The sequence below is a fragment of the Paenibacillus sp. Soil750 genome (genome assembly GCF_001428045.1).
GTDB lineage: Bacteria > Bacillota > Bacilli > Paenibacillales > NBRC-103111 > Paenibacillus_E > Paenibacillus_E allorhizoplanae.
The window spans coordinates 173,014-288,356 of sequence record NZ_LMSD01000040.1 but is presented as its reverse complement, the minus strand read 5'-3'; the positions used below and the strand labels follow the sequence as shown (position 1 = coordinate 288,356).

Here is a 115,343-nt window from a genome sequence, read left to right as displayed (position 1 = left end):
TCGACAGGCTGCAGCAAGCAGGCAGCCTGGTCGTTCCTAAAGAACCTGGTGGTTGGTGGCACCAGTATGTTTGTCCACACCATCATACCGAACTGACGTTCGATGAAAGCTTTGTAGATACTTCAGAATTTCTGTGCCCACACGGGTGTGTGATCACAGGTGATGCCTACCGTGGTGCTTGGCTCGTGTTTAAACAACAGTCCTTGGCACGAGTGGCGTTGCAGTCGGCCGCTGTTTATGCAGCGCTGGGTGACGTTTCCTATGCACAGATTAGTAAACGTTTGCTTGTCGAGTATGCGGAGCAATTCCCGCACTACCCGGTACATCCGGAAGCACAGAGCTGGATGCTAAAGGGACGTGCCTTCCACCAAGCACTGACGGAGGCGATTTGGTCTACAACGCTGATACGAGCCTATTTACTGCTTCGCGATGGAGGCATTACCTTTGACGCGAAGGAACAAGTGGCAATCGATGTGTTCTTAGGTTTGTTGGCGGGAAGTATGGAGGAGTACCGTCATATTTTAATTCATGAGCGGAATAATGCGGAGAACAACTATACCGCTTGGCTGAACGCGTCCTTATCTTGTGTGTACGCGGCGCGAGGCGAGCAAGCGCTGCTAGAGGCACTTATTGAAGGCCAAGGCGGCTTCATTCATCATTTATCCATCGGCGTGAAAGCCGACCAATTCGAATTCGAGGGGAGCACGTACTACCATGTATTCGTGCTTCGTGCCTATCTCATCGCTGCCGAAATGGCGCAGCGCTTCGGCATTGACCTCTACGCCACGACAGGCGCAGAGGGGCAGTCTATGCGCGGCATGCTCGAAGCGTTGGCCGACTTAGCCGACGACCAGGGCGCTTTGCCGGCCCTGCATGACGGGCCGCTTGAGCGAGTCCCTTACGCTCGCGAAATCGCCGAGATCGCTGAGCAGGGGCTCGCGATCTACGGCATCGCCGGCCTCGCGCCGGTAGCGCGCGAAGCCTACCAGCAGCTAGGCGCTGCCGGAAACGAGCAGCTCGAGGCGCTGCTCTACGGCGGAGGCGCTGACCGCGCCGCTACCTCAGAGCCGCGCGGATCGCGGCTCTGGCCGGACGCTGGCTTCGTCATCGGCCGCATCGCAGGGAGCCCGCTGTCGTTCCTCGCCGATTTCGGCGAGCACGGCGGTTCCCACGGCCACTACGACAAGCTGCATCTGACGTTGATGCACCAAGATCAAACCCTAACACCCGATCTGGGGATGGTGCCTTACGGCTCGTCCATGCGCAGATCGTGGTTTGCAGAGACAGCCAGCCACAACACCGTTTCGCTGGCAGGTCAATCGCAAGCGCCGCATGAAGGGCGCCTGAAGCACTATGAATCGACAGCGGCTTCCGTTTACGCTTGGCTGCAATCAACGGAAGGCTACGAAGGCTGTACGATGAATCGACATCTTTTGCTAACGGAGGATTGGATGTTGGACTGGTTCCAAGTTGAGCTTTCTGGTGATCAACCGCAATCGATCGAATGGTGGATGCATCCTGTTGTAGCGGTAGAAGCTTTGCAACAACCACTTAACCCAGAGGCTAGTTATCAATTGCTTGTCGCTGAGAAAGTAGGGGACGTTACGACGCTCAAGGAGCAGCAACTGCCGATTACTAGCCGGTTCGTACCGACTGGAGGGGTTGCCGGCAATGAAGCGGGTGAACTGCAAGCTTCATACAACCTCACGAACTCAGACGCTGTCATCTTCCACTCCGCACTAGTTCAACCAGGAGATGAGATTGTGGCTGTTCAGACACCAGGCGATGCCGTGGATCCTAGTCGTTCACTTACAGCGATGCTTCACCGCCGTATGGACCGCAAGGCGGATTTCATTCATGTCTATCGCGCAGGCAGTCCAGTTCAGCTTTCACAAATAACGAATAATGAAATCAGTGTAACCGTTGCTAATGTTCCTAATGATGCTGTCCGTGTTAAAATGACAGATAAAGGATTACAAATTCTGTAATTTGTCATTCGGTCTTTTGTTCGAAAGAATGTCATTTTCATAATTAATCAAGCCTCACCTACTTCCGAAACACTCATAAGCCTTACAGAACCAAGCCTGGAGGGGAACAATCCATGTCATTATCGCCACTTTACGAACCGCAGAGCGGTGTATTAACTGTACAATACGAGCCGAACGAAAAGACGGTGTTGCTGGAAAACCCGCCTCGCTTCACGTGGATTCCTGCACAGCTAGAGCACGATCGTTATGTGCTTCAAATCGCACAATCGGAGGCGTTCTCACCGACAGAGACGCAGACTGTTCAGCCAATTCTCTATAACTTGTATACACCCGATGCTGCGCTCAACGCAGGAACATACTACTGGCGCTATGCATTGCTCCAAGAAAATGGCGAACAAACGGCATGGAGCAGTGTGCGACGTTTCGAAGTACCGGCAGATTTGCCAGAAACACCTCTGCCAAGCAGAGCCACCCGATACGCAGAGGTTTCTGTTCAACATCCAAGATTGTGGCTGCAAGCTTCGGAGGTAGAAGCCTTTCGCGCCGAGTTGACGACGGATCCAAGCTATTGTGAATTTGACGTCTTCTTCGAGAAGTCTGTCAAACCTTGGATCGAACGAGATCTGATTGCGGAGCCGCTTCATTACCCAGGAAATAAGCGAGTAGCCAAATTGTGGCGTCAAATGTATATGGATACACAAGAAGTCTTGTATGCGGTACGTCATCTGGCAGTAGCAGGCAAACTACTCAACAATGCCACACTATTAGATCGAGCCAAAACCTGGCTGCTTCACATTAGTACATGGGACATTAAAGGAACGACGAGTCGCGATTATAACGACGAGGCATCCTTCCGAATGGCTGGCGCCGTCGCCTGGGGCTATGACTGGCTCTATGATCAACTATCTGAGGATGAAAGAAAACATATTCGCCACGTTCTGCTCGAACGTACACGCCAAATCGCGCAACATGTTATCGAGCATTCCAAAATCCATCATGTACCGTTCGACAGTCACGCTGTGCGCTCTTTATCCAGTGTGCTTGTGCCTTGCTGCATAGTGCTTTTGCAGGAAGAGCCGGAAGTTCAAGAATGGTTAGACTATACCCTTGAATATTATGCATGTCTCTACTCGCCTTGGGGCGGGCCTGACGGGGGCTGGGCCGAGGGTCCGATGTATTGGACGACGGGAATGGCTTTTGTTACAGAAGCGATGAATTTGCTGAAGAAATATACAGGCATTAACTTTTATAAGCGACCATTTTTCGCAAAAACAGGTGATTTCCCGCTTTATGCGTTCAGCCCAGACACCTTGCGTGCAAGCTTCGGAGATCAGTCGACATTGGGGGATCCAGTCAGCTTGAAAACGGGCTTCAACATTCGTCAATTTGCAGGTGTGACAGGAAACGGTTTGTATCAATGGTATTTCGAACGAGTTCGCGAGATAGATACAGATTCAGAGATGAAGTTTTACAACTATGGGTGGTGGGACTTCCGATTTGATGAAATGGTCTATCGTCATGACTATCCGCAGGTTGAAGCGATCGCACCTACCGATGCGAATATTCAGTCGGTCAAATGGTTCCGTGACATTGACTGGGTCGCTTTCCATTCCAATATGGCGGATCCGGAGCGTCACATTATGCTTCTCACGAAGAGCAGCAAATACGGATCTGTGAGTCATAGTCATGGCGATCAGAATGGCTTCTTGCTGCATGCGTACGGCGAACCTCTGGCCATTGAGAGTGGTTACTACGTGGCGTTCAGCTCTACGATGCATATGAATTGGCGAAGACAAACGCGCTCGACGAATAATATTTTGATCGACGGACTCGGTCAATACGCTGAGAAGAACAAAGTGCTAAATATGGCGGCCAATGGTTTTGTCGAAATTGCCGAGCAGCGCAAAGACTATGGTTATTCCCGTGCGAATGCAACCGCGGCATATCAAGAATATGTGCCATACCTGGAACGGTATGTGCGGGAGCTTTACTTCTTCGGCACTTACGTAGTGGTTGTCGATCATATCGACCTCGCACAATCGGGGACCGTAGATTGGCTATTCCAAACCTTGTATGAGATGAAGCTGAATGGACAGACCTTCAAGGTTCAAGGCCGTAAGGCCGACATGGATGGCCGTTTCGTCTATTGCTCCTCGGGAGAGCTGGAGCTTACACAGCATCAGAGCTTTACCGACATCGATCAGTCGGAAATCGAAGGTTTACCGCCGCACTATCATTTGAAGGCAACGACACAATCTTCTCGGAGCCATCGTATCGCAACGTTACTTGTACCGATTAAGCATGGTGAACCGAAATACGTATCGTATTTCATGGATGATCAAGGCTTTGACGTTCATATTTACTTCACCGAAGACGGTATCACGAACCGCGTAGAAGTGCCAAAGGCCTACTAGAATATCCTGTTGAACCAAGCGATTCCAAGTCAGCGAGAGCTGCCGAGGGATCGCTTTTTTCTTGTTGAATATCGTTAAACTCATAAAAATCCGCCAAACGGGAAAGTTATGTGAGCAGATAAATCTATAGAAATCAAACATCATACCTAAAGTTCACGCATTGTAAGGGGTGCCAATTACACGGCATAATAAGGACATAAAGACATTCACTCAAAACGAACGAGGGGGATTTACATTGGTGAAAAAGTATAAAGCACTACAAATTGTTGGAGCAGGCGTGCTTGCTATGAGTTTAACAGCATGCGGAGCGGATAAAGACAGCACGAGCACGGCTTCACCTGCTGCAGGTGCATCAACAGCTCCAGCTGCTACAGCAAAAGCTGGAAACGTTACGATTACATTCCAAAATATATATCCGGATCCGACAGATCCGAAAAACGGCATGTTGAAAAAAATCGTTGCTGACTACCAAGCTAAAAACCCTAACATCAAAATCGAGCTTGATTCCCTGAACACGGATCAACAAAAGCTTAAATTGAAAACTCAAGCAGCTTCCAAAGAAGTGCCTGATATCACAATCGTGAACCCGGCTGCACAAATGCAACCTTTCGTAGATGCGGGCTTATTCGCACCATTGAATGACATGGTTGAGCAAAATGGACTTAAAGATACATTCCAAAGTGGAATTCTTGACTTCTACAGCTTCAATAAGAACATTTACGCGTTGCCAGATGGAAACAACATCGGTGTAATTTACTACAACAAAGATTTGTTCAAACAAGCTGGAATTGCAGACGTTCCAAAAACCTTTGAAGAAATGGTTGAAGACGTAAAAATCTTGAAATCCAAAGGCATTCAGCCAATGGCGATCGGTGAAAAAGATTCCTGGACGGGTTCCTTCTTGTTCATGAACGTATTGCTTCGTACGAATGGCGGCCCTGGATTCTTGCAAGCTGTTGTTGACGGTAAGAAAACATTCGCTGATCCAGCATTCACGGATGCAGTTAGCTCTTTCGAAGACTTGATCCAAGCTGGTGCGTTCCAAGAAGGAGCAACTTCCTTTGATTACAACGCAGGCGAGAACTTGTTCAAAACAGGTAAAGCGGCTATGTACTATATGGGCAGCTGGGCAACTGGCGGTATCGAAACTTCTTCCGTTAACGGTAAAGTTGGCGTGTTCCAATTCCCTACAGTTAAAGGAAAAGGTAACCCTGATGAGTTCATGTTGGCTCCAGGATCTGCATTCGCAATCTCTGCAAATAGCAAACATTTGAAAGAGACTAAAGATTTCTTGAACTACTTCATGTTGAACTTCCCTAAAGAAGCTTTCGCAGTTAAAGGCGCTGTTGGTTTGGCTCAAAAAGTTGACGGCGACTTCAAAGCTGCTGGATACTCTGATATGGCAATGGATGTTCTTGCTTTGTTCAAAAAAGTTAAAGGCGGCGACCTAGCGTTCGATAACACAATGAACCCAGGCACTGCACAAGGTCACTTAACTAGCATTCAAAACCTTTTTGTACAAAAAGTTGATCCTGCAACTGTAGCGAAAGAGCACCAAACCGCTTACGACACAAATAAAAAGAAATAAATAAATTGATTTGATGCAGTAGCCCAATAGGGAATTTACCTAGAGCGCCTCAGAGGTGCTAAGGGTAAGTTCCCCATGGGTATATCTAACCCCATGAAGGAGGCGAGCCAAGTGAATGTGTTAAGAGTCTCCAAGTGGACGATTGCCATGTTTGTACTGCCCTGTTTGATCATTTATGTTGGCCTTGTGTTTGTACCTATTCTCGTATCCATGTACAGTGGATTGCTGGAATGGAATGGGATTGGCGCTTCGAAGTTTATTGGTTTAGAGAACTTCCGCACAATGCTTTTCCATGATCCTGTATTCTGGCCATCTGTCAAACGCACATTAATGTTTGCAGTGTTTTCCATGTGTGAAATCCCGATTGCATTGGGTGTAGCCATTTTGCTAAATCGTTTTATCAAAAAGCCGAATTTTCTTGTTTCTGCCTACTTTTTACCTGTAATTTTATCCGTAGTTATCATTGGACAATTGTGGAAAACCATTTATAATCCAGCATCAATGGGTGGTATGCTCAATCAAGTTCTAGATTTACTAAACCTACATAGCTGGACGAGATCGTGGTTAACAGATCCGAAAATTGCTATGTACTCCCTTTATTTCGTAGCCCTATGGCAGTACTTGGGTTATCACACATTAATCCAGTTTACTGGTATTCAGAACATCCCAGCTGATATCTATGAAGCTGCGCGTCTGGATGGAGCAGAAGGCTTGAAAGCCGACTGGTATATCACTTTCCCTATGAATATTCCGATTTTCAAAATATCGATCGTGCTTGCTTTCATCGGTTCTTTACAAGCGTTTGACATGATTATGGTCATGACTGGCGGCGGACCTGCACATGCGACAGATGTGATCTCCACCTTGATGTACAACAATTCCTTCCTATCCCTGAAATATGGTTACGGAAGTGCGATTGCAGCCTTCTTGGTTGTGGTATGTCTCGTAGCAACCGTCATTATTAACTCGCTATTCAACAAACTAGAGAAAAAATATACGTAGGAAGGGGAGTGTCACCATGTTAAACGCCAGGGACGTAGCTTCGGCTAAACCTGCCATCATCCGGAGACGCAAAAGCTTCTCTATCCTAAAGGTTCTTGTTGTTATATTTCTATCCTTACTTGTGGTCACACAGGTATATCCATTGCTTTGGCTGTTCATTTATTCCCTCAAAACGAATGAGGAAATCTTGTCCGGCCGTTTCTTCTCACTGCCGCACGTGCTCCAATGGAGCAACTTTACGAATGCGATCAAGTCGGGGCATTACTTCCAGTACTTGAAGAACAGCCTCTTCGTTACCTTAGTTACAATGGTATGTGTCCTCTTCTTGAGTTCCTTAACGGCTTTTGCCATTACGCGGTTCAAATGGAAGTACGGGCAGCTTGTCATGGTTATCTTCCTGATCGGGATGATGGTTCCGATGCAGGCAACCTTGCTGCCGCTTATGATTATTTTTAAAAACATGCACATCCTGAACACACATCTTTCGATCATTCTGCCCTATATCGCGTTTCAGACTCCAGTTGCGGTATTCATCCTCAGCGGCTTCATGAAATCCATTCCGGCAGAGATTGAAGAGTCAGCTGTCGTAGATGGAGCAGGGATATTCAAAATTTTCACTGGAATTATTCTTCCGATTTCCGTTCCTCCGATGATGACGGTTTGTATTCTTACCTTTATCAACATCTGGAACGAGTACATCTTAGCAGCAACGTTCATTTCGTCCGAGCGACTCAAGACACTTCCATTCGGGGTGAACAGCTTCGTAAGTCAGTATTCCGTTAACTACGGGGCCATTGGCGCTTTCCTTGTACTAGGGGCGTTGCCGGTTATTATCGTATACTTCTTACTAGCGGACAAAATTACAAAAGGTATGGTAGCAGGAGCGGTGAAGGGTTAACTTCACCCTCTTTTTTTCATTTATGTACAGGTGTGTTAAAATAGCAAATACTGTCTCTGCGAAGGGGGATCACGATCGGCGTGAAACGGGGCTTTAATTCCATTCATAATCGGCTTTTTTTGCTATTTATCTCATCCATGCTAGTGCTTGTTGTGCTTGTCAGCGTCTTGTATTATCAAAAGACCACGCAAATTATACATAGTAAAATTAACGATTTAGCGCAGAAAAATATTTCACAAACGGTTGGTTTATTTGATTTGCTGTTACAGGGATATGATAGTATAACGAAGTCTTTGAACAGTAACTATGAAATGCTTCGTTTAATTCAAGATCGCGATACCAATCCCGATGTGACAGCTAGCATTTTCAATGAGCGAACCATTACCAATATATTGGGAGCAATATATTACTCGCGTGACGATATTATCGGCATTCATGTCATTACGAATGCGGGTAAAAATTATAATTACGAGCGCGGTTTTGACAGTGTCATCGATACCAATTACTCGAACGCAGATTGGTACCAGAAGCTACAGGATTCCACTGGGGAGATGGTCTGGTTAGGACTCGTGGAAGGGTCGGTCATCAATCAGTTTCAACGAAATCCGCTCTTTGTTTTTGGACGGAAGCTGTATGATCTAACCGATCATCGAGTGATTGGCGTCATGTTGATTGAAACGAATCCAGAGCCGATTGTGTCCGCATTGTCGAACGTCACGATCAGTCCGAATAGCCGTGTCTATATCGTAGATCAAGAGAACAGGATGATTGCAACGACGGCGGAAGATAAGAAGAATCTGCCTTCTTCTTTTACAGGCTTACCGCGACCGCAAACGAGCGAGATCATCATCGATGATCGTACCGATCAGTTGATTGTAGCAGCGAAGGCGAAAATGTCGGACTGGACCGTCTTCGGTTTGACGCCAAAAGGGGATATTAATGCCGAAGTTGTCAAAACGAGAGAGTACTTATACGTTGTTGTCGTGGTCCTTATTATTTTATCTACGGCATTGGCCAGTTTGATTTCCCAGAATATTGCTTCCCCGTTAAAGCTGTTGATTCGTGAGATGAAACAAGTAGAGATGGGGAACTTCAAGGGGTCCGTGACGGTCAAATCCTTTGAAGAGATTAACTCGCTAGTATCCTCCTTCAATCGCATGGTGAAACGGATGGATGAGCTGATCGAACGCATTACATTGGCTTCTATGAGTGAGAAAAATGCCGAACTGCAGGCTCTGCAATCCCAGGTAAATCCTCATTTCCTCTATAATACCTTGGATATGATTTATTGGATGTTGGATGAACGGGAGAATGATCGCTTAGGCAAAGTAATCCTTTCGTTATCTCATATGTTCCGGTACAGCAGTGATTGGCAGGAAGCGTCCAAGACGACGCTGCAGCAAGAGCTGGATCAGATGCGCCACTATATGACAATCATCGAGAACCGCTTGGAGGGCAGGGTGAGTACGGAGATTCACATTGATCCGGAATGGCTGGATGTGGTTCTCCCTAAGATGACGCTGCAGCCCATCATTGAGAACGCTGTTAAGTATGGATTGGAGCCTTTGCGAGAGCAGCCTGGCGTACTGCGAGTGTTCGCGGAGGTGCATGAGCAAGAACTGCACATCATTATCTCAGATAATGGCGTGGGGATCGAAGAGGATCTCCTTCGTCAGATGCAGATGAGGCTAGTAGAAGATGCTCGTATGATCGGAGATTCGTACGCTTATCAAGCGGAGGAGTCTCGGGGCGAAGTGAAGCCTGATCTGAATAGCAAAATGACACGGAGAGGCATCGGTCTTACGAATGTACACCGTCGTATCGTTTTACTGTTTGGAGAGGCCTATGGACTTCGGATACAAAGTAAACAAGAGGTAGGAACTACGGTTATCATTGCGATGCCGCTTCCTCGTAAGGGGGTATAACAGACCATCATGGATATTCTTATTGTCGATGACGAAACCATTATTCTGCAAGGCATTCAGCGCACACTTCAGAATCGCTTTCCTGAGCACACGATCCACTTAGCCTCGAATGCAGAGCAAGCCATCAGTATCCTTCGCAGTCAGACGATTCATATCGTGCTAACGGACATTCTGATGCCGGGGATGACAGGGCTTGAGCTCATGAATATGTCACGCAGTCGCCATCCCCATGTGAAGTGGGTCGTAATTTCGGCTTATTCGGAGTTTTCTTATGCGCAAGAAGCTGTACGCCTTGGTGCCAAGGACTATTTGCTTAAACCGATTGGCAAAGAAGTGTTGAGCGAAATGATTAGGAAGCTGAGCGAGGAGATCGCGCATGATACCGAACTGATCGAGGAAGCAGAGCTGCTCAAGACGAATCGCAAATATCTGCAAGAAGCTGTGTTCCAGCGCTGGGTGCAAGGTCTAGATACGGGGCGGATTGATATGGGGCCATTCGTGGAGCAGCATCCTTATTTCTATTTGATTATGGTCAAAATGGAGACGGATAAGGCCGTTTTCTTGGAGAATTTCATTATCGAGAACGTCTTGTTGGAGCTGATCGAACGCTATGGCAAGGGTTTCGTGACGGTTCACGACAGCAAAAGCCTATTAGGGCTCGTCACCCCTCCTGAAGGCACAAGCATCGCGCAGCTTATTGAGGAGCTTCGCAGCCATCTCATTAAATATTTGAAGGTCCCGTTCCAGATCATGTCAACGGAACGGATCGAGCAGTTCCAATCCGTACCCGCGGAGGTACAGCGGATGCGGCAAGCGTCCACGACACAGGTCTATGAGCATCACGCCAGCGGCAGTGATCGTTCTGTTGAAGTGGCTTTGCAATACATGCGCACGCACTATCAAGACGACCTTTCACTTGAGAAAGTGGCTTCGATCGTGTATTTGAACCCTGTTTACTTTAGCCAGTTGTTTAAACAGAAGACGGGTCAGGGGTTCAAGGATTTCGTCATTAACTTGCGGCTGGAGCAGGCGAAGCAGCTGCTGCTGAATCCAAAGATGAAGCTGGCGGACGTTGCTGAACGCATCGGTTATCAAGATATGAGGCATTTCTCTCAAGTGTTTAAGAAGAAATATGGTGTGACCCCGTCAGAGTTTCGGCAGGAACATACTGGTGATAAAGCGGATTCATTGGTGTCAAGAGATTGAGTCTCATCGAATTCTCATGGAATTCTCAGAATTGTGTCTACGATTAGGCGTGACGCGACTTTCCTCCTTTTTTGTTAAATATTAGGTTATTTGGCATGTGCTATGGTAGTAGCAGGTCCAACTAACTTAGATTTTCATATCAAAGGAGGAAATCAATCATGATTTTTGTGAAGAAGAACCGCCTTACTCATTCTGTTCTAGGTTTAAGTCTGTCCATGTTAGTCGCAGGAACTGCGTTGCTAAGCCCGCAAGCGGCCTCTGCTGCCACGTCAACGACGAATGGGGCGGTAGCTGCCGCGACAGCGACAGCTACGAGCACGTCCCGTGCAGATAGCATTGTGCGTACAGCGAAGTCATACATCGGAGATGTCACTTACCGATATGGTACTAGAAATACTAGCCGTCTAATCCTGGACTGCTCTGCCTATACGCAACTTGTTTTTAGCAAGAATGGTATCAAGCTTCCATGGGGCTCCAAAGCGCAAGCGAAGCTAGGAACTCGGGTCTCCAAGAAGACAAGCCTAAGCAAGGGCGACCTCGTCATGTTCAGTACATCGACACCAGGTCGGATTAATCATGTAGGTATCTATATCGGTAATGGGCAGTTTATCAGTAATACAGCAAGCTCAGGTGTCGTTATACGTTCCATGACCTCAGGCTATTGGAAAGACCGTTTTATTATGGGGCGCCATTTATAATAAACACATATTGACCACAACTCCCTTCGGGTGGTATATAGTAGAAAACTATAACCATGTTAAGGGAGATCAGATACAATGACATTAAAGCTAGCTTTCGAAGCTGTGAAGAAGTTCCATGAAACGTTCGAGCACCCAGTGGGCGCATCACCACAGCGCCTATCTGCTCAACGTAAAGCTGCGCGTCTGGCATGGATGCAAGAAGAGCTCAATGAATTTGAAGAAGCAGCTACGCTAGAAGATGAAGTAGATGCGATGATTGATGAATTGTATTTTGTACTAGGGACACTTGTTGAAATGGGAGTAGAGCCTGGACCGATTTTTGATATTGTTCAGCATGCGAATATGTCCAAGGTTTGGCCCGATGGGAAGGTTCATAAGAATGAAATGGGTAAAACCATCAAGCCGCCGCACTGGGAAGACCCATTCGACAAAATTAGAACTGAAATTCAAAAACAAAAAAATAAAGAAAGTTGAGGTGGGGCGAGCATGTCCTTCCACATCCGGCTCAAAGAGCTGAGACAGCAGGAAAATCTCACACTTCGTAAACTTGGCGAGAAAGCGGGGATCAGCTATTCCATTATAAATTCTATCGAAAATGGTCGAATTATCCCGTCGAAAGATGTCGCATTAGCACTAGCTATAGCACTTAAAATTGAGGATCGAGAATCCTTTGTCTCGTTAGCAATAAATCCCTCTCAGGTATAATTGCAATACCTAATATAGTGTGGTACAGTATTAATAGTCTTAAAGGGAAAACCTGAATTGCGTATTGCAAAGGGTTATCATTTAAGTAAATGAAACCTTTTCCAATGTGTAATTTTTTTGTTCGAAACAAGAAAAAAGACATGTTAATAAAACTTTGGAGGTATTACCCATGGCAGTAGGAACAGTTAAATGGTTTAACGCAGAAAAAGGATTTGGATTTATCGAAGTTGAAGGTGGAAACGATGTATTCGTACATTTCTCCGCAATCACTGGCGAAGGTTTCAAATCTTTGGACGAAGGCCAACGCGTTGAGTTCAACGTAGTTCAAGGCAACCGCGGACCACAAGCTGAGAACGTTGTAAAACTGTAAGCTTCAGCTTGCAAATATAGCATTCTCCAGAAAGGCTCTTAACTTCGGTTAAGGGTCTTTCTTTTTTTGCGTTCGGGAGGCTGCTAGCAATTTGTGTAGACAAATTTGTCATACCAAGCGTACAGTATTCTTGGAGTAAAAAGCTTTGAGAATTGTTATACATCGTGCAAGGAGAGTAGATCATTCGTGGCAATTAAAGATATGGAGATGTTTAAGGACTTCTCTAACATAGAGTTAGCCAAGCTTCTGGGCAAATTAGACAAGGTGAAAGGGCAAGCAGGAGATATGCTGTTCGAGCAAGGTGATCCTGGTGATAGCATGTATCTGATCGAGAGTGGCAGAGTCGAGCTGTTCTCTCAGAAGCAAGATGGTACACGTCAGTCACTTGCGAGTTTACAGGATGGGGATACGCTCGGGGAAATGGCGCTGTTAACGAACGAACCCAGATCAGCAACGGCCATCATAGCTTCAGAAAGCGTTCTCTACTATATTGATCGAGAGACCTTCGATCGGTTAGTGATCGAGCAACCGCAGATTTCTTCCTATTTCATTCGGCTGCTTTCGCAACGGTTGGTATCAACCAACGGTCGATTACAAGCCTCCAAGGAAGCGAAAGCGCAATGGGTACTGCATGAGGTGGAGTTACTGCCGGCGTTGTTGCGGGATTTCCTTTTTACGTGTGCTTGCTTGCCAAGTGTGCGCGATGATCTGCTTAAGCATCTCTTTGGTATGACAATAGAAGAAGCCGATCAGGCTTACGCTGCTATAGGACGGTTCGTCCAGCAGGACGTGGAGCGGGATTCCGTTCACATGCGGCCCGAAATCGCTCGTGTCCTGCTCGACATTCTGCCACAGCGGTATGGTGAGCGTCAGCAGCAGCTGTGGGTGGATCAGGCTTTGAATTACTATCGGACCGAAGGTGATTGGGCGTCGATGGTTGAGGTCTATGCTGCGCGCAATGAATGGGAGCTGGCGCTGGATGTGGCGGCTATTGCCGCGGGTGAAGTAGTGGAAAAGGCGGAGATGGCAGCAGAAGCTGCCCTGGCCGAATCTGAGCGGCAGCAACAGATAATCAGCCAAGCTCTTCGGCGTTGCCCGGACGAGCTGCTCGTCGCGCGCTACGCGGTCTTGTGGGCCTATGTCCGCTACTGCGTGGAACACGCGCCTGAAGCGGGCTTGGCCATCGTAGAGGCTGCGCTGGATCAGCGAGGCGCCGCTTATTCGGCGCAGCAGCTCACCACCGTCTACGAGTGGGGTGCTGATTTGTGCCGCAAGCTGGGGCGCAACCAACTTGCGCTCGAGTATTTGCAGCTCGCGAGTCAACCGCGCTGTCGAGCTCGGGGTCGACCAAGCGCAACGGCGACCAAAGCTTCGGTCTGGCCAAGCAGATGCTGGCCAGAAGCAAGAGCGAGCGCCTCGCCGCAGGCGCGGGGAGGCTTGGTGATCGCAGCCGCTGGCTGGGCCTAGCGGCGATCATCTTGGCCGTGGCCTCGGTGTTCGGCTTCCACATCGCCGAGCCCGTCGCGGGGCTGTCCCGCCACGGCATGGACTTCATCGGGATCGGCTTAGCCGCCGTGATCCTCTGGATCGTGAACATCATGCCCGACTACATCGTAGCCTTGGGCATGGCCATGCTCTGGGTGCTCGGTGGCCTCGTCGAGCCGGAAGTCGCCTTGTCGGGCTTCGCCTCGCCGACATGGCTGTACATGATCTTCATCATGGCGATGAGCGCCGTGATTACGAAGTCGGGCTTCTTATACCGCTTCTCCCTTCATGCCCTTAAGCGCTTCCCCGCTAACTATCGCGGGCAGCTGTGGGGCATCGTGGCCGGCGGTATCATGCTGAACCCGATGATCCCTTCCTCCTCAGCGAAGGTATCACTCGGCGTGCCGATTGCCCAGACACTGTCCGAATCCATGGGATTCGGAGCACGCAGCCACGGCGCAGCAGGATTAGGTCTTACCGCTATGCTCTTCTACGGCTTCACAGCGCCGTTCGTGCTCACAGGCTCGTACACGAATGTACTAGCCTTCGGATTGGTCACCAGCGCTTCGCCTGTGAACTGGATTCAGTGGTTTATCTATGCCTTACCGGCATTTATCATATTTAGCAGCGTACTGCTTGCCATCATCTTCATCATGTTCCGCAAAACAGCGTCGGCTAAGCCGATTGCTGCCGATGTCTTAGACGAGCAGCTGCGACTGCTAGGGCCGTTGACGCGCGAGGAGCGCATTGCCGTCGTAACTGTCCTGAGCTGCATCATTATGCTGGTACTTCAGCCGCTCCATGGCATCGACAGCGCTTGGATTATGCTTATTGGTTTTGCCGTACTCGTCATCAGCGGCGTGCTGGACCGCAAAACCATTTCAACCGGTATCGACTGGACCTTCCTGCTGTTCCTCGGCGTAGCCTTCAGCTTCTCGGCAGCCGCCAACGAGCTTGGACTTGTCGAAGCCTTGTCATCATTCCTAGGCCAGCATATGGGCGTTTTCGTAACGTCGCCGTTCTTCTTCCTGGCTGCGGTTATCGTGCTCTCGTTCATCGTCACGTTGATCGTCAGGGACGATCCCGCTGTTATTTTGCTGGTCACGGCACTCCTGCCGCTGGCCGATCAAGCGGGGGTTCACCCATGGATTCTCGTATTCGTGGTACTATTGTCAACAGACCCGTTCTTTTTCGCTTATCAATCGCCGACGTATTTAACGGCTTACTATAGTTCCGAAGGGAAAGCGTTTAGCCATCGACAAGGCCAGAAGGTTGCATTCGCTTACGGATTAGCTGTATTGCTGCTTGCACTTCTGTGTGTGCCTTATTGGAAATGGTTAGGGTTGATTCACTAGAAACACTAGATCGCTAAGGAGGTCAGACCGTGCTTCGTAAATGGTTTATCCATAATAGCAGTATTCAAAATAAATACCTCATCTCGACACTGTGTCTGATCCTCATCCCTCTTGGCGTATTTGGCATCATTACCTTGCAAATTTCGAAGGGCTCAATCGAATCCCAAGTAAGTCAGTCGAATTTGAAGACGCTTGGGCAGATTTCAGAAAAGACAGACATGCTCCTAGACGATGTCATAGCGGTTTCGAACACCTTTTATCTCAACGATGAAATTAATTACGCCTTTACGGCAGAAGTGCAGGAAAACAGTTACGAAGAGGTGCGGCTTCGCTCCACCTTTGAAAGGCTGATCACCAATTCCATTTACTCATTCGGCAGGCTGCAATTCGATGTCACCTTATTGGGGTTGAACGGGTTAGAACAAACGACAAATCCGCTAAACAAAAATATTCGAGTTCGTGATATCGTCGGGGAACCGTGGTTCCAACGTGCGGCGGAGGCGAAGGGGCGTATGCTATGGATCACAGAGCCGATTCCAGGTCTTATCCGAGGTGATGACGGTCGAAGCACCTTTCATGCGGTGAGAATCAGCAATCGCTTTGAAAGCGGCGCGCCCACGGGTATGGTAATCATTAGCGTTAATGCCAACACCATTCGCAGTTTGTACGAAGGTGCCTTGGACGACCAGAGGGAAATTGTCATCGTAAGTGACGATGGCAGCATTATTTCCGCTCAAGCGAATGGCGCGATCACTACGAATATAGCGAATCGTGACTACTACAAGAAAATTCAGCATTATGATTCTGGCTATTTTATCGATAAGGAAGCGAATGCGGAGCAGTTGATTTCTTTTCAGACGATAGGCAAAACAGGATGGAAGCTGGTGTCCTACACACCAACCAAAGTTGTACTCCGCAGCTTGAATCAGATTCAGCTGATTGTCTCTATCGTATTTATTATCGTTGTTCTGCTTTCGATTGGCGCTTCCTATGTCATGGCCAGACGACTAGCGATTCCGATAAAGCGGCTTTACCGCGATTTTACAAGGGTCGAGACGGGAGATCTCTCCGTCCGTACTCCCGTTCATCAGGATGATGAAATTGGTATGCTGACGCGTAAATTCAATGAGATGGTAGCTAGACTGCATGAGTTGATGGTTGGTATTACCCGTGAACAACAGCAAAAAAGAGATGCCGAGCTTAAAGCGCTGCAGTCTCAAATTAATCCGCATTTTCTGTATAATACGCTTACCTCAATTCGTTTCATGCTGCATAAACATGACAGCGACAAAGTGGATTCCGTCATCGTGGCCTTGGTTAAGCTGTTAAAGCAATCGATTTCGAAGCATGATGAATTGATTCCGATTGAGGAGGAAGTTAGCATGCTGCGCAATTACATGTACATCCAGCAGATCCGTCAGGGGGACAGGCTAGAGGTTCACTACGAGATCGATGAAGAGATTATGCCGTTCAAAATGATCAAGTTAATCTTGCAGCCATTGGTGGAAAATGCTATTTTCCACGGTTTGGAGGCGAAGCTGGGCAAGGGGACGCTCTGGATTGGCGGGTATATGCAGGAGGGCGACATCTGGTTTGAGATCAGGGACGACGGTGTCGGTATGAAATCAGAAAGTGCGATTAACGGATGGTTGGAGCCGCGTTCAGATGAAGAGGCAGGGCAGACGTCCCATGGAGGCGGTCTTCGCAATGTCCATGAGCGCATTCAACTCTACTACGGTGTCAAATATGGCGTACATGTGGAATCAGAGCAAGGTGTAGGAACGCGGATACGCGTGTGCCTTCCGGCTTTGTACAAATGGGAGGAGACGACTTCAGCATGAATATTCTCATCGTGGATGATGAACCCATCTTTCGGGAGTGGTTTCAAATGACCGTCGCCAAGCTAGGAGGATCCTATCACATAGCAGGTGAGTCAGCGAATGGTCTTGAGGCCCTGCAGTTTTGCCGAGATCATGCGGTTGATTTAGTCGTAACAGATGTCAAAATGCCGGGCATGAACGGAATCGAGTTGATTCAAAATTTGAAGCAGGAGCTTCCTCGCATTCGATCTGTGATTTTCAGTTCTTACAATGAGTTTCAATTCGCTGCGGAAGCACTGAAATTCGGCGCCAGTGAATACATTCTCAAGGCGGAGATTACGCTGCAGGGTCTAAGTGAGGTTCTTGGCAAAATAGAGACAGACATGGAGCTTGATCACAGCAAGCTTGTAGAGATCAACTCGCTGCGCAATTTATTGAATCAGAATCAACTGGCGCTTCGCACCGTGTACCTACGCGAGCTTTTGCTGGGCGGTCAACAGGAGATAACTGATTTTCATAAGAAAATGGAGCTCTTCGATATCGTCTTAACGGAGAAAAATATGACCATACTGGCCCTTGGCGTGCTGCCGAGCTCCGAGCCGAAGATCAAAGAGGAAGATTTGCGCCAACTAGCCGTCACGAATATCGTCAATGAAACCTTATTGAATGAAGCGGGCAATGGGTGCTCGTTCCAGTATGAAGATCATGTGTATATGCTGATGGTCAATATTAGAAGTTCCAGTATGAAATCACAGCGAGAGTCCTTGCTGCTTGTTGCTAGCCGAGTCATGGAGAACTTACGCAAATATATAGGCGTACAGTGTGCCATAGGGATCAGTACAACGTATAGCCAGCTTACTTTCATGCCCGAGCAGGCGCGTGAGGCGCTAGAAGCGCTACAATTGCCTTTGTTCTATGAGGATCGTAGTATCGTCTATGCGCAGTCTACTGGTGGGGCAGCATCGACCGAACTTATCCCTGTGCCAGATACCTTTCATCGCTTTCTGGAGTCTGGGCAACTGGGACAGGCATCGGCAGCTTGTCGCGAATTCTTGGATACGATGGCAAAGCATCACACCTTATCAGCAAAGCAAGCAAGGGCTGTTGTCCTGGAATTAACCTACGCCATGGTCAACAAGGCAAGAAGTTATCAGGTGCCAGCCAGCAAGCTGGACCTCCTTTACAGCGAAGCGCATATGGAGGTTGTGCAGCTAACGACCTTTCTACAGCTGAGAGACTGGACTCTGCGGATGGTCGATATGATCGTGAATTGGATCGAATCCTATCGGCGTAAATATGGAGAAGCCGTGCAAGGCGCTTGCGACTTTATTCAAAGCCGCTTTACGGAAGAGTTGACATTGCAACAGGTAGCTGAACAAGTCCATCTGAGCCGCAACTATTTCAGCGAGTTGTTCAAGAAAGAAACAGGTACGAATTTCAACGAATACTTGATGCAGGTTAGACTAGAGCATGCCATGCAGCTCCTGAGAACGAGACCGCTGAAGGTATCCGAAGTTGCCGAACGCGTTGGTTATGCCAATGCGAGTTACTTTATTAAGCTGTTCCGAAAATATACAGGCTCATCCCCTCATGACTATATGGAATCCTATCAAGGTTCCAAACATCGTTGAACACCGCTAATGGAGCGGTGTTTTTTTCTTGGAATCGGAATATTTTTGCATACCAAAGGAAAAATGTGCTATAAGACGGATACTCGTGAGATGGGATGCTCGGGCAAGCATGCATTTGGTCAGAAAGTGCGGAATACAGTTTCACTGCGGGCTGGCCCTATTTTTTATAATGAACATGTTGGCAGATAAAGCTTAAGGGAGGCTCTTATATATGAGAAAACAATGGGTGGCCGGTGGATTGGGTGCGGTGCTGTTAACCAGTATTGTGCTGAGTGGCTGTAGCAGTAACACAGAGCAATTGAACGAGAAGAGTGATGGCGCTGCGAAAGGGAGCAAAACACTAACGTTTTGGAGAGCTGGTACGGACCCTGCAGAGAATGCGTATTGGAAGCGGGTCATGGGTGAATTTGAAGGCTCGCATCCGGGCGTTAAGGTGTCCTATAGCGAGGTGCCTTTCGGTACGGATATGGAGACGAAGCTGAATGCTGCTTACGCCAGTGGAACGTCGCCAGACGTGCTGTCTTATACACTAGCCTCCTTAGCTCAGCGGGCGAATTTGGGGCAATATGAGTCGTTAGATGCGTATGCCAGTAAATGGGCTGATAAGAGCGATATGATGGAAAGCGTTGTGGACACAGGTACCTACAAAGGGAAGCTGTACGGTATTGGCTTTATTCCGGATCCACGGGTTCTATTATGGCGGAAAGATTTGTTCAAAGCTGCGGGTCTAGATCCCGAGAAACCACCTGCGAACTGGGACGAGCTAAAGCAATATGCGGAGAAGTTGACGAAGAAAGATGGCGCAACGACAACAATGGCAGGTTTCGCGATTCCGACGGCAACTGGCTGGACCTTATGGCAGTCCTTCGTCCTTCAGAATAACGGAAAAATCATCGATCAGGATAAAAATACACCGCTTTTCGACTCACCTGAGTCGATTGAAGCGACGCAGTACCTCGTCGATATGGTGAAACAAGGGATCACGATTCCAAACGATTCCACGAAATCGAATGAGAATTTGTTCCCGAACGGGAAAGCGGCGATCGCTTACGATAGTCCTGCGGCATTTACAAGCCTGCAAAAGGATCATCCGGAGCTGAAGGGGCAAATTGGGGTAGCAGGTCCGATCACACGTAAAACGAAAGCGACTTTCGCGGGTATGCGGTTGCTATTTATGAGCTCACAGAGCAAAAACAAGGATCTAGCATTCGAGTTTATGCAAACGGTGATGGCCAAAGAAGAGACGTGGAAGCGATACAAAGAGTTAGGCACGCCTGTCGTGAGAAAATCCTTGAAAGACGATTATATTAAAGAAAATCCAGAAATGAACGGTGCCATCTTCGACGCCGTGACCTATGGGCAGGGCGCAGCTAAAGTGACCTACTCCAGCAAAATGTATGAGTTTATTAGCATGAATCTAGAAGAGGCTTATTATGGCAAAAAGACAGCGGCACAAGCTATGAAGGATGCTGCAGAGCAGTTAACGAAAGAACTGCCGAACCTAATCGCTAAGTAAGACAGGAGTCGTCTGTGAGAAGGCTTAAGCCGGTTTCTTACAGGCGACTCCACTTTTAACCAGATGAAATGAGGTGGTACGTGATGAAGCCGACAACAACGGCCGATGCTCAAGGGGTCATGAGCCGAAGAAGATCGATGCGTCGATTGGGTATTGATTACGCCGGTTATGCGATGATAGCTCCTGGGTATTTAATTTATTTTGCTTTTATATTTATACCGCTAGTGGTGAGTTTGTACTACAGCTTCACAAACTATAACTTCTATAGCAGCCCGTCGTTCATCGGCTTGCAAAACTATACACGCTTACTGCATGATGCGCAGTTTGCTAAGGCTCTGACGAATACGTGTATCTACGCACTGTGGACGATTATTCCACAGATTTCGCTCGGGCTTGTGCTAGCTGTACTGCTAAATGGCGGCATCTTCGGCAAAGTATTTGCCCGCGCCAGCATCTATGTGCCGAATGTGACATCCATGGTGGCCGTCTCGATGATTTGGCTCTGGATTTATGACCCATCCTTGGGGATTGCGAATCGTCTCTTCAAGTCAATAGGGCTGGATCCAGTCCAATGGTTGTATGAGCCTAAGACGGCGATGCTGTCCATCGTGATCATGAGCATTTGGAAATCAATCGGGTATTCGATGATCATTTATTTAGCGGGGCTGCAATCGATTCCTTCCAGTTTATATGAAGCCGCTCATATGGACGGCGCTTCTAAGTTTAAACAGTTCTGGATGGTTACCGTTCCGATGCTGAAGCCAACCACCTTCTTCATCCTCATAATGACGTGCATTAATTCCTTCATGGTATTCGAGCAAGTCAACATTCTGACGAATGGCGGGCCGATGGGCTCAACGACAACGGTTGTTCACCAAATTTATTTGCGCGGTTTTCAGGACTTTCAAATGGGCTACGCATCAGCGATGGCCATGGTGCTCTTCGTCATTACGCTCGTGATTACACTTGCGAATTTCAAGTATGGCAATCAAGGCAACGATCTGGATGTCGATTAATCAAGTTGGAAAGGAGGAATTCAGGTTGAAAGGTAAATTAGGAAGTAAAATTGGTTTATCAGCCCTTATGTTTATTATTGCTGTCATCATGTTATGTCCGTTCCTGCTCATGGTGGTAACTTCGTTCAAAACGATGGGAGAAATCCAATCACCTACTTTTTCGTTCATTCCCCATAAATGGATGTGGCATAATTATGTCGTAGCCATGTCCAAGGGTGATTGGCTTCGTTATTTCTATAACTCGTTTGTTGTCACCTTGATTACGGTTGCGGCAAGTCTTATTTTGAATTCCATGGCGGGCTACGCCTTTGCGCGACTGCGTTTTCCTGGGCGGGATGTGCTCTTTTTCTCCGTCTTAATTGGGATCATGGTACCTTCACAAGTGACGATGATTCCAACGTTTCTGATGATGAAGACGTTTCCTTTGGCCGGAGGCAACGATCTGTTCGGAGCGGGCGGCATTGGATTTATTAATAGCTATACGGGTTTGATTTTCCCGTTTGTAGCAGGTTCGTTCGGTATCTTTTTATGCCGCCAGTTCTTCTTAACGTTCCCGCGCGCCTTGGATGAAGCGGCGCAAATTGACGGAGCATCCACATGGCGTGTGTTCTATCAAATCTATTTACCATTGAGCAAGCCAGTGCTAGCCACATTAGCCATTTTCAAAACAACGTCCACCTGGAACGATTATATGTGGCCGCTTATTATGACCAACTCGGAGCAGATGAGAACGGTGCAGCTGGGTTTAACGATGTTTCGGGGGGAAACGAGCGTAGAGTGGAATCTATTGATGGCCGCTACAACGCTTGTCGTTCTTCCACTCATGCTGCTCTTCTTATTTGCGCAGAGATATTTCGTTCAGGGAATCGTTACGACGGGTCTTAAAGCTTGATTGGAGTGAAACGACAGATTACGTAGTGGGGAGGAAAATACGATGAAAACCATTGTGGTACTGATGGACACGCTCAATCGCCATATGCTCTCAACCTACGGCGGAACGTGGGTGCAAACGCCCAATATCGAACGGCTTGCTGAGAAGTCGGTTGTTTTCGAACAACATTGGGCAGGCTCATTGCCGTGTATGCCAGCCAGAAGAGATATGATGACAGGCCGAACTGCCTTTCTGGAGAAGGGGTGGGGCGGGATTGAGCCGTTTGATGTTACGCTGCCGAGCACTTTGCGGGAAGCAGGTGTGTTTAGTCATATCGTGACGGATCACTACCACTATTTCGCCACAGGCGGGGAAAATTACTGCCAGTCGTTTACGACGTGGGACTTTCATCGCGGGCAGGAGGACGATCCTTGGCACTCCACCGTAAGTAAGCCTGACATACCGGATGCTTACTACGGAAGGGTCAGAGATCAGTATGAACGCAATCGGAAGAAATTTGTTCAGGAAGAGGATTATCCTGGGCCGCGTACGCTGAAAGCAGCGTGTGATTGGTTGGAGAGTAACCAAGATGAAGATCAGTACTTCCTCATGGTGGAGGCGTTTGATCCTCACGAGCCGTTTGATTGTCCGCAGCATTATCTCGATCTTTATCAGGATGATTATGAAGGGCTGCTTTATAATTGGCCGAACTACGGGGCTGTCGATGTGCCAGAGGAGGCTGTAGCCCATGTGCGCAAGCGATACGCCGCGAACCTCACCATGATTGACCATTGGTTAGGGAAACTGCTGGATACGATGGATCGCTTGAACGTGTGGGACGACACCCTGCTCGTATTCACTACGGATCACGGTTTTCTTCTAGGTGAGCATGAGCTGATGGGCAAAAACCAAATGCACGTATTCAATGAGCTCGCGCACATTCCATTGATGATCCATACGCCTGGCAGCAGCAATGCTGGCAAGCGCATTGAGGTGCTTTCGCAAAATATCGATCTCATGCCAACCATCCTTGATTACATGGGCGTACCCATCCCGGAGCCGGTAAAGGGACACTCCCTTCGCGGACTGCTGGAAGGCCGTGAGGACAAAGTACGCGAGGCGGCGATCTATGGCTATCATGGCATGGCGGTGAATGTAACAGATGGCTCCTATACGTATATGAGGGCTCCGCTGTCAGCAGATAACCATCCATGCTTTACGTATACGGCGATGCCGACAACGTTTCGTTCGTATCTAGGCAAAGGGAACGTGGAGTCGATTGAAATGGGCCGCTATTTACCTTATACACGTTATCCCCTATACAAAATACCTGTGAGTATGAAAGATAAGCCCTACAGTGGGAATAAGCTGGTTATGAAGACGGAGCTGTACGATATTACGAAGGATTATGAGCAGCAGCAAGCTATAGAAGACACAGAGCGTGAGGCATATATGATTCGGTTGCTGGTAGAGGGCATGCGTCATGCAGATGCGCCACAGGAGCAGTATGAGCGGCTAGGGCTTGTACCGTAGGTAAGTATGCAGCTAGCACAACCAAAGGCCATCCAGGGAACGAGAATGCGCTATTGGCTGCAAAATAGGCGAATTCGACGTCGAAGGGAACCACAGTGCGCTATTTAGCTGAAAAATGCCAGAAATGCCGGAAATCGGGCAAATAGCGCACTCAGATTCCCCTCGGACACAACTTCGGTTGATTTCGGAGGAATAAGGCATCTACGTTCCCTTGTAACACTGGTTTCGGCCGATGGTGGGAGCTGCATCCCTAAAGAAGAGGCTGTACCTGTGTAGATTAATTGCACAGGTACAGCCTCTTTTAGTTTGTACGGCGCATAAGGTTACTAGCGCAGATTCGCTCTCTTCAACAACCGCTGAATCGAGCGGTTCGCTTCGGGCAGGACGATGTCCTTATCTACCGTCCGCAGGATGCGGTTTTCCATGACGATCCGACCATTGATGATCGTCGTTTCGACATCAGCACGCGTCGCCGAGTAGACGATGCGAGAGATCGGATCCACGTCGTATGACGGATACGTGTGGAAGTTGTTGAGATCGAGGATCGCGAGGTCGGCTTTCTTGCCGACTTCTAAAGAGCCGATCTCACCCTCCATACCCACGGCGCGCGCGCCGCCGATGGTCGCCATGCGGAACACCGTCTGCGCATTCATCGCCGTCGGTCCGTGCACGGGCTTTTGGATGAGCGCAGCGAGCCGCATCTCGTTGAACATATCGAGGTTGTTGTTGCACGGCGCACCATCTGCCCCTAAGCTAACCGAGATGTCCAGCTTGAGCATCTCGGGGGTTTCGGCGATCCCTGAAGCCAGCTTCAGGTTGGAGCCAGGGCAGTGGCTGACATGCACGCCTCGCTCGTGGATGATGCGTTTCTCTTGCTCATCGAGCCAGATGCAGTGCGCCAAGATCAATCGCTCATTCGCTAAGCCGAGATGATCGAGGTAAACAACGTTGCGCATGCCCGTTTCCGCTTGCACGATCTCGATTTCTCCGAGATTTTCAGAAGCATGCGTGTGGACTTTCACGTTGTACTGTTCGGACAAATTGCGAACCTCGCGCAGCAGCTCTTCCGTACACGAGATAACAAAACGCGGTGAGAACGCGTATTGGATACGACCGTCGTCGTGCCCGTTCCATTTTTCCAGCAAATCAACGCTTTGTTGAAGCGATTCTGTCGTATTTTCCTGCAAGGCGAACGGAACTTCGTCCCCTTTGTCCATCATCACCTTGCCTGACAGCGCACGAATCCCGCTCTCAGCAATCGCCTGAAAAGCAAAATCGGTGTGATGAACTGTCTCCATGTCCACAATTGTTGTGGTGCCGCTTTGAATCAGTTCACCAATACCGAGCATCGCTGAATAGTAAATCGACTCCTCATCATGGGAGGCTTCAAGCGGCCAAATTCGCTTTTTCAACCAATCCATAAGCTCCAGATCGTCACCTTTACCTCGGAACAATGTCTGGCACAGGTGAATGTGCGTCTGAATGAAGCCTGGAATGATCGTGCGATTCTTGGCGTTGATGACTTTATCTGCATGTGTAGGGTTCAAATCGGGCCCGATCGCGGTAATGCGGTCATTTTCGATCAGAATATCCCCCGTTATGATGTCGCCGCTCCGATTCATGGTCACGATCTGAGCATCTTTAATTAAAATCGTTGTCATCGATCAAAACCTCCTACTCCCCTAATATATGAAAATGTAGGCACAAAAAAACTAGCCATGAAAAATATGCCTGTTGCTCAGTGCACATTTTTCGTAGCTAGAAATTTACGGTTTCTAAGTAGAGACCCTTAATCCAATCATTAAGGTTATACGAAAGAGGTGATATGCAATTTGTCGTGCCTTCCTCTTTTAGAGTAAACTGCCAAGGTATGTTTTGTCAACTGTGTGTAAGTTAATGTGACATGCCCTCCCTCTTTTTTGAAAAAACGGCTTCCAATCTTGTCGAAATGGTGAATACCGTTACTCTGGATGGTTCGACGTTGCACTTCCAACCGAATATGGCGTTGTGATCCCCTCATACATCAAATGCATCGTCATTCCCACCGTCGCATGCTGCAGATTGTGGCAATGGTCCATCCAGAGCCCTGGATTATCCGCGACAAATGCAACCTCGTACGTTTCGCCTGCAGCAACGTTCAACGTATCCACCCACCAGGGACTTCCGGATGAAGGCTGCCCGTTGCGACTCAGCACCAACATGTGGTGTCCATGCAAATGCATGGGATGACTAGCGCTGCTATGATTAACGATCGTCGTTTTCACAATGTCGCCCTCCTTCACCACCAACATTGGTGTATCAGGAAAAAGTTTGCCGTTGATCGTAAACGAATAGGCGAATCTTCCGTTGAATAAGCCCAATCGTTTATCTAAAATAAGCTGGAATTCACGATCATAATGTCCTGTGAACGCGGCAACAGCTTTGGCAGCGTGGCTGCCATACGTTAGCGGATCCCAGATATCTCCTCGCTGACTCATCGCTTCGCTGAAATCCCCATCTCTACCGTCTGGACTCATTACCAAGGCAGCGTGGCTCCCTCCTCTTTTCTCGGACTGTGGACCTAGAAGCACATTTCCCTCTGGCATCGTAAACGTCACATCATAACGCCCGCCTGCAGCGAGGAGAAGATCTTTCCCTACTAGATCTGTGGGCCCAAGCAGACTCGTTCCATCAATGGCGGCCACTTGAAAAGCAGTTCCTACTAACTTAAACATCATCGGTGAATTATCCGTATTAATAAGACGTAAGCGAACCGGTGTACCCGACGTAATCTGGCGGATTTGCCGCTTATCCGAAGCTCCGAAGGAGATCGTATTCGATGTGCCATCTACGGTCGTATAGGTGTGTGCAATAATCGGGATATCTAGTTCATTTGGCTTAATTTCGGTCGAAGTCTCAGCGGGCTCAACAAGTAACGATCCGAACAGTCCTTTACCGGCTCCTACATACGATTGCTGATGCGAATGGTACCAATAGGTACCTGCATCACTTGCTATGAATCGGTACACATAAGTTTGGCCTGGCATGACGGCATTTTGTGTCACACCAGCAACGCCATCTTCTGCGTTGGGGACGTCAAGACCGTGCCAATGCAGGGTTACGCCATCATCAATATCAGCGTTTACCAACGTGACTTCTACCAATTGACCTTGCTTCACGCGCAGCTCTGGGCCTGGCAGCTGGCCGTTAAACGTCCACGCTTCCACCTGTTTGCCAGAGCTGAGCGCCACCGTTTTCTTGCTGGCCGTGAGCGTAAACCGTTGATCCGGTGTCCCCTCGCGGGGACCCGTCAGCGTCGCTACGCTCGTCCCGCCTACGGCGTGGTGGGCGGCGTGGTCAGTAGTGGCCGGCGCTGCGCCGCCGCCGTAGTCCACGACCCCCGCCGCCATGTTCATTTCGGCGGGCAAACGGCTCATCTGGCTAGCTGCGCTCAGCCAGATGACTAACCCAGCAGCCGCCGCTAGGACACCGGCGGCTGCGCGCACTACCCGCACCCCGAGCCGTGGCTTCGTCCACGCGGGGCTGCGCATGGCTAGGTGTCGGCGGTGCAGCCGATACCCCTGCACGGAAGTGCCGGCTGCGGCTAGCAGCGCTGGCACGATAATCATCTTCACCGGCAGTGGAACCGCGGTGAAGAAGGTGTAAAAGAACACGGTCATCGCGCCCAGCATGACCGCTTGCACCGGCAGCGCCACCGCGATATGCGCGGCGCTCACCCGCATTTCCGCAGGTAGGGCTTCGCCCTGCGGCCCACCATCTGTCCGTGCTAATCGCCACAGCCTCGGTACGGACCACATCAGCGTCGCTAGCGCCGGAGCGACGAACAACCCCAGTTCCAGCCCCAGTTTTACCTGCATGGCTGGCCAACCTGACGGCCATGAGCTGAGTATGATCGTGGCTTTAACCAGTGCAAGTCCCTCACCTAGCAGAATGAGGGTGAGTAGCCCCAAAGACCTGCGGCGCAACTGCCTATGCCCCGAGCTATAGGACAAACGGCTGCTCCAATAGGCTGCGATGGACCACAAAAAAAGAAGGCCGAAGGAACTAAATCCTGCGGCACCAAATAGATCTTCTGTCATGTATATTTCCCCCATGGAATTCTTATTCCGGATGATTCTGTGTGCCGCTTCCAACCGAAAATGGCGTTGTAATCCCTTCATACATCAAATGCATCGACATCCCCGCGGCAGCGTGCACAAGATTATGGCAGTGATCCATCCATAGACCTGGATTATTAGCAACGAAAGCGACCTCATACGTATCCCCAGGCTGAACGTCTAGCGTATCCGACCACCATGGACTGCCTGTGGAAGGCTTGCCATTGCGTGAAAGGACGAGCACATGATGACCATGTAAATGCATTGGATGCTCGACATTTCCACGATTAACGAACGTCGTTTTAACCAGATCCCCTTCCTTCACCATGAACATCGGTGCATCAGGGAACACTTTTCCATTCAATGTATAAAGGAAATCGAAATTTCTGTTATAGAAACCTAGTTTATTATCTAAAATCAGTGTGAAATCTCGATCAAATTTGCTATCCGCATCAAAAGGTGTGGCCTTCGGACTGCCATAGGTAAGCGGATCGAAAGCTACGGTTTGCGGCAGTTCAGGAACGTTCCCTCGGCCATCTGCTGACAGAAGAATGCCTCCATTTTTATTCGTTCCCACATTTAAATAAACAGGATGATCCGGCATAACAAATGTTAGATCAAATCGTCCGCCAGTTGGCACAATGACACGTGTATTGGTCAAGAGATCCGGCTTATTCAAATCTGTCCCATCGATAGCAGCCACTTCAAAAGGAGTACCCACTAGTGTATAGGTTTGATTGACCCAATCATCTGTGTTGATGAGTCGCATCCGGACAGGCGTCCCAGGAGCAACTGCTTGACGATCTAGTTCATCATTTGCGCCAATAGCGAACGTATTCTTCCAACGATGGGTCATAACCGTGATATCTTTGAACGGAATTGTAAATGTTGTTGTATCTGCAACCTCTTTCGGTTCTACAATTAACGCTCCGAAAAGCCCCATACTCACTGCTTCTTGTGAATCCTGATGCGAATGGTACCAGAAGCTGCCCACCTGCTCAGCGCGGAAACGGTACGTGTAAGTTTCACCGGGCATTACCGCATTTTGCGTAGCCCCAGCGACGCCGTCTTCGGCATTAGGTACATCTAAACCGTGCCAATGGGCGGTAACACCAACATCAATATCCTCGTTCGTTAGCGTGACTTCAATGAGTTCGCCTTCTTTCATACGAAGCTCAGGTCCAGGGATTTGACCGTTATAGGTCCAAGCATCCACCGTTTTGCCAGAGCTGAGTGTGACGGTTTTTTTCTGCGCTACGAGTGTAAAATGACGATCGGGCGTGCCCTCTTTCGGGCCCGTTAGGTCGGCCACTGATACCATGCCTGCCATATTGGACATAGCGGTCATGTCATGGCCAGCATGCTCGCTTATCACTCCGCCGCCGTAATCATGCGTTCCGCTGGCCATGTCGATTTCGGCGGGCAGTACGCTTTTATCCATCGCGAATGTAATTAAATAGAAGCCGATACCTGCGGTCACGATGAGAACGCCCGTCATGGCACCAAAGCGTGCCAATAGGCGAGGTGCTTGATAGTTAGGTGCTTTACGTACCTGCTTGGCACGCAGATTATGTCTCAACCAAAGTCCAGCGGCTAAAACAATAAACACTACGAGCGGAATAGTGATTTCTAACCAGTGGAAAGGAACTGGAGGTACAAATGAGAAATAAAGTGATGCTGCTGCGCTAAGCGCGGTTAATTGGTAAGGAAATATAAGGCCTGGGCTAGCGGCTCTTTGGAACATAGCAGGCTCAATGGTGGAGCCACTCTCAGTTAAGCTTATATTGGTTAGAGAGCGAAGCTTCAGCAGCTTAGGAACGGCTACGAACCATATGCTCAAAAGCGGAACAACGACTAGCGGAGCTTGCAGGAAGATGCGGTCCTTCCAGAAAATCGTGTCCATGTTCATCTGCAGCCAGACGATGGCGGCTACTATTGCTGCCGCAGGGATGATGGGAAACCATGCCCAAAAGAGCAGCTTGCGCGTTTTGCGGTGCAGCTTCTCCAAGCTTCCGCTGTACAATAATCGGGACGCTTTGACGCTTCCGATCCACGTGAAAATGACGAATAAAACACTTGCTGCTAATATCGTTTGAATACTTGCGTTATACACGATTAAAACCCTCCTAGACTCGATACCACAAGTATAGTCCCCCTGCCCTGCGCATCAAACCGTCTGGAGACCAAGGGGCAACCTAGACTAAAGTTGGGGAGCCCTTTTTTTAATTTTATACTTGTAAAGTCTGGAAATAGTTTGCGTTTTCATGAGTGGTGTGTTATGATAAATCCAATCGACAAATAGAACCTGAATTCACATATTGTAAAGGGTTTTCATTTTTGTTAGTGAACCTTATACAATGTGTGAATTTTTTCTCTTTGAAGAATAAAAAACATGTTAATAATTTTTGGAGGTATTTCACAATGGCTACTGGTACAGTAAAATGGTTTAACGCAGAAAAAGGTTTCGGTTTCATCGAAGTTGAAGGCGGCAACGATGTATTCGTTCACTTCTCCGCAATCCAAGGTGAAGGTTTCAAAACTTTGGACGAAGGTCAATCCGTTGAATTCAGCGTAGTTCAAGGTAACCGCGGACCACAAGCAGAAAACGTTGTAAAACTGTAATATAATTAAAAAGACTGCCTTTACTTAAGTAATGGCAGTCTTTTTCAATTTAAAGCTAGCTGACGCTTAGTACTCTAAGGAGGTTTATCCATGTATTCCAGAAAAAAGTCGCTTGAAGAGATGCCTCTAGAAAATGTGACGGTATGGTCTTGTGAAAATGAAGGCTGTAAAGGCTGGATGCGAGATAATTTTGCATTCGATCACGTGCCGACATGTCATTTATGTCAGTCCACAATGGTTCGAAGTGTCAAGTTACTTCCATTAGTTAATAACACGAATAGTGATCAGAAAACGCTCAAAAAGGGCGTACAAATATAGCGTTATAGAACCCGAAGACATAACTGTCTTCGGGTTTTTTGTGTTACCATAAGAAGAGTGAAATCAGAGGACGAAGACGTCTTAATAACTAGACAACCTGTCGTCATTCAAGGGAGGTAGGAACGTCTGTGAGACCAAGAAAAAGGCGTCAATGGCCACTGTTGGTTGGCGCTTGCATCCTAGCTGCTGGTGTGGTCATTTTCATGGGAGACTCGCCATTTGCAACATCGACCTCTTCGAATAAGGAGGTACCAGATAGCGTTGTCGCAACACCTGTACCAACCCCAACACCTCGTGAAGCCTTGGAGTTTCGGATGCTTGATTTCGATCGAGGCTGGGTGAAATACGCGGATGGGATGGCTCAAACTTCGGATGGCGGCGCGCATTGGCAGGAAGTCACTAGTACGGAAGCGCTGCCGACTGATGGGGGAGCGACTACGAATGGATTGGAAGCGATCACAAAGCTGCTGAGCTTGGAGAGCGGGACTGGGGGTCCGGCGGAAGGAGCATTAGGAGCTTCAGCTACGACGTCCTCAGGAAGCCTGAGTGTGGATATTGTTACGCTGAACGGGACGATGTTTGATGTGAAGCAGTCACAGTTCGTGACGCCGAAGATTGGTTGGGCTCTATTACCAAGCACAACGAATAGTAAAAGCCCACTTGTGCTCACCGTGGATGGTGGACAGAGTTGGATAGATGGCATGACGGAGGACGCGAAAGCAGTCATTCAAGGGGTGAAAGCCCATTTGACACAGCTCAAAGCGGAGGCCTTGCTCTATAAAGATGAAGCGGGCGCGAAAGCAGTCATGGGCGCTAGCTGGAAGCTTATACCGGAGCAGGCATCGCCTGGGGATATCGTGCTTGTGCGTCATAAGGAGCCAGGCAGTATTGCTTGGCAGGGCAAAACCTACACACTTCAACCTTATGAAGCGGGATATTTCACGTATTTGCCAATCTCGATGAGTGTGAAGGCGGGCACATATCCGATTGGTGATCAGACGCTGACCATCAAGACGAAGAAGTTCGAGACGCAGTATTTGAAGGTTACCGAGCAAATGGAGAGCATGAAACAGGATACGACGCGCATCAACGCCGATCAGAAGAAGATCGATCTGGCGCGCAGCAAGTCGGAGCCGAGTTTTTTGTTCAGCGGGCCGTTCGTGAAGCCGATCGAGGGGATTTTGACCACGCCGTATGGGTACACCCGTTATGTGAATGGGAAATACGACAGCGCGCATATGGCCCTTGATCTGGCCGCCAAAGAAGGCACGCCGATCAAGGCTACGAACGATGGAGTTGTAGCGCTAGCAGAACTCCTGTATTTGACCGGCAATTCCATCTATATTGACCATGGGATGGGGCTGTTCTCGCAGTACGCGCATCTCTCCGAGCTGCGAGTTAAGCCTGGCGACCGCGTCAAGCAGGGCGACATTATCGGGCTCGTCGGCACGACTGGCTTCTCCACTGGGCCGCATCTGCATTTTACCTTCTGGGCGCATAATATTCAGGCCAATCCGGACTTGTTTTTTAATACAACCCCGTTTCAGTGGGTGAAATGATCGTGAAGTGAGACGTCAACAAGACGATCCCCCCTTCAGCGTATGAGCTAGGCTCGTCGTGGAGGGGTTTTTGGCGTGGGGTTTGTGCATCGCCAGATACTTACTCATCTACCTCACCCACCACACGCTGCCCTTCTCACACTCAATCATCTCCCGCCCACCACACGCAAATAAATGGAAAAAATACAGCTAATTTCCCCGTATTCCTTCGATATTCACGTTTAAATGGAAAATATGTAGTTATTTCGGCGGTTTTGGATAATTTTCTTGAATATGCACGAATTTAGATGGATATTTTCCAGTTAATTCGCTGAATCGGGGTAAAGCGATGAAATTAGCTGTACAAAATCCAGTTATTTGCGCGGAGGTTAGAGTGACAGGAGCCAGTAGTGTTTCACCGATGCACATGGTATAATAAGGAACAAATGTTCTAAAAATGGAGACATGGCATGCTACCTGTTGTTCAGATATCAGTTCGTTCGCTTGTGGAATATGTGTTTAGCAGTGGTAGTATTGATACGGGATTTCGGTCGAGTAAGTCATTAAGTGATGGTACAAAGGCACATCAAAGATTGCAAAAGCAATACGGAGAATCCGATCAACGTGAAGTGTATGTATCTGCGGAGATTGCGTATGAGGGGCTTTTATTTGTTATAGATGGGCGTTGTGATGGGCTGCTAACTGGGACTGATGACGACGGTGCATTAACGGTAGATGAAATCAAATCGACTTCCGGAGATATTGCGCTGATTGAAGAGAATTCGTACCCTGTGCACTGGGCACAGGCGATGTGTTATGCCTACATGATTGCCCATGATCGAGAGCTAAACCAGATGCGAGTTCAGATGACGTATACACAGGTAGATACGGAGGAGACGCGGCATTTTGTGAGGGAAGCTGCTTACGAAGAACTAGAGCGGTTTGTGCATGAGGTGATTCAGAGCTACTATCCGTACGCACAAGTGAAATATGACCATGAGCAGCGCAGAAATCTGAGCATCAAGGAGCTGCAGTTCCCTTTTCCACAGTATCGGGAAGGGCAGCGCAAGCTGGTGGGGGCGGTGTACAAAACTATCCAGGATGGGCACAAGCTATTCGCTAAGGCACCGACAGGCATTGGAAAGACGATGTCGACGCTTTTTCCGTCGGTGAAAGCGATGGGGGAGGGCGTGCTGCAGCGGTTTTTTTATTTGACGGCGAAGACGATCACGCGCACAGCGGCAGAGGAAGCTTTTTACCTGTTGCAGGACAAGGGCTTGCAGCTACAGGTGGTTACGCTAACCGCGAAGGAGAAAGTGTGTTTGAAGGACGAGGTCAAGTGTACACCGGCACACTGTGAGTTTGCGGACGGCTACTATGATCGGGTGAATGAGGCGGTGCTGGATCTACTCAGGCAGGAAACGGTGATGACGCGTTCGGTGATTGAGACGTATGCGCGGAAGCATCGCGTGTGTCCATTCGAGTTCTCATTGGATGTGGCCTATGCGGCGGATGCGGTGATTTGTGATTACAATTATATCTTTGACCCGCGTGTGAATTTGAAAAGGCTGTTTGAGGAGCAGAAGCGCAAAACAACGCTGCTTATTGATGAAGCGCATAATCTGGTGGATCGAGCACGGGAGATGTACGCCAGTGAGTTGCATAAATCGGTCTACCTTACGCTGCAGCGGGAATTCAAAGGTGTGAGTAAAGAGCTCCATGACGCGGCTAAAGCTGTAAATGCCTATTTCATAGCGCTCCGTAAGCAGGTGGGCGATCGTGAGATGATGGTGGAGTCTGGGCTGCCGGAATCGTTATTGGTGCATGTGGAAGCATTTATAGCGATAGCGGAAAAGGAATTAGCGAGATCGGCCGGTGGTACTTCAACGAGTGCGGTACTTTTGGATGCGTATTTTGGTGCGCAAAATTTCGTGCGCATCTCGAAGTTGTATGACGAGCGGTATGTGACGCTAGCTGTGAATGACCGGAACGAGGTCAGCGTGAAGGTCGTGTGTTTAGATCCATCTCATCTATTGCGGCAGATGGGGAAGGGGTATCGGGCACATGTGTTTTTCTCGGCGACACTGTCACCTTTGTCCTATTTCATGGACATGTTAGGGGCAGGAGAAGACGATTACTCTGTGACGGTGCCGTCGCCTTTTGCGAAAGAGCAGCTGGAAGTTTTCGTGCAGCCTCTTTCCACCCGTTACCAGGATCGGGAACACAGTCGTACGCAGATTGCTCGTTCGATCTATGAGCTAGTCACGGGACGAGCGGGGAATTATTTGGTGTTTTTCCCTTCGTATGCGTATATGAGCAGTGTGTACGAGGCTTTTACGGATCTTGTCGGTGAGGCGGCGGATACGTCGCACCTCAACATACTCGTTCAGCAGGTCAAAATGACGGAGGAAGAGCGAGAGCACTTTCTGTCGGCGTTTCAGGCGGGATCGGAGATGACGTTAGTGGGGTTTGCGGTGATGGGTGGGATCTTCTCCGAGGGCATTGATCTTGTCGGCGATCGTTTAACGGGCGTCGTTGTAGTGGGGGTTGGCTTGCCACAGCTAGGGCCAGAGCGTAATCTGATCAAGGATTACATGGAGCGTACGGGCAAAAACGGCTACGACTATGCCTATGTCTATCCCGGCATGAACAAAGTACAGCAGGCTGGCGGAAGGCTAATCCGCTCCGAAACGGATCACGGCGTGCTGCTGATGATCGATGATCGGTACCTACAGCCGCGTTATCAGCGTCTGCTGCCGGAAGAATGGCGCGACTATAAGGTGCTGCCTGTGCAGCGTTAGGATCTAAGATTAAAAAGCCGCTCCCAAGGTTGATACCTTGGAGAGCGGCTTGTTTATGTGGGCTATGTCTTATAGCGACATCTGATAAATTTTCACGACATCGGCGCGAGTCAGCTTCTGGAAGTTACCGAAATCGCCGTATATCATGGCTTTATCGGCCATGAGCTCGATGGTGGATTCGTCGATGTTGTAATCAGCCAATCGGCTAGGTGCGCCGATACTGGTGAAGAACGCACGCAATGCCGCGATACCTTCCTCGGCAATTTGCTTATCGGATTTGCCTGCGGCATCGATGCCGAAGACACGCTGCGCGAACTGTTTGAAGCGTCCCACGTTGGCATCGAGGTTGTGAGTCATCCAGTTCGGGAAGAGAATGGCCAAACCGCCGCCGTGCGGGATATCATGGACAGCGGAAACCGCATGCTCCAGATTGTGCGTCGCCCAATCCCCGCGGATGCCCATGCTTAGCGTGCCATTCAGCGCCATAGTGCCGCTGTACAGAATGGTTGCGCGGTGCTCCAGGTTGTTCAGATCCGCTAGCAGAAGAGGAGCCGTGTCGATAACCGTACGCAGAATCGTTTCGCAGAAACCATCCTGCACAGGAGAGTTCGTGCCATGATGGAAGTATTGCTCAAACACGTGAGACATAATATCGACCATGCCGTATACGGTTTGGTTTTCAGGCAAGGATGTCGTATGAGCGGGGTCAAGGATAGAGAATTTCGGGAATGAGTATGGACTTCCCCAGCCAAGTTTATCTTGAGTTTCCCAATTTGTAATGACAGAACCGGAGTTCATTTCGGACCCAGTCGCAGCGATTGTCAGCACGGTTGCTAACGGAAGTGCGCCTGTTGCTGCTGCTTTGCGAGTTGCGATATCCCAGAAATCGCCATCGAACTTGGCGCCAACGGCAATGGCTTTCGCGCAATCGATCACACTGCCACCGCCTACTGCAAGGATGAGATCGATATTGTTGCTACGGCACAGGGCTACGCCGCGGTGGACAGTCGTCAATCTCGGATTAGGCTCAACGCCGCTAAGTTCTACGATGGTTGCCTCGAGACCGTGCAAGAGGTTAACGACTTTGTCATAGATACCATTGGCTTTGATGCTGCCTCCGCCATAGACAAGCAAAATATTTGTCCCATACTTCGGTACTTCGGTCGTTAGTTTGTCTAATTGACCTTGACCGAAATGTAGGGTAGTTGGATTATGGAATGTGAAATTATTCATGATCATACCTCCTCGAACATAACTAGGGAATGATTCCCCTCTTACTATTGTATAGTAACCATCTGACAAATACAAAACTAGCGAGAGGTGTGACCATACTGTACCCGAACCATGTCTGTCTGTACCGAAAATACATACGGATTACTGACCTGTCATATCGACTCTCTCCTTCAAAAAAAGAGAGGCAAAATTCGCCTCTCCTGTTCTGAACTTATTTACCGTTCTTGGCGTATTGCGCACTGAATTCTTCGATGACTTTGTCGCCGCCTGCTTTTCTCCATTGCTCAATCGCTTGCTTCCAACCTGCTTCATCCAGCTTGCCTAGGATAAATTTCGTGCGAGCATCGTCAATGATCGGCTTCAATTCCGTGCCTTTCGTTGTTTGAGTTTCGGACACGAGCGGGTTCGTCGGATTGTTAACCGCAATCGTTTCGTTTTCTTTGATCATTTTGCCGTACTTCTCCATCAGAGGTGTTTCTTTACCTGTTGTTTTGGCTGTATATTTGGCGATCTGTAATTGCAGGTAGCTGGAGCCTACTTCGGTGTCTTGCAGCTTTTGATCAATAAATACCGGCTTGCCGTCTTCGGTCTTATAATGCTTGCCTTCAATTCCCCAGCCTAGTAAATCCAGCATCTTCTGATCGGATAGCTTGTCGTAGAAGCCAAGGATTTGTTTCAATTCGGCCTCTGTTTTCACACTTGATTTCGGGAACATGAACACGCTGTTATAGCCTACGCCGCCAGGCAGTCTTTCGCCTTTAGGCCCAGTGATTCTACTCACAACGTCCACGTCAGAGCCAGGGAAGGACTTGGCAAGGGTTGCTTGATAGCCTGCGCCGTCAATCATATTCGAGATCACAGCTCCAGCCTTGCCTTGGTTAATATCATCCTTCTTCTGTTGGTTGTTCAGCACAGGGAAGTCTTGTTTAATCAATTTTTCATCGTACAATTTTTTATAAAATTTCATGGCTTCAAAATACTCCGGCGCTAAGAAATCCGGGCTTAACTTGCCGTCTTTCACTTCCCAGCTGTTCGGTGCGCCCATGATCGAAGCTACGACGCCAAACCCATCCATGGTTTTCTCTTCGGTCAAGCCCACGGTATCTGCTTTGCCGTTCTTATCGGGGTCGTTTAATGTGAACGCTTTAAATACATTGTACAAATCATCTATGGTTTTCGGTGCACTAAGCCCGACATTCTTTAACCAGTCGCTGCGGAAAATAACACCGTACGTCGCCAAATCGCGTGCTCGATACAAGCCGTATATTTTGCCGTCAACTTTAATGTTGTCGAAGACAGAAGGGTTCATTTTCGATAGATTCGGATAGTCCTTCAAATAAGGACCGACTTCCCAGAATACACCCGCACGTACAGCGCTCAAAATATTGGAATCCTTATTGTTCTGTACAAGCAGCGCCTTTGGCAGCTCACCGGAAGCAATCGTAACATTCACCTTTTCCTTGTAGGAGGAGTTGGGGACCCAGGAGATGTCCAATTTGGTATTCGTGTAGGCTTCGATCTGCTTCTGTACTTCACTATCCGCTTTCGGCGGCTCGGCATACATGAGCGTCATGACACTCAGTTTCAGCGGCTCTTTGTTGGCAGGTGAACTGGCAGCGCTTGTACTCGTGCCTCCTGTTGTAGGACTTGCGTCGTTTCCACAGCCAGTAAGCAGTGCAGCAGCGCCTACCATCATACCCATCGTTGCAATTCCGGCTTTTCTCATTCCTGCATGTGTTCTCATCGTGGTATTGCCTCCCCATATTCTTATTGTATATGAATGCATCCCAATCACAATAGCTCTCGGGAGCCTTTTCAACCTTTCACAGAACCGAGCATGACACCTTTGGCAAAATGTTTTTGCAGAAAGGGATACACGATCAAAATAGGCACCGTGGAAATGACAATGACCGCCATTTTAATAATTTGGGACGGAGGTGCGATGTAGTTCTGATCGAACTGCGTAGAGTCACCGATTCCGCCTTGTGAAAGGATGACGATTTGCCTTAGCCAGACCTGGATGGGCCACATTTTGGAATCGTTGATGTACATAATGGCGTTGAAAAAGGTGTTCCAGTGTCCAACGGAATAGAATAAGGCGAAAGTAGCCAGAACCGGTGCTGATAAGGGTAAAACGATGCGAAAGAGCAGTCCTACATCACTGCAGCCGTCAATCTTCGCCGCTTCCTCCAGTCCTTCAGGTAGTTGTCTAAAAAAGCTAACGACGACGATCAAATTGAATGCGCTGATCGCATTCGGGATGAGTAGGGACCAGTAGCTATTGAGCATCCCAAGCGATTTGACAACCAGAAATGTGGGTAGAATACCGCCGTGGAACAGCATGGTGAAAACGATCATCATCATGAAGAGCTTTCTGCCGGCGAAATCCTGTCTAGATAGCGGATAGGCAAGCAGTGTGGTGAACAACAGATTAATGAACGTCCCGACAACCGTGATCCCGATGGTAACGAATAAGCTGTTGACGATGATGTGTGTGGAGAAAATATAGCGATACCCTTCCAATGAGAAAGAGGTTGGGAAAAGGATGAAGCCGCGTTTGAGCACCTCTGCCGGCTCTGCGAACGAGACGGACACAATGTAGATGAACGGAAGTAAGGTAATTAAGGCGAATACGGTTAAAAAGGTATAATTGAAGCCGTCAAAGATGCGGCTGCCTAAGCTCTTATTGATCATTTTTCACATTTCCCTCCTTAATACAGACCGCTTTCGCCCATTTTTTTGGCCATTCGGTTAGCACCAACGACCAACACCAGTCCGATAATGGATTTGAATAAGCCGACTGCTGTGCTATAGCTGAATTGCCCCTGCTGAATACCGACATTGTAGACATACGTATCAAATACCTCGCCTACGTCGCGGTTCATGGCGTTCAGCATGAGGAAGATTTGTTCAAAGCCTGTATCTAGGAATGAACCCAATCGTAAAATAAACAGGATCACGATGACACTTCGTATGGCTGGAAGCGTGATGTGCCACAACTGCCGAAAACGGCCAGCCCCATCGATTTTCGCTGCTTCATATAATTGGGGGTCAACACCTGCTAATGCGGCGAGAAAGATGATGGTTCCCCAACCAGTCTCTTTCCAAATGACCTGCGAAATGATCATCGTTCGGAACCACTCACTAGAAATTAGGAATTCGATTTTAGGAAGTCCGATGGAGGCCAGCACATCATTTACAATGCCGCCTTCTGTCGTGAAGAAGATGTAGGAAATACCTACGACTACGACCCACGATACAAAATGAGGAATATACACAATCGTTTGGATCGTTCGTTTAAAGACTTCTCGGCGAATTTCGTTTAATAACAGGGCCAAGATAATGGGAAGCGGGAAGAAGAATACCAAATTATAGACAGCCATAATAATCGTATTCTTAAATAACAGGGCGAAGGAGGCATCGAAAAAGAAGCGCTCGAAATGCTTTAGACCCACCCATTTGCTATGAAGCATCCCTAGTGCTGGTTGATAATCCTGAAAAGCAATTAACAGCCCCCACATTGGAAAGTAGCGAAAAATAATGAAGTAGAGCATACCGGGTAACGCCATCAGATAAAGCCATTTGTTTTTCAACAGACGGTTTAACCTGAGGCGTGCCTTGCTCTTAGCAACCGCATCTGATCTTAACGGTTTGGAAGTCAGTTCCACGAGTCATCGTCCTCCTTGATTGTTGTGACAGCGTTAGCATATCGAAGTCCAGAATTGCCTTCAATAATCAGCAGCGCTCCAGATGCAAGATGAGGCGAAAACAAGTGCAATTCCGCGTTTTATAATCATTAGAGACCTCTGTCATAATCATTTGAAATCGATCCCATGCTGCACGACAACACAAAAAAACCTGGCGCAGTGGCCAGGTTCTTATCTACTTATATAGGTATACGTATGAAGGAGTGATCATTGCGAAGTCTTTTTGAGTTCTCTGTACTGACCAGGTGTCATGCCCTCCAACTTTCGAAAGTTGCGGATGAAATTTTGCGCATTCGTGTATTGCAAGCGTTCAGCAATTTCTGTAATTTTCATTTCAGTTCCACTGAGCCAGCTGATCGCCATGTCATGGCGGTAGCTTGCTAGATAATCACTGAAGTTCATCCCTGTTTCTTTCCGGAACATGCGGCGAATATAATGTGTGCTGTAATTCATCCGTAAGGCACATTGATCAAGTGTCAGGTCGCTGTCATAATAGGCATGGACCAAATCCATGACCGAGCGGGAAATGCTTTTGCCAGACGATTCATGACGCTTGCGGACTAGCTCCATCATCGGATGAATGATGTGTGATTTGAACCATCCTTCAATTTCTTGCGGCGTTTTGAGGCTGAACAGCTGCTCATATTCATTGCGTCCATCATGAGAGAAGAGTTCCCCGGTATCCCCCATGTCATATACAATACGAGCTAGATCGGTCAACAGCATCGCGAAGGAGATGCGATACAGGTTAGGATCGGTTTCCACGCGGAGCACCTCTTGAATGAACTGCTGGAGCAGCTCGCCAGCCTTGTCCTTTTCCAAAAAGGCAATCGCCTGTGTTAGCTCGGAAACGAGATGATGCGGATAATAATGACGGGACGCTTGCTGCGGCTTCAGGTCATCTAGATGCAGAATGGCTTTCTCCCCGAGACGAATCCGATATTGCAGCGCTTCTTTGGCTTCAAGAAACGCTTGCGGCGTTTCATCTATGGCTTCATAAGGACGACTGATCCCGACGCTGACTTTAAGCTCCAGAAAATCGGCTGCCGCTTTCTGCACAGACTCGGCAAATTCACTCAACTGACTAAGCAAATCCCGATGATTGTCCATTTCACTGCCCACCAGCGTCACCTGATAGTTACCAATCGGCATGGCATGAATGCGGTGGGGATGCGGGATGAGCTCTGAGGCGATATTGTTGATCGCAAACAAGAGTAAGTCCTGCTCACCGGGCTTGTAGCGCGTGTGCTCCAAGGTATCAATCTGCAAAACCATGACGGCATAGCGCCGCCAAACGGGAATATGAAACTGACTTGCTTTTTCCTGCAGCTCTCCGCGATGCATCTCACCTTGAAACAGTTTTAACATGAAATAATCAACAAGCTGGCCGAATTGGCTCTTCATTTGACCTTCCAGCTGTTCCTTGGATTGATGCAGGGATGCGAATTGAGTCCCAACCCACTGTAATTCATCCTTAACGACCGTTCCGCCGTTAGCTGGCTTGCTGTGACGCATTGTAAATTCTACTAGGCTACGTATAGGAACTGACATCCGTTTGGAACCCCAATAGGCTAGCAGGGCTGTAAAAAGAAGCAGAAGCAGACAAGCTGTTAATGTAGCCCAGCCAATTGAGGCAGATTCCCTTTTCGCTTCTTCCAAAGGAATAATGGATACATAGGTCCAGTTGTTATATCTGGATTGATTATAGATCACGCTATAGTCTTTGCCTTGCAGCGTACTGTTGAAATAGCCCTGCATACTGCCCGTATTCAGCAATTCCTGTGACCAAGACTCGGAGCGAACGCTTTGACCCGCCTTATTAGGATTACTGTCGATGATGACATTCATTTTATCATCTAGAATCATGGTCTCGCGCGTCGAAAAACCGCCGGTCAACAACTTAGCCAGCTCTGAATTGGACACATGGACGGATAAATAGCCCTTTTGTTCCGATCCTGTAGATGGAATGCTCTTGACTAGCTTAATGCCAGAGAAAGTTGGTCCGACATCCGGCACCCAACGTGAGTTATAAGCGGCGTTCACATTGCTGGTTTCCTTGGTATTATCCGTCCCAAAGTAGAAGCCGCCGTCTTTGATATACCAGGCATTCTGAAGACTGTGCAATTCAACGGTTTTAACGCCTAGCTCGTAGGTTTGTACACCCAACAGTCCTTTGACGAGCAAATCAATGTCCTGAAAATCTTCAATTGCCAGTCGCTTCGCCACCGAATTAACAACTAATGGTGTTTCCGCGTAGCGCCCGGATACTTGATCAATGACTTTAAGAATCTGTTCGACACGGTTTTGGGACTGCTGCAAAATGAAAACGTTTGCTTCATTCACTTTGGTTTGGACCTTCGAGGTCGATTGGAAGAAAGAGTAGATACCAAGTGACAGTAAGGGTATCGTACTGACCAATGTTGTGAATATCATCAATTTTATGAAAAAAGAGTAGCGCGGGAGCATAGCTTCCTCCGTACGTTGATATAATGCCTCCCATTGTAACATATCCAGGGACTATTCAGGAAATACTTTTAGGATAAAATTACCACTTAATCTCAATGCGGACGAATGGCGAAGGAGCCCATAAGAAGGACATAGAAACAATTTATAGAATCAATAGGGAGAATGTCATGTGGTAGGGATGTGATTGCAGCATGGTGAAAATAAGAAAGTCTGACCATATCTTAGAAATTGCATATAGCTGTGTACGTTGGTTCCTTCTTGTTACTACAACTTATGTGTATTTGAACTATTACTATAGCGCCTCGCAGAGTCTATCTCTTTTTTGGAGCATGCTGGCAGTCGCTATTCTCTATATGGCAACTACGGAAGTGGCCCTGCATTTTACTCCTATCGCTTCAGGCTTTTATCGCACAGTGACGCGATTGGGTGTCTTTATGGATTACTTCTCTTTTATCGCCATTATCGCACTCACAGATGGCACACATAGCCCACTTCTCCCAATAGCCTACTTGGTTATTCTTCATGCTTCGTTATACTGGAGTTTCCGTGGATCCATGGTGGCGACGGGGATGATTATCATCGGATATTGCTTCATAGTTGATCTGGTGGATGGAGGATTTCGGATAGACGACTTGCCCCGACACTTTTTTAATTTTGCCTTTCTGCTTATGTTTGGTTTCATTGGGGGCATCCTTGTAGCAAGGGAGCGAAAGCATTTTGTCGAGAAAGGCATTTTTGAAAATTTAGCGAAACAGGATTACTTAACTGGACTATATAACCATCGAAGTTTTCAAGAACACATGCGAGAAGCTATCTCAAGTAAACAACCGATTACGCTGATGATGGGGGATATTGACTATTTTAAGCAGATTAATGATCGTTATGGTCACCAAGCGGGAGATACGGTGTTGAGGGAGATCGGCAGCCTATTGGAGACGTCCATCCCAAGTTCACAAGGTCGTGCCTTTCGCTATGGTGGTGAGGAGTTTGCGATTATTTTTTATACAGATTCTCAGGATAAGGCGACGGAGCTTTATCATGTATTTTTGGATAAGCTGCGAGCCAAAGTATTTGAGCATGGCAAGGACGCGTTTCAAGTTACGATGAGCTTCGGTGCCGCACTCCGTGATCGGGGACAAGGTAAGTCGGAGTTGGTCGCCGCGGCGGATAAGTTACTATATGAAGCGAAGACACATGGCAAAAATCAATTGCTATGGGCTCGAACAGAAGGGATGAAGTGATAGCGATGGCAACCTTATCTCCTTATATTTACAGTGCCGATGCGAGAAAGCAGGCTGACTTTTATGTGAGCGTGTTTGGCGGTGAAATCACCAGCATTCAATCGTATGGAGACCTGCCTGGGATGGAAGAGTCGAAGAAGCACTTGATTATGCATTTGGAATTGCAGGCGCTGGGCTTGCGATTTTTCATGGCTGATGCAGGGATTGAAGCCAATGATCGAGGCACTGGCATGGATTTAGCACTCACCTTCAAGGATGAGGAGGAGGCACGTACGATTTATGATGGTTTAGCAATTGATGGCGATGTCATCATGCCGTTTGAACGCATGTTTTGGGGCACGATGCTGGGTCGTGTGCGAGATCGTTACGGAGTCATGTGGCAGGTGGCCACCGAGACATAAGTAGAACAATGAGAGCTCCCTTGTGAGAAGCCGTATGGCTTTCGTGAGGGAGCTTTTTTCCTGTGCAATTCTAACGGACACGATTGCCGCTATTTCGAGAGAAACACACAGATTCCTTGTTAAACGGACACAGGCGCCGCTATTTACGTGTTGAAGGCAATATTGCACCCCAATTAGGAGAATAACGGCTGTGTTGTCCGTTAGAACATGCGAATCAAGCCCAATGATCGATTAGTGTCATCTGTGCCCGCTAGACGGGGGCGAGAGGTGAATTGGGGGAGAATTCGCCCTCCAGAGCTGCTTTTTCCGCCCGAGGACCGATTCGAACCCGTTTATATTCTGTTTAAAATAGGGGAGTATGATCATATCCATTGGTAGATAACAACGTACACACGGAATCACATCCGATCGGGTAAAGGAGTAGAGATAGATGGCTATGAAGACAAAGAACGAACAACCGAAACAAAAAAGCAACTGGCGAGGATTCTTCCGCTTGATGATGAGTGCGAATCCGCCTAAGCTTTTATTAAGTATTGCATTGGGGTTAAGTGTGATTGCCACACTGGTGTCGTTGGTGATCCCGCTATTCACGAAAAATGTGGTTGATAACTTCTCGATCTCATCCCTAAATTGGTGGCAAATTAGCGGGATGGCTCTTGCGTTCATCGCATCGGCTGTAGCTTCTGGTGTAGCTACGTATCTTCTTAACTATTCAGGTCAGCGCGTAGTGGCAGGTATTCGAGATCGCTTGTGGAAGAAGCTGCTTGTGCTGCCAGTCCGGTACTATGACAACAATCAAACAGGAGATACCATCTCTCGGATGACGAACGACACCGCGATTATTAAAGGGCTCATTGCTGAGCATACCGCGGGCTTTATTACAGGCAGCATTTCCATTATCGGGTCTATTATTGTGCTCTTATATATGGATTGGAAAATGACACTTATCATGTTCAGTATATTCCCGATTGCTTTTCTTATCCTTTTTCCATTAGGTATGCAAATGTACAAAATTTCTAAAGGCATGCAAGCCGAAACAGCCAACTTCACGTCTGTGTTGAATCGGGTTTTATCAGAAATTCGCTTAGTGAAGGCTGCTAATGCAGAGCCTGTGGAATACAAGGAAGGCAGTGCAGGGATCCAGACGTTGTTCAAATTTGGGCTAAAAGAAGGCAAAATTCAAGCACTGATGTCGCCGCTGATTATGTTCGTCATGCTGATGATGTTCGTCGTCCTATTCGGTTATGGCGGCACACGTGTAGCGTCTGGTGCGATATCTGCGGGGCAGTTAGTGGCCTTCATGCTGTATTTATTCCAAATTGTGATGCCGATAACGCAGATTACACAATTTTTCACGCAAACGCAGAAAGCGATGGGCGCAACGGATACCATTCTTAAGGTGTTGGATCATGAAGAGGAGGATCCGCATGCAGGTTTACAAGTCAAAGATGCTTCCCAATCCCTGCATTTCGAAAACGTATCGTTTGGATATAAAGAAGGCGAATCAGTTCTCAAGGATGTTAGTTTTACAATGGAATCGGGTAAGGTTACCGCGATTGTAGGCCCGAGCGGAAGCGGGAAGACAACGATGTTCTCGTTGCTGGAGCGTTTTTATTCGCAGCAAGAAGGTAACATCTCGCTAGGCCAAGAAAAGATTGGTCAGTACTCGCTTGTCTCCTGGCGCAGCCAGATCGGCTATGTATCGCAGGAAAGTCCGCTCATTGCGGGGACGATACGGGATAATATTTGTTATGGCTTGCAGCACGAAGTGACGGAAGAGGCGCTGAAGCGGGCTTCCGAGATGGCCTATGCGGATGGCTTCATTGAAGAACTTCCGCAGAAGTATGATACGGAAGTCGGAGAGCGCGGGATTAAGTTGTCAGGCGGACAACGCCAACGGATTGCTATTGCCAGAGCGCTGCTGCGCGATCCGAAGATTCTCATGTTGGACGAAGCCACATCGAGTTTGGACAGCAAGTCAGAGGTCGTCGTTCAGCAAGCCCTGCAGAATTTGATGCAAGGACGTACAACGCTAGTCATTGCCCATCGGTTATCCACGGTTGTGGACGCAGATCAGATCGTGTTCCTCGATAAAGGTGTCGTCACCGGCCGCGGCACGCATCAAGAGCTCATCGAATCGCATGAGATGTATCGCGAATTTGCAACGCAGCAGTTGCAGATACAAGAACAGCTGATTGCGGAGCATTCACCTATAGCATAGGGAAAGTGAATAGAAACGAGCAGAACGACTTTACTTAGTCGCTCTGCTCGTTTTTCATTTCTTTGCGATATTGGCCAGGGGGTATGCCGACCACCTTTTTAAATTCGGGAGAAGTTCTGAGCGTTACTATATTGTAGCCGCCACCGTTTCCATCGTTAATCAAATGGTTAATAGGTTTGCGCAGGAGGAGCCTAGATGCCTTGTTTGGTTGAAATCGGCTGAAATCGAATCCAACGGGAACGTAGATGCGCTAATTGGCCGATTTTCGTTATTTATTGCTTTTTTCGGCAAAATAGCGCATTGTAGTTCCCCTCCCATGATGATTTGGCCTATTATTCAACAATTAGGACATCCTCGTTCCCTTTCGAGGGAGGACGTTAGGGACGGTCCTTTTGTTCATTCACAGTGTTAGGAACCGCCTAGGTTTCCTTTCATAAGTGCGGCAATCTGCTGCTCCTGATCTCCCTTAAGTTCCAATTCTCGAATAATGCGCTCTTGGCGCTCGACCGGCTGATTCTGGCTGAGCTTGGCCTTGCCTTCGATGCTGGAAATCGAGAGCCGGAAGGCTTGTATCCCTTTGCTCAGCCCCGCAATAAAGTGAGGATCAACGCTGTCTAAATCATACCGGCTGTCTGCCCCTTCATACTTGCTTGTTAGCTGCCGTAAGACGCGTAAAACTTCTTGATCGTCGTGAATGAGCTCGATCTTGCCATACACATGAACGGCCGTATAATTCCACGTTGGGACAGCGGCAGGCGTTCCATACCAGGAAGGCGAGATATAGCAGTGGGGACCTTGGAAAATCACCAAAATCTCCTGCCCCTCGATATCCATCCACTGTGGATTAGATCGAGCGAAATGCCCATATAGGCACTGCTCTTCTGAACTCAACATCAAGGGGATATGCGTCGCGAAGGGGCGATCCTGATGATGGGAAACGACCGTAGCGAAGCTATGTGCTTTGATGAGGTCATACATCTCCGACAGCACTTCTATTCTAAAATGGGAGGGTATATACATGGCTGCACCTGCTTTGTCTTAGCATTTTAGCAATAGTATAGCAGTCGCTATGGTACATAAAAAGTGCCAATTAGTTCGGTTTTGAATAGACCGCTTTGGATGATCTTGCCTATAGGTTCATGTTGCATACGAATGCTGTACAGGAGGTCACAACCCTGATGTCGAATACCTAACCAACTACGCAATTCAAGAGGAGGCAATAGAATGGAAAAGGTTCGTTGGGGAATTATCGGCTGCGGTGACGTGACGGAGGTCAAAAGCGGCCCAGCCCTGCAGAAGGCAGAAGGCTCGGAACTAGTCGCTGTTATGCGCCGCAATGGGGCACTAGCAGAGGATTATGCGAAGCGGCATGGTGTGGCAAAATGGTACGATGACGCCGCGGCGTTAGTCAACGATCCAGATGTAAATGCGGTCTACGTTGCAACGCCGCCAGGATTCCATCATGCATATACCTTACTCGCTGCCAAAGCAGGAAAGCCTGTCTACGTGGAGAAGCCGATGGCTAGGAATCACGCAGAGTGTCAAGAAATGATCTCCGCTTGTGAAGAAGCCGGCGTACCTTTATTTGTGGCGTATTATCGCAGAGGGCTCCCTAAATTCGTGGAAATCAAGCGTCTGATTGATAGTGGAGTGATCGGTGAGGTACGCTTCGTACAATCAACGTACCTACAACCGATGAGAGATTATGAAGAAGGATTAGAACCGTGGCGCATTCAGCCTGAACTGTCAGGTGGCGGTCTATTTGTGGACTTGGCAAGCCATGCATTAGATATCCTTGATTATTTGTTGGGGCCGATCGGAGAGGTTAAAGGCTTCGCAAGCAATCAAACCGGCAAGCAAAAGGTCGAAGATATCGTGACAACGAGCTACGCATTTGAATCTGGTGTGATGGGTACAGGGGTATGGAGCTTCAATGCCTTCACACGCCTAGATTTGAATGAGATTGTGGGTAGCCTTGGCAAACTATCGTTCTCTACGTTTAGTGGCGATCTGCGCATTGAAACCGCTGATGGCGAGGTTCAAGAACTGACGATTCCCAACCCTCCACACGTTCAACAGCCGCTGATTCAGAAGATTGTTGATGATCTTCGAGGCATCGGGCAAAGTCCTAGTACGGGTGTAACAGCCGCACGTACCAATCGTGTGATGGACGAGCTGTTGCGCGATTTCTACCGCGCTTGAGAATAAACGAAAACCCCAGCCTAATGTGAATGTCATCACATCGGACTGGGGTTCTTTATTCATGCATTAGGCTTTCGGGCTCGGCGTTGCTACAATAGGAGCAGGTGCCGACGCTGAAGGATTGTCGGGTGCTAGGGAGCGCTTGTTAAGGAACAAGCTGAGCGGTAGCGCGACCAGCACAATAAATGTTGCAAGCAAGTATACGTCATTGACACTCATCGTGAAGGCGTGAGTACCAATTTGCACTTTGTCCGTCATCCCGCCGGTAGCAAGATCCTTGCTATGTGTTACGGTTTGGGACGATAAAACGGAAGTGAATAGGGCGATCGCGAAGGATCCGAATACGTTACGAACCCAGTTATTAATAGATGTGGCATGGCCAGAAAGAGTTCTCGGAATTTGCTCCATCCCTGCATTACTTGCAGGCATCGTAGCGAAGGCAATCCCGACGTTTCGAACGATCATCCAGAAAACAATATAGCCGCGTGATACGTCTGTACTTAACCAACTGAGTGTGAGCGTACCAATCGCGATTAACGAAATACCGATAAAAATTAGAATACGAGGCCCGACACTGCTATATAGCTTGCCTACGATTGGCATACATAGTGCCATCACGAGGGAGGCAGGTAATAGAATTAAACCTGTATCCAATGGAGTTACGTGCTGAATGTTTTGCAAGAAAATCGGTGTCAGGAAGGTACCTGAGTACAAGCTTATCGTAACAATACTGGAAATAATGAGAGATAGCGTGTAACGTGAGTTTTTCAACACACGGATGTTCAATAAAGGTGAATCAGCCTTGAGCTCTCTCCAAATAAACAGCAGAAGAACTAGGAATCCTGTTGCAAATAAACCGATAACACGACCTGATGACCATCCCCAAGCATGGCCTTGCGAGAAACCAACGAGCAACGCAAGACTGCTGACAACGACAGTGAGTAAGCCGATTAAATCGAATCTTTTTGGAACAGAAAGACGGTAATAAGGGATTAATTTGAAAACGAGAATAATAGCAACAATACCGACAGGTACGTTCATGAGGAACAACCAGTGCCAGCTCCAATTTTGCAATAACCAACCGCTCAATGTAGGACCGATTGCTGGCGCCATCATAGCAGACAAGGACCAAAGTGAAATCGCGATCGGTTGCTTATCACGCGGGATAACTTGATACACAATAGTCATGGTAGCCGGCATAATCAGACCGCTGAAAGCCCCTTGAATAATACGGAAAGCAATCAGTGATGAAGCGTCCCATGCTAAAGCGCATAGGAGTGAAAATACGGTAAAACCAATCAACGCAATGGCGTATAATCGTTTGTAGCTGAATTTCTCCCCGAAATACCCTGTAATCGGAGCGATTGTACCACTTGCGAGCATGAAACCAGTAATCGTCCATTGGATTTTGCTCAAATCTGTATGGAAATGATCACTAAGAATCGGTATCGCGATATTAATCGTACTCATACTTAGAATCGAAACGAACGATCCGAAGAAGATAGCGATCATAATTGGCCAGAAGCGCACTTGCTGTAACTCATCCTTACTCAAAATAATGCCTCCACTCTATCATTGATCTTAAAGATAGTATTCTCTATAATTTTGAATGAAAATCATCATACTACCGAACTGTTTATATGTCAATAATGACATAAAGGAGGAACGCTATTGAATACCCTTTCATATGGATTATTAAGCCTTTTAACCAAAAACTCCCGCTCGGGGTATGAGCTTATGCAGCATATTCAGCCTTTTTGGTCAGCCAAACATAGCCAGATCTACCCACTCTTAGCACAATTAGAGCAAAAGGGGCACGTCGCCTTCGTACATGTTCCTCAATCGGATAAGCCGGATAAGAAAGTCTACTCCATCACGGAGCAAGGGAAGGATGCTTTACGGGGCTGGATTGCTGAGCCAACGGATGAACCCGTGACGAGAGATGAGCTTTCCCTTAAGGTGTACTGCATCGGTTTAGTGGATAAAGAGCAGGCGAGGAAGATGCTCGCAGTACGCGAAGTATATTATAAGAAGAAAAAAGAGCGATTCAACCTCCTGATGGATAAGATCCAACAAGGAAGTGAGAAACCGCTCGATCAATTAGAAATTGGTGATGATGCATTCGGCATGTATGTATTGGTACATAAAGCCACAATGAAGGTAGATACGGATTTGTACTGGTGTGAGTGGATGAAGGAGAAATTGAAGTGATTCGAAGTATTTTTAGTGAACCTAACTGCCGATTTCCTGAATGACCGTTTGGATTTTCTGCAGACGAATGTATTCGGACTTCTCTAATTGCGGTCGGAAATAAGCGTACAGATAGGCCGCATCCTCGAACGTCAAGGCGGGATAGCAGACAACCTCTTGCACCACGAGTGGATTATCCATGATAACCTGCCATTCTCCAGCTCTCTCTGCTTGAGGGATATTCGCGAAAATGTGTTTCTTGGCAGCTATGGTACTTTCGAGCTCTGGCCAAATCTTCTCCCAAGATGGGCTGAAATCAACGGGTTCAGGGAAAAGTCGCTTCGCTTTCGCAACCGAATGTTCCACGGTATCCATTTCTGTGTCACCCGCGGCTTTGATCGCATCCGTGAGACTGTCGAGTAACCGCCTGAAACCTGCGAATCCTTCCGAGAGTACCTCGCGCCTAAATAGGGCTTCCGCTTCCGCGGTAGTCAGCTTGTTGAAATCCGCCAATGTGTTATTTGTCATACAGGCCACAACCCCCCAAACTGTTCCTTTTCCCAAATTTATCATAAAATATTTTCCAAATAAAGCCCTTTCATTTTTTAAAATAGGCTTTTGGTTTAAATTCAGTTTATATTGCTCCTTTATGCTAATTTCTATCATATCCACAGTCTATATGCAGACAATAACATCAAGAAGTGAGGATGAATGAATCATGGCACCCATTATGATCGTAGATGATGATCCGTATATTCGTGAGCTTGTCCGCGTGTTCATGATGAACGAGGGCTTCGATGTCGTTGAGGCCGAAGATGGCGTCGAAGCGCTCAAGAAGCTGCAAACCGTCCAAGTCGATATGGTTATTCTCGATGTGATGATGCCGAACATGGACGGATGGAAGCTGTGCGAGGAGCTTAGAGAGCATTATGATTTGCCGATACTCATGCTAACGGCCAAAGGAGAAACCGCCCAGAAGGTCAAGGGCTTCGAGCTTGGTGCAGACGACTACCTCACCAAGCCCTTCGAGCCGCTTGAGCTGGCGATGCGAGTGAGAGCGCTGCTGAAGCGCTACAAAATCGCTTCCTCGCAAACGATTCAGGCTGGCGATTTAAGTATGAATCGCAAAACTTATGAAGTCACCGTTGGCGCAGAGAGCATCACGCTGCCGCTTAAGGAATTCGAGCTGCTCTACAAGCTCGCGAGCTATCCTGGCAAAACCTTCTCGCGCGATCAATTGATCGAGCAGATTTGGGGATTTGACTACGAAGGAAATGAACGTACGGTTGATGTGCATATAAATCGGCTGCGTGAGCGATTTCCTGAGGAGCGGCACGCTTTTCGCATCGCTACAATTCGAGGCTTGGGCTATCGGCTGGAGGTGCTGAAATGAATCATCGGCACAGAGCAGAGAGAAGAGAGCGGAGAGAAAGACAGAAGAAGCGGAGAATGAGCCAGAATAATAAGCAGTCCATTCTCCAACGAATAGGCGGCTTCTTTTTTGGCTTAGGGATATTTATTCTTATTATCGTGTATTGGTTAGCTGCCTTCTATGGCACGGAGTATCTCTACGAGCATCTGGGGAAACGCCCTGCGGAAGTCATCGTGCAATTGATCAACTGCATTGGAGGCATGTTCTTCTGGGGGATTACTATGGCCATTCTTGGCCAATTTATGCGGAAGCATCAGTTGATTTTCTTCCAAAGTTTGAATCAAGCGATCCGCAGCATGTCGAGAGGGGATTTCAATGTGTTGGTAGATAATAACCCGCGGAATGGGCCTTTCGTGGAGTTAGCGGAGTCCATCAATCAAATGGCGACTGATCTCGGGCAATTAGAGAAAATGAGGCAGGAGTTTATTTCTAACGTCTCACATGAGATCCAGTCGCCATTAACGTCCATTAGCGGATTCTCCCGCGCACTGCAGAATGATCAGCTGTCGCCGGAGGAGCGTAAGCATTATTTGACCATTATTGAAACGGAAAGTGTACGGTTATCCAAGCTCAGCGAAAACTTGCTGAAACTGACTTCCTTGGAGTCGCAGCATCATCCTTTCGAACCGAAAAGCTATCGTTTGGATAAACAGCTGCGCAATCATATCCTCGCTTGTGAGCCGCAGTGGGTAGATAAAGATATTGAAATGGACATCGAGCTTGATCCTGTAACCGCCGAGGCCGATGAGGATTTGCTCAGCCAAGTATGGACGAATCTCATCCACAACGCAGTGAAGTTTGTACCTGTTGGCGGAACGATTCGTGTTCGAGTGGTCAGTAACGGAGATGAGGCTGTAACGCGGATTTCGAATAATGGGCCTAGCATTCCGGAAGAGGATCAGACGCATATATTCGAACGATTTTACAAAGCAGATAAATCTAGAAATCGCATGGCAGGCGGCAATGGGCTGGGCTTGTCGATCGCGAAGAAAATCGTGGAGATGCATCATGGATCGATCACAGTGGAGAGCGGGATGGAAGAACTGACGTCCTTCATCGTCCGATTACCGATTGTTCAGAAGGCTCAGCTACCCAACATATAACATCATGTGAACGCAAATAGAGGCCCCCGCTTATCCATGATAACCGGAGGTCTCTATGAGTCATTTTGCCTATTCAATTGTTCTTCCACACACTCCGTTCCCCGAAAATTCGTAAGTCAGTTGCTGCAATCGATACGTTCGCCTCAAAGTTAAAGTGTCCTTTCCTCTTAGTTAATTGCCCATTTAATCAACCATACGACAAGTCCCTCACTTCTGTTCCTTTCCTAGAATGATGACCTGCCTGATCTGATTTCCCGCATGCTGGATGAACGAGTGGGACGTTCCTGCACTCGCTTCTTGTCGTTTAGAACGCAAGTGAGTAGCATGCTTCGCTAACGTGGCCCAATGGACTATCCCCTCTCCTAGAAGTTAATAATAAGGCTCTTCGTTGATTCTGCACCGTATGGTGCAGGTTGTCCTCTCTGTCTGCCTTGGATTTATAATAGCCCATTATTAAAATATTGTAAATATTCAGATTATTCAAATATCTGCCTGGATATGCCTATTTTTTTGTTTTTCCTTCTAAATGCTTACGTATTCGTGGAATTGCTCACATTGCTTTCTTACGTTCGAATTCTTTGAAACGAGTGCCTTGAAAAGTTAAATTCCCTACGTCCCCCTCGACCATATGGCCAAACTGCTGCCTGCCTATCCATAGTTCCATTCTGCTCCGGTCTTCAAACTCAAAAGTAACAAAGTAAGAGGTATTCGAATCTAAATTACTGGTGTTTCCCGAGAGTTGTATCCGTTTGGCAACAACCTTACAAAATCGATCTTGAATGGGTGCATTGTTATTGGATGTCCAGACCGAAAGGGATTTGATAATAATGAATAGAAAGATGCCAACCACGAGAATAAGGATGAGGATGAAGAGGATAAGGACAAGCGTGCTTAAAGCTCCTTCATTTAACCCAGCTAGCACAAGTAAGCACTCCTTCGCAGTATTGATAGAATAGGTGAATCGACCTTCTCCTAGCTAGAGGAAACGTTTGACAAAACGATAGCCGGTTTCATGAAAGCCGATGGGCGGTCGTGCGCTTCGGGACATGTCAGTGGATTCTTCATCAGTCAACCACATCATGCCAGAGCAGTTATGATCACTTGCCAGCTGTTCGGCATAGCTTCTCAATTGTGCCAATGGTGCTTGGTTACTATCGGGATCTTGCTTATAGGAAATAACCGAAATTTCACTAAATGTTACATCGTGTGCGGCATGATCTCTGCGGATACGAAAGCTTAATGTACCGAGAATCCGATTCTTTTCTTCATAGACATATAGCAATTCGTCTGGGTTGCCGCGCATGTTATGCAGCCTATTTTCAATATGTAAAGGGGAAATCAGTTTGCCAGTCAGATGAGAAACGAGTGAACTAATTGCTGATGTATCCTGGGGTGTTGCTTCACGAATGCATGTAGTCATGGGTATCCTTCTTTCTAATAACAAGTTATATTGCTAATTGTACCATATATTGGAACATTAGTTCTATATTTATGAAAAAAATGTCAATTTTTTACGTTTAAGAACAATGTTTAATGAAATGCCAAAAAAGCGTAGCAAGAATTCATCTTGATACGCTTTTTTGGTTATAAACAACACTTAGGCTTGTGAAAGAATGGTGTTTAACGTTGTGCGATCGCTGGCCTGCACTAACTTGATCAGCAATTCCTTGGCCGCGGCGTAATCATCCACGTGAAGAATCGACGCAGATGTATGAATGTAGCGCGCACATACCCCGATCACAGCGGATGGAATCCCGCTGCCTTGTACGTGCACCTGTCCGGCATCCGTTCCGCCTTGCGAGATGAAGTACTGATAGGGGATCTTATGCGTTTCCGCCATATCCAGAATGAACTCGACCATCCCACGGTGGGTAATCATCGTGGGATCGAAGATCCGCAGCAGCGCCCCGCGCCCTAGCTGCCCGAAAGCTTGGCGGTCGCCGGTCATATCCCCGGCGGCACTAGCATCGAGCGCGTAGAACAAGTCCGGCTGAATCATATTCGCAGCCGTTCTTCCACCGCGCACTCCGACCTCTTCCTGTACGGTGGCTCCCGCGTACAGGACGTTCGGGAGCTTCGGCCCGCCGTGAAGCTCCTTCAAGAGCTCAATCGCGAGGCCGACGCCGTAGCGATTATCCCAAGCTTTGGCCATAATCCGCTTCGGATTGGCCATGGGCGTGAACGGGCAGATCGGCACGATCTGCTGCCCGAGCTTGATGCCGATGGCGATGGCATCGGCCTTGTCTTCCGCGCCGATGTCAATGTACATCGTCTTAATGTCTGCCGGCTTGCTGCGCGCAGCCTCGTCCAGCAAGTGCACGGGAACGGAGCCGATCACACCGATGATCGGTCCGTTCGCCGTCATAATCTGCACGCGCTGCGCGGGCAGGACTTGACTGAACCAGCCGCCGAGCGGCTGGAACTTGACCGTGCCGTGCTCGGTGATGCCGGTGACGAGGAAGCCTACCTCGTCGAAGTGGCCGGCAACCATGATGCGCGGTCCTGTCTCGTCGCCGCGCACAACCCCGAAGAGGCTGCCGAGCGCGTCCTGCACGAACTCATCGGTATATTTGGCTAACTCGCCGCGTACAAATGCACGGATATCTCGCTCAAAGCCAGGCGCAGCTTGCATTTCGGTTAACGTTTTAAAAAGTGCTAAAGTTTCAGTGTTCATTAGGTAACCTCACTCACTTTATATGGACTGTAGGACAAATATGAGAACTATTTTACCACAGTCTAATAAAGAACACGCAGACAAATACAGAGAAGCCTATTTACAAAACTAATGATATTAGTTATTATACTAATATAAATAGTTAATTGGAGGCGTTGAACATGAAAATAACGCGAATCGGACATTTGTATCAGCTGGCTTTTATGCCGAGGTTTTTCCCAGTGAATTGTTACTTGGTGGAGGAAGAATCTGAATTAACCTTAATTGATGCGGCTTTACCATTCAGTGTGAAAGGTATCCTACAGGCAGCGAAGCAAATTGGGAAGCCGATTACACGCATCGTGCTGACTCATGCTCATGGCGATCATATTGGTGCCTTAGATGGTTTGAAAAAAGAATTGCCTCATGCACAAGTGTACATCTCCAGAAGGGATGCGAAGCTGTTGGCAGGCAACGTGGAGCTGGAGGCAGATGAGCCTCAAACGCCAATTAAAGGCGGCATTCCAAAAGGGATTCAGACGAAGCCTGATGTGCTGCTGGCAGATGGGGATCGGATTGGGTCCTTGCAAGCTTATGCAGCCCCTGGGCATACACCTGGTTCCATGGCTTTCCTTGATGTGCGGAGCCGGGCGTTGATCGCTGGAGATGCGTTCCAAGTGCGAGGCGGAGTAGCGGTATCAGGTGTGGTAAAGTTCTGGTTCCCATTCCCAGCGATGGCGACGTGGAGTAAGGAAGCTTCATTGGCAAGTACGCGCAGATTGAGGCAGCTAGCGCCAAGCTTATTGGCAGTCGGACATGGACGAATGATTGAACAACCGGCAGCGGTGATGGATGCAGCACTGGAAGAAGCATCGGCGAAATTTCAGGGCGCTTCAGCGATAATCTAGAATAAAAAGGGGTATAAAATGGCTACTCGACAAGGATTAGATGCAGAGACGGTCCTGCAGGCGGCGATAGAGCTTGCAGATAAACAAGGGATTGAACAGCTTTCGCTTGCTGCACTAGCGACCAAACTAACGATCAAAACACCTTCCCTCTACAATCATATCAAGGGCTTGCCCGATCTGCGAAAGCAGCTCTCTAAGCGAGGTCTTCTCCTCGTGAAAGAAACGATGATCGAAGCCGTAATTGGTAAAGCTGAGGATGAAGCCTTGCTGGCTGCGGGTGTGGCTTATGTGGATTTTGCTCGGAAGCAGCCAGGTTTGTATGAAGCGATCTCAGCGCTGCCTGATTATGAAGACCCAGAGCTGAAAGAGGTCGGCGCTGGGGTTGTGAGCTTCTTACTGCGCATCCTTGCGCCTTACGGACTCAGTGAAGAGGATGCGCTGCATGTGGTGCGCGGTTTTCGGAGCATGGTGCACGGATTCGCCTCGCTCGAGCATCGGAATGGCTTCCGCATGGGGCTAGATCGGGATGAGAGTTTGCGTCGGTTATTGCAGACGTATTTGCGGGGGCTGCGAGCGGATACAGGGCGTGAGAAGTAGCGTGTTGCTTACTCTCCTACATCTCCTCTTACTTGCACCTTACCAGGAAGCCGCACCGCGAACTAAATGGAAAACATACAGCTAAGTTAGGCGTATTTCATGAAATTGGACGAATATCTGGGAAACATACAGCTAAAATGGCCTGTTTTGGTGATATGGCGAGTTTGGGCGGAAATTACCTACAGGAAATCCAGCTATTTCTCGCTTTCGGGTGATAATCAGCAGAATTAGCTACTTAAAATCCAGTTAAATTTGTTGATGTGCGTCGGGGGCGAAGTTAGGATGAATGAGGTAGGGGGAGCTAGTATTAGCGATTGAAGTAAAGTGAGAACGGTAATTAGAGTAGGTAATTGTAGTAATTGCACCAAGCAACGTGAGTGAGAGTGAGTGCAAGTGTGTCCTGTTGGACGGCTTGCGCTTTTTTGCATGCCTGGGGAGGCGAGCTTGGTCCCATCACTCCCCCAGATTCAGTAGGAGCTAAGCATCTCTACGCCTGCATCGGTTTTTCACAAGCTTCCACTGGCAGGCCAGAATCAACGAGGCCTGTATCGATGGCGCGCCACAAATAGAGCGAGCCGAAGCTGCGATAAGGTGCCCAGCCTTCGGCGGCGACGGCTAAGTAGTTTTTATCCGGGCGCTCGGGAAGCGCATGCAGCCAGCGGGCTGCACGCTGAAGGCCAGCATCGCCGAGCGATAGAATGTCGGGTCGGCCTAAGGTGAAGAGGAGAAACATTTCAGCGGTCCATACGCCGATGCCTTTGACGCTAGTCAGCTGCTTCAGAAGTTCTGTGGTATCTACATCCTGCAACTGATCCAACATGACTTCACCGCTCAGCACCTTGGTGCTAAGGTCGCGGATGTAGCGGATTTTGGGATAGGAGACACCGCATTGGCGGATGGATTCCTCATCTGTTGCGAGAACATCCTCTGGTGTAATGGAAGGGATGATTTGTTTAACTCTGGTTTTAATCGTTAATGCGGCTTTGGCAGAGAGTTGTTGTGAAATGATCGACATGACGAGAGACTCATAGGGACGAAAGCTCGGTGTAAGTGTGAGTTCACCGATGAGCTCGATCAACCTAGCTAATTTCGGGTCGGCTTGAGATAACGCGATGATGGCAGGGTGCTGGTTATGAAGTTGAATGGTAGTAGTAGGCACGGTAGGCTGGTGCATAGCAATTCCTCCTCTGAAAAATCATGTCCAAACGGCGCATTCTCGCTACATATCCTCTCAAGATGAGAGAATTGGGTGGCTTATCCAAATTGACTCTCTTTGAGTATAATAGAAGAAAGAATGAAAGCCAAAGGGGCACGGAAGGCATGACGGATGTAAAAAACATAAAGTCGAGAAGAAACGTGGGGATTTTCGCTCACGTGGATGCGGGGAAGACGACAACTACGGAGCATTTATTATATCTAAGCGGGCGTATTCGCGCGCTAGGCAGTGTAGATAGCGGGACGGCACAGACGGATTCTCTGGACGTGGAGCGTGAGCGGGGGATTTCGGTTCGCAGCGCAACGACAAGTCTAGTGTGGCAAAATACATGGATTAATCTAGTAGATACGCCAGGTCACGTCGATTTCTTGTCGGAGGTAGAGCGCTCCTTGCGTGTGATGGACGGAGCGATTCTGATTATTTCTGCGGTGGAGGGTGTGCAGTCCCAGACGGAAATGATCTGGCATGCGCTGCAATCGCTTCGCATTCCGACTTTGCTCTATATGAATAAATTAGACCGTGTCGGCGCAGACCCCGAACGGGTCCTACAAGAAATTCATAAGCAGCTCACGGGGATGGCGGTGCCGATCTATGCGCCGCTAGGCCTTGAGGACACGTTCCGCGGCGCGCGGAACGTGCTGGACGACGCGCCGCCTGCAGTCGGCGCGCTCCCAGGATTCGACCTCGCAGCCGCGGTCGAAAAGCTCTCCGAGCTCGATGAGCCGCTGCTCACGAGCTACATTGAAGGTGCGCCCATCGCGGCGCACGACGTCAAAAACACCCTGCAGCGTTACGCGCGGCAGGGGGAGGCTTTCCCTTTGCTGGTCGGAGCCTCCAGCAAAGCCATCGGCATCGAGGAGCTGCTGGCAGCGATCCTCGATTACTTACCTAAGCCGCACGGCGATGCGGAGCAGCCGCTGTCGGCCGTGGTGTTCAAGGTCGAGCGCGACAAGACCATGGGGCGCATGGCGTACGTCCGACTCTACGAGGGGACGATTCGTAACCGGGACACCGTCGTCAATGCCACGCAGGGCGTGGAGGAGAAGGTGACCCAGATTCGCCGCATCGACGGGCGCAAAGCCGAAGATCTCGGCGTGGTCGCGGCGGGCGACATCGCGGCTGTCTGCGGCTTGACGCAGGTGCGGATCGGCGATGTGCTCGGCCGGCCGGACAGCGTGCCGCCTGCGCCGCGCATGGCGGTGCCGCTGCTGACGGTGCAAGTGCACGCCGAGAGCGATGTGCAGTATCCGGCGCTCGTCGCCGCCCTGCAGGAGCTCACGGATGAAGATCCGCTACTCGATCTGCAGTGGCTTCAGGACGAGCGAGAGCTGCACGTCAAAGTCATGGGCGCGATCCAGCTGGAGATTCTGACGAGTCTCTTGAGCTCGCGCTTCGGCCTCGCGGTAAGGTTCGACCAACCTTCCGTCATCTATAAAGAAACGCCTTCGCAAGCGGGCGAAGGCTTCATAGCTTATACGATGCCCAAGCCGTGCTGGGCGATCTTACGGTTTCGCATCGAGCCAGGTAGCCCGGGCAGCGGGCTCGTGTATGAGTCTCAAGTACGCGGCGAGCAGCTGCTCGTGCAGTACCAGAACGAGGTGGCGCGCCGCGTACCGGAGGCGCTGCAGCAGGGGCTCTTCGGTTGGGAAGTCACCGATATAAAGGTGACGTTGGTGGAGGGGGAGCACCACGTGTGGCACACGCATCCGCTTGATTTTGCCGTTGCGACTCCGATGGGCATCATGCAAGGGCTCGCGCAGACGGGCACGACGCTGCTGGAGCCGATGCTGCAAGTGCGCATCACTGTGCCAGAAGAGTTCGGCGGCAAGGTACTTAGCGACCTTGTGCAGATGCGGGCGAGCTTCGATGCGCCTAGCATAGCGGGAGGCCGATTCGTCCTAGAAGGGCGGCTCCCAGTGGCAACGTCGCTCGAATATCCCGTGAAGCTAAGCGCCATGTCGGGTGGGCGCGGCGTGATTACGTCCTCTTTTGCAGGCTATCAGCCAAGTCCGCCAGATGTTCATGCCGAACGTAAGCGGCGCGGTGTTAATCCGCTCGATCAGTCGAAGTATATTTTAGCAGTGAGAAAGGCCTTATCCAATTAAGCTTGGGGTGCATTATCGACCATTGACAGGGCATCCCTCCTTTGAGTAAAATACAGGTAAGTTAATAACATGTGACGGAGAACAGGAGACTCACTCGGATTGCCCTTTGAATATTGGAGGCAAATCTTGGTGAGTCTTTTTGTCATGGCGGTCATGTTCAGAAGTTCAGAAAATCGAGGTGAAGCGTATGTCGCTGCAGGAGCAGTGTATTTTACCAGCCATCCGTAAGATGAAGGATTTAGAGAAGCTCATGAAGTCGTCGTACACGTATATCGTGCTGCTCGACAGTCATATTGGTCAGCTCAAAAGTATTGTGGACCTAGGCCGAGCCCATGGGAAGAAGATGCTGCTTCATGCGGATTTGATCGAGGGGCTGAAAAACGACGAGTTCGCGGCTGAATTTCTGTGCCAAAGCATTCGCCCTGCGGGGATCATTTCGACGCGCGGTAATGTGATTACGAAGACAAGGCAGAATGGCTTGCTCGCGATTCAACGGCTTTTTCTGCTGGATAGCTCGGCGCTGGATAAAAGCTACACCCTGCTCGAACGCACACAGCCGGATTATATCGAGGTGATGCCGGGTGTCATTCCCCACATTATCAAAGAGGTGAAGGAGCGTTCGGGTATTCCGATTTTTGCAGGTGGACTGATTCGTTCCGTTGATGATGTGGAGCAGGCGCTTGGAGCAGGTGCGACAGCGGTGACGACCTCGAACCATGAGCTTTGGCAGCATTACGATGGCGTGACAAGGAGGCATAATCAATGACAACAACGGGATCCAAGCCCTCATATATCCTTTCCCTTGATCAGGGGACAACGAGTTCTAGAGCGATTTTATTTGATCAAAAAGGAAGTATCGTGCATACCTCTCAGCAGGAATTTAGGCAGTATTTTCCGAAGCCAGGCTGGGTAGAGCATGATGCGAACGAAATTTGGCTGTCGATTCAAAGTGTGATCGCAACGCTTCTATCTGAGACAGGAGTGCAGCCTACGGAGATTGCTGGAATCGGCATCACGAACCAACGAGAGACGGCAGTAGTGTGGGATAAGCATACGGGGATGCCGGTGTACCATGCCATTGTATGGCAGTCTCGCCAGACGGCAGATATTTGTGAAGAACTCAAGGCGCAGGGGCTTAACGACCTGTTTCGTGAGCGGACGGGACTACTCATTGATGCGTATTTCTCGGCGACCAAAATCAAATGGATTCTCGACCACGTTGATGGTGCTAGAGCGAAAGCGGAGCAGGGGGATCTGCTCTTTGGCACAATGGACACGTGGATCATCTGGAAGCTGACGGGCGGCAAAGCGCATGTTACGGATTATTCGAACGCTTCGCGCACGCTCATTTACAACATTCACGAGTTGAAGTGGGACGAGGAGCTGATGGGACATTTGGACATTCCCGCGGCGATGTTGCCGGAGGTTCGTTCGTCGTCCGAGGTGTATGGGCATACACAGGAAAGCCTGTTCTTCGGTGCTTCGATTCCGATTGCGGGCGCGGCTGGGGATCAACAGGCGGCCTTATTCGGCCAAGCCTGCTTCGAAAAAGGGATGGCTAAAAACACCTACGGCACAGGCTGCTTCATGCTGATGAACACAGGGAATCATGCGATTCCGTCGCGCAGCGGCCTTTTGACTACCATAGCTTGGGGCTTGAACGGGAAGGTTGAGTATGCGCTGGAAGGCAGTATTTTCGTGGCGGGCTCGGCGATCCAATGGTTGCGTGATGGGCTGCGAATGATTAAATCTGCGAAGGATTCCGAAGAATACGCCAAACGTGTCGTATCGACCGATGGTGTGTACGTGGTTCCTGCTTTTGTCGGGCTGGGGACGCCTTATTGGGATAGCGATGTGAGGGGCGCGGTTTTTGGGCTGACACGGGGGACGTCGAAGGAGCATTTTATCCGGGCAACCTTAGAATCTCTTGCGTATCAGACGAAAGACGTGTTGCAAGCGATGGAAGATGATTCGGGCATTGAGCTAACGAAGTTGCGGGTAGACGGCGGTGTGGTGAAAAATGACTTCCTCATGCAGTTCCAAAGCGACATGCTGGGTGTCACGGTTGAGCGTCCGGTTATCAATGAAACGACAGCGTTAGGGGCGGCCTATTTGGCTGGTCTAGCGGTTGGTTTCTGGCAGGATCAGGCGGAAATCGCGGCGCAGTGGCAGGTGGATCGGGCTTTTGAGCAGGAAATGGCAGCAGATTTGCAAGAAAAGTTATACAGCGGGTGGAAAAAGGCGGTAAATGCCGCAATCGCTTTTAAATAAATGCATACAGTGTTATACTACACCTAACAAGTTCATATTCGGTTGGAGACTAGGAGAAACCACAGCGGACCTTAACGTGCAAACGTGATAGGTATGTTGTGGTTTTTTCATATTCATAAAAAGGGAGAGATTGGCATGACGACAGGAATAATGGAAGCTGGACAACATAAACGGGTTGATCAACATAAACAATTCAGTGGTTTAAAAAGAAAAGAGACGCTGGAAGCTATGGCGCAGCAACAATTCGATATGATCGTGATCGGCGGAGGGATTACCGGCGCGGGTATTGCGCTGGATGCGCAAAGTCGCGGACTTCGCACGGCGTTGATTGAGATGCAGGACTTTGCTTCGGGAACATCGAGCCGTTCGACGAAATTGGTGCATGGTGGACTGCGGTATTTGAAGCAGCTGGACGTAAAAGTTGTAGCAGAAGTAGGTAAGGAACGGGCGATTGTGTATGAAAATGGCCCTCATGTGACGACACCGGAGTGGATGCTGTTGCCTTTCTATAAAGGCGGGACTTTCGGCAAGCTGTCTACGTCACTCGGCTTAAGAGTTTACGATTTCTTGGCGGGGGTCAAGCGTTCGGAACGACGCAAAATGTTCAGCCCTAACGTGACTTTGCAGCACGAACCTTTGCTTAAGAAGAAGGATCTCAAAGGCGGCGGTTACTATGTGGAGTATCGTACGGATGATGCGCGGCTGACCATTGAAGTTATGAAAAAAGCAGTGGAGCTCGGCGCGATGGCGGTGAATTATGCCAAGGTTGAGGAATTGATCGTCAAGGATGGGACATTGGTTGGGGTACGGGTTGTGGATCAGTTGGCTGGAGCGGGTGGAACAGATGTAGGGACAGAACGGAAAGATCAAACCGCGTCCTACACGCTGTCTGCGAGTAAAATCGTGAATGCGGCGGGGCCGTGGGTGGATACACTTCGCGAAATGGACCGCTCGAAGCAGGGGAAAACGTTGCATTTGACCAAAGGGGTGCATTTGGTTTTTGATCAGAGCCGATTCCCTCTGGGGCAGGCAATTTATTTCGATACGCCGGACGGGCGGATGGTGTTTGCGATCCCGCGCGATGGCAAAACCTATGTCGGCACGACCGACACGAACTACAAGGGGGATATTGCGAATCCCCGTATTACTTTGGCTGATCGCGCCTATGTGCTCCGTGCCGCGAACGAGATGTTTCCGTCCCTCGGTTTGACGGAGGCCGACGTTGAATCGAGCTGGACCGGGCTGCGCCCGCTGATCCATCAGGAGGGCAAGGACCCTTCCGAAATTTCGCGGCGCGACGAAATTTTCGTGTCGGCATCCGGCCTCATTTCGATGGCCGGGGGCAAGCTGACCGGCTACCGCAAAATGGCGGAGTCGGTCGTGAATCAGATCGCCGCCATGCTGGTGGCGGAGGGCAAGGTCTCGGCGGCGCTCCCGCCGAGCAGCACGAAGACGCTGCCGATATCCGGCGGCGATGTAGGCGGCTCCGCGCAGCTGGCGCCGTTCTTGCGCAGCAAGGTCAGCCAAGGCCTGCGGCTGGGGCTGACCGAGCCTGAGGCGATGCTGCTCGCGCAGCGATACGGGTCCAACGTGGACACCGTATTCGCGCTGCTGGAGCAGCACAGGGGTGAGGCGGAGCGGCGGGGTATGCCTGCCGCGGTGCTCGCTGCGCTCGTGTACGCGATCGAGCGCGAGATGGTCGTTAAGCCGGCGGATTTCTTCATCCGCCGTACGGGAGCCCTCTTCTTCGACATCGCGTGGGCAAGGCAGTGGAAGGCTGCGGCGACGGCCTTCCTGGCGGAGCGCTTCGGCTGGAGCGAAGCGCAAACAGCGGCTTACACCGCCGAGCTGGAGCAGATGCTCCATGAGGCGGTTCATCCGCTGGAGGCTTAATCCGTTGATATAAGCTTTCCATCACACAAACGTGTTCCATGTCATTAGCTACCGGAACTGCAAATAGAATAACTGGAATTTCTGTTGCTATTTTAGCCGAAATGGCCCTTTCTAGGGAATTAACTGGAAGTTTTCCAGCTATTGCATCGATGTTAGCATATCAAGACCTCTAGGTGTCATTCCAAAAAAATAAGTCGTTCTACAATTCCTGAAGGAATGTAGGACGACTTATTTGTGCTTGTTAAGGGTGAAACTCCCTCTCCTACCACTCCGCCACTGTACCATCGTCTTGGCGCCAAATTGGATTCTTCCAATTGTGCCCGATGGCCGCCATTTCGCGGACCTTGTCTTCGTTGATTTCGATCCCTAGACCGGGAGCGGTTAAATTCTTCACGAAGCCATTTTCATATTGGAACACGGAAGGATCTTTCAAGTAATCCAGCAGATCGCTACCTTGATTATAATGAATGCCCAGGCTTTGCTCCTGAATGAACGCGTTAGGCGAACAAGTATCCAGTTGCAGACAAGAAGCTAAAGCTATTGGACCTAACGGGCAATGCGGTGCGATAGCAATGTCATAGGCCTCAGCCATGGCGGCAATTTTCCGGGTCTCTAAGATACCTCCAGCATGCGAAAGATCAGGTTGAATGATATCTACGATGCCTTGCGCCAACAGTTCTTTAAAGCCCCAACGCGTATACATGCGTTCTCCCGTGGCGATGGGACACGACGTATAGCGAGCGATTTCCTTCAGTGCCTCATTGTTTTCAGGCAGAACGGGCTCTTCAATGAACATCGGGCGATAAGGCTCGAGCTCTTTTACGATGATTTTGGCCATCGATTTATGAACGCGACCGTGGAAGTCGATGCCGATGCCAACATCTTTGCCAACGGCTTCGCGGACGGCCGCGATTCGGGCAATGGCTTCATCTACTTTGCGGATCGAATCAATATAATGAAGTTCTTCCGTAGCATTCATTTTCACCGCGGTGAAGCCAGCTTGGACTTGCAGCTTAGCAGCTTGGCCTACATCACTCGGGCGGTCTCCGCCGATCCAGGAGTAGACACGTGTGCGGTCACGGCAGGCACCGCCTAATAAATCGTATACAGGGGCGTTGTAGAATTTGCCCTTAATGTCCCATAGTGCTTGTTCGATCCCAGATATCGCACTCGAAAGAATGGGGCCTCCACGATAAAAACCACCGCGGTATAGCACTTGAAACATATCTTCGATTCGCATCGGATCCTTCCCGATGATATGGTCGCTCATTTCCATTACGGCTGCTGCCACCGTATCGGCTTTCCCCTCAACGACAGGTTCTCCCCATCCTGTAATGCCTTCATCCGTTTCGATTTTCAAAAACAACCATCTTGGCGGTACTTTGAACAGTTCTAGTTTCGTAATTTTCATGGTATGCTTCCTCTCCCTGTACCTTAGAATGTTTGAAAGTTCACTGCATGTACGGCCGCCATGAGCTGCTCGGCGTAAGTAGTAATCGCACTGTAATTACCTTGTTGAATTTCGTGAAGCGCTACCAAATTTCCTCCTATACCTACGGAGGAGGCGCCAGCTTGCAAATAAGAAGGCGCATTTTCTTTCGTTATCCCTCCGACTGCGAGGATATTGAGTTCATTTAGAGGACCTCTGAGCTCTTTCAAATACGAAGGACCTAAGCTCGAGCAAGGAAAAAGTTTAACGATCGGAGCGCCGTAATTCATGGCCTGCACGATTTCGGTTGGAGTCATGGCACCTGGCATCGGAGTTACTTGATGCGCTAGGGCCGTCTCGATCATGCCTTGATCCACATTCGGGGATATAAGGAACTCTGCGCCGGCGTGTATGGCTTCTACGGCTTTACTCGCATTAAGGACTGTCCCAGCTCCAATGATCATGCGGCCATCATACTTTTCACGCATGTGATCTATGATTTGGAGCGCATTCGGTGTATTCAAAGTTACTTCTGCAAGCTGAATCCCCCCTGCAGCAAGTGCCTCGAATAGAGGGGGCGCCTGCGTGAGTTCAATTCCCCGAATGATGGCAATAACTTTGGACTGATGTAACGTGTTTAAGACGTTTGGCATAGCGCTGCTCATCCTCCCTTCTGATTAAGAATATTGATCGCGATACTCCTGAGGGGTCATTCCGTAATGCTTTTTGAAAGCATGATTAAAGGAGTGCGGACGTTGGTATCCGAGCTGCGTAGCAATTTCGTAAATTTTATCGTGACCGTTTTTTAACAGATAGGAAGCTTTATCCATACGTACTCGATTGACGTAGTCGCTTAGATTATCGCCAGTTTCCAACTTGTAAATTTTAGACACATAAACAGGGTGCAGATACACGTGATCCGCAATTGATTGCAAGGAGACATCGCTGGCCAGATGCAGATCAATGAAAGAGCGAATGTCATTAATTAGGGTGACCCGGCTATCTTTTCTCTCCTGATCCATATCCTCCATCATCCGATGTAAGGAGCGAATGGACCATTCCCGTAATTGATTCACGCTGCGAAAGGGAATGCCTTCCGTCATTTTCTCGTAGTCCCCGCCAATGAGCTGATGCAAGGGTCTGCCGTTTTTATGAGCAATGTAAGCAAAAGCGGATGCAACCGAGAAGTAAACCTCCAGCAGGTGCTCTTGGGACTCCGAGAACTTCGCTTCCATTTCATCGAAAATCAATGAAAGCTTCTCTTCGGTATCTTCCCAGCGGGCTGCCTCCAAGAGATGATTGAGTGTAGGAGGTTCATACAGCTTCTGCAAAGCGGAAAGCTCCGTTTGGGCGGAGTCTTCACCGAGCACCATTAATAATTCATGTTCGCTCCCAATCCGCTTACGAAAGGCACTCAGAGAGGAGTTATATAAGGTTGTAATATCACCAGGAAACTCCCCCCAACTGCTGAGCAGAATGGAGATTTTGCCCTTCAAATAATTGTTCACGGCGGATTGGAGGACAGCAGCTGTTCGTTCAAGCCAAGCAGGGTCTTCCTTCTCGGTAGTAAAAAGCTTCCGTTTCATGATGAAAACCAAATAGTCATGTGCATCTTTCGTAGACCAGCTGTCGAATTTCTCGGCAAATAATTCCTCAACCATATTACTGATGGCATATTCCATTAAGGAGAGACGTCCCATATCATATTCAAGGAAGTCAGATTCAAGTCGAATCATCATACATACACAAGTCTGTTCATGAAAATCAGGGAGTTCCAGCATATGCATTTTCTCTTGGAGCGATTGCTCAGAAAGTTTGCGTCCCTGAAGGAGATCATTCAGCAAGTTTCCTCTTAGTAGAGGCAGGTTTTCTTTAAATGTGTAAGTAAGCCGCTGGGTGGAGATGACTTCTTGCCATTCCTTCTGAAGCTTATCCATGACCCGGCCAACCGTAGCCAGCAGATCCTTCTCTGTAACAGGTTTTAATAAATAATCCTCCGTACCTTGAAGGATAGCTTCTTTGGCATAGTTGAAATCAGAGTAACCCGATAAGAGAATACACTTCGTTTTCTGCCATCTGTCCTTGATTTCAGCAATTAGCTCCAAGCCAGTGATCCCTGGCATTTGAATGTCTGTAATGACGATATCAATGGAAAATTGCTCAAGCAGCTCCAACGCTTCTTTACCTGAATAAGCTTTGAAAATTTGTTCGATACCCAGCGACGCCCAGTCAATCGTGGCGTGCAGCCGATCTACAACATGCGCTTCATCATCAACAATGAGAAGTTGAATCATGGTCTTCTCTCCTGAGCAGCTGGAAGAGTTTCCTGCTGCTTCTCACGCTTCCAAGTCAACACAGCCTTCATGCCCCCATCTTCTCCTAATTGAAAAGTCAGCCCCGATCCTTCTCCGAATTGATAAAATAGCCGATGATGAATATTCCATGTACCACAGCCAATGTCATCGGACATTGGTTGCTCCAGCTGTTTCGATAGCTGAGTGAATTGCTCTTGGTTCAGACCAGGGCCGTTGTCCTCGACAATCACTCGGTTCCAGTCCCCATCTTGCTCGCCTTTGATGGTGATGCGGTCACTTTCCATACTGCGTTCAATGCCATGAATAATGGCGTTCTCCACCAAAGGTTGGAGAATTAGCCTAGGAACCGATTCGTTCAACATGTCATCCGGAATGCATATCTCATACACTAACCGATGAATACGCAGTTGCTGAATGTTTAAATAGTGAATAACGAAATTCACTTCTTCCTGCAGCCGAACGATTTGTTTCTCGACTCTTGTTGTATACCGATAAAACTCGGCTAAATTTTGTGACATAGCCACAACGGATTCCTTATCATCCATCTCAGCTGAATTGATAATGAAGAATAACGAATTGTACAGAAAGTGCGGATGGATCTGTGACTGCAGCTGCTTCAAAGTGGCTTCGCGCGAGCGTATTTTCTCCGCATAAACATCTTCAACCAGCACTTGAATTTGCGTCGCCATTTCATTAAATCGTTGAATGAGGAAATCAAATTCATTCTTGGCTTTGTAGTCAATGCGTGCCGATAGGTCGCCTCTTTTCACCTTCTGCACACTTTGAATCATCTTGCCGATAGGAATTTGAACATTCCGATACAAGATAAAAGAAGCTAACACACTCAACATGAGCAAAAGTCCGATCGATATGTAAAACAATTTGCGGGTCATGGTAATAGGAGAGAGTATTTTCTGAACGGGCACATAGTCTACCAAATACCAATTTAATTGCGTTGATTTCACATAACTGACCAAATACTGCTGTTTGTCGATTTTTATTTGCATTTGGCCGGAGAGCGGTAGCGTAGATCCCGTTAGTTGCTCTCTGATAGAGCTCGTAATGTACGAATCTGAAGAGCTGTTGAGAATCAAGGATTGCGCATCATCCACCAAAAACGGATCGCTTCGTTTATCTTTCTTATACACATCCAGCAGCTGAACCATATTCTGTACACTAAATCTCACTTGATAAAGCACATTGGTTTGATCCACAATCTGCGCACGAATGGGCTCACTAACTTCCCTAATGAACGATCCGACACCTTTGTCACCTTCACGTACTTCATAGGTCCATGTTCTCTGAATCGGCCTATGCCAAGGCCATGTGTCGGTACCATTTACGAAGATGCTGGAGGATAGCACTTGCTTTCCTTTGGGAATAGCTATCGTGAGTTCATTTACCCAACCGCTGGAGACACTTTGCAGGCTAAGCTTTTGGATGATGCGCGATTGTTCCTTCAGCATGTCATAATCCGGCGAATCGTTCTTATCGATGTACTCTCTCACATAGGGGTCACTTCCCAAAATCACGGGAGACATCGCTAATCGCTCCACATCTGCATCCAGCTGGTGCATAAAAAAAGACAGTTGGTTCAAATTGGACGATTGAATCTGATCTTGAACGACGTTGTTTGTAATTCGATTCGTATAACTGTAGAGCAGGACAATGGGAATCAGTAGCAAAACCAACAGAATTAAAATTTTGCTGAAAATATTCAATTTATAGGGCATACGAAATCACCTTCCACGTATCTGCTAAGCTAACCAACTTCAAATTTAATATACGAGAGATGCTGTCCAAAAGAAAGGCGGCATCTCCCGTATTCACAATTCTGGTTGTTAACCTTTAACAGCACCGGCGGAAAGTCCGCTTACTACATAACGTTGAGATACTAAAGCGATGATGAGAACCGGAAGTGTAATGATGCAGGCGGCTGCCATCAATGCCCCCCAGTTGATTTCAGAGTAGGACATAAAGTTAAATACAGCGATCGGGAGCGTCTTCGTTTTGTCTCCAGCCAGAATTACGGAGAACATGAAATTGTTCCACGAGAAGATGAAGGAGAGAAGAGATGCCGTAATAACGCCAGGTCCCGAGATGGGCAAAATAATGCGTAAGAAAACTTGGTGGTGCGTACAGCCGTCGATGAGACCGGACTCTTCGATTTCGGTAGGCAAAGCCTCGAAGAAAGAGATCATAATCCAGATAATAAAGGGCAGTCCAACAAGCATATGGCTTAAAATAAGTGCTGTATACGTGTCCACCAAGTGGATTTTGGAGAACAAGATGAACCAAGGAATTAGAAAGGTAATTCCCGGGATAATTCTCGCGACTAAGATGAGAAGCCCTAGCTTATGAAGGTGATGACGAGCAATCGCATAGGCCGCAGGGAGTCCTAGAATAAGTGACAACAGTGTCGAACCAGCGGCGACGAGGAAGCTATTCCAAATGAATCTGATGAAATCATATTCTTTAAACACACTGACATAGTTATGAAACGTCGGTTTGAAAATAAACATTTGCCCTGTCGATAAGATTTGTGATTGTGTCTTAAACGATGCGAGGAGCATCCATACGAAAGGAAATGCAAACACAATGACGACTAGAAAGGTAAGCAGCGTTTGTGCAATTCTTGGACCCTTCTTTTTTTTCATGATGTCGCTCCCTCCATTCGTTTACGCATCCAAATCATGAATAACGTCAGTCCCATTACTAGTGCGAAGAAAATAACGAGTAGTGAGGAAGCCATCCCAAGCTTAAAGTATTGGAAGCCGAGCACATATCCGTATAGATTCAAAGTCTCTGAAGCGAAGTTCGGCCCACCTTGGGTCGTCGCATAGATGATATCGAATGTCTTCAAGACGTCAATCAATCGCAGCATAGCGGCCACAATAATGGTCGGTCTTAATAATGGAAGTGTAATGGAAACAAACTTTCTCCATGTACTTGCGCCGTCTACATCCGCAGCTTCATAAGGATCTGTTGGGAGTGTAGCTAACCCTGCCATAATAATGAGTGCAATCATAGGTGTCCATTCCCACACATCGACGATAACAAGCGAAGGGATAACCTGATTAGGTGAAGCTAACCAGAGGAGTGGCTCTAGACCAAACGTTTTGAGCAGCATGTTGGCTACTCCGATCGTAGGTTCGTAGATCAGCATCCAGACTAAGCCCATGGCAACCGGTGTTGCTACCATTGGCAGTAGAAAGATTGTTTTTACGATATTCTTCCCGCGGAACTCTCTGGAAAGAAGCAAAGCGATGGCGATACCAAGAATCACTTCGAGGGTAAGCGCTGCGAATGTGAAATAAAACGTAGAACCTGCTGCATGCCAGAAGCGTTCATCTTTGAACAGGGCTATATAATTCGACAAACCAACCCAGAGAGGTGGTGTCGTTGCGGACATGCTCCATTCATAGAAGCTGATCCGAACGGTATAGATGATCGGAAACAGCATCATAAGCAGGACGAAGATGACCGCGGGGAGTGTATAAATCCATTTTAAGTTGCGGTTAAACCAACTGTATTGCACGCTGCATGCACCCTTCCTGATGTCGTTATTTTCTGTATGAAAGATGAAAAGGGCCATCAGATGACCCTTTTCACCCATTGATCATGTATTTATCTTGTTTTATCTTTATCCATAATTGTTTGCAGTGCTTGGTTGGCTTTGTCTGCCACAGGTTGAAGATTCGTTTCACCTGACATAACCTTCTGAACAATTTCACCAACAGCATCACGAGCTTCGCCTACACTAATCACCGTTGGGCGGTCGTGGTCAATGCCTGTTTTGGCACTTTCTTTGATGATCGGAACGAGCTCAGCCGGGAAGCCTGTTGTACCTTCCGGTTTATCCCAAATCGAAGCGCGGGCACCAGGGTTACCTTTTTGCTGTGTTTTCAACACAACATCTTTACTTGTTGCCCATTGAATGAACGCCCAAGTCGCGTCTTTATTAGCGGATTTGCTGTTCATCGCAAGTCCCCAAGATGTAATACTGTACGGCTTGGAGCCTGCTTTACCCCCAGGGAATACAGCAAACCCAACTTGATCAGAGATTTTCGATTTCGCTGGGTCCGTTGCGTTCTGGTAGAGTGAGTTCGCATCGGTTAAGAAAGCGACCTTACCCTGCGCGAAGATACCGAAAGCTTGCGGCCATGACATATTGAGCACACCTGGAGGCGCATAATCTTTCAACAATGTGCCGTAAGTCGTAAAGGCCTTAAGCGCTTCAGGTGTATTAATGCTAGCTTTTTCGCCTGTTGTGAAGTCTGCACCTTCGGAGTATAGGAAAGAAGAAACTTGAGTAACAAGTGGAGATCGTTGTCCTCTGGCTACGAATCCGTACATCTCATTCTTCGGATCATGCAGCTTTTTAACCGCCGCGGTAAGCTCCTCTAACGTTTTAGGAACAGCAATACCCGCCTTTTGCAGCAAGTCTTTCCGGTAGTACAAAATTTCTTGTTCCGTAATAATCGGGATACCAGCTAATTTGGAATCAACTGTTGTTGAACCAATGGCGGATTTTGAGAAATCGTTAAAGTCGTAGTCTTTTGCTTTTTGAGCGTATTCGTCAAGCGGTTGAAGCCAACCATTTTTGTAGAAAAGCTTACCTTCTTGAAGAGGGCGGTACATAAAAACATCAGGTGTTGCAGATCCGGATGTGAATTGCACGGTCAGCTTCTGAGTAAGCTGATCCTCGAAGAAGTTTTCAACATTCACCTTGATACCCGTTTCTTTCTCGAAGTCGGGAAGCAAGGGTTTGATCGCTTCTGCCCAAGGATGGTTAGCTGTTACTAAGGAAATTGTTTTTCCTGCGAATGGCTTCGCATTAGCTGTTGCAGCGGCCCCCGGTGCTGTTGTTGCTTGTTCTGTCTTCGTGGATGTATTGCCGCATCCTGCAACCACCGTTGCAGCCATGACGACTGTCGTGCTGACACCAATCCATTGTTTGAATGATTTTTTCATGTAATATGTGACCTCCCAAGTACGTTCAAGTGGTTGTGTTTACATCTCTAAGAGTACCTGATTCCTCTATTTGGTTGATATAACTAAGATTCAATATGGATAACTATGACTGAAGGAAATGGGAGTGCTGTATGTAGTGTTGCCATTTTCTAAAAGTGAAAAAGCATAGCATCACAAAAATAGTGCACCACATTGTATGGATAAGGCGTAGCATCACAAAAAGAGAAGATTTTCACGTTTAGACTCCCCTGCTATTCTAAGGATGCAAACGACAACTGAACAACAGAATGGGGGAATGACGTTGCAGTCCGTATGGAAATATACTTCGCGGAACCGGTTTTTGTATATGCTGCTGGTACCGGTTGTTATGTATTTAATCGTTTTTAAATACGCCCCTATGGCGGGGGAGATCATCGCTTTCAAAAACTATCGTCTGGCAGATGGATTATGGAATAGTCCGTGGGTGGGTTTGGAGCAGTTTGAGAAATTATTCTCGAGCAGGGACTTTTATATCGTGCTGAAAAACACGCTGCTGTTAAATCTATATACACTTCTGTTTGGTTTTCCTGCACCGATTATTTTGGCATTAATGCTGAATGAGGTAAGAGTGGAATGGTACAAACGTACGTTGCAAAATTTATTGTATATTCCGCATTTCATCTCATGGATCGTACTTGGCAGTATCATTTACGCTTTGTTATCGCCATCAACCGGTATTTTGAACTATGTTTTGAAAGGCATTGGCATCGAACCGATTTATTTTATGGCGGATAAGGTATGGTGGGTCATTTCCTTTATTGTTTCGAATATTTGGAAAGAAGCTGGATTCGGCACGATTCTTTATTTGGCGGCCATGGCATCGATTGATCCCACCTTATATGAAGCAGCCAAGATGGACGGTGCGGGCAAAATTAGGCAGATTTGGCATGTGACGCTCCCAGGAATTCGCAGTACGATTGCCATCCTGCTCATTTTACAAGTTGGGAAGATGATGGACGTGGGGTTTGAGCATGTGTATGCACTGAGCAACCCAACGGTCATCAGCGTCTCTGAGGTGATCAGCACCTACGTGTACAAGCACGGTATAGTCAATCTGCAATACAGCTATACAACGGCTTTAGGCTTATTCCAATCGGTTCTCGCACTGATCCTCATGGTATCTGTGAATCGGTTTATTAAGGCGTTAGGAGAACGTGGATTATGGTAAAAACTTCGCGATGGTTCAACTATTTGTTATTGGCACTCTGTGCTTATCTGACGTTATTTCCGTTCGTGAATATATTTGCCGTTTCAATGAGCAGCACGAGAGCAATCACCGCAGGCGAAGTTTTCATGTGGCCAATCGAATTTAACCTAGCTACATATAGCAATTTGTTGCGAGACGGGCAGATGTTAGTAGCTATGAAAAATACGATTATCATAACCGTTGTAGGTACGGCACTTAATATGCTATTTACGATCATGGCTGCTTATCCGTTGTCCAAGTCAAGGCTCAAGGGCAGAAACATGATCCTGATGGCGATCCTAGTCACCATGCTATTCAGCGGAGGCATTATCCCTAATTTTCTAGTGGTTAGTAGTTTGGGGCTGGTGAATACGTACTGGTCCTTATGGCTGCCAGCACTGATTAGCGCCTATAACATGTTTGTGATGAAATCATTTCTGGAGGGGCTGCCCGAGGAGTTGGAAGAATCTGCGTCGATTGACGGTGCTAGTGAGTTAACGATACTCATGAAGATCATTCTGCCTCTATCTAAGCCCGTTATCGCCGCGTTGACGCTTTTTTATGCCATCAGCTGGTGGAACTCTTACATGAACGTTCTGATCTATATTCGCAGTACGGATAAGATGTCATTAATGGTTAAGTTGTACCAGATGGTTCAATTGGTTAGTCCAGAGATGCTGATGAGCGGTGAAGGCGTGACGCAGACGATGATAACACCAGAAGGCATTCGTGCGGCGGCGGTTATTCTAGCTATCATTCCGATTCTATGTATCTATCCGTTTCTGCAAAAGCATTTCATCAAAGGTGTGCTGCTGGGTTCAGTCAAGGGTTAACGAAGTCGGTATATTGAAGCGAACTCGCGAGCGCTTTTTTATAATATAATATAAATATTATGGGAGGTTGCGTATGAAAGGTTTTGGTAAAATGAAGGGGAAAATGGTGCTCGTTTTAAGTATGATTACGGTAATGCTTGCTGCGGCATGCTCAAATGAAAGTAAGGATGGCCCCAAAGCAACTGAGAAAAACCCTACGGCTTCTGCAACTGCTAATGCAGTGCCGGATCCTTATAGCAGTCTTCCGAAAAAAGTCAGTATTTCGATGTTCGATAGAGGAAAAGTATCCAGTGATGAAGGCACGTATGAGAAGAATCGCTGGGTGGATTATATTCGTAAGGAATCCGGGATTGATCTATCGATCGTCCCAGTGCCGCGGGCTCAGTCTAAGGATAAGTTAAATGTACTCATCGCTTCGAATCAGGCTCCTGATCTGATCTGGGAGTTTGACCGTTCTTATATTGGAAAGTTAGTGACACAGGGCGCTCTCCAACCCATTAATGAGTATATCGATAAATATAGTACCTCCTATAAGAAATATCTGAAAGAGAACCCGGATTTGCTCCCTCATATTACGTTCGACGGCAAAATCTATGCGGCTGTTACGAAACGCCCAGTTACAGCTGTTGCGAATCATGGGATGTGGATTAGACAAGATTGGCTGGATGAGTTGAATCTCAAGGCGCCTACGACGGTTGATGAATTAATTACAGTAGCGCAGGCTTTTAAGAACAAATATCCAGGAAGTACGCCGATCGTAGGAGCAAATGCGAGTGATATCTACGCTGCTTTGTATGGGGCTATGAATTCGCAGTGGTACGTGGAAGATGGCAAAATGAAATACGGTGCAACGTTGGATCGTTTCGCTGATGTCATCAGCCTGGAGAAGAAATTGTTCAATCTTGGACTCGTCGATCGTGAATACTTTACGGATAATAATAACCAAAGAAGCAACCAGCTATGGACGACTGGCAAGGCAGGCATTATGCTGGGTCAGTGGCTGACTCCGCTCAACGCGGATCTGCTTAAAAACGTTCCGAACGCTAACCCAGTACCACTAGAAGCCGTATCCACGAAATACGGGAAGTATGGCGTGTACCAAGAAGCATCACCCTTTATCTACGTGGCATTTAATAAAAACATGAAAAATCCAAAGGCAGCGATTGAATATCTGGATTGGATGGTTGATAAGGGATGGTATCCTTTATTAAACGGTGAGAAGGGCGTCCACTATGAGGATGTTGGCGGTGTTGCCAAGCGTTTGAATATGGATAAGTACAATAAGGAAGTTTCCTATGCGGCTGAGTATGCTGTATTACGTCAAGAGGTTGTTAAGCCAGAGGATTTAGTCGTTCAGGCGGCGAGTGACCCGTTGTCGCAGCGCATTGCCAAGCTTGATGCGAAAGCATTGGAAACGGCGCTCAAAGTTAATTTCAGACGTGATATTCCTTATCAACCGAACTTTGATGAGATCAATGTCATTCGTACCTCATTTGACACCTTCATTAAGGAAATCCGTGCTGAAGCAACAACGCAGGGAGATAAATATAGCGGTGAATGGGCACTTGGTGAAATTCGCAAGGAATGGGCTCGTTTAGGTGGTGCCAAAGCAGAAGAAATCGCTAATAAATGGTACCAGGACAATAAAGCCAGCTTTAAATAACAACTGAGAAGAGAGGGGATGGGACGATGAAGTGGATTCAAAACAAACGGCTTGCCAAAGCAGTTGGTATGTTGTCGATTCTTTTGTTCCTTCTGGTCTCGTCCTCTATTTTTTCAACGTATATCTTCTTCAATAAAGAATTAAAGCGGCAGTTGACGGATACGAACATGGAATTGCTCCGACAATTGGATCATAAGCTGGAGCTTTCGATGGAGAATATGGATAAGCTTACAATCCAGATGTTGAATAATAAAGATGTCACGCAGTTCTTCAACTATGAGTTAAATGAGCAGGAGAGTCATAGTAATTCCTTCCGGATATCGAACTATTTCTCCAATGCGGTGAGCAGTAATGACTATATGTTTTCGATCGATTTGTACGCCTACAACAAGCGTCAGCTTGTATCTGGCACAGTACTGAACGAACAGGAATTTATACAGAACTATCAATGGGTGAGTGAATTCGAACGCTACGAGGGATATTCCAAATGGATGCCTACCCGTAGATTAACGCTGGATCAATCGAGTTATCCGATTTATCGTAACGTCGTCACATTTGTCAGAACGTATCCGCTCATCTCCGATCCCAATGTGAGAAAAGGCGCTATTGCTGTCAATATTAAAGAAGATTTACTGTACGACCTGATTAAGAAAACGTCGACCCAGGATCAGGGTGAGACGTTTGTTATCGATCCCAACGGAACTGTTGTCTTGCATCGTGATAATAAAGTTTTGGGTACAAATATTAGCGAATTACCGTATATCCAATCCATTCTGAACGATACCGAATCAGAAGGGTATTTCTCTAGTGATGTAGATCAAACGCCATCTTCTTTCTTTTATGTGAATCAAAATTATACGGGTTGGAAGATCGTACGTTATATTCCTGAGGTTCAATTTAATCGCCCGTTGTCGGTTATACGATATGGATTTTTGGCACTGGCCGTTGTATTGTTCGTGATGTCCATGGTGCTCGTTGCCGTAGTTGGCGGTTGGACGTTCAAGCCGATTAACCGCTTCATTCAGTCGATGACCGGACGGTTAACAGTTCACCCCAAAGGGCATCTGGAACACAAATATTCGGATGAATTCCAATATTTCGAATCAACCGTGGAACATATTTTACAAGACAGGGAGCAACTGCACAAACAGGTCAATGAGAGCAAACCTTTAATTAAATTCAAGCTTTTCACAGAAATCATGTCTAATCCTCCCCCTAAATGGAGTTCAATACAGACCTATATAGATAAACTCGGAATTCGTTTGCAAAATGGCCAGTTCGTCGTTATGAGTGTCGAATTTGATAATAAGAACAAGATAGCGACTGCAAGAGATCTGCATCTATATGCTTACGCGCTATGTAATGTAGCTGAAGAGTTGATGAATGCGGAAAGTCTAGGCTTTGCTGTCGAAGTCGAGAACGGCAAATGTGCCGTCATTATGAATTTTGACGATCAGGAAACGGCGGAGTATAACGTCATGCGAGCGGTAGCAGTAGCTGATTTGATGCGGAATTTTGTCCGTGAATATTTCAATCAGACGATTACAGTTGGCATCGGAGATTCCGTAAACTTTCATGAGATCCATCTGTCGTACAAACAATCGATGGAGACGCTTCGCTACAAGCTAGTCATGGGCGGCAATGCCATTATTACGAATGAAGAGATTACGAGTGGTCAATCGTCGCAGTTTTACCGTTTTTTTGCGATGACAGATGGCATTGTTGCTTCGGTTAAACTGGTCGATAAAGACAAGATGCAGCAACAGATTAGTAAATGGTTCGAGTTGTTCGCAGAGCAAAATGTGCCTCCAGAGATGATTATGCAGCTGATTGTTCAGTGTCTGATGAAAGTGGCCACAGTGGCCGCGGAAATCGGTGTGGATATGGCAGAAATCCTTCCCGGACACGACATGTATGACGTGCTGAATCAATACGAACAGCTAGGGCATTTGCAGCAATATACAACGGAAGCCTTGGAACATATCATCGAACGCATTAGAGAAAAACGAAATGTCCGAGAAAAGAATGAAGTGGTAGATAAAGTACTGCTGTACATTCAACAGCATTTTAAGCGTAATGATATGTCCTTAAACTTGCTAGCTAGCGAGTTTCATCTAAGCGTCTCTCATTTGAGCAAGCTGTTTAAAGAGCAGATGGAATGCAATTTTATCGACTATTTAATGGATGTTCGTATGAGCAAGGCGAGAGAGCAATTGGTCGAAACGGATGAGATGATTCGCACGATCGCTGAGCAGGTCGGTTATTCGAATGTGAATAGCTTTGTGCGGATATTCAAGAAAATGACAGGATTGACACCAACGGAATATCGGGCAAAACACAAGGAGTGATCCGATGGAATGACAATAACATTCTATCGGCAAGCTCTAAGGGGATTGCTACTTCAATGTACTGTTAAATTTTAACATGAAAGGGATTGAAAGTATTATGAAAAGCGATGAAATGCACGATGTGCTTTCTCAGGTTTACTCCTATATGATACAGGATCATCGCGGTGACTGGGGAATGGATATCCATCAATGGGACTGGGTGCCGGGCGTTGGAATCATAGCGATTGCCGACTATGGCAGTAAGCTTAAGCAGGAAAATGTCATTCGGTATGTACTGGAATGGGTAGAGATGAACAAGATGAAGTCAGAAGTGAAGAAGACGATTAATTCCATGGCACCCTTCGCTGTCTTCCCTGACTTATATCGTGTAACGCGGCACAGCTGGTTTTTGGAGAAGTCGCAAGAAATTGTGAGTTGGATGATTGACGAAGCACCTCGAACACGCGAGGGGGCTTTCGAACATACCGTTACGGAGAATGTGGAATTTCAAGAACAGGTATGGGCGGATACGATCTATATGGCGGTTCTTTTCCTAGCTCGATATGCGGGATTAACGCAAGATCGGAGGGTTGCTGAGGAAGCACTCCAACAAACGATGCTTCATCTTCGATTATTACAGAACCCCGAAACGGGTCTTCTGTTTCATGGATGGAATTGCGAAGCGGGTAATCATATGTCAGCGACTCAGTGGAACCGGGCTAACGCTTGGATCATGATCGCAGTACCCGAAATAGTCACGGAGCTAAGAGGGATTATCGAGATACCTGATGAGCTCATGCTACGCTATTCGAAACTTGCGATGGCTCTGTGTGAATGCCAAGCAGAAGATGGCTTATGGCATACCGTCCTGGATAGACAGGATTTCTACAAGGAAACGTCTGGGAGTGCGGGAATTGCTTGTGGTTTTATCAAAGCGGTTAAGGCCGGCATGTTGGATAACTCTTATTTGGCATTGAGCCGATTAACGCTGGAGACCGTGCTTTCGTTAATTACGTCTGAGGGCGAAGTAACGGTTGTATCCGGAGGGACGGCGGTGAAGCCGACCATCGAAGATTATAACCGTGTTCGCATCTGTCCGACACTCTATGGGCAAGGCTTAGTGATGCAACTATTGATAGAGTCGCTTTTGATAGAGTCAGTCTAGTAGGTTGAACGATATCTTTTCGAGTTCATTACGAAAGTTGGTTGGTACCAAAGCCCAATATGTAGATAACGTTATGGCATCATCTTATACCGTGGAAAAAATCGAGGAATACTCGAATAACGCTATAGCATAGTGCTATTATCCTGCTACTGACTCATTTTCAACTTAAAAGTAGAAATAGCGTTATGGCATAGCGCTGTTCATAGGAACAGACATTGCTCTATCAATAAAGTTCAATCTAAATAGCAAGTCTACAAGAGAGAAATAGGAATCTTGGAAGGATGAGAACCCTCATGCAACAACTAGATCATAAGCAAATGCTGCTTAACATAGTGAATGTGAGACACGCTGCGTATAATTCGGAGTTCCGTTTGCTAAGATCGCCATTCAGCAGCCCTGGCTATCACACCACGATTAAACAAGCTGACTTTATCCATGCAACTCGTGAGTCTATGAGATACGCGCTTGCTTTGTTAGATACAGAACTGGAAGAAAACAAGCAAAGGGCCTTCGATATCATTGAGAAAATTGTTTCCTTACAAGATACTGACCGCAGCCGTAGTACCTTCGGGATCTGGTCTTGGTTCTACGAGGAAAGTCTTGATCAGATGTCTCCGCCGGATTGGAACTGGGCAGATTTCATCGGCAAGCAGCTTGTACTCGCAATATCGCGTCATGGGGATCGATTCCCAGATCAATTGCGCGATGCGGTTGTTCAAGCGATATGCAATGCATGTGATGCCATTATTAAGCGAGATGTCGGACCACACTATACGAATATTGCCATCATGGGCGCATTTGTAACACTCATCGCGGGAGAACAGTTCGGACGGAGCGATTATGCCGAATATGGATTGAACCGCTTGGCGAAACTTCATCGATTTACGATGGAGCGGGGAGCTTTCCAAGAATATAACAGCCCGCCGTATACGTACATTGCGATTCTGGAATTGTCTAAGATCCGTAATGAAACAATGGGAGATGAAGCGAAAAGGTTAAGCGATGAGCTTCTCCATCTGGCGTGGAGCTCAGTTGCCGAGCACTTCCATAGCGGCTCCAAACAATGGTCGGGTCCGCACGCCCGTTGTTATCAAACATTGCTCAGTACCGAGAATCAGGCCTTCCTACAATTGGCGACAAAGGGTGAATTGATGTTCTTTCCATGGGAAGAGCTGCCTTATGAGGAGGAATGGTATGAGAGCGGGTTCTACTGTCCCGAGTCATTGATCGCGTCTTTCTCCTTTTCGCAGGAGAAGGAAGTAAAGCAGTTGTATGCGGTAAACGCAACTACGCAAAGGGAGAGTTGGGCTACGACGTATATGACGCCGCAATATTCACTCGGCAGTCACAGCCGAGAGGTGATGTGGAATCAGAAACGTCCGCTATTGGCTTACGTGGATAATGGAGGCCAAGCGACGTACGCGCAATTGCGCTGCCTGCATGACGGCTATGATTATTGTTCAGCCGTGTTCAGCGGTAAGCAGGACCGTCAGCATGTGTTATTCGGTGTCGAGTTTATTACCAATGGAGGTGATACGCACCCGAGCTTGGACAAGACGGACGGTGTGATCCAAGCCTCAGACCTTCGCTTGCGAATGGAAATTGGCGGGCGTCTCGATAACGTGGTAGGCGAAGCTAGTGACCATGGTGCCGTTATTTCGATAGGTAAGCTGCAAATGCTGTTACGGACATGGTATGCCGCTTTTAAGGAAGAGAGCACTCCTCATGCGCCAATGGGTTGGGAGATTCATGAGAACGGTGGAACGTTCAATGTAGACCTGGTCATTTACTCCGGTGAACGGCGAAGTATCGATTTTCGATTGGTTCAAGAGGCAGCCTTCGTGTTCTCGTTTTTTATGAACAGCGACAAGGAACCTCCCGCACCAGAGATCGAGCATAGCGACAATCAATTAATAGTGAGAACAGGTAATCGGAATGGAGAAACAGCATTCATTTTACATAAGGATCCTGTGGAAATATAGTCAACGAAAGGTTTTTATATAGGGCTGCTCACTAAGCAGCCCTATTAGGGAGGTGATGCGGAAACAGAAATATCTGCAATTGGAAGGACCCGATGACAGGTAGCCAATGCGGAATCTCATCTAGGATGGACATACAAGTGTACCCCCTATTTTAACGACGAAAGGTTAATTATCCAAAGGAGGAATTGATGAATGTTACAAATTAAGTATGGGTTAGGTCTGTTCATTGCCAGTTTCATGATGATGCTTGTTCTGTTAGCTTCACCTGCACATGTCTCTGCAGCTACGATTACAACCTATGGGATGCCTTCTATTTATTCAGCATCAACGACCTATTCTTTGAAAGCGGATTCAAACGTAATACCCGTCGTTGGTTACACCGGAAATTATGATTACGCTCACTTCTCCATGTCCGGAGGTCCCGTCACGATTGAGGTTACTGCGCTGGGACAATCCAGTATTACATCCTACAATATTAGTCCGAAGAAGCTTAATTTATCTGGCACAATAAGTGGGAATAAGTTGACCTTCACGTTGGCCAATGATGAATATGTGATCGTCAAAGTAAATAGCAGCAAGGAGCTAATCATTGCAGCTGATCCAGCGGAAACGAATAAACCGGCTTCTTCAGGCACAGGCGTCTACAATGTGAAAAGTACGACCTACAATGCGGATTCAACAGGAACAACACTTGCAACAAGTGCAATTCAGAGTGCGATTAATGATGCGAATGCCTACACGGGCGGGCAGGGGATTGTTTATGTACCGGCAGGCGTGTACAAGGTGGGCAATCTGCAATTAAAGAGTGATGTCGCCCTGTACCTTGAAGGTGGGGCCGTATTACGATTCACAGGAAATCCCAGTGATTATACAGCTAATTGGCACAAAAATTCTCAAAATCGCGACGTCACGTGGTGGATTTATACGCAGAATGGTTCGAATAATATTAAAATGTACGGGCGTGGGACGCTCGATGGTAACGGTCAAACTGCGGCAGCGAATAATATAGGCAACAATATTATCGTACCGATTGGCGTTAGCAATTTCACCTTGGATGGTTTAATTATTAGAGATTCAGCCTCATGGGCGATAACGCCGGCTCGTTCTAACGATTTAACGTTTCAGAATTTCAAAATATTTAATCGCTTCGATGCTGCCGGAGAGAATGACGGCATCGATGTGATGGAATCGCAGAATGTAACGGTTCAGCATGCGATTGGTATAGGTTTAGACGATCCATTTACGACGAAAACGTGGGATCAAGCCACGGATATTAGTGTGAATTGGCCGGGGACGCCAAATACCTTGAGCAACGTCACATTTGATGATGTAATTTCATGGACGTATTGCTACGGATTGAAGGTAGGTCAAGGTATCAGACAGATGCAGGACGGTATCACCTTTAAGAACAGTGTTGTCTATGATGCTGCTGTAGGCATAGGGATACATCATAAGTATGGAACGGCGGCAGCGAAGAATATCACCTTCGATAATATCGATATTGAACGGTTGAGCTACACCAACGATAGCGATAATAAACGGACCTGGCTTGCTTTCTTAATTCAAAATGGTGCAGGAGAAGGTGGAGGCAATGTTTCCACAGTTTCCGTAAAGAATATTACCGTTCGGGATCAGGGAGCTAATCTGGGATTGTTAAAAGGATTAGATAGCTCTCATTTGATTAACGGAATAACTTTCGAGAATATTTATATGCTTGGCAGTGGGTCGCCTGCGACTAATTTAGCGGGAATGAATATTTTGAATACCGGTTTCTATAGTGGATTGACAATCCTGCCTACGCAAACCCCGGAGCCTATTCAAAGGACGAATCTAGCTCTGAATAAACCGGTAACCGTATCATCTGATTCGGGCAGCACAGCAGGCTGGGCGGTCGATGGCAATATAAGTACACGCTGGGGATCACTACGTACCGACAATGAGTGGATTTATGTGGATCTTGGTTCCAACAGAACCATTGATGGGGTTAAGTTACTCTGGGAAGTGGCGTATGGTAAGAGTTATCAAATCCAGGTTTCCGCCAATGCTGTTAATTGGTCCAATGTGTATAGTACCACAAGTGGGAATGGAGGAACGGATGATATAAGCTTCTCACCTACGAGTGCCAGATATGTGCGGATGAATGGAACGGAGAGAGGCACAACCTATGGCTATTCACTTTGGGAGTTTGAAGTGTATGGGTCAGACAATAATCTTGCTTCTGGCGCATCGGTCACGTACAGCAGCTCTTATGAGAGCAGCAACGGCAATTGGTCTTATGCTAAAGTGAATGATGGGAAGCGAAACTCCGTTAGCGGATCGTATGGCTGGACCAGCAATAACAGTGTGACCACCAATCATACGGAGAATGTGACCCTTGACTTAGGTTCAAACCAGATGGTCAATACCGTCAACCTATATCCGCGAAATGATTCAGGGAATGTTGGACAGGGTTTCCCAATTGATTTTACGATCCAGACTTCTACCGATGGTGTGAATTGGACGACAAGAGTAACGCGAACCAGTTACGCATTGCCAGGCAACGCGGTGCAAAGTTTCGAGTTCCCAACTGCTGCCGTCAGGTACGTGAGAGTGGAAGGCACGAATCTGCGTCAAAACGCGAATGATGCGAATCAATATCGGATGGCTTTCGCGGAGATGGAGATTTATGGCGTCAATCACGCTGCCGGGGCATCGGCTACATTCAGTAGTTCCTACGAGAGCAGCAACTGGTCGTATTCCAAATTGAATGACGGGCAGCGCAATTCTGTGAGTGGTTCATACGGATGGACGACCAATAACAACTTAACCTCCAATCATACGGAATACGTTTACCTTGATTTAGGTTCCAACCAGACGGTCGATACCGTCAACCTGTATCCGCGAAATGATTCTGGGCAAGTTGGGAGAAATTTCCCAATCGATTTCACCATCCAGACTTCGACAGACGGGCTGAACTGGACGACGAGAGTTACGCGAACTGGTTACGCATTGCCAGGTAACGCGGCACAAAGCTTCAGTTTTCCCACTGTCTCTGCTAGATATGTGAAAGTGGAGGGAACGAATCTACGTCAAAACGCGAGTGATGCGAATCAGTATCGGATGGCGTTTGCGGAAATGGAAATCTACTAGCTAGTAAAAGCAGGACGCACGGTTAATCGTGTGTCCTGCTTTTTTGCTGTATGCATGAGGGTGATCATTCTAACTATTGACACGCTGATATACTCAGATTATGATGTATAAAAATACAAATTAATGAATAATTATACGAAAGCGGTGACGACAGTGCAACACATTCTGTCCTTGCAAGAACTCGACAAAGAGAGCTTGTTCTCCATCATACTCAAAGGCATTGAGATCAAAAACAACCCCGAAGCTTACTACCATCACTGTGAACGTAAAGGGCTGCTCATGCTTTTCCAAAAATCGTCGACCCGAACGGCGCTTTCCTTTCATTCAGGTATTCATCAAATGGGCGGCTATGCGGTGAATATGGATTGGGATGCCAGCAATTTCAGTATCTCGCCAATACAATATGAAGCTCGTTATGCATCAAGGAACTGCGATGTCATCATGGCTAGACTCGAAAAGCATGCAGATGTACTAGAGTTAGCTACCTATTCGGGGGTGCCTGTGATTAATGGATGTTGCGACATGTACCATCCTTGCCAAGCGCTTGCGGATTTAATGACGATTTATGAAGTTAAAGGGACTTTTGAAGGTGTAACTTTAGCCTATGTTGGCATTCATAATAATGTCGTCAATTCCTTAGTTGCAGGTTGTATAACATTGGGGGTTAACCTACTGCTAGTCACCCCGATCGTGAATGAAGCTTCTTGGGATGAAGAGTTGATGAAGCGCGCTTATCAAAGTGGATTCGTTGAGGAGGTTGAAGTGCTGTCTGCTGCAATGAAAAAGGCTGATTTTATTTACACAGATACATGGGTCGACATGGAGTTTTTCTCGGATGCTGCTTATCAAGAAGAGAAGCAGAGACGAATTGACATTATGATGCCTTTCCAGATCAACAAGCGCAGCCTTGGAAGGTATTCACCTTATATCATGCATGATATGCCCATTCATCCAGGTTTTGAAATTGCAGAAGATGTGGTTGAATCGGAGCAATCTATTATTTATCAGCAAGCGGAGAATCGGATGCATGTTCAAAAAAGCTTGCTCCTACACCTATTAAACCTATAGCTGAAGGGAGAACATCTCGACATGACATTCACGACGCTTCTGGCTTTTGCCTTAGTCTCACTCGGCATGGTGTGCACGCCTGGACCTAACATGATCTACTTAATTTCACGCTCAGTCACGCAGGGGCGGATGGCGGGGATCATCTCACTGCTCGGCATTGTACTCGCCTTCCTGGTCTACATCGTGACTACGATGTTAGGGTTGTCGGCGCTGTTTGTGGCGGCACCGTATGTGTTCGACGCTGTTAAGCTGGCCGGAGCTGTCTACTTACTATGGCTGGCTTGGCAAGCTGTTAAGCCGGGTGCTAGATCGGTGCTGACCGCTCGGGAGCTACCCGTTGACCCGCCTAAGAAGCTATTCCTCATGGGCTTCATGACCAACCTGCTCAATCCGAAAGCTGCGGTCTTGTATGTGTCGCTGCTGCCTCAGTTCGAGGACCCTGCAAGGGGCTCCTTACTCATGCAAAGCGCAACGCTAGGACTCACGCAAATCACAGTGAGCTTCACAGTAAACCTCGTCATCGTGCTAACGGCAAGCCGCATCGCCGGATGGTTCGGCACGCGTCCGCTATGGCTGCAGATCCAGCGGTGGCTGATGGGCAGTGTGTTGACGGGGTTGGCTGTGCGTCTTGCTTTCGAGCGGAGACCCTAATAACGATAGAGACCCACAGGTGCTTGCCGTGGGTCTCTTCATCGTCTTCCTTAACCTCACTTGAAAAAGGCAATTACAAACTCGCGGAAATGAATGGCCGCCTGTGACAGGTAGTGCTTGCGATTCCAGGCAATCCCGAAGGTGCGGTGACAGTAGGGTTCCGTTATTTTTAACTGAACAGTATCAGGATTAGAAGCTCTCCTCCCTAGGGATAGCGGTAGGGTGAAAGTGATGCCGAGCCCCATTTCGACTAAAGTTTGAATTGCGCTGACTTCCTCAAGCTCGAACGCGATGTGAGGTTCAAACCCCGCTTGACGGCAGAAGCCATCCGTAATTTCCCGGAAATTCGCTTGAGAGGACAGGGAGATGAAGGGTTCATTGGCAGCTTCTATTAAACGAATACTTTCTCTGGACGCAAAGCGGTGCCCCTTCGGGACGGTCAAATATAGTTCTTCTTCAACGAGCGTAAGCCATTCTATATCCGGTCCGATTACCGGTGTAGAGGATATACAGAAATCGATTTCGGCATTCTCGAGATCTTTTTTCATTTCTAAGGCAGAAGCCAACTGGCGCTGGATGACTCTGACGTGGGGATGAAGGGTCAGGAATTCCTTGAGCAGAGTCGGTAGCACGTAAGGAAGCGATACAAAAAGGGAAACGACGCCATGGTCGAGTCCAGCCATATCTTTGATCTCCCGTTCGCCTTCTTTCAATTCTAGGAAAGCTTGCTCAACGCGGCGAAGATAGGTCTTCCCGAAGGCATTCAATTTCACATGCCGGCCTTGACGCTCGAATAAAGGGAGACCTAACTTCTTCTCTAGCCGCTGAATGGAGTTGCTAAGTGAAGGTTGTGAGACATTGAGTTCTTTGGCAGCTTGAGTCATATGCTCAAGGCGTGCGACGGTCTGAAAATAATGAAGCTGTAGGAATTCCATGGTGAATCCTCGCTTTACTCACCACATCAGAAAACAGTTTTCGCGTCCCGAAAACTGTTTTCTGATTGGCGATAAAATTTACATCTAAACGCGGTCGCTCATCTTCGAATGGCCTCGATAGAGGTTTTCTCATAACTTTGATGTGATCATTTTATCATATAATATGTATTATACTTTATTGATTTTCCCTCTTATACTAGTTCAACAGACAGAAAACCTTGGTGGAGAATGGAGCGCATATGTTGACTAGAGAGAGAATTTGGACGAAAAATTTTGTTGTCGTATGTATGAGCAGCTTTTTCATGTTTCTCACTTTTTATATTCTTGCTACGGCATTTCCCTTATATGTAAAGGATAGTTTGCACGGCGATCAGCAGCAAATGGGATTGTCGATAACGATTTATGTCATCGGAGGTGTATTGATTAGGCCTTTTTCAGGACAATGGGTCGACCGATATGGTAAAAAGAAAATGGCCATCATCGGAATGGTCATTTTCTTATTGGCTTGCATCAGCTATTTCGGTGCAAAGGGGATGTTCATGTTTCTGGTGATTCGCCTCATTCACGGCATGAGCTATGCGATCGCTTCGACAGCGACGAGTACGATTGCATCGTCACTCGTACCTAATTCACGTCAAGGTACGGGAATGGGTTATTTCAGCATGTTCATGAGTGTCGGCATGGTTATCGGCCCTGCGCTGGGTTTATTTTTATGGAAAGATAAGGACATCCACGTATTGCTGTTGGCGATTTGTGTGATTGCTGCGCTCTCGCTCCTCTTCACGCTGGGTATGCGAGTGCCGAAGCCAAGCCAAGAAGCGTTGCAGTCAATGAAGCCTGTAGAAAGGGCGAAACGCCGTCTGCAGTGGAGTGATTTTATCGAGCCCAAGGCACTGCCTATTTCGGCGGTGGGGTTTATTTTAGCTTTTGCCTATAGCTCGTTATCTGGCTTTATGTCTTCGTTTACGATAGAAATTCATCAATCTCAAGTTGCTGGTACATTCTTTGTCGTATTTGCATTAATGATCGTGGTGTTCCGGCCGCTGATTGGGAAAATATTCGACTCATACAATGAACATTATCTGTATTACCCCGGTATTATCCTGTTTGCAGTAGGTATGCTGCTGTTAAGTCAAGCACACTCGGCAACGATGGTTTTGGTGGCCGGCGTCATTATGGGTGTAGGCTATGGCGCGCTTTTACCTTGTTTTCAGGCACTAGCGATGAAACTGGCCCCTGAACACCGTAGAGGGAGTGCAACGGGAACATTTTTCTTGCTATTTGACCTCGGGTACGGCTTAGGGTCTTACGTCATGGGAATGATCGCTTCCGTATCGGATTATCGGATGATGTATGTCGTTGCAGGGCTCGTTCCCTTGTTATCCGCGGCTTTGTACTATGTGCTGCACCATCGCCCTCGAGCGAAGATACAACTCCATAATCAGAATGCCAAGTTAGTATAAATAGGAGAATAGGCATAAAAACGTAAGCTTTTCCTCAAAATAAACCTTGTTCGAGAATTGTTTGCAGAGGAGAAGGTTTTTATGAAACGAAGGTTCTTATTAGTAACGCTGCTTGTAACGATGGTTCTCTCTTTTACTTTCATGCCGTTGGGCGCACAAGCCACCGCTGGGAAAGAGCCTGGTTCTGCGATGTGCATGAACGATGCGAAAGTGAAGCTTAAGCAGGACATGAGGAGACTTTGGGTCGATCATGTTGGTTGGACAAGGAGCTATATCGTCAGCGCGATTGCTGGGGTAGCGGATCAGAAGGATGTATTGGCTAGGCTCCTAAAGAACCAGCAGGACATTGGTGATGCGATCAAGCCGTACTACGGAGATGCGGCAGGTAATAAGCTGGCAGAGCTATTGAGGGAGCATATCCAATTAGCAGGAGGCGTAATAGACGCGGCCAAAAGCGGCAATCAAGCTGAACTAGCTAAATTTAACAAAGAATTGTACCGAAATGCAGATGATATCGCCAAATTTCTAAGCGCCGCTAACCCGAACTGGTCACAGAAGGAACAACAGGACATGATGTACGCACACTTGCAGTTCATTACCGATCAGGTTACCGCAAGGTTGAAAAAAGATTGGAATGCCGATATTCTCGCCTACGACAAGGGTGAGGATCATATGATGATGTATGCGGATATGTTGTCAGATGGCATTATCAAGCAGTTCCCTGATAAGTTCAAATGAGTTAATACCCGCCCACAAGCTGATACTGGATGCATCCGGTTTCGGCTTGTTTTGTGCTTCAACCGTGCGTGGATTGGGGCTGTCGTGCTATAATCGTGCCATATGAACGAGAGGAGAGGAAACGTCGAAACTTGTCGACTTTTCACGCCATATGGATATCAAAGAGCTCTTATCTTATTTAACCGAAGAGAATCTGATGCTGCTTTTGGACAAGTACCGTTCATTCGGTCCATTGCCTGGGCTGCTGCTTCCTTTTATGAAATCTTTCATTCCACCGCTCCCAACATTGGTGATCATTAGCGTAAATGCGGCTGTGTATGGGCTGTGGCTCGGTTTTCTGTACTCCTGGATCGGCATTGTGTGTGGTTGCTTGGTGACGTTTGCGATTGTGAAAAAGGTGGCCGGTCATCCCTATCTCGTGCGCTGGTCGCAGAAACCGAACGTCCAAAAAAGCCTCAACTGGGCGCGGCGCCAAGCGTTCAATTATGTCTTTATTCTTAGTCTATTTCCTCTGGGACCTTTCGTAGTTATTAATATGGCGGCAGGGCTGGTGCGAATGCGTTTCCGCTCCTTCTTAGTGGCGGTTGCTGCGGGGAAAGCGGTGATGGTCATGTCGGTCAGTTTTATTGGCTACGATCTGAAGCGGTTCATGGATCATCCCTATCAGCTTATTTATGTGGCCTTATTCATTGCGATTTCTTTGTTTATTAGCAAAAAGGTAGAAAAGCGGTTTATGTGATAGGATGCCGCAGCATACTGGATACCCCGCCTCGCAGCAGGGCTTGTTTCCCGTTTTACAGGGAACGAAGCCTGAGCATAGGCGGGGTCTTTATGCATTGTAAAAACTTACTCGTTGGAGTCGCTCCACACACTGAGTTTCAAATTTGAAATAACTGGATTTTATGAAGTTAATTTTGCTGTGAATGCTACTGTGAAGTGAATAACTGGAAAAAGTACAGCTAAATGTGCACATTTACTCTGAATGAGGAGAATAGGGAGGAATTAGATGGAGTTTTTCCATCTAGATAAGGAAAATGGCCGTAAACGAGAAAATTAGCTGTAGGAAATCCATCTAAAGTTTTATTGGCCCGCGAGGGGGACCTATAGAAGGAGGAAGCTGACGAGAGACCAAGGACACCAAAAAGAAGGGCGATGCTACTAAAAGCACATATGCAACAAAAATTCGAATTTCCAATCGTTCAGCATGTTCACCAATCCACCTCAAACCCGTACCTCAGCCACACCACAATCTCGCCCGAATTCAACCTCACTCAAATCAAAATATCGCCCAACCCGAACCCGAACCCGAACCCCCGCGCGCTACATTGGATGTATCCTGTGTACTGTTCTGACAAGTAGCCAAGTATGAGTTTGATTGGACCAATCAAGCCACAAAAAGACGAATCAACGCCTAATGCAACGTCAATTCGCCTTTTTCTTGCGTTTCCAATTCCGTATACACGCGGACCTGGTCCTGATCATCTATCGTAGCGAGTACGACGTGCTCCATGTCAACCTGTAAAGTCTGCATCTGCGCTTTCAGCCAAGCCAGATCTTTCCCCTGCTGCGCGAGCAGCTTTTTATCATAGGTGCCCTGAATAATAAGTGGCTTCACGAGGGAGAAAGGGTTGCTGGGGATTGCCATATCTTTAGCGGTCACCGTATGATGCTGTGGCTCGAGGAATACGGAAACCATCCCACCAGGCTCCCACAAAGCGAGCGCTACTTTCTGGATATCCTCCACTTGTTGCTTTCGAAGCTCAGAGAAAAGGTGGTCGACTGAGATTTTGGCTTTGCGCAGGCCCCCCATGCGAAGCTTTCCGTGTTCAATAAGCGTCAGGGGTGATGGTTCAAAGAGATGTTTGAGGAAGTTCCATTTTAGACTCAGCCACGAGGTTATGAGATATAGTACCACGAGCGCAAGGGTCGTGATCATGGAGCCCTTTAGGGCTAGGTGCTCGTCAGAAAGTGGATGTGCCATGATGTTGCCTAGAATGAGTGCAATGACGAAATCGAGAAAACGCAGTTGAGAAATCGAGCGTTGGCCTAATGCTTTGGCGGTGATGAGGAGAAAAAAGTAGCCTACGATGGCACGTAAAATCCACTGCATGGTGGTTAGTGATTCTTGACTGCGAAAGAAGTCCAAGGGTCGTCACACTCCAAACATAAGGTAAATGCTCCCTATAACGTACCCTTATATGGGGTCAGCTATCCGCAGTTTGCAGGGGGAGCAAGCCCGATGATCTAGTATTCGCCGCTGGTGAGTCCGACCTGCTCCTCGCTCCAAGCCCAGAGCTGACGAGCTAGCACGTCGTCCTTCGCTCGGGCGGAAACAGGCGCAATCGCCCGCCTGTAGAAGTACTCACCCCTGACCGTCTGCACGTCAGGGCTCGTCGCCAAAAACACCGCCGTATCTGCGCCCTGCTCCGCCGTCAAGAAAAACGGCCGCATCATCGCATGCACGGCTTTCCCAAACCCGGTGTCGCGATCGACACCGATGTTCGTGGCCACGGCTCCTGGATGGAGCGAGTTGGCCGTGGCTGAAGTGCCTGCGAGCCGCTTCGCAAGCTCGCGGGTGAACAAGATATTCGCCAGCTTCGACTGGGCGTATCCGTTCCAGACCCGGAACCCTCGCTGCAGGTGAGGGTTGGCCCAATCGATGCGCCCGATTTTGTGGGCGCCGGAGGAGACATTGACGATCCGCCCCTGCGGAGCGCGGATGATAGCATCCAGCAGAAGCTGGGTCAGCAGAAAGTGGCCGAGATGGTTGACACCCATCATGGACTCGAAGCCATCTGCTGTGGTCTTTCGCTTCACGGTGACGACGCCAGCGTTGTTCACGAGCACATCCAACACGTCGTGCTTGGCTAGAAACGCCGCCGCAAAGGCGCGAATGCTCGCAAGCGACGCGAGGTCGCAGAGCATCAGCTTGATGAGCTCAGAGCCGCTCTGGCGACGCGCTTCTGCGAGCGCCTGCTCGCCTCTTTGTTTGCTGCGGCAGAGCATGATGACGTTGGCGCCTAGCTTAGCCACTGCCACTGTAGTGGCAAGGCCCATGCCGGAGTTAGCTCCGGTGATGAGTACCGTTTTATTGTGCATCGCGGATCGCCTCCTTTTTACCACATAAGAAAGTTTCTCATTCCAGTATATCCCATGGGAAGAATCTCCGCATACGATACTGCTCGAACGATACTCCGTTGGGTTTCCTTTATGTGTTAAACTAGCTGGATAGAACTCAATCAGTGGAAGTGAGGAGCGTGCACAAATGGAAGCGAAAAAAGCAGCAGCAGAGCTAGCTATTACGGAAATTCAAGATGGGATGATCGTTGGTTTGGGGACGGGATCAACGGCCTATTGGGCGATCCAAGGGATTGGTGCTCGGGTACAAAACGGCCTGCACATTCAGGCTGTTGCCACCTCAGTAGCCTCCGAGAACTTGGCTAAGGAGTTAGGCATTCCGCTTATTCCTTTTGCAGATATCTCAGAAATCGATGTCACGATAGATGGGGCCGACGAAGTCGACTCGGCTTGGCACTTAATCAAAGGCGGGGGAGGTGCGCTGCTGCGGGAAAAAATCGTCGCTTTTTCAAGTAAGAAGCTGATTATTGTGGTGGATGAAAGTAAAGTTGTTGCGCAGCTTGGCGCATTTCCACTACCTGTTGAGGTTGTAAAGTTTGGCTATGAACTAACGATTCGGAAGCTCCGAGCGCTTGGCTGCGAGCCCAACGTTAGAGTTGTTGACAATCAGCCGTTTGTGACGGACAACGGGAATTATATCATCGATTGCCACTTCGACAGAATCCTGAGCCCTGCTGAGCTCCATCAAGCTATTAATGGTATTCCCGGTGTAGTAGAGAATGGTCTTTTTATCGGATTGGCGAGCCAGGTGATCGTGGGGTATAAGGATGGTTCGGTGGGGAGGGTTTAGCCCATAAAGCAAACTACACTTTACTACATACCAAAACTAGAAAAGTCGCCCACAAGCCCATAAGGACTTGTTGGACGACTTTTTGTGTTGATGATCGATCGACTGTGTTAACTGGAAAACCTCCAGCTAATTCCAGCGAATTTCAACCTATTCGCAGATTACCTGTAAAAACTCCCGCTATTTCAGCCATTAGGCACAATTCTGGATCAAATACCTTAGATTAGCTGTAGGAAATCCAGTTATTCATCTAAAAAGGCTCATTCTGCTGAAATTAGCTACAGAAAATCCAACTATATGCAATTTGTAACTCCGCCGATAGGGCAGAGGGGTGTAGTACATGGGCGAAAGGAAGTGGAGATTTGGTGTTCCACCAGCGAAACTGCTTGCTTTCACTTCCCACTTCCAAAGGAGCTACCCAATAACATCCCCTACACCAACGGCTGCATACCCATTTCAACCCAACTTTCTCGCGTCGGGCCGTAAATATCGGGAACGCGCAATCCAGCCTGGCGCATCAAGACAATCATTTCACCGCGGTGGTGAATTTCATGGGAGATGAGAATACGCAGTGTAAGCCCGTTAGGCCATTGATCGCCGTACATATCGCTTGTCTCGAACAACTTCGCGTCGGTCCATTGCGTCTGAATCGCTTCAATGGCTGCGGCAGCGGAGGCGCGGTAGGTGTCAGCGATGGTTTGGGCAGAAGCGGGAGCATGCTCCTCGCCTTCAGGGGCGGCGAATGTCAGTCCCGTGCGAGATAGCATCTCATGGATCGTTGTGGCGATGTGCCAAGCAACTTGTCCAAGCGAACGGAGTTCAGGTGTGATTTTCTGAGCAAGGGAAGCATCTGTCAGGACGTCCATGACGCGCTGGGTGCCTTGCGCTTCGCGGGTATATTCGGTTGCAAAATCTTCAATCATTTTGATCATGGGGGTTGTCCTCCTCAAAGTTTTTCACCAGAAAAGCTGTCATCTTTAGCATGGGCTTTGGTTTTGTCGCCAGAAAGATTGGCATCACTAGCATGGTATTCCTGTATGGATACGTCGTCAGCAGGGGTAGAGTTTCATAAAGATGCTTGCTCTTGGTTGATACGCACTCTTCATATTCCTAGTATAGACAAACAATGCTGACAACAGAGTGTCAGTGATTCGAATAGAGGGCGATTATTTTTTCGGCCTTTTCTTTGATGATGGCAGCGATATGCGCGGGTTCTAGAATGCGTAGGTTTGGACCATAGCTGAGCAGCATGCCATGCAGCCAAGGTTCATCGGGCTGCGTCGCTCTAATCATCAGTGTTCCGTCGGGCTGCATGGTCACATCCTCAGGTCGGAAATAGTCTTCGATCTGCGCCCTAATATTCGGCTGCGCGTGCAGCACGAGCGTAATGAGGGTGGAGGGGTCTCTTTGGCCTCGACGGTAATCAAGCTTCTCCAACGTTTCTTGTTTGCGTTCGAATGTTTGGGAAAGCACGTCGATGCCATTCATGCGGGATAAGCGAAAAATCCGGAAATCCTCACGCAGCAAGCAGTAGCCATACAGATACCAGCCAAATCCTTTGACCACAATGCCCATAGGTTCTACAGTTCGCACGGACGGTTCGCTTTGCGATGATATATAGGAAAAGGTGACGAGTTTTGTCTCCTTAATCGCGGTGCGGAGAGCCGCAAGCTGCTCTGTGTTTTGATGCCCACTGCTCCATGGATTCATATCAAGAATAAGCTGGTTGCCCAGCCTGGCTGCATCGGGTTGCTCGGATTTGGCGACGAGTGCGCCGACCTTATCCAGCAAATTGCTGATTTCTTGGTCGGGGACGGAAGCGCGAATTCCTTTGAGGCCGGTGATGATCGATTGCAGCTCTTCCAAGGACAGAAACTGACGATCCAGCCGGTATTGGTCCATGATTTCATAACCACCGCTGAGTCCCGCATAGGAAACAACCGGAATGCCAGCTTGGTTAATGGCCTCCACATCCCGATAAATGGTGCGCATAGATACCTCGAACCGCTCGGAAAGCTCTTTGGCACTAATACGGCGACGATTGAGCAGCAGCATGGTGATGGCGAGTAAACGATCTATTTTCAAAAGGAACACCTCATAAATTCTGGTCGTATTCTTCATTCTTTATTCGATTATACAGATGAAAATCCTTTGTTGCCCAGAAAGCTGCAAGGAAATCCCTGTTTTCAAAGAAGGTAAACCCGAAAACCTAGGGAATAAGTGTAGCATGAATAGTTGAGAGGTGGCGGTTGTTGATGGCGCATATTTCGGACGAATGGATGACAAATGCAGATATTGTCACACTTCAACTTGCGATGGAACGGCGGGAAATCAACTCTGTAGATTTGGTTGTTTACTATACGGAGCGAATTAAAACCTATAATGGCAAAATTAATGCGGTGCTGGAGCTGAATCCAGATGCAATAGAGATCGCGGAATCGTTAGATCGAGAACGTGCAATAAGTGGGAGTCGGGGTCCTCTGCATGGCATTCCGATTTTACTTAAAGACAATATTCAGACTGCTGACCTGATGCACACGAGTGCTGGGTCGATTTGTTTGGTGGAGCATGTGGCGACAGAAGACGCGTATATCGTTGCCAAGCTGCGTGACGCTGGTGCGGTGCTGCTTGGCAAGGTGAATATGACAGAGTGGGCCAATTTCATGGCGGTGGCGATGCCATCCGGTTATAGCTCAAGAGGCGGACAGGTGTTAAATCCGTATGGGCCTGGTATTTATGAAGTTGGAGGCTCCAGTTCGGGATCTGGTGCGGCGGTTGCAGCTCATTTTGCTGTGGGAGCCATTGGTACGGAAACGTCCGGATCTATCGTCAATCCAGCGGGCCATAACAGTCTTGTCGGCTTGAAGCCAACGGTTGGCCTGCTAAGTCGCTCGGGCATAATTCCGCTTGCCAGCAGTCAAGATACACCAGGTCCGATGACGCGCTCCGTGAGTGATGCGGCAGTGCTGCTCGGCGCCATGACAGGTGTAGATGCAGCAGATGCACATAGTATAGCTAGCGACGGTCAGGGCCATCGTGATTATACCCTTTTTCTCAATCGTCGAGGGCTCCATCAAGCCAGAATAGGGATTCCACGTTGGTATTATGGGCAGTTGGATGAGGAAGAACGGCAGCTTGCCGTGCAGGCCATTCAAGTATTGCGCGACGAAGGTGCGATTGTCATAGATGATGTGGTGCTTCCTTGCCAAGATGCTGTTTGGAACTACGATGTGCTTCTCTACGAATTCAAAAGGGATCTAAACGCCTACCTGGCCAAGCTAGATCCGTCCAGGACACCTGTGCATTCCTTACATGAGATTATTGCATTCAATGAACAGCATCCGGAAAAGGCGCTGGTCTATGGGCAGGACACGCTGATATGGTCAGAGGATGCCAACGGGACGCTTACGGAAGAGACTTATTTGACGAGTCTACATAGATATCAAGAGCTCACACGAGCACAAGGGATCGATCATGCCCTTCACACGTATCAACTCGATGCATTGTTTTTTCCCAAAGATGAAGGCGAGGATATTGCCGCCAGGGCAGGCTATCCACTGCTGATTGTACCCGCTGGGTACACAAGCAAAGGGCCAATGGGCGTCATGTTTGCAGCCGGAGCATTCAGTGAGCCGACGTTGATTAAGCTTGCGTATGCGTTCGAGCAGGCGACGCATTATCGCAGACCGCCTCTTTTGTAGTTACTTTCCGCATACCGCAATGGAAAATTTGGAATAATAAACCGAATTCAATTCCATGATGGGAAGTGCGAACAATGTCTCGGTTTAGAAAAAGTTTTACAATCCCACTGCGCGTAGCAGCGATGGGTCTGCTCTTGAGTGGCGCTTTAAGCTTTGGTGGATCGGCAGAGGCCTTTACACAAGAGGTACCTCCGCCCCCCTCACAACTAACACCTCCACAGAGTGGGCAAGGTCAGCTCATCCAGACGCGTGAAATTGATGTCACAGGCGACGGTAAATTGGAGATGGTCTCCCTTGTCGGTCTGAAATCGGACCTGAACAGTCCTTATTATGACAAGCTGTTTATCTCCGTCACCGGACAAGGTCAGGCGCAGGTCGTGATTCCGCTAGAAGGCGGTTATAATCCGAAGATGGATTTTTGTGATTTTATCCATGACAATCTGCCTCAGATCTATGTAACCTCTGATACCGGCGGCAGTGGCGGGTTTACCTCGAATTATATCTATTCGCTCAAAAATAACGTGCCCACCGCAATCCCGATGCCGGAACCGCTGCATGTCAAAGCGACCTTTAAGAATAATTATAAGGTGAAGATGAAAATCGAGGAGACCGGCAAATCCTTCACCCTCGATATTGCGGATCGCAAGGAGGCTTACGAGCAATTTGGCATTTACAATCAAGGGAAAATTGTGAAGCCAATCATTGTTAATGTAGATGCATACAGCCTGTTGAAGCCCGTCGATGTGGATCGGGATGGCTACTGTGAACTGAAAGGTGTTCAGCGCATCACAGGTATCTCGAATGCGGACACACTAGGCTATGTCACTTCGGTGTGGAAATGGCACAAAGGCCAATGGAAGCTGAAGAAAGCGGCTGTTACGCAAACCTTGACGACCGGCATGGTGCGTGCACCGAGTCCAGAAGACGAGGACTAGATGCGAGAAAGACCGCCCATACATGGAAATTAGTTTCCACGTAGGAGCGGTCTTTATTGTTGTACGGGTCTTATGCCCAGTTCCCATTGCGGAATATGGGCTCACGCGTACCGTCTGCCAAGATCCCGTCAATCGCCATATCTTTGGAACCAATCATGAAATCCACGTGGATTAAGCTTTTGTTATAGCCATTTGCCTCAAGCTCCTCGGCACTCATCGTCGTTCCACCCTCAATCGTGAACGGGTAGGAATTGCCGAGTGCGACGTGACAGGAAGCATTTTCGTCGAAAAGTGTGTTGTAGTAGATGAGGCCTGATTGTGAGATAGGCGAGTCATAGGGCACGAGTGCCACTTCACCCAAATAACGAGCACCTTCATCCATATTCAGCATGTTGTTCAATACTTCTTGCCCCACTTCTGCGGTTGCCTCGACGACGCGGCCATCCTTGAAGGTTAGGGAGAAGCCATCAATCAATGAGCCTTGGTAGCTCAGCGGCAGCGTGCTGCGCACTGTACCGTTCGTGCCGTTACGAGCTGGCATCGTGAACACTTCCTCAGTCGGAATGTTCGGTACAAAGAAAATGCCGCTGTCGGTCTCACTGCCTGCAGCAACCCATTGATGCTTAGGTGCTAGTTCTATGTATAAGTCGGTTCCTGGAGATTGGAAATGCAGCTGCTTATATTTCATCTTGTTCAGCATATTCTGCTTTGCGGTCAATGTAGCAATATGCTCTTTCCATGCCGCAACAGGATCTGCTTTGTCTACACGTGTCAGCTTGAAAATTTGCTCCCAAAGCTGTGTAATTCGCTCGGATTCGCTCAAATTCGGGAATACCTTCGCTGACCATTCTGCCGTCGGATAAGAGACCATCAACCAATTGACCTTGTTGTTGCGCATATAGGAAAGGAAGCCTGCACGTGCAGTTGCTGCTGCTTTACTGGACATTGCGACGCGTTCAGGGGCAACTTCCTTGAACAAGTCCGAGTTAGGCGCATAAATGGACAGGAATGCAGCGCCGTCCTTCGCCATTTCCTCCATGCCAGTTGCCCGCCACATAGGGTAGGTCTGCAGGGTGTCTTCGGAAGCGTTCTTAAGGCGGAGCGCCTTCACTTCATCGTCATCCCAATCGACTACAACGTCTTTAGCGCCTGCTTCATAAGCTTTCTTCGTCAGCTTGCGGACGAAATCCGCACAAGCAATCGGTGTTGTGATGACGACGGTTTGATCCTTTTGTACATTCAATCCGACGCGTATGGCAAGCTCTGCATATTGATCTAAGTAATGCTCGAATGATTCCATCTCTATGTCTCCTTTATATTTGAGTACCATATAGTGTATGATAGAAAATAAAACTTTAACCCGTGGGAGAAAGGCTGGGCACATATGGAAACGAAAAACGCTGAAGCTAACGTAAGCGCAATATCAAATTTCATTAAGAACATTGTAAACGAAGATTTGAAATCAGGCAAAGTCAGTCAGGTCGTGACCCGATTTCCCCCGGAGCCGAACGGTTACCTTCATATAGGACATGCAAAGGCGATATGCACGAACTTTGAAATTGCCGATGATTTCAATGGGTTGACGAACCTTCGATTTGATGACACGAATCCAGTCAAGGAAGATGTTGAATATGTGGAGTCCATTAAAGAAGACGTAGCATGGCTGGGCTTTAAATGGGACGGGCTTTTCTTTGCTTCGGACTATTTTGAAGAGATGTATAGCCGAGCATTAGTCTTGATTCGCAAAGGACTGGCTTATGTAGACGACCAATCTGCTGATGAAATCCGTGAAACGCGTGGAACACTGACGCAAGGTGGAACAAACAGTCCGTATCGTGAACGCACGATAGAGGAAAATTTGTCCCTATTTGAGCGTATGCGTGCAGGTGAGTTCAAAGACGGCGAGCGTGTGCTGCGTGCCAAAATTGATATGTCCTCACCGAATATTAACCTTAGAGACCCGGTCATCTATCGTATTCTTCACGCCCATCACCATAACACAGGCGATACGTGGTGCATCTATCCGATGTACACGTACGCGCACCCACTGGAAGATGCGATCGAAGGTGTAACGCACTCGCTCTGTTCAAGTGAGTTCGAGGATCAACGTCCGTTCTACGACTGGGTGATTCGTGAGTGTGAGATGCCGAATGTGCCGAGACAATATGAATTCGCTCGTATTTCCTTAATGAATACCGTTACGAGCAAAAGAAAGCTGAAACAACTCGTCGATGAGAAAGCCGTTGACGGTTGGGACGATCCACGGATGCCGACTATATCGGGTTTGCGCCGTAGAGGCCTGACGCCAGAGTCGATTCGCAATTTTGTTCGTGAGCTTGGCGTATCGAAAGGCGGCGGTGGCAGTGTTGTTGACACTCGCATGCTGGATCACTTCATCCGCGAGGATTTGAAGTTGAAGGCGCTGCGCACGATGGGCGTGCTGAATCCGCTCAAAGTCGTCATCACCAACTATCCCGAGGATGGCGTGGAGATGCTAGAAGCGGAGAATAACTCCGAGAACCCAGAAATGGGCAATCGCATGATTCCATTCTCCCGCGAGATCTACATCGAGCAAGATGACTTCATGGAAAATCCACCGGCCAAATATTTCCGGTTATTTCCCGGCAACGAAGTGCGTTTGAAAAACGCCTACTTCATCAAATGCAATGACTTCATCAAGGATGCCGATGGCAACGTGGTTGAGCTGCATTGCACCTATGATGTTGAGACCAAGAGCGGTAGCGGCTTCACTGGCCGTAAAGTCAAAGGCACGATCCACTGGGTGGATGCGAAAAGCGCTGTACCAGCGGAGTTCCGCCTGTACGAGCCACTGATTTTGGACGATGAGGAAGGCGAAGAAGAGACATCGTTCATGGATAAAGTGAACCCGAATTCCTTGCAAATCGTGCAAGGTTTCGTCGAAGACAACATGAAGAGCGTGAGCCCACAGGATAAATTCCAGTTTTTCCGCCACGGCTACTTCAACGTGGATCCGAAGTACACAACACCAGATCATTTGGTGTTTAACTTGATCGTTTCGTTGAAAAGCTCGTTCGTGGTGTAACGAACGGATCCATAGTTAGAACAGAACCCCTTAGCGGATGCTAGGGGGTTTTCTGATTTAGGCCATGCAATAAGGTAGCTCTAAGCTTAGGGGGAGGTGGCTAGTATGAAGCCAAATTACCCTCTGAAAATGCAAATAGGCATCTTTTTCCCTAGCATTCTGCTCAAAACTGGAAAATGCGTGCAAAAGGGCATCCTTTTTATCTGTTTTTAGGATAAATCTTAAATACTGCCCCAAATTGATGCCTTTTTGCATCAATTCCCATTAAACAAGTGAAATCCCTTTTCAAAACTGCTCTTTTGCAATTTTGAAGGTAGTATGTACTCCAACTTACCACTCCTGCCTCCCCCTACTTCCCGCCACAATTGTTCGTAGCTTGTGAGTGACTATAATTTTTCATCTGATGTGAGCGCCACCGCAGTAAAGCGAGAAAAAGAGATTCGAGATTCACAACTATGTTGTTGTGCAGGAGATCAAAAGTATTTCTCGAATGAATGTAAGGAAATATTTGTAATCAAATTAGGGAGGGTGGGTTACATGAAGACGACGATTTATATGGTCAGACATGCGGAATCCCCTTATACAGAAGGAAATGAAAGAACGAGGGGGCTTACCCTCAAGGGGAAATTGAATGCTGAGGACATCACAAGGATATTAAAAGATGAAGGAATCGACGTGCTGATATCCAGCCCTTATGCGCGAGCCATTCTAACCTTGGAGGGGTTGGCTAAAGAACTAGAACAAGAGATTAAGATAGTGGAAGATCTTCGGGAAAGACATTTTTCTGGAGAAGATGATCTGATTCCTACAGAAAAGTTCATGTCTGAGATGAAGCGGATGTTCGATGACTTTGATTATGCCTATCCAGGTGGAGAGTCTAACAGAGCCTGCCAGCAAAGAGCGGTGGTCGTATTGAGAGATATCCTAAAAGAAAATAAAGGAAAGAAGATAGCCATTGGCACACATGGTAACGTTATGACATTGATGATGAATCATTTTGATGCGACATATGGATTCGATTTCTTGAATCAAACCGTGAAGCCTGATATTTATAAAATGCAATTTAATGACCTCGAATTAGAGGAAGTGACAAGGCTATGGGAATACCGTGAATAAAATGTACGACATATAACGATAAAACAGAGCAATCTCCCAGCCGACGGAAGCTGAAGGATTGTTCTATTTGTTTGTGTATCAGAAAGAGCATACTAGAATGCGCTAAAAAGAAATTTTTTCATCACAATTATCCAGTAATATAAAAGGTAAGGTTTCAAATAGGGAGCGTGACCACACGTGACATTGGTATTAGTCGTAGATGATGATCTGAATATATGTAAAATAACGAAGCTGTATTTGGAAAAGAACGGCTTCGAGGTGGCGACCGCGAATGACGGCGAGCAGGCGCTCGCTCGATTCAAAGAGCTGCAGCCCGATTTCATAGTGCTGGATATTATGCTGCCGAAACGTGACGGGTGGTCGGTCTGTCAGATGGTCCGCGCACAAAGCGATGTGCCGATTCTGATGCTGACGGCGCGAGGCCACGTGGATGAGCGTGTGGAAGGCTTGCGGATGGGAGCCGACGACTATTTGGTGAAGCCTTTTGACCCGAATGAACTGGTCGCACGGGTAACATCGATCCTTCGTCGGACGGGGCTTCGCACCCAAGTGGCGCCTGCGGCACACGTATATGAGGTCGGCAGCTTGCGCATTGACAGCCTAGGTCATGAGGTGACGGTTGATGGACAGGTGGTAGCCTTACCGAAGAAAGAGTATGAGTTGCTGCTGTTTTTCGTACGGAATCCGAACCAAGTGTTCACGCGCGAGGATCTGATCGCTAAGATCTGGGGGTGGGATTTCGAAGGTGAGGACCGTGTGGTCGATTTATATATCAAACGATTAAGGCAGAAGCTCACAGCAGGGAAAGAGGACTGGAGTATCCGCACGGTGTGGGGTGTGGGATATAAGTTCGAGGGACCTGGCGTATGCTGAATTCCTTTTATCGCAAGCTATTATTTATATATATTGCCATTACGGTGGTGTCAATTCTAGCGATATCTGGCGCGATTGGTTACACGATGAAGCAGAAGACGTATGACCGTAGCGAGAAGCTTTTGCTGGAAAAAGTGGAGCAAGTGGAGGAGCTAGCGAAGGATTTGTTCGATAATTCGACGGCTCAGAAGGATTTCCGCAAGCAAATTAATGCGATGGAGAAAACCTCAAATGTCCGCGTCTCGGTCATTCGACATCCTCGAGCGACCTTGGATAAAATCCAAGCGGTAGGCGAAGTTCCAGCCCGATTGGGCTGGGTGGAGAAGGTGCTCTCCGGTAACCCGGTGACGGTGAAGAGTACATTTACACAGAATAGCCCTGTCAAAATGCTGATCGTCGGACGTCCAGTCCTACAGGACAACCGAGTGGTTGGGGCGATTTTCCTGTATACGCCTATCGTGAACATTCAAGGTACGATTAATGAGATTAATCGCGCTATTTATGTATCTGCCCTCGTGGTTGCGCTGCTGGCTATTGCACTTCTTTACTTTGTGTCGCGGCACTTTGTGAAGCCTCTGCAGCAGATGAGCAAGACGGCGGAGGCGTTGGCACTGGGGGATTTTAGCGGCAGGGTGCCTGTACGCGGAAAAGATGAAATCGCCTCGTTGTCGGGATCGCTCAACCGAATGGCCGGCAAGCTGCAAAAGGTCGAAGAAGGCCGCAAGCGGTTCCTCTCCGAAATTTCTCACGAGCTAAGGACACCGCTGACGACGATCCGGGCTTCTCTGCAGGGCATCACGGATGGCGTGGTGGAGCCAGAGGATGCCAAGGAATTCATCGATATCTCCCTCCAGGAGACATTGCGATTAAGCCATTTGGTAGATGATCTGCTGGAGCTGTCTTCGTTTGAGGAGAAGCAGGTGAAGCTGACTATGCAAGTCGTGGATCTGCCAGAGTTAATTGGACTCGTCGTGACACAGTTGAAGATGAAGGCGAGAGGCAAGGGAATTGAGCTTAGTGCAGATAGTGAGGGGCCATATACGGTACAGGCCGACGTCGATAGGCTGCGGCAGGTTTTCATCAACTTGTTGGACAATGCAATTAACCACATTCCGGAGGGCTCGCAAGCAGGAATTCGGGTCAAGGCCATTAGACATGAGCGTTGGGTCGAGGTTTGGGATGATGGGCAGGGCATCGCACCGGAGAAACTTCCGTATCTGTTTGATCGGTTTTACAAAGCGGACGAAAGCCGCAATCGCTCCGGCGCAGGGCTAGGTTTAACGATTTGTAAACACATTATCGAAGCGCACGGCGGTTCGATTCGTGTCGAGTCGCAGCTGGGGGCTGGGACGGTTTTCAAAATCTTTTTGCCAACAGTGTAAATGCCCTCGCATGACAAACTTATGACATAACTATGAGATAAGATTGGGTTCGTAAGGTATACAGCCATTAAACGAATCGAGGAGTGATTCCACATGTTGAAGAAGAAGTTAGCAGGAATAGTGTTGGTAGGTGCGATTGTATGTTCCGTTCCGGTGGTGGCTTTCGCCGAAAATGTACAAGGAGATGCAGCAGTAGCGTCTTCGACAAGCAAGTTTCATCCTATGAAACAACTTTTATTAGAAAAAGCGCAAGCTTATGGCATAGCGACAGACGGTAAAACGAACAAGGAGATTAAGACAGAGCTGAAAGCGGCTGCTGTAACGAAGCTGCAAGCGAAAGCGACCGAAGCGGGTATCGCGACGGATGGCAAAACAGGAAAGGAAATCCGCACAGCCTTGAAAGCTGCCAAAGAAGCAAAGAAAGCAGCGAAACAAGCGAAGAAATCAGAGGCTGTGAACAAGAAAGCAGCCAAATTAGGCATCTCCACGGATGGTAAAACAACGGAGCAGGTATACACGGAGATCGAAAGTGCGCTGCAAGCCAAGTGGGCGAAAAAAGCAGCTAAATAAGCGTGGCAGATAAAGAAGCAGCCCTGGGCGAATAACTCAGGGCTGCTTTTCATTACGAGAGGTCAAATGCCATTAAATCTCGCGCCATCGTGATCCGACCACCATAGATGTCCCCCATGCCTTCTATATAGGCAGCTTCCGCCTCCTCAGTGGCTGCAGGTGCAGGAATATGGTGGGTGAGCACTAGATGGGCTACACCTGCTTCTCGGGCGATTTCGGCCACTTGGTGCGTTGTCGAATGATACTTGGCTGGATTAGACAGGCTAATGGTTTGCTCTGGGAATTTGGCAATCAGCGCGTCGAGCCACGCTTTGTTATAAGATTCGTGTACAAGTAAATCCGCACCGCGACTATATTTGATCATATTGTCAACCGGGATGGTATCGCCGGAAATGACCACCGACTTCCCGTTGAATTCGAATTTATAGGCAATAGCAGGATCAACAGGTTTATGATTGACTTCGAAAGCGGTGACTTTAATACCGCCTTGGTCGTAAACAACACCCTCGTTGTTTTCAAAATAACGAATGTCCGCCCCATCACCCGCGGAGAAGTTATAGTTCACTCGGAGATTTACGTCGAAATCGAAGGACGTTCTCATTTTGCCGATAATCTCCTTCGTTGTGGTGGGTCCGTAGACGTTCATAGGCCCTTTTCGCCCCTCAAAAACCCGATCCGCGATCACATGTGTCCGCCAGCTCGTGATGAAGACATCGAAAAACCCTGAATTATGATCGCTATGATGGTGTGTGAAAAAGACATCCGAAATCCTTTGCGGCATAATCCCCGCCTTAATCAATTGATCAACGGTCGCGCCTCCGCAATCGAATAGAAAGGTTTTATCCCCTGCGAGAATAGCGACGCCTGCCTTCGCCCTGCCGTAAAAGGCCCTCGGTGTGCCCGTACCAAGAATGACGACTTTGATGTGCTCATGATAATCAGGTAATAGGTTTTCCTGTGGTTGTATAAACAAGTGAAGGCCTCCTCAGTCACATACGGTTATTTTTCTTTTCGCACTTCATTTAAAAGAGATAAATCGAGGAATTTGCTGAAATCCAACTCTTCCGCTTTCACTTTTAAGTACCCTGCATCAAAAGAGGTTTTAGCCTGCTCATTAATATCCTCTAACGTGATCTCTTCGGTTAATTTCAAATGGTCGAGAGCTGCTTTGATGAGCGCAGGTTCCATTCCTTTACCCGTTAATTGCTTCAATTCATCGCTAATTAGATCATAGGCTTTGTTCGGATTTTGCTGAATGAAATCAATCGCTTGTTTGTTGGCTTTCACGGCTTTTTTGGCCAAATCACGGTGATCCTTCAGAAACGTATCGCTGGCTACGAGAATGGTTAACGGATAATTGCCGTCTTTGGGAGGGATTTTGTTCCAATCCACCAAAATCGTACCGGAACCCTCTTGGATAATCTGTGTGCCCCAAGGCTCTGCAATCAAGGTCGCGTCGACTTCTTTCTGACGGATCGCAACTAACGTATCTGCTGGAGCACGTGTAACGATTTGCACACCCGAAGTATCGGTCGATACTTTCAATCCTTCCTGTTTGAGCAGCAAACGAAGAGATAGATCCGGTGTGCCTCCTTTGGCAGCAACAGCAACTGTTTTACCAACGAGATCTTTAACAGATTTGATGCCTGCGTCCTTACGTGCAACTAATACGGCACCGCCGTTATTTGCGCCAGCAATGACTCGGATATTTTTGCTTTTCAAATATTGATTGATGACCGGTCCCGGTCCCACGTAGCCAATATCAATTTGGTCCGTTGCAATTGCCGTTGCGAAGTCCGCTCCATTGTCAAAAGCCGTGACGTCAATCTTGGCATTTTTACCAAAAGCGTCCTGAAAATAATTGTTTTGCAGGGCAATAAATCCTGGAGCATGGGTGACATTTTTCAAAATACCAATTTTCACAGTCGTACTAACAGCGCTTGAAGCAACTTCTTTACTCTGGCCGCAAGCGGACAAAACCAAGGGTACGACTAAAACCAAACTCATGATCCAACCTACTTTTTTCACACTAATTCCCCCTTATTTGGTTCTAGGAAACGCCATTTATTTCTTAAGCTGAAAACGAAGCACAATGCGGTCCTCTAGTTGTTTAAAACAGAAATGATCCGAAATGGTACCGATCACAGCAATGATGATGACGACGCACAGGATCGTTGCCGTATCGCCAAGTCCGCGTCCATCTTGCAGCATTTGCCCGAGCCCCACGCCTTTGGCAATCAGCTCGCCAGCTACAAGTGCCCGCCAAGCGAAGGCCCAAGCCACGCGGATGCCTGTAATCCAATGGGGAAATGCCGCCGGCAGCTGCACTTGAAAGAACAAGCGATATCCGCTGCCCGTTCCCAGCATTTGCGCAGCTCGCAGATGAATCGGTGAAATGTTCATGATTCCAGTGCGGCTTGCCATCGACATCGTCCATGTTGCGCCAATGGTGGTAATGAAAATGACGGAAGTGTCATTCAGTCCGAACCAGATAATCGCGAAGGGCAGCCAGGCGATACTCGGCACGGTCTGGAGGGCAACCACGACAAAGCCGAAGGTCTCGTCAAAATAGCGATATCGTGCAAATAAATAGCCTAATATCGTTCCGATGCCAATCGATAGGGCAAATGAGATGAGTAAGCGACGAAGGCTAGCCCCAATGGCGTTAAGGAGATGCCCGTGCGCAAACCCATCATAGAAGGCTTGGAAGGTTTGTAGAGGAGAAGGAAATTTCCAACCCCAATCAAAAATTCTAAATCCCAACTCCCATATGATCAGCAGCAGAATTAGAAATAGCGTTCTTCTTAAGGCTGTATGCATGGCCCAGCTCCTCTCTGACTACCTTCTCGAGCTCATCCGTCAGAGCTTCCATAATTTTATTTTCCAAAGCATGAATGAGCGGATCGCTGCTTTGATGAGGCCTAGCTGCCTGCACGGCGAATTCCTTCTTAACCCTGCCTGGCTGCGTCGCCATCACGACAACACGATCTGATAAAATGACGGCTTCACGAATGTTGTGCGTAATGAACAAGATGGTTTTACCGGTCTTAAGCCAAATCTCTTCCAAATCCTTCAGTAAAATGAAACGCGTTTGCTCATCCAATGCCGCAAAGGGTTCATCCATTAACAGGATCTCAGGATCCATAACGAGCGCTCTGGCAATCGCTACTCGTTGTTTCATCCCGCCAGACAGTTCATGCGGATAACGATCAATGAACTTGCTCAAGTGCACAGCTTTAATTTGTTCAGAAGCAAGTGCATAGCGTTCTTTCTTGGATAGCCCTTTTTGCTTCAAACCGAAGGCCACATTATCAAGCACGGTAAGCCAAGGGAACAAGCCGTGTTCTTGGAAAACAACAATGCGATCGGCTCCTGGCGCAGTAACCTTTTGCCCACCCACCGTAATTGTTCCGCTGCTCACTTGTTCGAATCCGGCGATCAAATTCAATAGCGTGGATTTCCCGCAGCCCGAAGGCCCTACGATGGAGACGAATTCTCCCTTTTTAATCGTGAGAGAAACTTGATCTAAAGCCGTATAAGCATTGCCTTTTTTCTGTGAAAAGGATTTATTCACATGATTTATCGTGATCATAGGGTTGGCCTCCAGGCTGATGTTCGTCTAAATGTCGGTGAAGAAACGGTTCGGATGATAGACAACGATTTTCTTTTTGGCATAATCGATGAGTCCTTTATCGCGCCATTTGTTCAATGTTTCCGTGACGGTTTGTCTGCTGCAGCCAATGACATAGGAGATCTCTTCATGACTGAGCGGCACCTGAACTTCGAGCTTCTCATCCGTCGGTTTGCCCAACTGCAGGAGGAACCAAGCGAGCCTCCAGGCGACTGGGCGGGAGATTAAAGTTTCGACCATTCGCTGTGTTTGCAGGAGTCTGCGAGCACCTAGAACGGCGACGGAATAGGAAAACTCTGCATTTTCTTTGGCCAATTCGAGAAACTTCCGACTGTCTAGTGTCAGGATTTGGCTGTCCACGAGACACTTGGCGTAGCGCTTCCGAGCTATGTTCGTCAACACTTCCGCATTGCCGAAAACTTCTCCCTCATAGCGAAGAAATAAGGTAATTCCTTGCCCCTCCTCGGAGGATTGGGAAATCTTAATTAATCCTGAAGCCACATAATAAGCACCGCTGGGCAAGTCATTTTCCTGAAAAACAAACTCGTTCTTACGGTAAGTATGACTAATGCCATGTTTTCGAAAAGCCTCAAGCATGACTTCCTTTGTGGGGTCTTTTTCCTGAAGGTCAGCAAACTCATGTAATTGGTCCATAGGTTCAATCCCCTATCCTTATTTCTTAAAAAATGCACACTACTTAATACCGAGTATTCCAATCTGTTATATGTATATTATCACATGATTTCACGCTAGAATGTCGGATTCCCGACAAAATTAAAAAAATCGTGAGTTGAAAGAGGTAGATGCGTTATGATTCATTCATCTAAGAGCATTTTTCTTGATATACTAGATGAATAGTCTGGAAATTGTTGGGCGGATGCCTGTCAGGAGGTCATCATGCTTTTCTTCTCAAAATTCTTATTGCGTCTAATCCGTTGGAATAACCTCTTTGTTTTTGGCGTGGCTGTTGTGTTCATTGGAGGAAGTTCGCTATTAGCTTATGAGCTAGAGCCGAGCACTTTTGAGACCCGATTTAACGGCTTGTGGTGGGTGATGACGACAGTTACAACAGTGGGCTATGGTGACTTCTACCCGCATACGGTTGCAGGCAAATGTTTAGGGATCGTCGTCTACATCTTCGGGATTGGACTTATTTCCATAACAATTAGCAAAGTCGTGGATGCCTTATTTGTGTATCAGCGGAAGAAGGAGGAAGGCAAATTGAGGTATGCGGGTACGAACCATTTTGTGATGATTGATTGGAGCCAGCATGCGGAGAACGCGATTAAAGAAATCCTGAACTCAGACCCCGTTGTGGAGGTTGTTCTTATAGATACGCTGGAAAAAAGCCCGATTCACCATGAGCGGGTGCATTATGTGCTGGGCAATCCTCAGCTCGTGGCGACACTCGAAATGGCCAATACATCGAAGGCGAGGGCGGTGTTCATTTTCGCCGATGAAGTGACTCAGTTCCAGAACACGATTCGCGATCCCGCCTTCGTCGATGGCAAAACCTTACTGGTGGCGACGACCGTCGAGCGCAATTATAACCACGTGTACACGATAGTGGAGATCCGTGATAAGCAAAATCTGCCCAACTTCCAGCACATTCGCATCGATGAATTCATCTTTGGCAGTGAGACCATTTCGCAGCTTGCGGTACGCTCGGCTTTTAGCCCAGGAACCTCGAAGATTCTTACACAGTTGCTAACCCGCACACCCCAGGGCGAGGACCTCTACGAGATCCCTACACAGGCGAAGTGGGTGACGTTCCATGATGCTTTTCAGGATTTGCTGCAAAAGGGTGCGACACTGATCTCAGATGGCGAGCATCTGAATATCAATAAAAGGCTTCATGAAGAGATTCCGCTGGGAGCTAAGCTTTTCGTCATTTGTGATAAGGAAACGTACGGACGATTGACGCAGAAATAGAAGAAGAGCTAGGAGGGGATTGCTCCTCTTGGCTCTTCTTTGTCGTGTCTGTTGAGGGTGATCGTCGACGGTAGCGGCATCCCCTTATTTCACCTTCAGTAGCGCAACCAATCGACTCAAGGTCGTCCCTTGAACGAGTAGTGAGAATACGACATTGCTGAACGTCATCGCGAGCAGCAGGTCGCGACCTTCGAAGTCAGGAGACACACCTAGCAGGAGCGCTATGGACAGCGAGCCCTTTAGCCCGCCCCAGGCGATGATGGGCTTCCAAGCCGAAGGCATATCGCTATCCATAGCGAGACTTACATACACGGCGATGAATCTGGCGAGGAGGACGATGACGATACTGCCGCCGATCTCTTGCCATTTGTCCGTGAAGTTGATGTTCGATATTTCCAAGCCCACCATAAGGAAAATAAGGGCATTGCCAATGAAGGCGATGACTTCCCAGAAGGAGTCCATTTTCTCCAGTGTGGTATCGGACATGCCGATGTTTTTCCCGTAAGTCCCGAGCAATAGTCCAGCGAAGACGACCGAGATTACCCCCGAAAGATGGAACATCTCAGCGACTTCGAATACGCCATAGAACAAGACGATGGATAGACCAATTTCAACGAGATAGTTATCGATGCGCGAGGTAATTCTGGAAGCTAGGAAGCCGCCAAGAATCCCGATTGCCATGCCGCCGATGACCACTTTAGCAAACTCTAATGTGCCATCAAGGAGACTGGACATGCTGAGCATTGTGGTGACTAGTGCAATTTTGAACAGGACGACGGCGACACCGTCGTTGGCTAAGCTTTCACCCTCGACGATGGTGGATAGCTTCGAGTTAAGTCCTAGCGACTTGAAGATACTGAGCACGGAAACGGGATCGGTAGCGGCCATTAAGGCGCCGAATACGAGTGCTTTTTGCAGAGAGAGACCTAAGAAAACGGAGCAGAGCGCGGTTACAAGAACAAAGGTAATCATTGTGCCGAGTAAGGAGAGCAGCAAGATAGGCCGCTTGTTTTCCTTCACCTCATGGAAGTGCAGTTTAATCGCCGCATCGCCAATAAGGGCGGATAAGAAGATAAGAATAACCGTAGTTTGAAACACATGATCGGAAGCAATGTAATTTTTTAACTCATTCATAACAGGAATGGGGAGAAGTCCAAGCAGCAGGCCAGCTATGACGAGTAGTGTAGGATAGGGTTGCTTCGTTTTATCCGCCAAATAAGCAATGGCCACCGCAATGGCAAGTAGGACTAGCCAGTAGTGAATCATGTCAGTCCCTCCTCTTTTTCTCACCTAAGTGTTTCAATTGTGTACAATGTTGCTAACTTGGCTACACCCAAGTGACACTAGTCAAAATGCGATGCTTCATAAGAGATAGAATAAAGGCCTCATAGTAATCCATGCGGACAATGAATTGGTAATTATGATCGTGAAAAGCGTAGAACAAGACATCGGTCATAACGTGGTTATGGTCAAAATCGAGCTGAACGTCTTTCACCCGTTGATCCATAGTCGCATCCCCGAGAACGTGAATACGAAATTCAATATCTTGGTCGTTAGCTGTTTCACTGAGTTCGATGGCTGTCTCGTCAAACGTGTACGTTAACATGGCACTTACCTCCTTTTTCTTACATCAAATACCTGAAATAAATATATAAGCTGGACAGAACGATCGAAATGATCATCAGCGGGAAGCCATATTTCAAATATTTCACGAAGGTGATTGGGTAACCCTCTTTGCCGGCTAGGCCAGCAACAATCAAGTTTGCACTCGCCCCGATCAATGTGCCATTGCCCCCCAAACAAGCGCCCAAAGCCAAACTCCACCACAGTGGCTCTAAATTACTGACGCCCATAGTGCCCATTTCCTGAATCAATGGAATCATCGTGGCAACGAACGGGATGTTGTCGAGGAAAGCCGATGCAATCGCGCTCAGCCACAGAATCAGCATCGAGGTTGCGAATTCATTACCGCCTGTTAATTCAATCGCGTGCGCAGCTAACTGTGTAATCACGCCTGTTTCTACGAGCCCGGATACGAGCACGAAAAGACCGACAAAGAAGAAGATCGTAGGCCACTCGATACTAGCAAAAGCGGGCTCCAGCATGTGCTCACCAGTCAGGAGAAGCAGAAGAAACGCGCCACTTAATGCAACCGTTGCCGATTCCAAATGCAAGCTCTGATGCAAGAAGAAGCCTAGAATGGTAAGAGCCAGAACGATAAGGCATTTCCAGAGCAGCTTACGGTCCGTTAGCATTGCGTTTTCATCCATCTCCATAATGCTCTGTTGCAGCTCAGGGGTGGATTTGACTTGTTTCCCGAAAAGCAGCAGGAACAAAGGAATATAAGCCAGTATGATGATGATTACGATTGGTGTCAGGTTCGAGATAAACGCCATGAACGTAAGTTCTTTCACTGCGCTACCAATCATAATATTAGGTGGATCGCCGATCAGCGTGGCTGTCCCCCCGACATTGGAGGCCAAGATTTGTGTGAAAAGGAACGGAAATGGATTCACGCGAAGCTGTCTCGTAATGCTCAGGGTGACAGGGACCATGAGAAGTACGGTTGTTACATTGTCCAAAAAGGCAGAGCATACCGCTGTGATAATCACGAGCGCAATCAATATCCTTCGCGGTTGTCCCTTGGCGAGCTTAGCGGCCTTCACCGCGACATATTTGAAAAGCCCCGTCTCCGCTGTAATGCCTACGATAATCATCATCCCGATGAGTAGGCCCAGCGTGTTGAAGTCGATGTGATGCAGAGCTGTCTCTTGGCTGACGATGCCAAAAACAACCATCAGCACGGCTCCGATCATCGCGATAATGGTACGGTGAATTTTTTCGGAAATGATAATCGCATAAATAAGTAAGAAGATGCCGATAGCCCAGTAAGCTTGTAATTCCACTAAATCTGCCTCCATTTAACTTTATTTCAGGATTTCCAGTATTGTCCTGAATTATGTGTGATGGGCGACCCGCAGTTCCCTGAAAAAGACAAAAAGAGCCCGCTTTTGGCAGGCTCCTCCGGGTCAATCCTATATAGCGTAACTATACCTGCTCCCATGGAAGTTGTAAAGA

Annotated in this window: 93 protein-coding genes and 1 riboswitch (1 of these 94 running past the window's edge); of the genes, 57 read left to right on the top strand and 36 right to left on the bottom strand. The window is 48.0% G+C overall.

Features of this window, described 5'->3' with window-relative positions:
* The 19 genes from ASL11_RS28680 to ASL11_RS28590 all read left to right on the top strand — a co-directional run.
* Window positions 1–1,988, top strand: the 3' portion of a protein-coding gene (locus ASL11_RS28680) for a heparinase II/III domain-containing protein (RefSeq protein ID WP_056622368.1). The gene continues 82 nt to the left of window position 1, outside the view; only the last 1,988 of its 2,070 coding nucleotides appear in the window; its start codon lies beyond the left edge, outside the window; it ends in the stop codon at window positions 1,986–1,988.
* 113 nt (window positions 1,989–2,101) lie between these two features.
* Complete coding sequence (locus ASL11_RS28675) at window positions 2,102–4,402, top strand: DUF4962 domain-containing protein (protein WP_056622366.1); 2,301 nt, start codon at window positions 2,102–2,104, stop codon at window positions 4,400–4,402.
* Between the two features lie 286 nt (window positions 4,403–4,688).
* A complete protein-coding gene (locus tag ASL11_RS28670; RefSeq protein ID WP_056622808.1) occupies window positions 4,689–5,990 on the top strand; it encodes an extracellular solute-binding protein in 1,302 nt (433 codons plus the stop codon).
* 111 nt (window positions 5,991–6,101) lie between these two features.
* Window positions 6,102–6,992, top strand: coding sequence for a carbohydrate ABC transporter permease (locus tag ASL11_RS28665; RefSeq protein WP_056622363.1), 891 nt, complete (start codon window positions 6,102–6,104; stop codon window positions 6,990–6,992).
* Window positions 6,993–7,008: 16 nt separating this feature from the next.
* Complete coding sequence (locus ASL11_RS28660; RefSeq protein ID WP_082595917.1) at window positions 7,009–7,890, top strand: carbohydrate ABC transporter permease; 882 nt, start codon at window positions 7,009–7,011, stop codon at window positions 7,888–7,890.
* An 80-nt stretch (window positions 7,891–7,970) separates the two neighbouring features.
* A complete protein-coding gene (locus ASL11_RS28655; RefSeq protein ID WP_056622361.1) occupies window positions 7,971–9,815 on the top strand; it encodes a sensor histidine kinase in 1,845 nt (614 codons plus the stop codon).
* A 9-nt stretch (window positions 9,816–9,824) separates the two neighbouring features.
* Window positions 9,825–11,021, top strand: a complete 1,197-nt coding sequence (locus ASL11_RS28650; RefSeq protein ID WP_056622359.1) for a response regulator — start codon at window positions 9,825–9,827, stop codon at window positions 11,019–11,021.
* 158 nt (window positions 11,022–11,179) lie between these two features.
* On the top strand, window positions 11,180–11,719 hold the full coding sequence (locus ASL11_RS28645; RefSeq protein ID WP_056622357.1) for a C40 family peptidase: 540 nt from the start codon (window positions 11,180–11,182) through the stop codon (window positions 11,717–11,719).
* 78 nt (window positions 11,720–11,797) lie between these two features.
* A complete protein-coding gene (locus ASL11_RS28640; protein ID WP_056622355.1) occupies window positions 11,798–12,196 on the top strand; it encodes an HAD family hydrolase in 399 nt (132 codons plus the stop codon).
* 12 nt (window positions 12,197–12,208) lie between these two features.
* Window positions 12,209–12,427 carry a helix-turn-helix domain-containing protein gene (locus tag ASL11_RS28635; RefSeq protein ID WP_056622353.1) on the top strand — a complete coding sequence of 73 codons (219 nt, stop codon included), beginning with the start codon at window positions 12,209–12,211 and terminating at the stop codon, window positions 12,425–12,427.
* Window positions 12,428–12,596: 169 nt separating this feature from the next.
* A complete protein-coding gene (locus ASL11_RS28630) occupies window positions 12,597–12,797 on the top strand; it encodes a cold-shock protein (RefSeq protein WP_028555213.1) in 201 nt (66 codons plus the stop codon).
* Between the two features lie 186 nt (window positions 12,798–12,983).
* Window positions 12,984–14,264: a cyclic nucleotide-binding domain-containing protein gene (locus ASL11_RS28625; protein ID WP_056622350.1), complete on the top strand. Its 1,281-nt coding sequence runs from the start codon at window positions 12,984–12,986 to the stop codon at window positions 14,262–14,264.
* On the top strand, window positions 14,186–15,637 hold the full coding sequence (locus ASL11_RS28620; RefSeq protein ID WP_082595916.1) for an SLC13 family permease: 1,452 nt from the start codon (window positions 14,186–14,188) through the stop codon (window positions 15,635–15,637). Before ASL11_RS28625 ends, ASL11_RS28620 begins: the two co-directional genes overlap by 79 nt.
* Before the next feature lie 29 nt (window positions 15,638–15,666).
* Window positions 15,667–17,478, top strand: coding sequence for a cache domain-containing sensor histidine kinase (locus ASL11_RS28615; protein WP_056622346.1), 1,812 nt, complete (start codon window positions 15,667–15,669; stop codon window positions 17,476–17,478).
* Window positions 17,475–19,088: a helix-turn-helix domain-containing protein gene (locus ASL11_RS28610; protein WP_056622344.1), complete on the top strand. Its 1,614-nt coding sequence runs from the start codon at window positions 17,475–17,477 to the stop codon at window positions 19,086–19,088. Before ASL11_RS28615 ends, ASL11_RS28610 begins: the two co-directional genes overlap by 4 nt.
* Window positions 19,089–19,299: 211 nt before the next feature.
* Complete coding sequence (locus tag ASL11_RS28605; protein ID WP_056622341.1) at window positions 19,300–20,604, top strand: ABC transporter substrate-binding protein; 1,305 nt, start codon at window positions 19,300–19,302, stop codon at window positions 20,602–20,604.
* Window positions 20,605–20,687: 83 nt separating this feature from the next.
* The gene (locus ASL11_RS28600) at window positions 20,688–21,620 is read left to right on the top strand and encodes a carbohydrate ABC transporter permease (RefSeq protein ID WP_235550607.1); all 933 of its coding nucleotides are present in this window, start codon (window positions 20,688–20,690) and stop codon (window positions 21,618–21,620) included.
* 25 nt (window positions 21,621–21,645) lie between these two features.
* Window positions 21,646–22,512 carry a carbohydrate ABC transporter permease gene (locus ASL11_RS28595; RefSeq protein ID WP_235550606.1) on the top strand — a complete coding sequence of 289 codons (867 nt, stop codon included), beginning with the start codon at window positions 21,646–21,648 and terminating at the stop codon, window positions 22,510–22,512.
* Between the two features lie 42 nt (window positions 22,513–22,554).
* Window positions 22,555–24,024, top strand: a complete 1,470-nt coding sequence (locus ASL11_RS28590; protein WP_056622340.1) for a sulfatase — start codon at window positions 22,555–22,557, stop codon at window positions 24,022–24,024.
* Between the two features lie 326 nt (window positions 24,025–24,350).
* On the opposite strand, the gene ASL11_RS28585 is transcribed toward ASL11_RS28590, so the two are convergent.
* From ASL11_RS28585 to ASL11_RS28575, 3 genes are all read right to left on the bottom strand, one after another.
* Window positions 24,351–25,685, bottom strand: a complete 1,335-nt coding sequence (locus ASL11_RS28585) for a 5'-deoxyadenosine deaminase (protein ID WP_056622338.1) — start codon at window positions 25,683–25,685, stop codon at window positions 24,351–24,353.
* 74 nt (window positions 25,686–25,759) lie between these two features.
* Window positions 25,760–25,859, bottom strand: a riboswitch (purine riboswitch).
* Between the two features lie 126 nt (window positions 25,860–25,985).
* The gene (locus ASL11_RS28580; RefSeq protein ID WP_056622336.1) at window positions 25,986–28,103 is read right to left on the bottom strand and encodes a multicopper oxidase family protein; all 2,118 of its coding nucleotides are present in this window, start codon (window positions 28,101–28,103) and stop codon (window positions 25,986–25,988) included.
* A gap of 22 nt (window positions 28,104–28,125) precedes the next feature.
* Window positions 28,126–30,234 carry a multicopper oxidase family protein gene (locus ASL11_RS28575; RefSeq protein WP_056622334.1) on the bottom strand — a complete coding sequence of 703 codons (2,109 nt, stop codon included), beginning with the start codon at window positions 30,232–30,234 and terminating at the stop codon, window positions 28,126–28,128.
* Window positions 30,235–30,542: 308 nt separating this feature from the next.
* On the opposite strand from ASL11_RS28575, the gene ASL11_RS28570 reads away from it, so the two are divergent.
* The 4 genes from ASL11_RS28570 to ASL11_RS28555 all read left to right on the top strand — a co-directional run bounded on the left by ASL11_RS28570 (window position 30,543) and on the right by ASL11_RS28555 (window position 35,400).
* Complete coding sequence (locus ASL11_RS28570; protein WP_056622333.1) at window positions 30,543–30,743, top strand: cold-shock protein; 201 nt, start codon at window positions 30,543–30,545, stop codon at window positions 30,741–30,743.
* A gap of 90 nt (window positions 30,744–30,833) precedes the next feature.
* A complete protein-coding gene (locus ASL11_RS28565; RefSeq protein WP_056622331.1) occupies window positions 30,834–31,061 on the top strand; it encodes a cold-shock protein in 228 nt (75 codons plus the stop codon).
* A gap of 128 nt (window positions 31,062–31,189) precedes the next feature.
* On the top strand, window positions 31,190–32,620 hold the full coding sequence (locus ASL11_RS38055) for a M23 family metallopeptidase (protein ID WP_056622328.1): 1,431 nt from the start codon (window positions 31,190–31,192) through the stop codon (window positions 32,618–32,620).
* 449 nt (window positions 32,621–33,069) lie between these two features.
* A complete protein-coding gene (locus ASL11_RS28555; protein WP_056622326.1) occupies window positions 33,070–35,400 on the top strand; it encodes an ATP-dependent DNA helicase in 2,331 nt (776 codons plus the stop codon).
* A gap of 69 nt (window positions 35,401–35,469) precedes the next feature.
* Here ASL11_RS28555 and ASL11_RS28550 read toward each other — a convergent pair whose 3' ends face one another.
* The 5 genes from ASL11_RS28550 to ASL11_RS28530 form a co-directional block, all read right to left on the bottom strand.
* Window positions 35,470–36,633: an iron-containing alcohol dehydrogenase gene (locus ASL11_RS28550; protein WP_056622324.1), complete on the bottom strand. Its 1,164-nt coding sequence runs from the start codon at window positions 36,631–36,633 to the stop codon at window positions 35,470–35,472.
* 211 nt (window positions 36,634–36,844) lie between these two features.
* Window positions 36,845–38,377: an extracellular solute-binding protein gene (locus tag ASL11_RS28545; protein ID WP_056622322.1), complete on the bottom strand. Its 1,533-nt coding sequence runs from the start codon at window positions 38,375–38,377 to the stop codon at window positions 36,845–36,847.
* A gap of 71 nt (window positions 38,378–38,448) precedes the next feature.
* On the bottom strand, window positions 38,449–39,327 hold the full coding sequence (locus ASL11_RS28540) for a carbohydrate ABC transporter permease (RefSeq protein WP_056622320.1): 879 nt from the start codon (window positions 39,325–39,327) through the stop codon (window positions 38,449–38,451).
* A 17-nt stretch (window positions 39,328–39,344) separates the two neighbouring features.
* Complete coding sequence (locus tag ASL11_RS28535) at window positions 39,345–40,301, bottom strand: ABC transporter permease (protein ID WP_436240294.1); 957 nt, start codon at window positions 40,299–40,301, stop codon at window positions 39,345–39,347.
* 246 nt (window positions 40,302–40,547) lie between these two features.
* Entirely contained in the window at window positions 40,548–42,806 is a 2,259-nt protein-coding gene (locus tag ASL11_RS28530) for a helix-turn-helix domain-containing protein (RefSeq protein WP_056622318.1), read from the bottom strand.
* A 191-nt stretch (window positions 42,807–42,997) separates the two neighbouring features.
* Between ASL11_RS28530 and ASL11_RS28525 the strand changes: the two genes are divergently transcribed.
* The 3 genes from ASL11_RS28525 to ASL11_RS28515 all read left to right on the top strand — a co-directional run bounded on the left by ASL11_RS28525 (window position 42,998) and on the right by ASL11_RS28515 (window position 46,669).
* Complete coding sequence (locus ASL11_RS28525) at window positions 42,998–44,047, top strand: GGDEF domain-containing protein (RefSeq protein ID WP_056622316.1); 1,050 nt, start codon at window positions 42,998–43,000, stop codon at window positions 44,045–44,047.
* A 5-nt stretch (window positions 44,048–44,052) separates the two neighbouring features.
* Window positions 44,053–44,448, top strand: a complete 396-nt coding sequence (locus tag ASL11_RS28520) for a VOC family protein (protein WP_056622795.1) — start codon at window positions 44,053–44,055, stop codon at window positions 44,446–44,448.
* A gap of 436 nt (window positions 44,449–44,884) precedes the next feature.
* Entirely contained in the window at window positions 44,885–46,669 is a 1,785-nt protein-coding gene (locus ASL11_RS28515; protein ID WP_056622792.1) for an ABC transporter ATP-binding protein, read from the top strand.
* Window positions 46,670–47,077: 408 nt separating this feature from the next.
* On the opposite strand, the gene ASL11_RS28510 is transcribed toward ASL11_RS28515, so the two are convergent.
* Window positions 47,078–47,689, bottom strand: coding sequence for an FMN-binding negative transcriptional regulator (locus ASL11_RS28510; protein ID WP_056622314.1), 612 nt, complete (start codon window positions 47,687–47,689; stop codon window positions 47,078–47,080).
* Between the two features lie 204 nt (window positions 47,690–47,893).
* On the opposite strand from ASL11_RS28510, the gene ASL11_RS28505 reads away from it, so the two are divergent.
* Window positions 47,894–48,871 (top strand): Gfo/Idh/MocA family protein, encoded by a 978-nt coding sequence (locus ASL11_RS28505; protein ID WP_056622313.1) that lies wholly within the window; start codon window positions 47,894–47,896, stop codon window positions 48,869–48,871.
* A 66-nt stretch (window positions 48,872–48,937) separates the two neighbouring features.
* On the opposite strand, the gene ASL11_RS28500 is transcribed toward ASL11_RS28505, so the two are convergent.
* Window positions 48,938–50,425 (bottom strand): MDR family MFS transporter, encoded by a 1,488-nt coding sequence (locus tag ASL11_RS28500; RefSeq protein WP_235550605.1) that lies wholly within the window; start codon window positions 50,423–50,425, stop codon window positions 48,938–48,940.
* A gap of 117 nt (window positions 50,426–50,542) precedes the next feature.
* Between ASL11_RS28500 and ASL11_RS28495 the strand changes: the two genes are divergently transcribed.
* On the top strand, window positions 50,543–51,082 hold the full coding sequence (locus tag ASL11_RS28495; RefSeq protein ID WP_056622311.1) for a PadR family transcriptional regulator: 540 nt from the start codon (window positions 50,543–50,545) through the stop codon (window positions 51,080–51,082).
* 21 nt (window positions 51,083–51,103) lie between these two features.
* On the opposite strand, the gene ASL11_RS28490 is transcribed toward ASL11_RS28495, so the two are convergent.
* Window positions 51,104–51,589, bottom strand: a complete 486-nt coding sequence (locus tag ASL11_RS28490) for a hypothetical protein (protein ID WP_056622309.1) — start codon at window positions 51,587–51,589, stop codon at window positions 51,104–51,106.
* 190 nt (window positions 51,590–51,779) lie between these two features.
* Between ASL11_RS28490 and ASL11_RS28485 the strand changes: the two genes are divergently transcribed.
* The gene (locus ASL11_RS28485) at window positions 51,780–52,454 is read left to right on the top strand and encodes a response regulator transcription factor (RefSeq protein WP_056622307.1); all 675 of its coding nucleotides are present in this window, start codon (window positions 51,780–51,782) and stop codon (window positions 52,452–52,454) included.
* Window positions 52,451–53,596, top strand: a complete 1,146-nt coding sequence (locus tag ASL11_RS28480; protein ID WP_235550604.1) for a HAMP domain-containing sensor histidine kinase — start codon at window positions 52,451–52,453, stop codon at window positions 53,594–53,596. The genes ASL11_RS28485 and ASL11_RS28480 overlap by 4 nt, the downstream gene beginning before the upstream one ends.
* A 550-nt stretch (window positions 53,597–54,146) precedes the next feature.
* Here the strand turns inward: ASL11_RS28480 and ASL11_RS28475 are convergent.
* From ASL11_RS28475 to ASL11_RS28465, 3 genes are all read right to left on the bottom strand, one after another.
* The gene (locus ASL11_RS28475; RefSeq protein ID WP_063795711.1) at window positions 54,147–54,518 is read right to left on the bottom strand and encodes a DUF2500 domain-containing protein; all 372 of its coding nucleotides are present in this window, start codon (window positions 54,516–54,518) and stop codon (window positions 54,147–54,149) included.
* A 54-nt stretch (window positions 54,519–54,572) separates the two neighbouring features.
* Window positions 54,573–55,016: a hypothetical protein gene (locus ASL11_RS28470; RefSeq protein WP_056622305.1), complete on the bottom strand. Its 444-nt coding sequence runs from the start codon at window positions 55,014–55,016 to the stop codon at window positions 54,573–54,575.
* A 177-nt stretch (window positions 55,017–55,193) separates the two neighbouring features.
* Window positions 55,194–56,270, bottom strand: a complete 1,077-nt coding sequence (locus ASL11_RS28465; protein WP_056622303.1) for a M42 family metallopeptidase — start codon at window positions 56,268–56,270, stop codon at window positions 55,194–55,196.
* 161 nt (window positions 56,271–56,431) lie between these two features.
* On the opposite strand from ASL11_RS28465, the gene ASL11_RS28460 reads away from it, so the two are divergent.
* Window positions 56,432–57,157 (top strand): MBL fold metallo-hydrolase, encoded by a 726-nt coding sequence (locus tag ASL11_RS28460; protein WP_056622301.1) that lies wholly within the window; start codon window positions 56,432–56,434, stop codon window positions 57,155–57,157.
* Window positions 57,158–57,175: 18 nt separating this feature from the next.
* On the top strand, window positions 57,176–57,754 hold the full coding sequence (locus ASL11_RS28455) for a TetR/AcrR family transcriptional regulator (RefSeq protein ID WP_056622299.1): 579 nt from the start codon (window positions 57,176–57,178) through the stop codon (window positions 57,752–57,754).
* 487 nt (window positions 57,755–58,241) lie between these two features.
* Here the strand turns inward: ASL11_RS28455 and ASL11_RS28450 are convergent, their stop codons facing one another.
* Window positions 58,242–58,913 carry a DNA-3-methyladenine glycosylase family protein gene (locus tag ASL11_RS28450; RefSeq protein ID WP_235550603.1) on the bottom strand — a complete coding sequence of 224 codons (672 nt, stop codon included), beginning with the start codon at window positions 58,911–58,913 and terminating at the stop codon, window positions 58,242–58,244.
* A gap of 161 nt (window positions 58,914–59,074) precedes the next feature.
* Between ASL11_RS28450 and ASL11_RS28445 the strand changes: the two genes are divergently transcribed.
* The 4 genes from ASL11_RS28445 (at window position 59,075) to ASL11_RS28430 (ending at window position 65,239) form a co-directional block, all read left to right on the top strand.
* Window positions 59,075–61,075 (top strand): GTP-binding protein, encoded by a 2,001-nt coding sequence (locus tag ASL11_RS28445; RefSeq protein WP_056622295.1) that lies wholly within the window; start codon window positions 59,075–59,077, stop codon window positions 61,073–61,075.
* Between the two features lie 187 nt (window positions 61,076–61,262).
* The gene (locus ASL11_RS28440; protein ID WP_056622293.1) at window positions 61,263–61,841 is read left to right on the top strand and encodes a glycerol-3-phosphate responsive antiterminator; all 579 of its coding nucleotides are present in this window, start codon (window positions 61,263–61,265) and stop codon (window positions 61,839–61,841) included.
* The gene (gene glpK / locus ASL11_RS28435) at window positions 61,838–63,346 is read left to right on the top strand and encodes a glycerol kinase GlpK (protein ID WP_056622291.1); all 1,509 of its coding nucleotides are present in this window, start codon (window positions 61,838–61,840) and stop codon (window positions 63,344–63,346) included. Before ASL11_RS28440 ends, glpK begins: the two co-directional genes overlap by 4 nt.
* Before the next feature lie 135 nt (window positions 63,347–63,481).
* Window positions 63,482–65,239, top strand: coding sequence for a glycerol-3-phosphate dehydrogenase/oxidase (locus ASL11_RS28430; RefSeq protein WP_082595909.1), 1,758 nt, complete (start codon window positions 63,482–63,484; stop codon window positions 65,237–65,239).
* 262 nt (window positions 65,240–65,501) lie between these two features.
* Here the strand turns inward: ASL11_RS28430 and dgoD are convergent, their stop codons facing one another.
* The 7 genes from dgoD to ASL11_RS28395 form a co-directional block, all read right to left on the bottom strand.
* Entirely contained in the window at window positions 65,502–66,650 is a 1,149-nt protein-coding gene (gene dgoD / locus ASL11_RS28425) for a galactonate dehydratase (protein ID WP_056622288.1), read from the bottom strand.
* A gap of 23 nt (window positions 66,651–66,673) precedes the next feature.
* On the bottom strand, window positions 66,674–67,321 hold the full coding sequence (locus tag ASL11_RS28420) for a bifunctional 4-hydroxy-2-oxoglutarate aldolase/2-dehydro-3-deoxy-phosphogluconate aldolase (RefSeq protein WP_056622286.1): 648 nt from the start codon (window positions 67,319–67,321) through the stop codon (window positions 66,674–66,676).
* Between the two features lie 24 nt (window positions 67,322–67,345).
* Window positions 67,346–68,962, bottom strand: a complete 1,617-nt coding sequence (locus ASL11_RS28415) for a response regulator transcription factor (protein ID WP_056622283.1) — start codon at window positions 68,960–68,962, stop codon at window positions 67,346–67,348.
* Window positions 68,959–70,716 carry a sensor histidine kinase gene (locus tag ASL11_RS28410; RefSeq protein ID WP_056622281.1) on the bottom strand — a complete coding sequence of 586 codons (1,758 nt, stop codon included), beginning with the start codon at window positions 70,714–70,716 and terminating at the stop codon, window positions 68,959–68,961. The genes ASL11_RS28415 and ASL11_RS28410 overlap by 4 nt, the downstream gene beginning before the upstream one ends.
* Window positions 70,717–70,824: 108 nt before the next feature.
* Window positions 70,825–71,640 carry a carbohydrate ABC transporter permease gene (locus tag ASL11_RS28405; RefSeq protein ID WP_056622278.1) on the bottom strand — a complete coding sequence of 272 codons (816 nt, stop codon included), beginning with the start codon at window positions 71,638–71,640 and terminating at the stop codon, window positions 70,825–70,827.
* The gene (locus ASL11_RS28400; RefSeq protein ID WP_056622771.1) at window positions 71,637–72,521 is read right to left on the bottom strand and encodes a carbohydrate ABC transporter permease; all 885 of its coding nucleotides are present in this window, start codon (window positions 72,519–72,521) and stop codon (window positions 71,637–71,639) included. The genes ASL11_RS28405 and ASL11_RS28400 overlap by 4 nt, the downstream gene beginning before the upstream one ends.
* Window positions 72,522–72,610: 89 nt before the next feature.
* On the bottom strand, window positions 72,611–73,957 hold the full coding sequence (locus tag ASL11_RS28395) for an ABC transporter substrate-binding protein (RefSeq protein ID WP_056622276.1): 1,347 nt from the start codon (window positions 73,955–73,957) through the stop codon (window positions 72,611–72,613).
* A 295-nt stretch (window positions 73,958–74,252) separates the two neighbouring features.
* On the opposite strand from ASL11_RS28395, the gene ASL11_RS28390 reads away from it, so the two are divergent.
* The 9 genes from ASL11_RS28390 to ASL11_RS28350 all read left to right on the top strand — a co-directional run bounded on the left by ASL11_RS28390 (window position 74,253) and on the right by ASL11_RS28350 (window position 88,000).
* Window positions 74,253–75,164: an ABC transporter permease gene (locus tag ASL11_RS28390; protein WP_056622766.1), complete on the top strand. Its 912-nt coding sequence runs from the start codon at window positions 74,253–74,255 to the stop codon at window positions 75,162–75,164.
* Entirely contained in the window at window positions 75,158–76,015 is an 858-nt protein-coding gene (locus tag ASL11_RS28385; protein ID WP_056622274.1) for a carbohydrate ABC transporter permease, read from the top strand. Before ASL11_RS28390 ends, ASL11_RS28385 begins: the two co-directional genes overlap by 7 nt.
* Window positions 76,016–76,088: 73 nt before the next feature.
* On the top strand, window positions 76,089–77,678 hold the full coding sequence (locus ASL11_RS28380) for an extracellular solute-binding protein (protein WP_082595904.1): 1,590 nt from the start codon (window positions 76,089–76,091) through the stop codon (window positions 77,676–77,678).
* 26 nt (window positions 77,679–77,704) lie between these two features.
* Entirely contained in the window at window positions 77,705–80,026 is a 2,322-nt protein-coding gene (locus ASL11_RS28375) for a helix-turn-helix domain-containing protein (protein ID WP_056622272.1), read from the top strand.
* Window positions 80,027–80,123: 97 nt separating this feature from the next.
* Window positions 80,124–81,170, top strand: a complete 1,047-nt coding sequence (locus ASL11_RS28370; RefSeq protein WP_235550602.1) for a glycoside hydrolase family 88/105 protein — start codon at window positions 80,124–80,126, stop codon at window positions 81,168–81,170.
* Window positions 81,171–81,463: 293 nt separating this feature from the next.
* Window positions 81,464–83,152: a hypothetical protein gene (locus ASL11_RS28365; RefSeq protein WP_056622269.1), complete on the top strand. Its 1,689-nt coding sequence runs from the start codon at window positions 81,464–81,466 to the stop codon at window positions 83,150–83,152.
* Between the two features lie 192 nt (window positions 83,153–83,344).
* The gene (locus ASL11_RS28360) at window positions 83,345–86,281 is read left to right on the top strand and encodes a discoidin domain-containing protein (RefSeq protein ID WP_063795710.1); all 2,937 of its coding nucleotides are present in this window, start codon (window positions 83,345–83,347) and stop codon (window positions 86,279–86,281) included.
* A 153-nt stretch (window positions 86,282–86,434) separates the two neighbouring features.
* Window positions 86,435–87,349 (top strand): ornithine carbamoyltransferase, encoded by a 915-nt coding sequence (locus ASL11_RS28355; protein WP_056622756.1) that lies wholly within the window; start codon window positions 86,435–86,437, stop codon window positions 87,347–87,349.
* A gap of 21 nt (window positions 87,350–87,370) precedes the next feature.
* Window positions 87,371–88,000, top strand: a complete 630-nt coding sequence (locus ASL11_RS28350; protein ID WP_056622267.1) for a LysE family translocator — start codon at window positions 87,371–87,373, stop codon at window positions 87,998–88,000.
* Window positions 88,001–88,056: 56 nt separating this feature from the next.
* Here the strand turns inward: ASL11_RS28350 and ASL11_RS28345 are convergent, their stop codons facing one another.
* Window positions 88,057–88,935, bottom strand: coding sequence for a LysR family transcriptional regulator (locus tag ASL11_RS28345; protein WP_056622265.1), 879 nt, complete (start codon window positions 88,933–88,935; stop codon window positions 88,057–88,059).
* 239 nt (window positions 88,936–89,174) lie between these two features.
* Between ASL11_RS28345 and ASL11_RS28340 the strand changes: the two genes are divergently transcribed.
* The 3 genes from ASL11_RS28340 (at window position 89,175) to ASL11_RS28330 (ending at window position 91,875) form a co-directional block, all read left to right on the top strand.
* A complete protein-coding gene (locus tag ASL11_RS28340; RefSeq protein ID WP_056622264.1) occupies window positions 89,175–90,398 on the top strand; it encodes an MFS transporter in 1,224 nt (407 codons plus the stop codon).
* 81 nt (window positions 90,399–90,479) lie between these two features.
* A complete protein-coding gene (locus tag ASL11_RS28335) occupies window positions 90,480–91,136 on the top strand; it encodes a hypothetical protein (protein ID WP_056622262.1) in 657 nt (218 codons plus the stop codon).
* Between the two features lie 151 nt (window positions 91,137–91,287).
* Window positions 91,288–91,875 carry a TVP38/TMEM64 family protein gene (locus tag ASL11_RS28330; protein WP_056622260.1) on the top strand — a complete coding sequence of 196 codons (588 nt, stop codon included), beginning with the start codon at window positions 91,288–91,290 and terminating at the stop codon, window positions 91,873–91,875.
* Between the two features lie 672 nt (window positions 91,876–92,547).
* Here ASL11_RS28330 and ASL11_RS28325 read toward each other — a convergent pair.
* A complete protein-coding gene (locus ASL11_RS28325; RefSeq protein WP_056622257.1) occupies window positions 92,548–93,282 on the bottom strand; it encodes a DUF421 domain-containing protein in 735 nt (244 codons plus the stop codon).
* Between the two features lie 98 nt (window positions 93,283–93,380).
* Entirely contained in the window at window positions 93,381–94,235 is an 855-nt protein-coding gene (locus tag ASL11_RS28320) for an SDR family oxidoreductase (protein ID WP_056622255.1), read from the bottom strand.
* A 166-nt stretch (window positions 94,236–94,401) separates the two neighbouring features.
* Here ASL11_RS28320 and rpiA point away from each other — a divergent pair, with 166 nt between their 5' ends.
* Window positions 94,402–95,064, top strand: coding sequence for a ribose-5-phosphate isomerase RpiA (gene rpiA, locus ASL11_RS28315; protein WP_056622253.1), 663 nt, complete (start codon window positions 94,402–94,404; stop codon window positions 95,062–95,064).
* A gap of 428 nt (window positions 95,065–95,492) precedes the next feature.
* Here rpiA and ASL11_RS28310 read toward each other — a convergent pair whose 3' ends face one another.
* Together ASL11_RS28310 and ASL11_RS28305 are read right to left on the bottom strand one after the other, a co-directional pair.
* Window positions 95,493–96,011 (bottom strand): DinB family protein, encoded by a 519-nt coding sequence (locus tag ASL11_RS28310; protein ID WP_327205120.1) that lies wholly within the window; start codon window positions 96,009–96,011, stop codon window positions 95,493–95,495.
* A gap of 193 nt (window positions 96,012–96,204) precedes the next feature.
* Window positions 96,205–97,146, bottom strand: a complete 942-nt coding sequence (locus tag ASL11_RS28305) for a helix-turn-helix transcriptional regulator (protein WP_235550601.1) — start codon at window positions 97,144–97,146, stop codon at window positions 96,205–96,207.
* A gap of 170 nt (window positions 97,147–97,316) precedes the next feature.
* On the opposite strand from ASL11_RS28305, the gene ASL11_RS28300 reads away from it, so the two are divergent.
* Both ASL11_RS28300 and ASL11_RS28295 read left to right on the top strand, forming a co-directional pair.
* On the top strand, window positions 97,317–98,762 hold the full coding sequence (locus ASL11_RS28300) for an amidase family protein (RefSeq protein WP_056622247.1): 1,446 nt from the start codon (window positions 97,317–97,319) through the stop codon (window positions 98,760–98,762).
* A 74-nt stretch (window positions 98,763–98,836) separates the two neighbouring features.
* Window positions 98,837–99,697: a hypothetical protein gene (locus ASL11_RS28295; RefSeq protein ID WP_056622245.1), complete on the top strand. Its 861-nt coding sequence runs from the start codon at window positions 98,837–98,839 to the stop codon at window positions 99,695–99,697.
* Between the two features lie 70 nt (window positions 99,698–99,767).
* On the opposite strand, the gene ASL11_RS28290 is transcribed toward ASL11_RS28295, so the two are convergent.
* Window positions 99,768–100,997 (bottom strand): aminopeptidase, encoded by a 1,230-nt coding sequence (locus tag ASL11_RS28290; RefSeq protein ID WP_056622243.1) that lies wholly within the window; start codon window positions 100,995–100,997, stop codon window positions 99,768–99,770.
* An 84-nt stretch (window positions 100,998–101,081) separates the two neighbouring features.
* Between ASL11_RS28290 and ASL11_RS28285 the strand changes: the two genes are divergently transcribed.
* The 5 genes from ASL11_RS28285 (at window position 101,082) to ASL11_RS28265 (ending at window position 106,702) form a co-directional block, all read left to right on the top strand.
* Window positions 101,082–102,761 (top strand): glutamine--tRNA ligase/YqeY domain fusion protein, encoded by a 1,680-nt coding sequence (locus ASL11_RS28285; RefSeq protein WP_056622241.1) that lies wholly within the window; start codon window positions 101,082–101,084, stop codon window positions 102,759–102,761.
* Window positions 102,762–103,298: 537 nt separating this feature from the next.
* Window positions 103,299–103,877, top strand: coding sequence for a histidine phosphatase family protein (locus ASL11_RS28280; protein WP_056622240.1), 579 nt, complete (start codon window positions 103,299–103,301; stop codon window positions 103,875–103,877).
* A gap of 177 nt (window positions 103,878–104,054) precedes the next feature.
* Window positions 104,055–104,750 (top strand): response regulator transcription factor, encoded by a 696-nt coding sequence (locus tag ASL11_RS28275; protein WP_063795708.1) that lies wholly within the window; start codon window positions 104,055–104,057, stop codon window positions 104,748–104,750.
* The gene (locus ASL11_RS28270; protein WP_056622237.1) at window positions 104,744–106,132 is read left to right on the top strand and encodes a sensor histidine kinase; all 1,389 of its coding nucleotides are present in this window, start codon (window positions 104,744–104,746) and stop codon (window positions 106,130–106,132) included. Before ASL11_RS28275 ends, ASL11_RS28270 begins: the two co-directional genes overlap by 7 nt.
* Window positions 106,133–106,225: 93 nt before the next feature.
* Window positions 106,226–106,702 carry a hypothetical protein gene (locus ASL11_RS28265; RefSeq protein ID WP_056622234.1) on the top strand — a complete coding sequence of 159 codons (477 nt, stop codon included), beginning with the start codon at window positions 106,226–106,228 and terminating at the stop codon, window positions 106,700–106,702.
* 52 nt (window positions 106,703–106,754) lie between these two features.
* On the opposite strand, the gene ASL11_RS28260 is transcribed toward ASL11_RS28265, so the two are convergent.
* Genes ASL11_RS28260 through ASL11_RS28240 form a run of 5 tightly spaced genes read right to left on the bottom strand, consistent with a single transcriptional unit; the run spans window position 106,755 to window position 110,987 of the window.
* Complete coding sequence (locus ASL11_RS28260; RefSeq protein WP_056622232.1) at window positions 106,755–107,675, bottom strand: MBL fold metallo-hydrolase; 921 nt, start codon at window positions 107,673–107,675, stop codon at window positions 106,755–106,757.
* A 26-nt stretch (window positions 107,676–107,701) separates the two neighbouring features.
* Window positions 107,702–108,730, bottom strand: coding sequence for an ABC transporter substrate-binding protein (locus ASL11_RS28255; RefSeq protein ID WP_056622230.1), 1,029 nt, complete (start codon window positions 108,728–108,730; stop codon window positions 107,702–107,704).
* A gap of 36 nt (window positions 108,731–108,766) precedes the next feature.
* A complete protein-coding gene (locus tag ASL11_RS28250; RefSeq protein WP_063795707.1) occupies window positions 108,767–109,522 on the bottom strand; it encodes an ABC transporter permease in 756 nt (251 codons plus the stop codon).
* Window positions 109,455–110,294, bottom strand: a complete 840-nt coding sequence (locus ASL11_RS28245) for an ABC transporter ATP-binding protein (RefSeq protein ID WP_056622228.1) — start codon at window positions 110,292–110,294, stop codon at window positions 109,455–109,457. Before ASL11_RS28245 ends, ASL11_RS28250 begins: the two co-directional genes overlap by 68 nt.
* Before the next feature lie 27 nt (window positions 110,295–110,321).
* Window positions 110,322–110,987: a Crp/Fnr family transcriptional regulator gene (locus ASL11_RS28240; RefSeq protein WP_056622226.1), complete on the bottom strand. Its 666-nt coding sequence runs from the start codon at window positions 110,985–110,987 to the stop codon at window positions 110,322–110,324.
* 243 nt (window positions 110,988–111,230) lie between these two features.
* Here ASL11_RS28240 and ASL11_RS28235 point away from each other — a divergent pair, with 243 nt between their 5' ends.
* The gene (locus tag ASL11_RS28235) at window positions 111,231–112,265 is read left to right on the top strand and encodes a potassium channel protein (protein WP_056622224.1); all 1,035 of its coding nucleotides are present in this window, start codon (window positions 111,231–111,233) and stop codon (window positions 112,263–112,265) included.
* A gap of 84 nt (window positions 112,266–112,349) precedes the next feature.
* On the opposite strand, the gene ASL11_RS28230 is transcribed toward ASL11_RS28235, so the two are convergent.
* From ASL11_RS28230 to ASL11_RS28220, 3 genes are all read right to left on the bottom strand, one after another.
* On the bottom strand, window positions 112,350–113,531 hold the full coding sequence (locus ASL11_RS28230; protein WP_056622222.1) for a cation:proton antiporter: 1,182 nt from the start codon (window positions 113,529–113,531) through the stop codon (window positions 112,350–112,352).
* A 61-nt stretch (window positions 113,532–113,592) separates the two neighbouring features.
* Entirely contained in the window at window positions 113,593–113,871 is a 279-nt protein-coding gene (locus ASL11_RS28225; RefSeq protein ID WP_056622219.1) for a hypothetical protein, read from the bottom strand.
* A 19-nt stretch (window positions 113,872–113,890) separates the two neighbouring features.
* Window positions 113,891–115,171, bottom strand: a complete 1,281-nt coding sequence (locus tag ASL11_RS28220; RefSeq protein WP_056622217.1) for a sodium:proton antiporter — start codon at window positions 115,169–115,171, stop codon at window positions 113,891–113,893.
* Window positions 115,172–115,343 lie beyond the last annotated feature (172 nt).

Excerpts from the sequence above, each read along its gene's own strand:
- ASL11_RS28675 (WP_056622366.1), top strand. The coding sequence starts at position 2,102 with ATGTCATTATCGCCACTTTACGAACCGCAGAGCGGTGTATTAACTGTA.
- ASL11_RS28670 (WP_056622808.1), top strand. The coding sequence starts at position 4,689 with ATGAGTTTAACAGCATGCGGAGCGGATAAAGACAGCACGAGCACGGCT.
- ASL11_RS28660 (WP_082595917.1), top strand. The coding sequence starts at position 7,009 with ATGTTAAACGCCAGGGACGTAGCTTCGGCTAAACCTGCCATCATCCGG.
- ASL11_RS28650 (WP_056622359.1), top strand. The coding sequence starts at position 9,825 with ATGGATATTCTTATTGTCGATGACGAAACCATTATTCTGCAAGGCATT.
- ASL11_RS28645 (WP_056622357.1), top strand. The coding sequence starts at position 11,180 with ATGATTTTTGTGAAGAAGAACCGCCTTACTCATTCTGTTCTAGGTTTA.
- ASL11_RS28640 (WP_056622355.1), top strand. The coding sequence starts at position 11,798 with ATGACATTAAAGCTAGCTTTCGAAGCTGTGAAGAAGTTCCATGAAACG.
- ASL11_RS28635 (WP_056622353.1), top strand. The coding sequence starts at position 12,209 with ATGTCCTTCCACATCCGGCTCAAAGAGCTGAGACAGCAGGAAAATCTC.
- ASL11_RS28630 (WP_028555213.1), top strand. The coding sequence starts at position 12,597 with ATGGCAGTAGGAACAGTTAAATGGTTTAACGCAGAAAAAGGATTTGGA.
- ASL11_RS28620 (WP_082595916.1), top strand. The coding sequence starts at position 14,186 with ATGCTGGCCAGAAGCAAGAGCGAGCGCCTCGCCGCAGGCGCGGGGAGG.
- ASL11_RS28610 (WP_056622344.1), top strand. The coding sequence starts at position 17,475 with ATGAATATTCTCATCGTGGATGATGAACCCATCTTTCGGGAGTGGTTT.
- ASL11_RS28605 (WP_056622341.1), top strand. The coding sequence starts at position 19,300 with ATGAGAAAACAATGGGTGGCCGGTGGATTGGGTGCGGTGCTGTTAACC.
- ASL11_RS28600 (WP_235550607.1), top strand. The coding sequence starts at position 20,688 with ATGAAGCCGACAACAACGGCCGATGCTCAAGGGGTCATGAGCCGAAGA.
- ASL11_RS28590 (WP_056622340.1), top strand. The coding sequence starts at position 22,555 with ATGAAAACCATTGTGGTACTGATGGACACGCTCAATCGCCATATGCTC.
- ASL11_RS28585 (WP_056622338.1), bottom strand. The coding sequence starts at position 25,685 with ATGACAACGATTTTAATTAAAGATGCTCAGATCGTGACCATGAATCGG.
- ASL11_RS28580 (WP_056622336.1), bottom strand. The coding sequence starts at position 28,103 with ATGACAGAAGATCTATTTGGTGCCGCAGGATTTAGTTCCTTCGGCCTT.
- ASL11_RS28570 (WP_056622333.1), top strand. The coding sequence starts at position 30,543 with ATGGCTACTGGTACAGTAAAATGGTTTAACGCAGAAAAAGGTTTCGGT.
- ASL11_RS28565 (WP_056622331.1), top strand. The coding sequence starts at position 30,834 with ATGTATTCCAGAAAAAAGTCGCTTGAAGAGATGCCTCTAGAAAATGTG.
- ASL11_RS28555 (WP_056622326.1), top strand. The coding sequence starts at position 33,070 with ATGCTACCTGTTGTTCAGATATCAGTTCGTTCGCTTGTGGAATATGTG.
- ASL11_RS28550 (WP_056622324.1), bottom strand. The coding sequence starts at position 36,633 with ATGAATAATTTCACATTCCATAATCCAACTACCCTACATTTCGGTCAA.
- ASL11_RS28545 (WP_056622322.1), bottom strand. The coding sequence starts at position 38,377 with ATGAGAACACATGCAGGAATGAGAAAAGCCGGAATTGCAACGATGGGT.
- ASL11_RS28540 (WP_056622320.1), bottom strand. The coding sequence starts at position 39,327 with ATGATCAATAAGAGCTTAGGCAGCCGCATCTTTGACGGCTTCAATTAT.
- ASL11_RS28530 (WP_056622318.1), bottom strand. The coding sequence starts at position 42,806 with ATGCTCCCGCGCTACTCTTTTTTCATAAAATTGATGATATTCACAACA.
- ASL11_RS28525 (WP_056622316.1), top strand. The coding sequence starts at position 42,998 with ATGGTGAAAATAAGAAAGTCTGACCATATCTTAGAAATTGCATATAGC.
- ASL11_RS28520 (WP_056622795.1), top strand. The coding sequence starts at position 44,053 with ATGGCAACCTTATCTCCTTATATTTACAGTGCCGATGCGAGAAAGCAG.
- ASL11_RS28515 (WP_056622792.1), top strand. The coding sequence starts at position 44,885 with ATGAAGACAAAGAACGAACAACCGAAACAAAAAAGCAACTGGCGAGGA.
- ASL11_RS28510 (WP_056622314.1), bottom strand. The coding sequence starts at position 47,689 with ATGTATATACCCTCCCATTTTAGAATAGAAGTGCTGTCGGAGATGTAT.
- ASL11_RS28505 (WP_056622313.1), top strand. The coding sequence starts at position 47,894 with ATGGAAAAGGTTCGTTGGGGAATTATCGGCTGCGGTGACGTGACGGAG.
- ASL11_RS28490 (WP_056622309.1), bottom strand. The coding sequence starts at position 51,589 with ATGACAAATAACACATTGGCGGATTTCAACAAGCTGACTACCGCGGAA.
- ASL11_RS28485 (WP_056622307.1), top strand. The coding sequence starts at position 51,780 with ATGGCACCCATTATGATCGTAGATGATGATCCGTATATTCGTGAGCTT.
- ASL11_RS28480 (WP_235550604.1), top strand. The coding sequence starts at position 52,451 with ATGAATCATCGGCACAGAGCAGAGAGAAGAGAGCGGAGAGAAAGACAG.
- ASL11_RS28470 (WP_056622305.1), bottom strand. The coding sequence starts at position 55,016 with ATGACTACATGCATTCGTGAAGCAACACCCCAGGATACATCAGCAATT.
- ASL11_RS28465 (WP_056622303.1), bottom strand. The coding sequence starts at position 56,270 with ATGAACACTGAAACTTTAGCACTTTTTAAAACGTTAACCGAAATGCAA.
- ASL11_RS28460 (WP_056622301.1), top strand. The coding sequence starts at position 56,432 with ATGAAAATAACGCGAATCGGACATTTGTATCAGCTGGCTTTTATGCCG.
- ASL11_RS28455 (WP_056622299.1), top strand. The coding sequence starts at position 57,176 with ATGGCTACTCGACAAGGATTAGATGCAGAGACGGTCCTGCAGGCGGCG.
- ASL11_RS28445 (WP_056622295.1), top strand. The coding sequence starts at position 59,075 with ATGACGGATGTAAAAAACATAAAGTCGAGAAGAAACGTGGGGATTTTC.
- ASL11_RS28440 (WP_056622293.1), top strand. The coding sequence starts at position 61,263 with ATGTCGCTGCAGGAGCAGTGTATTTTACCAGCCATCCGTAAGATGAAG.
- glpK (WP_056622291.1), top strand. The coding sequence starts at position 61,838 with ATGACAACAACGGGATCCAAGCCCTCATATATCCTTTCCCTTGATCAG.
- ASL11_RS28430 (WP_082595909.1), top strand. The coding sequence starts at position 63,482 with ATGACGACAGGAATAATGGAAGCTGGACAACATAAACGGGTTGATCAA.
- dgoD (WP_056622288.1), bottom strand. The coding sequence starts at position 66,650 with ATGAAAATTACGAAACTAGAACTGTTCAAAGTACCGCCAAGATGGTTG.
- ASL11_RS28420 (WP_056622286.1), bottom strand. The coding sequence starts at position 67,321 with ATGCCAAACGTCTTAAACACGTTACATCAGTCCAAAGTTATTGCCATC.
- ASL11_RS28415 (WP_056622283.1), bottom strand. The coding sequence starts at position 68,962 with ATGATTCAACTTCTCATTGTTGATGATGAAGCGCATGTTGTAGATCGG.
- ASL11_RS28410 (WP_056622281.1), bottom strand. The coding sequence starts at position 70,716 with ATGCCCTATAAATTGAATATTTTCAGCAAAATTTTAATTCTGTTGGTT.
- ASL11_RS28405 (WP_056622278.1), bottom strand. The coding sequence starts at position 71,640 with ATGAAAAAAAAGAAGGGTCCAAGAATTGCACAAACGCTGCTTACCTTT.
- ASL11_RS28395 (WP_056622276.1), bottom strand. The coding sequence starts at position 73,957 with ATGAAAAAATCATTCAAACAATGGATTGGTGTCAGCACGACAGTCGTC.
- ASL11_RS28390 (WP_056622766.1), top strand. The coding sequence starts at position 74,253 with ATGACGTTGCAGTCCGTATGGAAATATACTTCGCGGAACCGGTTTTTG.
- ASL11_RS28385 (WP_056622274.1), top strand. The coding sequence starts at position 75,158 with ATGGTAAAAACTTCGCGATGGTTCAACTATTTGTTATTGGCACTCTGT.
- ASL11_RS28380 (WP_082595904.1), top strand. The coding sequence starts at position 76,089 with ATGAAAGGTTTTGGTAAAATGAAGGGGAAAATGGTGCTCGTTTTAAGT.
- ASL11_RS28375 (WP_056622272.1), top strand. The coding sequence starts at position 77,705 with ATGAAGTGGATTCAAAACAAACGGCTTGCCAAAGCAGTTGGTATGTTG.
- ASL11_RS28370 (WP_235550602.1), top strand. The coding sequence starts at position 80,124 with ATGAAAAGCGATGAAATGCACGATGTGCTTTCTCAGGTTTACTCCTAT.
- ASL11_RS28365 (WP_056622269.1), top strand. The coding sequence starts at position 81,464 with ATGCAACAACTAGATCATAAGCAAATGCTGCTTAACATAGTGAATGTG.
- ASL11_RS28360 (WP_063795710.1), top strand. The coding sequence starts at position 83,345 with ATGTTACAAATTAAGTATGGGTTAGGTCTGTTCATTGCCAGTTTCATG.
- ASL11_RS28350 (WP_056622267.1), top strand. The coding sequence starts at position 87,371 with ATGACATTCACGACGCTTCTGGCTTTTGCCTTAGTCTCACTCGGCATG.
- ASL11_RS28345 (WP_056622265.1), bottom strand. The coding sequence starts at position 88,935 with ATGGAATTCCTACAGCTTCATTATTTTCAGACCGTCGCACGCCTTGAG.
- ASL11_RS28340 (WP_056622264.1), top strand. The coding sequence starts at position 89,175 with ATGTTGACTAGAGAGAGAATTTGGACGAAAAATTTTGTTGTCGTATGT.
- ASL11_RS28335 (WP_056622262.1), top strand. The coding sequence starts at position 90,480 with ATGAAACGAAGGTTCTTATTAGTAACGCTGCTTGTAACGATGGTTCTC.
- ASL11_RS28330 (WP_056622260.1), top strand. The coding sequence starts at position 91,288 with ATGGATATCAAAGAGCTCTTATCTTATTTAACCGAAGAGAATCTGATG.
- ASL11_RS28320 (WP_056622255.1), bottom strand. The coding sequence starts at position 94,235 with ATGCACAATAAAACGGTACTCATCACCGGAGCTAACTCCGGCATGGGC.
- rpiA (WP_056622253.1), top strand. The coding sequence starts at position 94,402 with ATGGAAGCGAAAAAAGCAGCAGCAGAGCTAGCTATTACGGAAATTCAA.
- ASL11_RS28300 (WP_056622247.1), top strand. The coding sequence starts at position 97,317 with ATGGCGCATATTTCGGACGAATGGATGACAAATGCAGATATTGTCACA.
- ASL11_RS28295 (WP_056622245.1), top strand. The coding sequence starts at position 98,837 with ATGTCTCGGTTTAGAAAAAGTTTTACAATCCCACTGCGCGTAGCAGCG.
- ASL11_RS28290 (WP_056622243.1), bottom strand. The coding sequence starts at position 100,997 with ATGGAATCATTCGAGCATTACTTAGATCAATATGCAGAGCTTGCCATA.
- ASL11_RS28285 (WP_056622241.1), top strand. The coding sequence starts at position 101,082 with ATGGAAACGAAAAACGCTGAAGCTAACGTAAGCGCAATATCAAATTTC.
- ASL11_RS28280 (WP_056622240.1), top strand. The coding sequence starts at position 103,299 with ATGAAGACGACGATTTATATGGTCAGACATGCGGAATCCCCTTATACA.
- ASL11_RS28270 (WP_056622237.1), top strand. The coding sequence starts at position 104,744 with ATGCTGAATTCCTTTTATCGCAAGCTATTATTTATATATATTGCCATT.
- ASL11_RS28265 (WP_056622234.1), top strand. The coding sequence starts at position 106,226 with ATGTTGAAGAAGAAGTTAGCAGGAATAGTGTTGGTAGGTGCGATTGTA.
- ASL11_RS28250 (WP_063795707.1), bottom strand. The coding sequence starts at position 109,522 with ATGCATACAGCCTTAAGAAGAACGCTATTTCTAATTCTGCTGCTGATC.
- ASL11_RS28245 (WP_056622228.1), bottom strand. The coding sequence starts at position 110,294 with ATGATCACGATAAATCATGTGAATAAATCCTTTTCACAGAAAAAAGGC.
- ASL11_RS28240 (WP_056622226.1), bottom strand. The coding sequence starts at position 110,987 with ATGGACCAATTACATGAGTTTGCTGACCTTCAGGAAAAAGACCCCACA.
- ASL11_RS28235 (WP_056622224.1), top strand. The coding sequence starts at position 111,231 with ATGCTTTTCTTCTCAAAATTCTTATTGCGTCTAATCCGTTGGAATAAC.
- ASL11_RS28230 (WP_056622222.1), bottom strand. The coding sequence starts at position 113,531 with ATGATTCACTACTGGCTAGTCCTACTTGCCATTGCGGTGGCCATTGCT.
- ASL11_RS28225 (WP_056622219.1), bottom strand. The coding sequence starts at position 113,871 with ATGTTAACGTACACGTTTGACGAGACAGCCATCGAACTCAGTGAAACA.